At 45.3% G+C, this 115,057-nt stretch carries 114 protein-coding genes (1 of these 114 cut by a window edge); 70 read left to right on the forward strand and 44 right to left on the reverse strand.

Annotated features, from left to right (window positions below; translation table 11 throughout):
* The 6 genes from ORJ00_RS15945 to ORJ00_RS15970 form a co-directional block, all read left to right on the forward strand.
* The coding region (locus ORJ00_RS15945; protein ID WP_306140342.1) for a hypothetical protein at positions 1-198 on the forward strand (198 nt) is incomplete at its 5' end.
* Positions 199-608: 410 nt separating this feature from the next.
* Complete coding sequence (locus tag ORJ00_RS15950) at positions 609-983, forward strand: hypothetical protein (RefSeq protein ID WP_306140343.1); 375 nt, start codon at positions 609-611, stop codon at positions 981-983.
* Positions 984-1,189: 206 nt separating this feature from the next.
* Positions 1,190-1,615, forward strand: coding sequence for a helix-turn-helix domain-containing protein (locus ORJ00_RS15955; protein ID WP_305976687.1), 426 nt, complete (start codon positions 1,190-1,192; stop codon positions 1,613-1,615).
* Positions 1,616-1,679: 64 nt separating this feature from the next.
* Positions 1,680-2,570: a GyrI-like domain-containing protein gene (locus ORJ00_RS15960; RefSeq protein ID WP_306140344.1), complete on the forward strand. Its 891-nt coding sequence runs from the start codon at positions 1,680-1,682 to the stop codon at positions 2,568-2,570.
* 116 nt (positions 2,571-2,686) lie between these two features.
* Positions 2,687-3,709, forward strand: a complete 1,023-nt coding sequence (locus tag ORJ00_RS15965; RefSeq protein ID WP_305976685.1) for an alpha/beta hydrolase family protein — start codon at positions 2,687-2,689, stop codon at positions 3,707-3,709.
* Positions 3,710-4,029: 320 nt separating this feature from the next.
* Entirely contained in the window at positions 4,030-4,209 is a 180-nt protein-coding gene (locus ORJ00_RS15970) for a hypothetical protein (RefSeq protein ID WP_305976684.1), read from the forward strand.
* Between the two features lie 176 nt (positions 4,210-4,385).
* Here the strand turns inward: ORJ00_RS15970 and ORJ00_RS15975 are convergent, their stop codons facing one another.
* The 10 genes from ORJ00_RS15975 to ORJ00_RS16020 form a co-directional block, all read right to left on the reverse strand.
* On the reverse strand, positions 4,386-7,283 hold the full coding sequence (locus ORJ00_RS15975) for a ligand-binding sensor domain-containing diguanylate cyclase (RefSeq protein ID WP_306140345.1): 2,898 nt from the start codon (positions 7,281-7,283) through the stop codon (positions 4,386-4,388).
* 117 nt (positions 7,284-7,400) lie between these two features.
* Positions 7,401-8,819 carry an NAD(P)(+) transhydrogenase (Re/Si-specific) subunit beta gene (locus ORJ00_RS15980; RefSeq protein ID WP_305976682.1) on the reverse strand — a complete coding sequence of 473 codons (1,419 nt, stop codon included), beginning with the start codon at positions 8,817-8,819 and terminating at the stop codon, positions 7,401-7,403.
* A 3-nt stretch (positions 8,820-8,822) separates the two neighbouring features.
* On the reverse strand, positions 8,823-9,137 hold the full coding sequence (locus ORJ00_RS15985; RefSeq protein WP_027672001.1) for an NAD(P) transhydrogenase subunit alpha part 2: 315 nt from the start codon (positions 9,135-9,137) through the stop codon (positions 8,823-8,825).
* 34 nt (positions 9,138-9,171) lie between these two features.
* The gene (locus tag ORJ00_RS15990) at positions 9,172-10,296 is read right to left on the reverse strand and encodes an NAD(P) transhydrogenase subunit alpha (protein ID WP_306126853.1); all 1,125 of its coding nucleotides are present in this window, start codon (positions 10,294-10,296) and stop codon (positions 9,172-9,174) included.
* A gap of 133 nt (positions 10,297-10,429) precedes the next feature.
* On the reverse strand, positions 10,430-11,386 hold the full coding sequence (locus ORJ00_RS15995; RefSeq protein WP_027672003.1) for a tRNA-dihydrouridine synthase: 957 nt from the start codon (positions 11,384-11,386) through the stop codon (positions 10,430-10,432).
* A gap of 5 nt (positions 11,387-11,391) precedes the next feature.
* Positions 11,392-11,544 carry a DUF2256 domain-containing protein gene (locus ORJ00_RS16000; protein ID WP_084153616.1) on the reverse strand — a complete coding sequence of 51 codons (153 nt, stop codon included), beginning with the start codon at positions 11,542-11,544 and terminating at the stop codon, positions 11,392-11,394.
* 2 nt (positions 11,545-11,546) lie between these two features.
* Positions 11,547-12,419: an HDOD domain-containing protein gene (locus tag ORJ00_RS16005; protein ID WP_305976679.1), complete on the reverse strand. Its 873-nt coding sequence runs from the start codon at positions 12,417-12,419 to the stop codon at positions 11,547-11,549.
* 105 nt (positions 12,420-12,524) lie between these two features.
* A complete protein-coding gene (locus tag ORJ00_RS16010; RefSeq protein WP_027672005.1) occupies positions 12,525-12,989 on the reverse strand; it encodes a hypothetical protein in 465 nt (154 codons plus the stop codon).
* Between the two features lie 111 nt (positions 12,990-13,100).
* Positions 13,101-14,987, reverse strand: a complete 1,887-nt coding sequence (locus ORJ00_RS16015) for a M48 family metallopeptidase (protein ID WP_306140346.1) — start codon at positions 14,985-14,987, stop codon at positions 13,101-13,103.
* A gap of 16 nt (positions 14,988-15,003) precedes the next feature.
* Entirely contained in the window at positions 15,004-15,594 is a 591-nt protein-coding gene (locus ORJ00_RS16020) for a LemA family protein (protein ID WP_306140347.1), read from the reverse strand.
* Positions 15,595-15,768: 174 nt separating this feature from the next.
* Here ORJ00_RS16020 and glpE point away from each other — a divergent pair, with 174 nt between their 5' ends.
* Positions 15,769-16,095 (forward strand): thiosulfate sulfurtransferase GlpE, encoded by a 327-nt coding sequence (glpE, locus tag ORJ00_RS16025; RefSeq protein ID WP_306140348.1) that lies wholly within the window; start codon positions 15,769-15,771, stop codon positions 16,093-16,095.
* Entirely contained in the window at positions 16,088-16,918 is an 831-nt protein-coding gene (gene glpG / locus ORJ00_RS16030; RefSeq protein ID WP_306126849.1) for a rhomboid family intramembrane serine protease GlpG, read from the forward strand. Before glpE ends, glpG begins: the two co-directional genes overlap by 8 nt.
* On the opposite strand, the gene ORJ00_RS16035 is transcribed toward glpG, so the two are convergent.
* The gene (locus tag ORJ00_RS16035; RefSeq protein WP_037055002.1) at positions 16,912-17,322 is read right to left on the reverse strand and encodes a flagellar basal body-associated FliL family protein; all 411 of its coding nucleotides are present in this window, start codon (positions 17,320-17,322) and stop codon (positions 16,912-16,914) included. The two genes, glpG and ORJ00_RS16035, sit on opposite strands and share 7 nt — an antisense overlap.
* Before the next feature lie 180 nt (positions 17,323-17,502).
* Between ORJ00_RS16035 and ORJ00_RS16040 the strand changes: the two genes are divergently transcribed.
* From ORJ00_RS16040 to ORJ00_RS16050, 3 genes are all read left to right on the forward strand, one after another.
* Positions 17,503-18,030, forward strand: coding sequence for a chorismate--pyruvate lyase family protein (locus tag ORJ00_RS16040; protein WP_306140349.1), 528 nt, complete (start codon positions 17,503-17,505; stop codon positions 18,028-18,030).
* A complete protein-coding gene (gene ubiA / locus ORJ00_RS16045; RefSeq protein ID WP_370304656.1) occupies positions 18,027-18,896 on the forward strand; it encodes a 4-hydroxybenzoate octaprenyltransferase in 870 nt (289 codons plus the stop codon). The genes ORJ00_RS16040 and ubiA overlap by 4 nt, the downstream gene beginning before the upstream one ends.
* 68 nt (positions 18,897-18,964) lie before the next feature.
* A complete protein-coding gene (locus ORJ00_RS16050) occupies positions 18,965-19,402 on the forward strand; it encodes a DUF192 domain-containing protein (protein WP_306140350.1) in 438 nt (145 codons plus the stop codon).
* 89 nt (positions 19,403-19,491) lie between these two features.
* On the opposite strand, the gene ORJ00_RS16055 is transcribed toward ORJ00_RS16050, so the two are convergent.
* From ORJ00_RS16055 to ORJ00_RS16070, 4 genes are all read right to left on the reverse strand, one after another.
* Positions 19,492-22,611: an efflux RND transporter permease subunit gene (locus ORJ00_RS16055; RefSeq protein WP_306140351.1), complete on the reverse strand. Its 3,120-nt coding sequence runs from the start codon at positions 22,609-22,611 to the stop codon at positions 19,492-19,494.
* Between the two features lie 11 nt (positions 22,612-22,622).
* The gene (locus ORJ00_RS16060) at positions 22,623-23,879 is read right to left on the reverse strand and encodes an efflux RND transporter periplasmic adaptor subunit (RefSeq protein WP_306126845.1); all 1,257 of its coding nucleotides are present in this window, start codon (positions 23,877-23,879) and stop codon (positions 22,623-22,625) included.
* A 62-nt stretch (positions 23,880-23,941) separates the two neighbouring features.
* Positions 23,942-24,337 (reverse strand): hypothetical protein, encoded by a 396-nt coding sequence (locus tag ORJ00_RS16065; RefSeq protein WP_306126844.1) that lies wholly within the window; start codon positions 24,335-24,337, stop codon positions 23,942-23,944.
* A gap of 19 nt (positions 24,338-24,356) precedes the next feature.
* Positions 24,357-24,989 (reverse strand): 2OG-Fe(II) oxygenase, encoded by a 633-nt coding sequence (locus ORJ00_RS16070; protein ID WP_306126843.1) that lies wholly within the window; start codon positions 24,987-24,989, stop codon positions 24,357-24,359.
* Between the two features lie 109 nt (positions 24,990-25,098).
* Between ORJ00_RS16070 and ORJ00_RS16075 the strand changes: the two genes are divergently transcribed.
* Positions 25,099-25,722 (forward strand): flavin reductase family protein, encoded by a 624-nt coding sequence (locus ORJ00_RS16075; protein WP_306126842.1) that lies wholly within the window; start codon positions 25,099-25,101, stop codon positions 25,720-25,722.
* 47 nt (positions 25,723-25,769) lie between these two features.
* Here ORJ00_RS16075 and ORJ00_RS16080 read toward each other — a convergent pair whose 3' ends face one another.
* From ORJ00_RS16080 to ORJ00_RS16090, 3 genes are read right to left on the reverse strand one after another with little or no spacing between them, the layout of a single operon-like run.
* Positions 25,770-26,657, reverse strand: coding sequence for a hypothetical protein (locus tag ORJ00_RS16080; protein ID WP_305976668.1), 888 nt, complete (start codon positions 26,655-26,657; stop codon positions 25,770-25,772).
* Positions 26,654-27,301 carry a hypothetical protein gene (locus ORJ00_RS16085; RefSeq protein ID WP_305976667.1) on the reverse strand — a complete coding sequence of 216 codons (648 nt, stop codon included), beginning with the start codon at positions 27,299-27,301 and terminating at the stop codon, positions 26,654-26,656. Before ORJ00_RS16085 ends, ORJ00_RS16080 begins: the two co-directional genes overlap by 4 nt.
* A complete protein-coding gene (locus ORJ00_RS16090; RefSeq protein ID WP_305976666.1) occupies positions 27,276-27,836 on the reverse strand; it encodes an RNA polymerase sigma factor in 561 nt (186 codons plus the stop codon). The genes ORJ00_RS16085 and ORJ00_RS16090 overlap by 26 nt, the downstream gene beginning before the upstream one ends.
* A 137-nt stretch (positions 27,837-27,973) precedes the next feature.
* Between ORJ00_RS16090 and ORJ00_RS16095 the strand changes: the two genes are divergently transcribed.
* A complete protein-coding gene (locus ORJ00_RS16095; protein ID WP_051219937.1) occupies positions 27,974-28,561 on the forward strand; it encodes a DUF3833 domain-containing protein in 588 nt (195 codons plus the stop codon).
* Positions 28,562-28,577: 16 nt separating this feature from the next.
* Here the strand turns inward: ORJ00_RS16095 and ORJ00_RS16100 are convergent, their stop codons facing one another.
* Genes ORJ00_RS16100 through ORJ00_RS16110 form a run of 3 tightly spaced genes read right to left on the reverse strand, consistent with a single transcriptional unit; the run spans position 28,578 to position 31,123 of the window.
* A complete protein-coding gene (locus ORJ00_RS16100; protein ID WP_306126841.1) occupies positions 28,578-29,168 on the reverse strand; it encodes a DUF4136 domain-containing protein in 591 nt (196 codons plus the stop codon).
* Positions 29,169-29,184: 16 nt separating this feature from the next.
* Positions 29,185-30,711 carry a response regulator gene (locus tag ORJ00_RS16105; RefSeq protein WP_306126840.1) on the reverse strand — a complete coding sequence of 509 codons (1,527 nt, stop codon included), beginning with the start codon at positions 30,709-30,711 and terminating at the stop codon, positions 29,185-29,187.
* 22 nt (positions 30,712-30,733) lie between these two features.
* Positions 30,734-31,123, reverse strand: coding sequence for a DUF2721 domain-containing protein (locus ORJ00_RS16110; RefSeq protein ID WP_306126839.1), 390 nt, complete (start codon positions 31,121-31,123; stop codon positions 30,734-30,736).
* 213 nt (positions 31,124-31,336) lie between these two features.
* Here ORJ00_RS16110 and ORJ00_RS16115 point away from each other — a divergent pair, with 213 nt between their 5' ends.
* Genes ORJ00_RS16115 through ORJ00_RS16125 form a run of 3 tightly spaced genes read left to right on the forward strand, consistent with a single transcriptional unit; the run spans position 31,337 to position 33,657 of the window.
* Positions 31,337-32,707, forward strand: a complete 1,371-nt coding sequence (locus ORJ00_RS16115) for a coiled-coil domain-containing protein (RefSeq protein WP_306140352.1) — start codon at positions 31,337-31,339, stop codon at positions 32,705-32,707.
* Position 32,708: 1 nt separating this feature from the next.
* A complete protein-coding gene (locus tag ORJ00_RS16120; protein WP_027670216.1) occupies positions 32,709-33,062 on the forward strand; it encodes a putative signal transducing protein in 354 nt (117 codons plus the stop codon).
* Positions 33,043-33,657 carry a YjaG family protein gene (locus ORJ00_RS16125; RefSeq protein ID WP_027670217.1) on the forward strand — a complete coding sequence of 205 codons (615 nt, stop codon included), beginning with the start codon at positions 33,043-33,045 and terminating at the stop codon, positions 33,655-33,657. The genes ORJ00_RS16120 and ORJ00_RS16125 overlap by 20 nt, the downstream gene beginning before the upstream one ends.
* A 13-nt stretch (positions 33,658-33,670) precedes the next feature.
* On the opposite strand, the gene rsmD is transcribed toward ORJ00_RS16125, so the two are convergent.
* Positions 33,671-34,294, reverse strand: a complete 624-nt coding sequence (gene rsmD, locus ORJ00_RS16130) for a 16S rRNA (guanine(966)-N(2))-methyltransferase RsmD (RefSeq protein ID WP_306126837.1) — start codon at positions 34,292-34,294, stop codon at positions 33,671-33,673.
* Between the two features lie 82 nt (positions 34,295-34,376).
* On the opposite strand from rsmD, the gene ftsY reads away from it, so the two are divergent.
* The 4 genes from ftsY (at position 34,377) to rpoH (ending at position 38,310) form a co-directional block, all read left to right on the forward strand.
* A complete protein-coding gene (gene ftsY / locus ORJ00_RS16135; protein WP_306126836.1) occupies positions 34,377-35,666 on the forward strand; it encodes a signal recognition particle-docking protein FtsY in 1,290 nt (429 codons plus the stop codon).
* 2 nt (positions 35,667-35,668) lie between these two features.
* Positions 35,669-36,355 (forward strand): cell division ATP-binding protein FtsE, encoded by a 687-nt coding sequence (gene ftsE, locus ORJ00_RS16140; protein ID WP_306126835.1) that lies wholly within the window; start codon positions 35,669-35,671, stop codon positions 36,353-36,355.
* A complete protein-coding gene (gene ftsX, locus ORJ00_RS16145; RefSeq protein ID WP_027670221.1) occupies positions 36,352-37,335 on the forward strand; it encodes a permease-like cell division protein FtsX in 984 nt (327 codons plus the stop codon). The genes ftsE and ftsX overlap by 4 nt, the downstream gene beginning before the upstream one ends.
* A gap of 123 nt (positions 37,336-37,458) precedes the next feature.
* Positions 37,459-38,310, forward strand: a complete 852-nt coding sequence (gene rpoH / locus ORJ00_RS16150; protein WP_027670222.1) for an RNA polymerase sigma factor RpoH — start codon at positions 37,459-37,461, stop codon at positions 38,308-38,310.
* A 66-nt stretch (positions 38,311-38,376) separates the two neighbouring features.
* Here the strand turns inward: rpoH and metJ are convergent, their stop codons facing one another.
* Complete coding sequence (metJ, locus tag ORJ00_RS16155) at positions 38,377-38,712, reverse strand: met regulon transcriptional regulator MetJ (RefSeq protein WP_027670223.1); 336 nt, start codon at positions 38,710-38,712, stop codon at positions 38,377-38,379.
* Positions 38,713-38,893: 181 nt separating this feature from the next.
* Here metJ and metB point away from each other — a divergent pair, with 181 nt between their 5' ends.
* The 9 genes from metB (at position 38,894) to argH (ending at position 52,117) form a co-directional block, all read left to right on the forward strand.
* Positions 38,894-40,159: a cystathionine gamma-synthase gene (metB, locus tag ORJ00_RS16160; RefSeq protein ID WP_306126834.1), complete on the forward strand. Its 1,266-nt coding sequence runs from the start codon at positions 38,894-38,896 to the stop codon at positions 40,157-40,159.
* 6 nt (positions 40,160-40,165) lie between these two features.
* The gene (gene metL / locus ORJ00_RS16165) at positions 40,166-42,556 is read left to right on the forward strand and encodes a bifunctional aspartate kinase/homoserine dehydrogenase II (protein ID WP_306140353.1); all 2,391 of its coding nucleotides are present in this window, start codon (positions 40,166-40,168) and stop codon (positions 42,554-42,556) included.
* 16 nt (positions 42,557-42,572) lie between these two features.
* Entirely contained in the window at positions 42,573-43,472 is a 900-nt protein-coding gene (gene metF / locus ORJ00_RS16170) for a methylenetetrahydrofolate reductase (RefSeq protein WP_027670225.1), read from the forward strand.
* Positions 43,473-43,614: 142 nt separating this feature from the next.
* Positions 43,615-46,608, forward strand: coding sequence for a ligand-binding sensor domain-containing diguanylate cyclase (locus ORJ00_RS16175; RefSeq protein ID WP_306140354.1), 2,994 nt, complete (start codon positions 43,615-43,617; stop codon positions 46,606-46,608).
* 147 nt (positions 46,609-46,755) lie between these two features.
* Positions 46,756-47,796, forward strand: a complete 1,041-nt coding sequence (gene argC / locus ORJ00_RS16180) for an N-acetyl-gamma-glutamyl-phosphate reductase (protein ID WP_370298086.1) — start codon at positions 46,756-46,758, stop codon at positions 47,794-47,796.
* Positions 47,789-48,559: an acetylglutamate kinase gene (gene argB, locus ORJ00_RS16185; RefSeq protein ID WP_306126831.1), complete on the forward strand. Its 771-nt coding sequence runs from the start codon at positions 47,789-47,791 to the stop codon at positions 48,557-48,559. The genes argC and argB overlap by 8 nt, the downstream gene beginning before the upstream one ends.
* 42 nt (positions 48,560-48,601) lie before the next feature.
* On the forward strand, positions 48,602-49,516 hold the full coding sequence (locus tag ORJ00_RS16190) for an ornithine carbamoyltransferase (protein ID WP_306126830.1): 915 nt from the start codon (positions 48,602-48,604) through the stop codon (positions 49,514-49,516).
* 7 nt (positions 49,517-49,523) lie between these two features.
* Entirely contained in the window at positions 49,524-50,732 is a 1,209-nt protein-coding gene (locus ORJ00_RS16195) for an argininosuccinate synthase (protein ID WP_306126829.1), read from the forward strand.
* A 5-nt stretch (positions 50,733-50,737) separates the two neighbouring features.
* Positions 50,738-52,117, forward strand: coding sequence for an argininosuccinate lyase (gene argH, locus ORJ00_RS16200; RefSeq protein WP_306126828.1), 1,380 nt, complete (start codon positions 50,738-50,740; stop codon positions 52,115-52,117).
* Between the two features lie 50 nt (positions 52,118-52,167).
* Here the strand turns inward: argH and ORJ00_RS16205 are convergent, their stop codons facing one another.
* Complete coding sequence (locus ORJ00_RS16205; RefSeq protein ID WP_306140355.1) at positions 52,168-54,666, reverse strand: penicillin-binding protein 1A; 2,499 nt, start codon at positions 54,664-54,666, stop codon at positions 52,168-52,170.
* 291 nt (positions 54,667-54,957) lie between these two features.
* Here ORJ00_RS16205 and ORJ00_RS16210 point away from each other — a divergent pair, with 291 nt between their 5' ends.
* From ORJ00_RS16210 to ORJ00_RS16250, 9 genes are all read left to right on the forward strand, one after another.
* Positions 54,958-56,037: a pilus assembly protein PilM gene (locus tag ORJ00_RS16210; RefSeq protein WP_305976222.1), complete on the forward strand. Its 1,080-nt coding sequence runs from the start codon at positions 54,958-54,960 to the stop codon at positions 56,035-56,037.
* A complete protein-coding gene (locus ORJ00_RS16215) occupies positions 56,025-56,630 on the forward strand; it encodes a PilN domain-containing protein (protein WP_027670234.1) in 606 nt (201 codons plus the stop codon). Before ORJ00_RS16210 ends, ORJ00_RS16215 begins: the two co-directional genes overlap by 13 nt.
* Complete coding sequence (locus tag ORJ00_RS16220) at positions 56,627-57,226, forward strand: type IV pilus inner membrane component PilO (protein WP_306126826.1); 600 nt, start codon at positions 56,627-56,629, stop codon at positions 57,224-57,226. Before ORJ00_RS16215 ends, ORJ00_RS16220 begins: the two co-directional genes overlap by 4 nt.
* Positions 57,223-57,759, forward strand: coding sequence for a pilus assembly protein PilP (locus ORJ00_RS16225; RefSeq protein ID WP_306126825.1), 537 nt, complete (start codon positions 57,223-57,225; stop codon positions 57,757-57,759). The genes ORJ00_RS16220 and ORJ00_RS16225 overlap by 4 nt, the downstream gene beginning before the upstream one ends.
* An 18-nt stretch (positions 57,760-57,777) precedes the next feature.
* Positions 57,778-59,841: a type IV pilus secretin PilQ gene (locus tag ORJ00_RS16230; protein WP_027670237.1), complete on the forward strand. Its 2,064-nt coding sequence runs from the start codon at positions 57,778-57,780 to the stop codon at positions 59,839-59,841.
* A 167-nt stretch (positions 59,842-60,008) separates the two neighbouring features.
* The gene (gene aroK, locus ORJ00_RS16235; protein WP_027670238.1) at positions 60,009-60,527 is read left to right on the forward strand and encodes a shikimate kinase AroK; all 519 of its coding nucleotides are present in this window, start codon (positions 60,009-60,011) and stop codon (positions 60,525-60,527) included.
* A gap of 23 nt (positions 60,528-60,550) precedes the next feature.
* Positions 60,551-61,609: a 3-dehydroquinate synthase gene (gene aroB, locus ORJ00_RS16240; protein WP_306140356.1), complete on the forward strand. Its 1,059-nt coding sequence runs from the start codon at positions 60,551-60,553 to the stop codon at positions 61,607-61,609.
* Positions 61,609-62,979, forward strand: a complete 1,371-nt coding sequence (locus ORJ00_RS16245) for an AAA family ATPase (protein ID WP_306140357.1) — start codon at positions 61,609-61,611, stop codon at positions 62,977-62,979. The genes aroB and ORJ00_RS16245 overlap by 1 nt, the downstream gene beginning before the upstream one ends.
* Positions 62,979-63,821 carry a Dam family site-specific DNA-(adenine-N6)-methyltransferase gene (locus ORJ00_RS16250; RefSeq protein WP_305976230.1) on the forward strand — a complete coding sequence of 281 codons (843 nt, stop codon included), beginning with the start codon at positions 62,979-62,981 and terminating at the stop codon, positions 63,819-63,821. Before ORJ00_RS16245 ends, ORJ00_RS16250 begins: the two co-directional genes overlap by 1 nt.
* Here the strand turns inward: ORJ00_RS16250 and ORJ00_RS16255 are convergent.
* The 3 genes from ORJ00_RS16255 to ORJ00_RS16265 form a co-directional block, all read right to left on the reverse strand.
* Entirely contained in the window at positions 63,796-63,990 is a 195-nt protein-coding gene (locus ORJ00_RS16255; RefSeq protein ID WP_027670242.1) for a DUF2970 domain-containing protein, read from the reverse strand. The genes ORJ00_RS16250 and ORJ00_RS16255 overlap by 26 nt on opposite strands.
* On the reverse strand, positions 63,990-64,247 hold the full coding sequence (locus ORJ00_RS16260; protein ID WP_027670243.1) for a hypothetical protein: 258 nt from the start codon (positions 64,245-64,247) through the stop codon (positions 63,990-63,992). Before ORJ00_RS16260 ends, ORJ00_RS16255 begins: the two co-directional genes overlap by 1 nt.
* Before the next feature lie 158 nt (positions 64,248-64,405).
* Positions 64,406-65,086, reverse strand: a complete 681-nt coding sequence (locus ORJ00_RS16265; RefSeq protein ID WP_306126823.1) for a TorF family putative porin — start codon at positions 65,084-65,086, stop codon at positions 64,406-64,408.
* Between the two features lie 233 nt (positions 65,087-65,319).
* Here ORJ00_RS16265 and rpe point away from each other — a divergent pair, with 233 nt between their 5' ends.
* The 18 genes from rpe (at position 65,320) to ORJ00_RS16355 (ending at position 81,367) form a co-directional block, all read left to right on the forward strand.
* Positions 65,320-65,994: a ribulose-phosphate 3-epimerase gene (gene rpe, locus ORJ00_RS16270; RefSeq protein ID WP_027670246.1), complete on the forward strand. Its 675-nt coding sequence runs from the start codon at positions 65,320-65,322 to the stop codon at positions 65,992-65,994.
* A gap of 106 nt (positions 65,995-66,100) precedes the next feature.
* Positions 66,101-67,105: a tryptophan--tRNA ligase gene (gene trpS, locus ORJ00_RS16275; RefSeq protein WP_027670247.1), complete on the forward strand. Its 1,005-nt coding sequence runs from the start codon at positions 66,101-66,103 to the stop codon at positions 67,103-67,105.
* 22 nt (positions 67,106-67,127) lie between these two features.
* Complete coding sequence (locus ORJ00_RS16280; protein ID WP_306126822.1) at positions 67,128-67,721, forward strand: anthranilate synthase component II; 594 nt, start codon at positions 67,128-67,130, stop codon at positions 67,719-67,721.
* A 73-nt stretch (positions 67,722-67,794) separates the two neighbouring features.
* Positions 67,795-68,925 (forward strand): HDOD domain-containing protein, encoded by a 1,131-nt coding sequence (locus tag ORJ00_RS16285; RefSeq protein ID WP_306140358.1) that lies wholly within the window; start codon positions 67,795-67,797, stop codon positions 68,923-68,925.
* A 307-nt stretch (positions 68,926-69,232) separates the two neighbouring features.
* Positions 69,233-70,456 (forward strand): aspartate aminotransferase family protein, encoded by a 1,224-nt coding sequence (locus ORJ00_RS16290; RefSeq protein WP_306140359.1) that lies wholly within the window; start codon positions 69,233-69,235, stop codon positions 70,454-70,456.
* An 86-nt stretch (positions 70,457-70,542) separates the two neighbouring features.
* Positions 70,543-71,559, forward strand: a complete 1,017-nt coding sequence (gene astA, locus ORJ00_RS16295) for an arginine N-succinyltransferase (protein WP_306140360.1) — start codon at positions 70,543-70,545, stop codon at positions 71,557-71,559.
* A 30-nt stretch (positions 71,560-71,589) separates the two neighbouring features.
* Complete coding sequence (gene astD, locus ORJ00_RS16300; protein ID WP_027670252.1) at positions 71,590-73,059, forward strand: succinylglutamate-semialdehyde dehydrogenase; 1,470 nt, start codon at positions 71,590-71,592, stop codon at positions 73,057-73,059.
* Positions 73,060-73,179: 120 nt separating this feature from the next.
* Entirely contained in the window at positions 73,180-73,524 is a 345-nt protein-coding gene (locus ORJ00_RS16305) for a DUF3802 family protein (protein WP_027670253.1), read from the forward strand.
* 83 nt (positions 73,525-73,607) lie between these two features.
* On the forward strand, positions 73,608-74,036 hold the full coding sequence (locus tag ORJ00_RS16310) for an OsmC family protein (protein WP_027670254.1): 429 nt from the start codon (positions 73,608-73,610) through the stop codon (positions 74,034-74,036).
* Between the two features lie 54 nt (positions 74,037-74,090).
* Entirely contained in the window at positions 74,091-74,900 is an 810-nt protein-coding gene (speD, locus tag ORJ00_RS16315; protein ID WP_027670255.1) for an adenosylmethionine decarboxylase, read from the forward strand.
* A complete protein-coding gene (dusA, locus tag ORJ00_RS16320) occupies positions 74,901-75,896 on the forward strand; it encodes a tRNA dihydrouridine(20/20a) synthase DusA (protein ID WP_306140361.1) in 996 nt (331 codons plus the stop codon).
* 182 nt (positions 75,897-76,078) lie between these two features.
* Positions 76,079-76,348: a hypothetical protein gene (locus ORJ00_RS16325; RefSeq protein ID WP_306126817.1), complete on the forward strand. Its 270-nt coding sequence runs from the start codon at positions 76,079-76,081 to the stop codon at positions 76,346-76,348.
* A 3-nt stretch (positions 76,349-76,351) separates the two neighbouring features.
* A complete protein-coding gene (locus ORJ00_RS16330) occupies positions 76,352-76,477 on the forward strand; it encodes a hypothetical protein (protein WP_276202257.1) in 126 nt (41 codons plus the stop codon).
* Between the two features lie 118 nt (positions 76,478-76,595).
* Positions 76,596-76,793: a PspC domain-containing protein gene (locus ORJ00_RS16335; RefSeq protein WP_027670258.1), complete on the forward strand. Its 198-nt coding sequence runs from the start codon at positions 76,596-76,598 to the stop codon at positions 76,791-76,793.
* Between the two features lie 90 nt (positions 76,794-76,883).
* Complete coding sequence (locus ORJ00_RS16340; RefSeq protein ID WP_027670259.1) at positions 76,884-77,315, forward strand: copper chaperone PCu(A)C; 432 nt, start codon at positions 76,884-76,886, stop codon at positions 77,313-77,315.
* An 11-nt stretch (positions 77,316-77,326) separates the two neighbouring features.
* On the forward strand, positions 77,327-78,304 hold the full coding sequence (locus ORJ00_RS16345) for a DUF2333 family protein (protein WP_305976244.1): 978 nt from the start codon (positions 77,327-77,329) through the stop codon (positions 78,302-78,304).
* 8 nt (positions 78,305-78,312) lie between these two features.
* Positions 78,313-79,071: a TIGR04219 family outer membrane beta-barrel protein gene (locus tag ORJ00_RS16350; protein ID WP_027670261.1), complete on the forward strand. Its 759-nt coding sequence runs from the start codon at positions 78,313-78,315 to the stop codon at positions 79,069-79,071.
* Positions 79,072-79,243: 172 nt separating this feature from the next.
* The gene (locus ORJ00_RS16355; protein WP_306140362.1) at positions 79,244-81,367 is read left to right on the forward strand and encodes a response regulator; all 2,124 of its coding nucleotides are present in this window, start codon (positions 79,244-79,246) and stop codon (positions 81,365-81,367) included.
* On the opposite strand, the gene ORJ00_RS16360 is transcribed toward ORJ00_RS16355, so the two are convergent.
* Entirely contained in the window at positions 81,335-82,231 is an 897-nt protein-coding gene (locus ORJ00_RS16360; protein WP_305976248.1) for a TIGR03899 family protein, read from the reverse strand. The two genes, ORJ00_RS16355 and ORJ00_RS16360, sit on opposite strands and share 33 nt — an antisense overlap.
* A gap of 164 nt (positions 82,232-82,395) precedes the next feature.
* Between ORJ00_RS16360 and ORJ00_RS16365 the strand changes: the two genes are divergently transcribed.
* Complete coding sequence (locus ORJ00_RS16365; protein WP_306126814.1) at positions 82,396-84,621, forward strand: EAL domain-containing response regulator; 2,226 nt, start codon at positions 82,396-82,398, stop codon at positions 84,619-84,621.
* A 25-nt stretch (positions 84,622-84,646) separates the two neighbouring features.
* Here ORJ00_RS16365 and ORJ00_RS16370 read toward each other — a convergent pair whose 3' ends face one another.
* From ORJ00_RS16370 to gpmM, 3 genes are all read right to left on the reverse strand, one after another.
* The gene (locus ORJ00_RS16370) at positions 84,647-85,420 is read right to left on the reverse strand and encodes a divergent polysaccharide deacetylase family protein (protein WP_027670265.1); all 774 of its coding nucleotides are present in this window, start codon (positions 85,418-85,420) and stop codon (positions 84,647-84,649) included.
* Between the two features lie 87 nt (positions 85,421-85,507).
* A complete protein-coding gene (locus ORJ00_RS16375) occupies positions 85,508-86,593 on the reverse strand; it encodes a murein hydrolase activator EnvC family protein (RefSeq protein WP_306140363.1) in 1,086 nt (361 codons plus the stop codon).
* A 54-nt stretch (positions 86,594-86,647) separates the two neighbouring features.
* The gene (gpmM, locus tag ORJ00_RS16380) at positions 86,648-88,192 is read right to left on the reverse strand and encodes a 2,3-bisphosphoglycerate-independent phosphoglycerate mutase (protein ID WP_306140364.1); all 1,545 of its coding nucleotides are present in this window, start codon (positions 88,190-88,192) and stop codon (positions 86,648-86,650) included.
* A 166-nt stretch (positions 88,193-88,358) separates the two neighbouring features.
* Between gpmM and ORJ00_RS16385 the strand changes: the two genes are divergently transcribed.
* Genes ORJ00_RS16385 through gpsA form a run of 4 tightly spaced genes read left to right on the forward strand, consistent with a single transcriptional unit; the run spans position 88,359 to position 90,570 of the window.
* A complete protein-coding gene (locus ORJ00_RS16385; RefSeq protein WP_306140365.1) occupies positions 88,359-88,793 on the forward strand; it encodes a rhodanese-like domain-containing protein in 435 nt (144 codons plus the stop codon).
* 2 nt (positions 88,794-88,795) lie between these two features.
* A complete protein-coding gene (grxC, locus tag ORJ00_RS16390; protein WP_306140366.1) occupies positions 88,796-89,053 on the forward strand; it encodes a glutaredoxin 3 in 258 nt (85 codons plus the stop codon).
* A 17-nt stretch (positions 89,054-89,070) separates the two neighbouring features.
* Positions 89,071-89,559: a protein-export chaperone SecB gene (gene secB / locus ORJ00_RS16395; RefSeq protein WP_027670270.1), complete on the forward strand. Its 489-nt coding sequence runs from the start codon at positions 89,071-89,073 to the stop codon at positions 89,557-89,559.
* Between the two features lie 3 nt (positions 89,560-89,562).
* Complete coding sequence (gene gpsA, locus ORJ00_RS16400; RefSeq protein WP_027670271.1) at positions 89,563-90,570, forward strand: NAD(P)H-dependent glycerol-3-phosphate dehydrogenase; 1,008 nt, start codon at positions 89,563-89,565, stop codon at positions 90,568-90,570.
* Position 90,571: 1 nt separating this feature from the next.
* Here gpsA and ORJ00_RS16405 read toward each other — a convergent pair whose 3' ends face one another.
* From ORJ00_RS16405 to ORJ00_RS16425, 5 genes are all read right to left on the reverse strand, one after another.
* Positions 90,572-92,422 carry a GGDEF domain-containing phosphodiesterase gene (locus tag ORJ00_RS16405; protein ID WP_306140367.1) on the reverse strand — a complete coding sequence of 617 codons (1,851 nt, stop codon included), beginning with the start codon at positions 92,420-92,422 and terminating at the stop codon, positions 90,572-90,574.
* 84 nt (positions 92,423-92,506) lie between these two features.
* A complete protein-coding gene (trmL, locus tag ORJ00_RS16410; protein WP_306126810.1) occupies positions 92,507-92,974 on the reverse strand; it encodes a tRNA (uridine(34)/cytosine(34)/5-carboxymethylaminomethyluridine(34)-2'-O)-methyltransferase TrmL in 468 nt (155 codons plus the stop codon).
* Between the two features lie 45 nt (positions 92,975-93,019).
* Positions 93,020-94,024: an alpha/beta fold hydrolase gene (locus ORJ00_RS16415; protein ID WP_305975137.1), complete on the reverse strand. Its 1,005-nt coding sequence runs from the start codon at positions 94,022-94,024 to the stop codon at positions 93,020-93,022.
* Positions 94,025-94,058: 34 nt separating this feature from the next.
* Positions 94,059-95,423, reverse strand: coding sequence for an ATP-binding protein (locus tag ORJ00_RS16420; RefSeq protein WP_305975139.1), 1,365 nt, complete (start codon positions 95,421-95,423; stop codon positions 94,059-94,061).
* Positions 95,420-96,115, reverse strand: a complete 696-nt coding sequence (locus tag ORJ00_RS16425) for a response regulator transcription factor (RefSeq protein ID WP_306140368.1) — start codon at positions 96,113-96,115, stop codon at positions 95,420-95,422. The genes ORJ00_RS16420 and ORJ00_RS16425 overlap by 4 nt, the downstream gene beginning before the upstream one ends.
* Positions 96,116-96,251: 136 nt before the next feature.
* On the opposite strand from ORJ00_RS16425, the gene ORJ00_RS16430 reads away from it, so the two are divergent.
* Positions 96,252-96,704, forward strand: a complete 453-nt coding sequence (locus ORJ00_RS16430) for a Spy/CpxP family protein refolding chaperone (protein ID WP_306140369.1) — start codon at positions 96,252-96,254, stop codon at positions 96,702-96,704.
* A gap of 24 nt (positions 96,705-96,728) precedes the next feature.
* Here ORJ00_RS16430 and glnG read toward each other — a convergent pair whose 3' ends face one another.
* The 4 genes from glnG to glnA form a co-directional block, all read right to left on the reverse strand.
* Positions 96,729-98,138, reverse strand: coding sequence for a nitrogen regulation protein NR(I) (glnG, locus tag ORJ00_RS16435; protein WP_027670277.1), 1,410 nt, complete (start codon positions 98,136-98,138; stop codon positions 96,729-96,731).
* Between the two features lie 4 nt (positions 98,139-98,142).
* Positions 98,143-99,219: a nitrogen regulation protein NR(II) gene (glnL, locus tag ORJ00_RS16440; protein ID WP_306140370.1), complete on the reverse strand. Its 1,077-nt coding sequence runs from the start codon at positions 99,217-99,219 to the stop codon at positions 98,143-98,145.
* Between the two features lie 78 nt (positions 99,220-99,297).
* Positions 99,298-99,816: a DUF4124 domain-containing protein gene (locus ORJ00_RS16445; protein ID WP_306140371.1), complete on the reverse strand. Its 519-nt coding sequence runs from the start codon at positions 99,814-99,816 to the stop codon at positions 99,298-99,300.
* A 122-nt stretch (positions 99,817-99,938) separates the two neighbouring features.
* A complete protein-coding gene (gene glnA, locus ORJ00_RS16450) occupies positions 99,939-101,348 on the reverse strand; it encodes a glutamate--ammonia ligase (RefSeq protein WP_027670280.1) in 1,410 nt (469 codons plus the stop codon).
* Positions 101,349-101,694: 346 nt separating this feature from the next.
* On the opposite strand from glnA, the gene typA reads away from it, so the two are divergent.
* The 6 genes from typA to ORJ00_RS16480 all read left to right on the forward strand — a co-directional run bounded on the left by typA (position 101,695) and on the right by ORJ00_RS16480 (position 107,477).
* Entirely contained in the window at positions 101,695-103,527 is a 1,833-nt protein-coding gene (typA, locus tag ORJ00_RS16455; protein WP_027670281.1) for a translational GTPase TypA, read from the forward strand.
* Between the two features lie 133 nt (positions 103,528-103,660).
* Positions 103,661-104,533: a virulence factor BrkB family protein gene (locus ORJ00_RS16460; protein WP_051219746.1), complete on the forward strand. Its 873-nt coding sequence runs from the start codon at positions 103,661-103,663 to the stop codon at positions 104,531-104,533.
* Between the two features lie 39 nt (positions 104,534-104,572).
* Positions 104,573-105,010 carry a D-aminoacyl-tRNA deacylase gene (dtd, locus tag ORJ00_RS16465; protein ID WP_306138012.1) on the forward strand — a complete coding sequence of 146 codons (438 nt, stop codon included), beginning with the start codon at positions 104,573-104,575 and terminating at the stop codon, positions 105,008-105,010.
* Between the two features lie 15 nt (positions 105,011-105,025).
* Positions 105,026-105,940, forward strand: coding sequence for a bifunctional GNAT family N-acetyltransferase/hotdog fold thioesterase (locus ORJ00_RS16470; RefSeq protein ID WP_306140372.1), 915 nt, complete (start codon positions 105,026-105,028; stop codon positions 105,938-105,940).
* The gene (locus ORJ00_RS16475; protein ID WP_306140373.1) at positions 105,937-106,743 is read left to right on the forward strand and encodes an NAD-dependent epimerase/dehydratase family protein; all 807 of its coding nucleotides are present in this window, start codon (positions 105,937-105,939) and stop codon (positions 106,741-106,743) included. The genes ORJ00_RS16470 and ORJ00_RS16475 overlap by 4 nt, the downstream gene beginning before the upstream one ends.
* 116 nt (positions 106,744-106,859) lie before the next feature.
* The gene (locus ORJ00_RS16480; protein ID WP_027670284.1) at positions 106,860-107,477 is read left to right on the forward strand and encodes a restriction endonuclease; all 618 of its coding nucleotides are present in this window, start codon (positions 106,860-106,862) and stop codon (positions 107,475-107,477) included.
* 172 nt (positions 107,478-107,649) lie between these two features.
* Here ORJ00_RS16480 and ORJ00_RS16485 read toward each other — a convergent pair whose 3' ends face one another.
* Positions 107,650-109,680, reverse strand: coding sequence for a methyl-accepting chemotaxis protein (locus tag ORJ00_RS16485; protein WP_306140374.1), 2,031 nt, complete (start codon positions 109,678-109,680; stop codon positions 107,650-107,652).
* A gap of 206 nt (positions 109,681-109,886) precedes the next feature.
* Positions 109,887-110,603 (reverse strand): histidine utilization transcriptional repressor HutC, encoded by a 717-nt coding sequence (gene hutC / locus ORJ00_RS16490; protein ID WP_305975148.1) that lies wholly within the window; start codon positions 110,601-110,603, stop codon positions 109,887-109,889.
* Between the two features lie 98 nt (positions 110,604-110,701).
* On the opposite strand from hutC, the gene hutI reads away from it, so the two are divergent.
* Both hutI and ORJ00_RS16500 read left to right on the forward strand, forming a co-directional pair.
* Positions 110,702-111,928 carry an imidazolonepropionase gene (gene hutI, locus ORJ00_RS16495; protein ID WP_305975150.1) on the forward strand — a complete coding sequence of 409 codons (1,227 nt, stop codon included), beginning with the start codon at positions 110,702-110,704 and terminating at the stop codon, positions 111,926-111,928.
* A gap of 62 nt (positions 111,929-111,990) precedes the next feature.
* Positions 111,991-113,520 (forward strand): putative bifunctional diguanylate cyclase/phosphodiesterase, encoded by a 1,530-nt coding sequence (locus tag ORJ00_RS16500; protein WP_305975152.1) that lies wholly within the window; start codon positions 111,991-111,993, stop codon positions 113,518-113,520.
* On the opposite strand, the gene ORJ00_RS16505 is transcribed toward ORJ00_RS16500, so the two are convergent.
* Positions 113,507-114,565: a formimidoylglutamase gene (locus ORJ00_RS16505; protein WP_027670289.1), complete on the reverse strand. Its 1,059-nt coding sequence runs from the start codon at positions 114,563-114,565 to the stop codon at positions 113,507-113,509. The two genes, ORJ00_RS16500 and ORJ00_RS16505, sit on opposite strands and share 14 nt — an antisense overlap.
* A gap of 14 nt (positions 114,566-114,579) precedes the next feature.
* Positions 114,580-115,057, reverse strand: the 3' portion of a protein-coding gene (rraA, locus tag ORJ00_RS16510; RefSeq protein WP_027670290.1) for a ribonuclease E activity regulator RraA. 8 nt of this gene lie beyond the right edge of the window; only the last 478 of its 486 coding nucleotides appear in the window; its start codon lies off the right edge, out of view — the gene reads right to left on this strand; the stop codon is at positions 114,580-114,582.

Genomic DNA, 115,057 nt, shown 5'->3' on the forward strand with positions numbered 1-115,057 from the left:
TTCTCCTTTTTTGGTTTGGTCGCCTTCCAGCTTAGCCAATCTGGCAAAGCTGGGGGAGAAGGCTCAATGATTATCAAGGCGCTGTTGTCGCCACTATCGTGGCTGGGAAGTTTTGACTTGCAACAAGTTGCTCGCGTTTGTGGCAGCGTTATGTACCAAGATAGATCTGCTCATCATTCTTTGGTCGGCCTTAAATGAAATGGAGGCTATATGCCACAAAAATACATTGAAGAGCATTTGTACTGTAGTTGCAGTCAATGCAATTCTGAAAATATCCATGTAATCCGGAGCTATCTTCCAAACTTCATACTTTATCCATTTGGGTTGGCTTTTTTAGCTATTACAGGGACGCAACCGTTGCCAATTAAAATGGCCTGCAATGATTGCCAAAATAAGTTTTTCGGCAATGGCATCCATCACTAGTAATGGAACAGAACAATCGCAATCACAACGGGCCTTCGGCCCTCGGCCCTCGACTCGCAACAAGTTACTCGTGTGTGTTGTGGGCGTTATAACTCCTAAGGAAAATCTGTGAAGTTTTTAGGAATTATTTTTTAGCATTATTCGTGTCTACTGGATGTACATCAATTTCAAAGGATGTTCGGCTTGTGTCAGACACTAATAAGGATATCGCAAGTTTACTGATATACCGAGAAAAGGCATTTCAGGCTGGGGCAGTGAGTCTTTATGTCGGAAAAGATGACAAATATTTTATGGAACTTGGAAATGACGAGTACGGGCAGGTAGAAATTGATGCTGGTAAACACTTAATTCAAGCAAAGGCTAGTGGAAGCCCATCGTCGGCATTACAAATTGAATTGGTGAAAAATCAAACTGTTTGCTTGTTAAGTAAACCTAACCCTGAAATGTTGGGAGCAATGCTGATTCCATTAGTTGCGAATATGGTGCCTACGTTTGTTCTTGAGCAGGTAGATTGTCCAAGTGCAGAAAAACTAAAAGGATTCATGCGTGTTGGTTTATAACAAACGTCTAAAACAACGCGGCCTGCGGTCGCTGGACTCGCAACAAGTTGCTCGTTGTTTTTGGCGTGCGTTAGAACAAAAAAAGCTGCACTGTCGTAGATGTGTCGTATAGTTGTCGCCCTTGTATCGTTGTTTAGTCGTAAAAGTTTCCTGGCTTTTAGTAGAGCATGAGGTCGCCTCACCAACAAAATAGATTATGGGTAAGTATGAAAATAAATGCAGGATTGGTTCTTGAGCTTCGGAACAGGCAGTCATGGTCACAAGAAGAATTGGCTTTGGCTGCCGGTGTAAACCTGAGGACGATTCAACGTATTGAGAAAGAGGCCTCAGCATCGTTGCAAACAAAAAAGGCTTTAGCTGCTGCGTTTGACATACCTATTTCTGATCTAGAACCTCAGGAAATTATAAAGATGAAAAAGTATGAATATAAAACGCTTGAAATTCAAAGCAAAGAGGGCTTCCTGTCTGGTCTAAAAAAGCAGGAATTACCAGATTTTGAGGCAATCTTAAATAAAGAAGGCCAAGACGGCTGGCTGTTAATTCAAATTCTAAACCCTGAATTAGCCCAAGGTGTTTGGTCAGGTAAAACAGGTAATTTGCTTGCTCTGTTGCAACGTGAGGTAACAGAGTAAGTTCTAACAAGGTGCGGCCCCGCGGTAGGGGGAAATAGACATTGTGGGAGTTAGATAAAAACCCGTGGTAGATACCTTAAACAACAAGAACGCAAAAATTATTAGTCAGGTTGGGCAGTATATTTATGACCATAGTGACCAGACCATCAGCTTGGATGGTCTGGCAAGTTACACAGGCTTTTCTAAGTACCATTTTAACCGCATATTTTTTGCGGCGACGGGTTACCAGTTGGGTGAGTTTATCCAGCGGCAGAAATTGGAAAAGGCACTGCACATAATTAAACATGGAAACCACAATATTATCGATGTCGCTCTTAGCGTCGGATATGATTCCCCTTCGTCTTTTTCTAGGGCGTTTAAAAAGAACTTCTCTGTGACGCCAAGCGATGTAGTCCAAGGTAATTTGCCGATCAATGATCGTGCTGGCAGCTTAAAACCTAGAAAATTACTAACTGACCAAAAATTGGAACCTGTTTGGAAAAAGTTACCGGAGCAAAAAGTATACGGTTTGTATGGCAAAGGTTTTAATGAGCAATCTTTCTCCAAGTTGGCTGGAGAATTATACGGCTGTCTAGCTGCAATGGCCGAACCTTTAAGTTATGCAGAGCTACAGCCTATTGGTGTTTCTGTTGATAACCCGTGGGCAGGAGAGCAAACAGAAAGCCGTTTTTTTGCTGGCTTTGTTGAAGGCCTATCAGCTCACCATGAAAAACTGGAAGCTTTTAAATGGCAAGCTGGCCACTGGGCCTGTTTCACGCATACAGGTCCACATGATTGCATGTGGCAAACTATTTCTCAGGTTTATGCACAATGGGTCCTTCCTAATAGTATCAAGCTTAAAGACCAGCAAATTGTGCAGCGTTATCTGAATAACCCTATGGAAACTCAGTCTGAAGCTCTTAAGACGGAGTTGTACTTTGCAATAGAAAATATTGCCGCAGAAGAAAAAGCTTAAAATTCCGCTTCAAACGACGTATTTCTCACAAATCGCACTTTCTGCACTGCTCAATATTAATAATGCATTTATATTTGCTGCATTGAATGTTCCATGAAAAATAGATTGAGAGAAATATGAACCTAAAAATAACAAATCTGTGCTGTGCTAGTCTTATGTTGTTTGCTCTTTTTGGTAGTGTTCAAGCCTTCGCTAGCAGTGCAATGGAACTGAAGACAACAGAAGTCGACTTTTTTAATCAGCAAGTGAATCGACCAACCAAAATCAAGTTCTGGTATCAAAGTGGTGCAGAACCTTGTAAAACGACGATTTGCTTATCACCGAAGCAAAGAAGTCATCGGGTTGCGATTATTTCTCATGGCGCCTTTGGCTCTCCCCGTGAAATGAACTGGCTGGGTTATGCATTAGCCTCACAAGGTTGGGTTGTTGCTGGGGTAGCTCATTATGGCGAGTCTTGGGTTTATGGGCCTGAGAATATCGACCCGAGTTCCGCTATGCGCTTCTGGCAGCGCCCACAAGATGTAAGCTTTGCGATCGATAGTTTATCTGATAAGGGGCTATTTAATACCTCGCTTAAAACGGACAAAGTAATAATGCTTGGTCATTCTTCAGGTGGGTTTACGTCTTTAGCAATGGCGGGAGCCAATTTAGAAGCGGGTAAGTCGGAAACTTATTGCGCGTCAGAAAAGGCAAAAGATGATAAAGGCTGTCACTATGGCCAGCAAAGTAAACGCAAGCCAATGAGTGACGAAATGTTAAAGAAAATTGATTTGCTACAAGAGCAAATGCGAGACGAGCGAGTTGTAGCTGTTATCGCTTTAGATCCGGCCTTAGGGCATGCGGTTAGCGAACAAAGCCTAGAAAGTATAAAGGTTCCTACCCTAATTCTGGGCTCCGTTGAAAACGACTTCCTGCCGTATATCGCACATTCCAAATATTATGCAGACCATATTCAAGGTGCGAATTTGGTAGGTATTGAACAAGGCGCTGGTCATTTTGTGTACATCGATAAATGCGACTCTGAGCGGGAAGTAAATGGCGTATCTTTGTGTAAGGATAGAGAAAGTGTAGATCGTAAGACAATACAGAAACAAATACTCGAGCATGTGTTTGGCTTTATTTATAGAAATGGTTTGTAGTGGTCTAATAAAACCGGACACCATTTTAGGTGAAAATATTATGCACTGGGGAATATTAGTTTAATCTCTGTGCCTTCCAGCAAGGGCGATCTACCCCACAGTCGTTCGGTTTTAAACCATTGCGAAATTTTACTACTTATTGCCAAACAGATGCCGTGATTGTTGTTTCGGTTCTGCTGGCTTCCACTGTAGTTGAATGTTTGCGTAGGTATGGGCAGATAGCAGTTGCGGTATGAACTCATTCAAATCAATGTTGCTCAGCTGCAGTGCAATATTAGCCTCGTCTAGCTGCGCATAATCTAGCAGGGTATGAGCGCCACTTGCGCCAGGTAAGGCCGCAATTTCAGGCTGCATTACAACGTATTAGCAGCAGTATTGGCCGGTTGTTTCCAGTGGGCACCCGGGTAAGCCAGCCGCAAGGGGGCTTTGTATTGTGGGTAGAATTACCACAACAAATAGATGGTTATGTGCTAGCGCAGCAAGCGTTGACGCACCATTAGCATAGCGCCCAGGGCGATTTTTTCACCGGTGGCGCAGGGGCATAAGTCGGTATTCAGTAATTATATTCGCTTAAACTGTGCCGTAGCACAGGATGCGCGGCTGGATAGGGCACTGCAGACGCTGGCGCAGCTATGCAAGCACCAACCTGGCAGCGCATCGTAGCGACCAAAGGTTATTAGGCGTTAGCCAATATAACCCGGTTTCGCCCTGCGGCTTTGGCCGCGTAAAGCGCCTTATCGGCTCTGGCTAACACATCATTGAAGTCTGTTTCATGTTGGCGCATTGCAACGCCAAAGCTGGCCGTGATGTTAAGTTTCTCGCCAATGTCAGTTAAATCCAGTGCACTGATCTGCTGGCGTATTCTTTCACATATTTGCATCGCCTGTTCGGCAAACGTTTCTGGCAGAAAAAGTACAAACTCTTCGCCGCCCCAACGTGCGGCAAAGTCGGTTTCCCGACAGCCCGCTTGCAGCGCACCGGCGATACGTTGCAAAACCTGATCGCCCACCGTATGCGACCAATTATCATTCACAGATTTAAAGTGATCAATATCCACAATGGCCAGGCAAAGTGGATGTGGGTAACGCTGAATGCGGATAAACTCATTGGCAGTAATTTCTTCAAACGCCCGGCGATTACCCAGCCCGGTAAGAGAGTCTAGCCTGGCTTGGCTGGCAAAAAAGTCGGCTTGTAGTTGTATTTTACTCAGTAATTGCTGTCTTTCTTTATCCATTTCCAGCAAGTGTGATGTTTGCAGTTGTAGCGCTTGGGTTTTTTCTGCGACTAACCCCTGCAACTCTTGCTCCCTAATTACGCTCTGTCTTGTTCGCCATTGAATTATTGCAATAATCAGTACAATACTAATCAACACTATGGCAAACCAAAATAGTTTTGTTTGCCAGAAATAAGCTTGTATTACAAATTGCTGGCTAATCGCCGGGCTCCAATCACCACCAGCATAAGATACTGCGGCATCAAATTGGTATGCTCCGGGCGGTAGGTTAGTGTATTCGTTTAGTCTTAGCGCATCTCGCTCAACCCAGTCAGAGTCAAAACCGTTAAGCCGGCTACGAAACTTTAGCCGTTCAGGTGCAACAAAGCCCAAGCCAGCCAAGCGAATTGCTAAGCGCTCGGTCCCTGCTGGCAGAATAAGCTGTGGTTGAATAGGCTGAAGCTTGCCATTTGCGGTAATGGTTTCAAATTGAATAACAGGGGGTGACAGTGCAAAGCGATTTAAGAGCTCAGGCTTAATAGCGACACCGCCGGCAGTAGCAAAAGCGATACTACCATCTGCGCGTGCAATGGCTGCCGGTGATGACCCACCGTTAGTCTGAGCATTGCCCATACCCTCTTTTTCGTTGAAAAGCTGTACGTCTAAACTTGAGTCTGTATTCGCCAAATATCGATTTGCCTGCGCAAGACTAAGGCGCACTATACCGCGGTTTGTCGAAAGCCATAAATATCCCTGTTTGTCTGCAACCACGTGCAGCACGGTTTCTGATAATAAGCCCGCTTCCAGGTCAATCAAGTTTAGCTGTTGCTCTCGATACCGACCTAAGCCTTTGTCGGTAGCTAACCATAAATCTCCATTTCGTTCATCAAACCATTGCCCTAATATCCTGCGCTCGTTAATGTTCAACTGTGTTGTCAACGTTGTGAACTGGTTGTTGTGCCAGATACCAGCACCTTCATTAGTGCCGATGACCAACCTGCCATCAGGTAGCAGTTGTAGTGACAAGATGTAACGGTTGTGCTCTGGGGTAGAAATTCGTTCTATTTCACCATTGTCGCTGTTAAGGCGATGAACGCCATTTGCGGTTGCCAACCAGATAATGTTATCGCTAACGACGATAGCCCGGATATTAAGTGACGCTAAGCCATCTGCTGTACCATATTGCTGGAGAGTCTTTTGTTCCACAATGTGCAGTACGCCTTTGCTGTGTGTACCAACCCAGACACTGTTGTTTTGGCCTATCGCCATACTAAGTACCGAGGTGTTGTGCAAAATGGGCGTTATAGTGCCGTCGGCATCGTAGCGGTCTAAGCCTGCCGGACTGCCAATCCATAAACTGCCGTCTGGGTGATCCAACACGGTGCGAACAAAGTTATCCTGCAAGCCGTTGTAGGTTGTCAGGTTAATAAAAGGCACTTCCCGGATCCGTTTTAAGCCATTACTGGTACCAACCCAAATGTTGTTTTCACGATCTTGATACAGTGACAGCACTCTATTCGCTCTGAGATCATTGTCTAAGCGCAGAGGCTCTGCTTCATTATCATTGTTTAGCCGGAACAAGTCTGCGCTGATACCCCCAAACCATAGCATGCCCAAATGGTCAAACATCAGAGTTGCCGCCGGAATGTCAGTGAGCAGTTGAAATACCATTGGTTGTGTATTTTGCAAAGCACGGTAGACACCCTTGTCAGTGGCGACGACAAGCTGTCCATTTTGATCGAACAGTACATCGTATACCGTTTTTTCTGGCAAATAATGCTGTTGTATTGGAGTGTTTGCGTTGTCTGGGTAGTATTGCACCAGGCCGGCTGAGGTTGCCAGCCAAATTGTCCCTGTGGGGCTTTGCTTTATTTTGTAAATGATATTAGAGGGTAGTCCATCTGATTTTGTCAGCTGTTTATAGTCAGATTTTTTGACATGGATAAGGCCACTGCTAGCTGTCGCGACCAAATAATCTGTCTCTGATATTGGCAATATGTCACACAGCAAACTATTTACTGCACGGAATGATGACCAGTTTTGTTGATTTAACCTGATGACGTCACCGTTTACTCCTGCCATATACAGGCTACCATCTTCAGCCAGAATGATATTTTTAATACCGAGGTTGCGTAATTCTGCCGTGTCCTTTCGGTTAAATGCTTTAAAATCGAGGCCATTGTAGCGCACCGGTCCTTCCCAAGTGGCAAGCCATATATAGCCATCTGCCGTTTGCGTAATGGCGTTAATGGTCGAGTGGGGTAAACCGTCTTTGGTAGACCAACTTTCTATGTTGTAATGTTGCAACGATAATGGTTGATTAGCCACCGCAGATAGGGTCGCAAATGTTAATAAAAACATAAGGATATAAGAGTGCAGACGCATTGGCAGCAGACTTCGAAACAAAAAGAATAACCTTTGTTATAACACAGTTTTCTTTAGGGCGGCAGCCGCCGCCCTAAAAATGAAGGCTTCTTACTAGTGCCCCCCACCCAGTGATTTAATCGCTTGGATCATTGATACCATCACTTTTTGTGCATCGCCGTATACCATTTGAGTGTTGTCAGCATAAAACAGCGCGTTTTCCACGCCGGAGTAGCCTTTACCCTGGCCACGTTTTACAACATACACCTGCTTTGCCTGGTCGACATTAAGTATGGGCATGCCGTAAATCGGTGAGCTTTTATTGCTGCGTGCTGCTGGGTTTACGGTATCGTTAGCGCCAATAACAATGGCAACATCGGCTTCTTTAAACTCATTGTTAATGTCTTCCATGTCGTAGATGATGTCGTACGGCACGCCTGCTTCTGCCAGTAGTACGTTCATATGGCCTGGCATACGCCCTGCTACCGGGTGAATAGCAAACTTTACTTCTACATCAGCATCTTGCAATAGTTTAACCAGCTCGTATAATTTGTGCTGAGCTTGCGCTACAGCCAGGCCATAGCCTGGAGCGATTATTACTTTCGTGGCATAACGCATGTTAATGCCGGCGTCGCCTGCATCTACCGGTTTCTGGCTGCCTTCCATTTCACCTTGCTCTTCATCACCTGCGGCACCAAAGTTAGAAAACAGCACGTTTGCTACCGAGCGATTCATCGCTTTTGCCATTAACAGGGTTAATAGCGACCCGGCTGAGCCTACCACCATACCGGCAATCATCAGCGCCGGATTGTTTAACACATAACCTTCAAAGCCAACGGCTAAACCGGTAAAGGCATTATAGAGTGAGATGACCACAGGCATATCGGCACCTCCAATAGGCATGGTCATCATTACGCCGTATACTAGCGCCAACACAAAAAACAGCGCAAACACCGGTATGGCTACTACACCGCCATGCCAGACAATGTAAGCACCAATGGCGAGCAATAGTAATAACAAGCTGCCGTTTACGGCCTGCAAGCCAGAAAAGCGTAAAGTTTTATTAATACGCCCATCCAGTTTGGCCCAGGCGATAAGCGAACCTGATAACGAGACCGCGCCAATAACGCCACCAAGTACTGCTAGTGTTAGTGAAACACTGCTGTGGGTTTTGTAGCCAATCAGTTCAATTGCCGCAATCGCTGCCGCTGCGCCTCCACCCATGCCGTTATACAGCGCTACCATTTGTGGCATTTCGGTCATCGCGACCTTTTTACCACTGCGCCAGGCCCACCCTAAGCCAAGTGCTAGCGCAATGATGGCTAAGGTTAAATTGGTGGATAAAAAAGGTTTTGCTGCGTCGTTTACATCCAGCGTGTACAGAAAACTGGCTAACACGGCCAACACCATACCCGCACCAGCTACCACAATACCTGAACGGGCAGTGAGCGGTGATGACATGCGTTTTAAGCCATAAATAAACAGGAACGCGGCGATAAAGTAACTGGCGTCAATGAGTAAAGCTGCATTCATGGTTTATTCCTTAGTGCTTTTGCCAGACGGCTTAAACATCTGCAACATACGCTCTGTCACAACATAACCGCCAGCCGCATTGCCTGCGCCTAGTAGCACACCAATAAAGCCAATAATTTGCTCCGGCAAGCTTGCAGCGTTAAGCAGTGCCCATAATGCACCTACCACCACAATGCCATGAATAAAGTTAGAACCCGACATTAACGGCGTATGCAAAATAGCGGGTACGCGGCCGATAATTTCAAACCCAGTGAACGCCGCCAGCATAAAAATATACAGGGCGACAAAGCCGGTGAGGATTGTAGTTGTGTATTCCATCTGTATGTCCCTAAACGCATTAAATAGCGTAATGTTAGTTATCTAGCGCCGCTTTAATCTGCTCTGGCATAATTCTGCCTGCGTGCGTGAGTACCGTTTTCGCTAAAACCTCGTCGTCCCAATTCAATGTTATCGCGCCATCATTTATGCATAGCTGTAGCAGGTTCAGCAGGTTTTTTGCGTACAGCTCGGACGCATGCTCGGCCAGCATCGACGGCACATTTAGTGGTGCGGCTATGGTAATTTGGCCTTGCTGGATAGTCTTGCCTGGCACACTGTATTCGCAGTTACCGCCACCCTCAGCGGCTAAGTCGATAATCACTGCGCCCAGTTTCATGCCATCAACCTGCGCCTTGCTAATTAATTTAGGTGAGGGGCGCCCAGGAATAGCGGCCGTTGTAATAACAATATCGGCTTGTTGAATGTGTTTGGTGACAACCGCTGCAATGTTGTCTTTCTCTTCTGGCGTTAGTTCGCGGGCATAACCACCCTCGCCACGGGCATCAACGCCAGTATCAACAAACTTTGCGCCCAATGATTCTGCCTGCTCTTTGGTTTCAGGTCGCACATCGTAGCCTTCAGTTATGGCGCCAAGGCGTCGCGCCGTAGCTAAGGCTTGCAAGCCCGCCACACCAAGCCCCATAACCAGGCAGCGGGCAGGACGAATAGAGCCAACAGCAGTGGTCATCATTGGTAAAATGCGTGCTAGCTTGGTTGCTCCCATTAAAGCGGCATAATAGCCAGCCAGCGCCGCTTGTGAGGATAGCGCATCCATCGCCTGCGCACGGCTGATACGCGGCACTTGCTCCATAGCAAAACAGGTGATTTGCTTGTCACGCAGTAAGCGGGTTAGCGCAGGTTCTTTATGTGGATAAATAAAGCTGAGTAAAAGGGTGCCAGGACGCAGCAGGTTAATTTCGGCTTCGGTAGGGGCCTGTACGGCCAACACAATATCCGCATCGGCCAGTAGGTGTTGCTCAGTGGCGGCAATGTCGACAGAGGTATAGGCGCTATCAGGTAACATACTGCCAAGGCCTGCCCCCGTTAGCATGCTGATACTGCACCCTAGCTTAGCTAATTTATCGGCCACAGCAGGCACCATGGCAACGCGTTTCTCATGCGCCCTGCGTTCGAACAGCACGGCAACCTTTATCGGCATATCCTTTACTCCTTATTTTAACTGTCTGAGGAGTATAGTCTTTATTTTTCAACTTATTGGATTGTGGTCGGTTATATCAGGCATTGATGCCCGTTATATTGGTTTCTTTCCATAGCTGGAATAAATGAACGCTTTAGACGTTAAGAGCGGTTTGCATATCCAACGCGTGTTGTAACGTTGCCAGAATATCCGCGCTTTTACGCTGAAGTCTAAGTTGCTGAAATAACTCAGCCGCTTGCGGATATTGCCGTTTTAAATAACTAAACCATTGCTTGATGCGGTTGGCATAATACTGGCCTTTGTCGCCGCTAATCTCAAACTCGGAGTACTGCATTAGCAGCTGCAATACCTCGCACCAGGGCATAGTAGCGGTATTGCTGGCAATGGTTTGCGCCAGGTTTGGCATGGCAAGCGCGCCGCGACCCAGCATAATATCGTTGCAGGCCGACTGTTCGCGGCACAAGACAGCATCTGTCGCCGTCCATATTTCACCATTGGCAATCAGCGGAATATCGACATGCTGCTTTATTCTCGCAATCCAGGGCCAATACGCTGGTGGGCGATAACCGTCACTTTTGGTGCGGGCATGTACTGTAAGCATATTTGCCCCGGCAGCTGCAATGGCCGCGGCATTATCCAGAGTTAAGCTGGTGTCATCGTAACCCAGACGAATTTTAGCGCTAACCTCAAACTCGGCTGGCACAGCATCGCGTACGGCTTTAACGATACGGTACAGCTGCTCAGTTTCTTTTAACAACACGGCGCCACCGCGGCTTTTGTTTACCGCTTTGGCCGGACAGCCAAAGTTAAGATCGACCCCCGGTGAGCCCAGTTCAACAGCGCGCACGGCATTTTCAGCCAACCAGTGGGGTTCTTGTCCCAAAAGCTGCACCCGAACCGGCGTGCCCGATGGCGTTTTCCCCCCATTTAGCAGCTCCGGGCAGATACGGGTAAACACTCGCGGGGGCAGTTTTTGGTCTACTATACGAATAAACTCAGTAATACACAGGTCAAAGCCACCCAGACGTGTCAGCATATCGCGCATCAGATGATCGACAACGCCTTCCATTGGAGCCAAAATAATTTTCATTGGGTTTAACTGCTTTGGCCAGTTGATTTATTGCGGCGGCAACGTTCAGAGCAATAGATAACGTCCTGCCAATTGCGTTGCCATTTCTTGCGCCAACTAAACGTAAGTTGGCATACCGGGCAGATTTTTTCTGGCAACGTAAGTTTATGATGCGCCATGCTTAAACAGAATAAATGGTGTGTATTTGCTGTCGGTGCAGCAGCTCTGCCAGCTCGGGCAGTTGCAAAGGCTCTACATCCAACACTTCCAATATCGCGCCCTTATGTTGCTCCCACTCCGGATCCAGGCTGAGATCAAAAAGGTGTCGGCTTTCACCACTGAAATGCTCTGCCAGTTTAAGTAAAGCAAAAAGCTGCTTTTCTATGTCGCTGTCTGACTCAAGCATAAGTTGTGGGCTATGATGATACGCTATGACGTTACAGAGTTCGGGGGTTAAGCCCCATGACTCGGCAATAAGGTAACCCAGCACCTCATGACAGGTTTTAAAATGCTGTTCTTCAATTTCACTGTAACCAAACTGCGCTAGCAAGCCTTGTTGCATAATTTGTTCATAATGAGCTGCCTGAGGATGAATAAGCGCGATGCCAGCATTATGAAATAAGCCTAAACTATAACAGTCATCTTGTAAGGTTTGCGGCAGGTTAAAGTGTTTTGCCAATGTCATTGCGATATTGGCAGTATGCAGAGCACTGGCCCATAGCTTTAAACTAAATTTATCGTCTTGGCCTTCGGCCAGAGTAAAGCGCAGCAATACGCTACGTACCAGCTTCAGTACCCGGTTAACACCAAGAAATTTACAGGCGTGTTCCACAGAAGTGATTTTATGGCGCAAACCAAAAAAAGCTGAATTAACCACTTTTAACGTAAAGCCAGCAATACCAATATCGAGATTAATTAGCGTAGCAATACGTTTAATATTTGGCTCAGGAGCATCAAGCTGTTGCTGGATGTGTTGCAAAATTTCTGGCTGTGGCGGTATGGTAAAGCCATTTAGCGCCTGTTCAATTGCCGACATATCAATGGCCTGCGCCATAAGTCTTTCTCCAGAATAAACTGCTTACCCACTGGCCAACACAACCACTGATTGCGTATAAATGCTAAATCACAACAGAATAATTAGCTAGCAGAACACAACGATTTATGAATCAAGATAAGGCCGGCCGGACATTAATTTTTGTGCCAGCTGTTGCTCACTTTGCTGCTCGTTAAGCTGTAAATCGTTAAATTGCACATCAAATTGAATCATTTCTTCATCATCTAAATGTTGCGCCACTAAACGATCTGGCACCTGGCCAACCTGACGATAGGCATTGATTGCTACCTGTGCCGCTTGTTCCATTAGTAATAAAAAGTCACCTAACGGAAACTGCTGAAAAATGTCTGCATCCAGATGTGCCCAGCCCAGTAAGTCGCCACTAATACTGCCATCAGCATGGTCGGTAAATAACATCGACACAGCGGGGCATGAAGGGTTCTCACCACCTTGATATTGTTCAGCATCGTCACTGTTAAAAACTAATACATAACCAAAACCGGGGCTGCCTTCAGCATCCATGTCGTCGAATGACGTATCGTACATCAGAAATAAGCGATTATCAGTCATGACGTTTTCCTGCTGAAAAATGGTCGATAATTCTACCTGAATTTAACTGCAGGCTAAAGTAACAACTGCCAGGTTAAACAGAATATCGGCAAAAAGTGGTAAATTATTAGCTTAATCTGGTTGATAAGGTACTTGCAGCATCAACGCCAATGCAAGTAGTAAAGCCTGCTCTTGTAGTTGCAAAAGCTGATCTGCGCGAACACAGGCTTCAATGGCTTGCCAAAGTTGTTGTTTTTGTTGTGGAGGCAGTGCTAATAACGTGGGCAGTTGCTCGCTTAAGGTGTTCAATTGTGGTGTCTGCCGCGACGTGGACGAGGTAAAGGGTAGAGTCGATAAGCCGGCCTGCCAGGCTTGCTGTTGTGCGCTGTCATCACCGGCCGCACTGCTAACCAGCGCAAGCAAGGCTAAAATGGCAGGAGCTTGCTTCGATAAACTGTCGTTAGAATACTGACGAACAATCCGATTTTTATCATATTGCACCGCGATGCAGTGTGTAACAAATTGCTTAGCAATCCATGCGCCTAGTGTTGGGCTGGCGCTGCAGTTAAGTAATGCCTGAAGTAGTTGTTGCAACGCTTCTATCTTGGTTTTATCCAAAGCTTTTAATGCAGGCATAACCCGCTGCAGTAGTTGAACTTGCTGCAATGGATTGAGGTTTGCGACGCTATCACACAGCTGATCGACCTGCTGTAGCAGTGCAAGAGAGCCTTGTGTTTTGATGACCTGCAGTTGCTGGGTATGAACCGGATCCTCCGGCTGAAGTAGTAAACAGCACACCAGTGCAGCGGCCGGTTCGCTTTGGCGGCTGCTATGCAACAATAATAACGGTAAGGTCTGTTGCAAACGCTCAGTATTGCTAAGTGAGCTGTTATTTTCGCTAACAGGTTCTGCCAGGCTGCCAGACACTTCACTGCCGGATAAGGTGGCAGTTGTTTGAGTTGAATCTTCAGTTGAAGTTTGCTGGGCACGTGCAGATGGATATTTACCGTTCCAATGCGGTTCCAGCCGTTTGATTCTGGTGCTAAGTGGTGGGTGCGTGGCAAACACCGACGCCCAGCGGCTTATGGCTTCGCCAAAGAACAGGTGGCTGTTTTCGTCAGCATTTTGATTGCGAATTTTGCTGCTGTTGCCCTGGCTGCCAATCACTTTTAGTGCACCAGCAATACCACGCGGATTTCGGGTGAATTTTACCGCACTGGCGTCGGCAAGAAACTCTCGCTGGCGGCTAACCGCAGCTTTAATCAAGTTACCAAAAAAAGACCCCAGGTAACCAATGATCACCAGCCCAAGTGCGACTAATAAAATGCTACCACCATTTTTGTCGCTACCGGACTTACTTCTACGCATCGTGGTGCCATGGCTACCACCGCGAAGCATGTAGTAGCCAATGTGACCCAGGAACAGAATACCATTTAAGATAGCAATCAGGCGGATATTCATGCGCATATCGCCGTTTAAGATATGGCTGAATTCGTGGGCAACAACACCTTGTAACTCGTCCCGGGTTAGCTGTTCTATACAGCCTTGTGTCACACCAATAACAGCATCTGCCGGGCTGTAGCCCGCGGCAAAAGCATTTATGCCTCGTTCCGGTAGTAAGTAAACCGGCGGCACGGGCGTGTTAGCTGCCAGTGCCATTTCTTCTACCACATTAAGCAGGCGCCGTTGCAATGGGTCCTGGCTGTCTGGTGCTAACCGGGTGCCGCCAAGGGATTCTGCAACTACCTTACCACCAGCCCTTAGTTGTAACCATTTAACCAATATGGCAATACCCACTGCCGCCAACACTGTGGCACTGACTGCGGTTATAATTGGCCAGGATAACGTGTGCCATTGTATCGGGCCAGCTAATGCATTAGGTTCTATAAAACCCAGCCCAACCATTACAATGACATTGGTTAGCAGTAACAGCACCAGCACGGCTACGCTGAACAGTGCTACCAAGAGGCGGGTGTTTCGCCTGGCTAAATCCTGCTGGGCAAAAAAGTTACTGCTCATAGAAAAGAGTTACTGCTTAAAAACTAACTTTTGGCGCGGCTTGAATGGCTGCACTGTCGGCAAACTCCAGCAGTTTGGCATCAGCGGCGTGGCCAAAACTGGCGGCAAAAATAACCGGTGGAAAGCTCTGTTTGTAGCTGTTGTAGTCGGTAACGGCGTCATTAAACGCCTGACGAGCAAAAGCAACCCGATTTTCAGTGGTGGTCAGTTCTTCTGACAGCTGCATCATGTTTTGATTGGCTTTTAAATCCGGATAAGCTTCCATTACTACATTTAACCGGCTCATTGCGCTTTGTAATGCCCCCTCGGCACCGGCCAGCTCACTAATAGCACCGGCATCGCCGGGGTTGTTTGCCGCGACTTTTAAGCCGGCTAATGCGGTGTTACGCGCACTGATTACCGCTTCTAACGTCTCACGTTCGTGTGACATATACGCTTTGGCGGTTTCTACCAAATTGGGGATCAAGTCATAACGGCGTTTTAATTGCACTTCAATTTGTGCAAACGCATTTTGAAATCGATTTTTAAATTTTACCAGCGAGTTAAAAATACTGATAACCCAGAAGACTATTGCAACAAGAATAGCCAGAATAATCAGGCTGGTCATGGTAACTCCGCTATAACAAATTATTTAGGTGTTATTGTTAACAATACTTTAATCACTGTCCAGTGTTAATTAGAAAAAGCAGCACTAAAGTATCAGAAGCATTAGCTGGTGGCATCTTGCTGGTAATTCGCTGGCGCTGCGGTATCATAGCCGATGTTATTCAGCGAGGTTCTTATGAGCGATTTTCAACATATTTCTGTGGCAGATACCGCAAAGTTACTGGCAGATTGCAAGGTGGTAATAGCCGACATTCGTGACGAGCAAAGCTTTGCTGGCGGCCATATCGAAGGTTCCTACCATTTAACTAACGGCAGTCTGACAGGCTTTATGCAGCAGGTAGAGTTTGAGCAGCCGGTGGTGGTGGTGTGTTATCACGGTAATTCCAGCCAGGGCGCCGCGCAATATTTAGCGCAACAAGGTTTTGAACAGGTATTTAGTATGGATGGCGGCTTTGAGAGCTGGCGCTCACAATTGCCATTTGTGAGTGGCGACAGTGCATAAATTTGCTGAGTTAAATTCGGCGCGGGCCGCACAGTTATTTGCTGATTATTGTACGGCGCAAGGGCTTGATGTTAGTGCCGTTGTTCAGCGCCCAGATTGTGCAGAACTCTATGCCTCCACTGAACAGTTAGCTCAGGTTGAACACGAATTTAGTCTATTTATGCAGCAGCCGTCACATCCTCGCTATCAAGCGGCGGCGTGGCAGCTAAGCCAGCCCACTAATGATAATGCCCGCGTGCTACCGCAATTTAACCCGCTGGCGTTGTGGCACCAGGCCCCGGTGACTTTAGCGGTTCTTGTGCTGTGCCTGCTGGTTTACGCTTGGCAACAGGTTGACTGGCGCGGCAGTAGTGGCTTACTGCAGTTGTCTGACCCTGTTCAGTTATGGCGCTGGTTTACGCCAATGCTGCTGCACTTTTCGTTGACGCATTTGGTGTTTAATGTTGCATGGTGGTGGTATTTGGGACGGCAGCTAGAGCAGCGTCAAGGCGCAGTAATACTGCTAAATATCACCTTGTCAGTGGCATTAATCTCAAATGCTATGCAGTATTTTATGGTAGGGCCTCAGTTTGGTGGTTTGTCGGGGGTGGTATACGGTTTATTTGGTTATTTCTGGCTAACAGGCCGGTTAAACCCGGCACAAGGGTTGCAGCTTAGTTCTGGTATGGCTGGGTTTATGTTGCTGTGGTTAGTGCTGGGTTTTATGGATGTATTATGGATTAGCATGGCTAACTGGGCGCATCTGGGTGGTTTAGTTGCTGGCTTAGGCTGGGCCTGGCTGCTACGGCGTCAGCATGGCCCCAAAACACCGCAAGCTTACTGATAGAAATATTTAGTAAACAGCAAATCTCTTATCATGGCATCGCCCGTTTCTTTTTTCATCGCGGCTTGCAGCTGCTCTAAAATGTCTAGGCGAATTTCTTCCCGGCCGGTTAGCGATTTAATTTTGTCTTCGGACTGCTTGCTTACTGTGCCATATATAATGTCCAGTATGAGTGGCTCATGGTGTTCAATAGCTGGCAAAAAGCTTTTGTCTTCAAGCATAAGCTCAATTGTCAGGCGAATGTAACCTAAACTGCGTTTATTGCCAGAAATATAGTTAGTAACGATGTCAGGGTCGAAACCGTAGTAGACAATTTCTTTTTGCTCTTCTTGCGCATAAGCTGGCAAGGAAGCGACAAGTAATGACAGTGTTAATAACAGGCTATGCAGTACGGGTTTTAACATAAGTATCACTTTTAGTTGATTAAAATGGGTTGCGCAGTAGGATAACCTTAGCGCTATGACCGCTATTTTACCAGTTAACCCGGTTTGCAGTAAGTCGTTTTTCTAACCTGTTAGCAGCTGAAAATGCTCGCTTAAGTTGTTATGATGCCGCCAGACTTTTTTGCAGTTGAATTTATGTTTGTGAGTAAGCCTCTTATTTCTCTTGACGCCAACTGGCAAGACGCGAGTCAGATGCTGCTGCCAGTGACTTTGGCACCTTGGATCCTTGAGCCGGCATCCCTTACCTCCCGGTTACGCCAGTATTGCCAGCAATTTCGCGTGCAGGTGCTGCAAGAGCAACGCAGCGCGCTGCCTGCTTTTTTGCAGCCATTGCTGCCGGGTGTGGCGCTGGCGCAGGTACGTGAAGTCATACTCTGGTGCGATGATCAACCTTGTGTGTATGCCCAGAGCTGGTTGCCAGAGCAAACTATTGCTGTGCTTAAACCACTGGCTGATTTAGGCGAGCGGCCGCTGGGTGATTATATTTTTCAGCATGCAAGCTTGCGCCGCGGTACTATTGAAAGCGCGATGTTGCCGGTGTTACTGCCGGACATTCAGGTTCGGACTAATTGCCTGGCAAGGCGTTCGACGTTTTTGTTAGAACAACAGCCATTGTTAGTGGCTGAAACGTTTTTGCCAGACATGGAGATGTTGGAGCAACGCAAATGATGACGTTGGCACTGCGTCGCACACATTGGCGCTACTATTGGCAATTAATGCGGTTAGACAAGCCGATAGGCACCTATTTGCTGTTATGGCCAACCTGGTGGGCATTGTGGCTGGCAAGCGAGGGTGTACCATCACTAACGCTGTTACTGGTATTTAGTGTTGGTGTGGTGCTGATGCGGGCAGCCGGTTGCGTGATCAATGATTATGCCGACAGACAATGGGATGGCGCGGTAGAGCGCACTAAACACCGGCCATTGGCTAGCGGTGCAGTAACGTCAGCCGAGGCGCTGCAATTGTTTGTATTGTTGCTGCTACTCAGTGCCAGTTTGTTATTGTTTCTTAACTGGCAAACCATGCTGCTATCGTTGGTGGCAGTATTGTTGGCAGCAGTTTACCCCTTTATGAAGCGCTACACGCATTTACCGCAAGTCGTCTTAGGTGCGGCGTTTAGCTGGGGCATGCCAATGGCATTTATGGCAACCCAGCAGCAGCTTCCTGCGTTATTGTGGGTGTTGTATCTGGCAAATCTGCTATGGACGGTAGCCTATGATACTTACTATGCCTTGGTAGACCGGCCTGACGATATCAAGGTCGGCATAAAATCTACCGCTATTTTGTTTGGGCACTATGCATTGCCCATTATTGTAATGTTGCAGCTATTAACCTTATTGCTACTGGTGTTGGTGGGTTTTCTGGCTCAGTTGCATTGGGTGTACTACGTTAGCGTAGTGGCAGCCTTAGGTTGCTTTGTCTATCAATACCGATTGGCTAGCACCAGCCGCCAGGGCTGTTTTGTTGCCTTTTTACACAATCATTATGTGGGGATGCTGATATTTATGGGTATTGCCTTAAGCTACTTACTTTAAGTTACTTTAAGCTACCTACTTTGAGCGTTACCCTTTGTCATCGCTACTAACCAAAAGGATAAACTGCTATGCGTCGTCTGCTGAGCATCTTGTGCATGGTGTTACCGCTGCTAGCCTGCGCAGCTGATTCTGAGTCACTTGAAGTATTTGCATTGGTCCCTTTGCAGATTGGCCCGCATACCATTGAAGTGCAACTGGCCGATACGCCTGAGAAACGTGCACAAGGCTTAATGTATCAGCAAAGTGCTGAACCTGGCATGTTACTGGTTTACTCTCGTCCTACTGCAATGGCATTGTGGATGGCCAATACGGCCATGGCACTGGATGTTGCTTATATAGGCCCGGATTGGACTATTGTTCAGCTGGTGCAGCTGCAACCCTTTGATGAAACGCCGGTGCCCTCGCCGGGGCCTGTTGTTGCCGCCCTTGAAATGCCGCTAGGGTGGTTTGCTCAACACGGTATTGTAATAGGGCAGAGTGTCAGACTAAATCCATCAGCGCATTAACGGTCTGCCCTTAGTTTCTGCCCTTAGTTTTTTGCTTACGGCATATTGCTACACAGTTAGTGCTGCAATATGCCGTAGAAATGAATAACTTACGCCGGAGTAATAACTAACTTACGCCGCAGCAATAGGAAGTACAGTACCGGCATCAACAGCATTGACACCAAGGGCGCAGCTACCATGCCACCAAGCATGGGCGCGGCAATGCGTTGCATAACCTCATTACCCGTGCCACTGCCAAACATAATAGGTAGCAGACTAACGACAATAGTTAATACTGTCATGGCTTTAGGGCGCACCCGCTGCACTGCACCTTGCATAATGGCTTGCCATAATTGTTGCTCTGTTGTGGGTTGGGCATCTTCTACGGCACGTTTTAAATACAGCAGCATAACAACCGCAAATTCGGCGGCGACACCGCTAAGTGCGATTAAACCTACCGCAACTGCAACGGATAACTGATAATCCAGCAGATAAAGCAACCATAAGCTGCCACTCAGTGCAAACGGCAGGGAGATCAATACCAGCAGAACATCTTGCATACGGCCAAAGGTGAGGTACAGCAAGACTACGATAAGCAATAGTGTAAAGGGGATTAGGTGTTGCAGGCGCTCGGTAACACGTTGCAGATATTCATATTGGCCACCGATACTAACACTAACCTGAGCCGGAAATTGCTGTTTTGACAACAGGTTTTCCAGTTGTTGCAGATAATCGCCCAGCTGGGTCCCGGCGAGTAGATCGATAAAAACCCAGCTGGTTAGGCGGGCGTTTTCAGCGCGGATCATTACCGGGCCATTGCTTACTTTAACGTCTGCCACCTGGCGTAATAAGACAAAGGCCCCATCACGGGTTTGTAGCGGTAAATTGGCGATATCGTCGGGGTGGCTGCGCAAGTCGCGGGCAAAGCGCAGGCTGATATCATAACGTTCTCTGCCTTGAATGCTTTGCGCTACAGCAGCACCACCTAACGCAAAAGCAACATATTGCTGTAATTCAGACAGCGTTAAACCGTAGCGGCCCAACTGCTCAAGATTAGGCGTAATGTTTAAATACAAACCGGCTTCACTGCGCTCTGCAAATACCGAGCGGCTGCCGGGAACTTGCTTAATCTGCTGTTCAAGCTGCTGTGCTACCTCAGACAAGGTGGTTAAATCTGGCCCACTGATACGCACGCCAACCGGGGTGCGTATGCCGGTTGACAGCATATCAATACGGGTTTTTATTGGCGGCAGCCAGGCATTTGTTATACCCGGTACCTGCACTACCGCGTCCAGCTCGGCCACAATGTCATTTAAGCTGTAACCTTCACGCCACTGGCTTTGCGGCTTTAATTTAACACTGGTTTCAAACATGGTTAGCGGCGCAGGGTCGGTGGCTGAGTTGGCGCGTCCGCTTTTACCTAGCACAGTATCTACTTCGGGCACCGTTTTAATCAGCCGGTCGGTTTGCTGCAGCAGTTTAGCCGCGGTTGCCGGGCTTAAACCCGGCACAGTGGTGGGCATATACATTAAATCACCTTCAGCAAAGGCAGGCATAAACTCTGTAGATAAACGTTGCCATGGAAGCAGGCTTGACATAAGCGATATCAACGCAACAAAAATCAGCGTTTTAGGGAACCGTAGGCAAAGTTTAAGGATGGGGGTATACAGGGCGAATAGCAGCCGGCTGATGGGGTTAGCCTGCTCTGAGGGTATTTTACCGCGCAGTAAAAACAGCATAAGTACCGGAATAAGTGTAATAGCCAGTATCGCTGCTGCGGCCATGGCAAAGGTTTTAGTGAAGGCCAGGGGTGCAAATAACCGGCCTTCCTGTGCTTCTAACAAAAATACCGGCATAAAACTGACAGTGATCACCAACAGGGAGAAAAACAATGCCGGGCCAACATCGAGACAAGCTTCAATGATAGTTTGTCTAAATTCACTTGGGCTTAAAATGCGGTTATTGGCCCGCGCTTGCTCAAGTTTCTTATGGCCGTGCTCTACCATAACAATAGCCGCATCCACCAAAGCACCAATGGCAATAGCAATGCCGCCTAAACTCATTACATTGGCGCTGACACCGAGCAATTGCATTAATAATACACTGGCTAGCAGTGCCAGTGGCAAGCTGATAACCGCAATAAGGGCAGAGCGGGCATGCAGTAAAAATACGACACACACCAGCGCTACGGCCGCCATTTCTTCGAGCAACTTAGTACTTAAATTTGCCACCGTATTGTGGATAAGTTCTGATCTATCGTACACGGTAACCAGCTCAACGCCATTGGGTAAGCCTGTTTTTAATTGTGCGATTTTGGCTTTTACCGCATCAATGGTTTTAAGGGCGTTTTCGCCATGGCGCATAACAATAATGCCCGCTACAACTTCGCCCTCACCGTTGAGCTCAGAGATACCGCGCCTGGCAGAGGGTACAAGTTGCACTGTGCCAATATCGGCGAGTGTTAATGGGAAATCAGCTTGATTACGCACACCCAGCGGCACGGCGGCTAAATCTTCCAGTGAGCTAATGTAGCTGCCTGCTTGCACCAGTAGCTCTGTTTCGGCCACTTCAATAATGCCGCCACCTTGTTGCTGGTTGTGGCTGTTAATGGCACTAATGACTTGCTGCAATGTAATACTTAGCGCGCGCATTTGGCGTGGATCCAGTTGCAGCTGATAGGTTTTATTCATGCCGCCAACGCTGGCAACTTCCGCTACCCCTGTAACGCTTTGCAGTTCAGGTGTTAAGTAAAATTGCTGCAGGCTGGTAAGTTGCTCTAGCGACAGTGTGCCGCTGCGATCTTGTAGTGCATATTGAAATATCCAGCCAACACCGCTGGCATCCGGGCCCAGGGACGCTTTGGTACCTGCGGGTAAATTAACGGTTTGAAGGTATTCCAACACCCGTGAACGTGCCCAGTAGGGGTCGGTGCCATCTTCAAAAATGACGTATAAATAGCTGTCATTTGGCATAGAAAAACTACGTACTGCCTTGGCTTTGGGTACGGCTAAAAGTGCAGTAGATAACGGGTAACTCACTTGTTGTTCAATCGTCTCCGGTGTTTGTCCGGGATAACTGGTTTTTACAATAACCTGCACATCCGATAAATCGGGCAGGGCGTCCAGTTTGATTTGTTGGCTGGCTTGATAGCCAAACAGTGCCAGCGCCACCGTGGTAAGTAACACGAGCAGCGGGTTTTTCACTGACCAGCGGATAATGGCGTTAATCATGGGGCAGTTTCCTAATGCTGGTGGTCAGTGGCAACGGTGCCACTTAAAGGCAGTTGACTTAAACTGGCTTCGGCGTCGAGTAAAAACTGGCCAGAAATCACAACTTGCTCTTTGGCCTCCAGGCCTGACAGCACTTCAACAAAGCCTTGCGCGCTGGTGCCGGTTTTAATGTGCCTTACGCTAAATGTGTCACCCTGTTTGATAATGACTCTGCTTCGGTATGCTGACTCGCTGCTGCCACTCAGTAACACGGCGTCACGTGGCACGGTAAGGACATCGCGAAGTGCTCCACCATATAGCCGCACGGGTAACAACATATTCGGTTGCAGTAATTGTTGTGCGTTGTCTGTGGTCATGCGTACTTTGCTACTGCGGGTTTGGGGATCAAGGGCCGGATAAATAAAATCGACGGTTGTTTCAATGCCACTGATATGATGCGCCGGAATATCGATTTCTGCTGCCATCCCGGTTTTTAACCAACTTTGCTGTGCCTCTGGCACATCGGCAATTACCCAAACACGGTCCAAGCTGGTTATTTCAATCAAGGTGTCGCCTGGCTTGACATACATGCCGTCACGTACGTTCAACATAGTAACCACGCCGTCCTGATGCGCATACACCGTAATGTGATATTGGCTCTGCCGGCTTTCTTGCAGTTGGGCTATAGCATGATCTGTAAGCCCCAGCAGGCGCAGCCGTGTTTCTGCCCGTTGTAGTAAATTTGCACTGCGTGAGCCATTTTGTGTGCTAACTGACAACGCCTGTAAATAATCATCCTGAGCCACCAATAAATCTGGCGCATAAAAACTAAACAGCTTGTCGCCGGCTTTAACCCGTTGACCTAGTGTGCGCACATACAATTGTTCTATCCATCCTTCGGCACGAATGTGGCTGTGATGAATAGCATCTTCTGGGTAGCGTACCTGGGCAAAGGTTTCTATAAACCGCCACAGCGTACGTTTCTCGGCCGGGGCTGTGCGTATGGCTAAGGCTTGTTGCATGGCGCCGTTGACGTTAACTTCGGCGTTACCGGGGGGATTTTTCTCCACTAATGTCATGCCGCATATTGGACAGCTACCTGGTGTAGCTTGTTGAATATGTGGGTGCATAGGGCAGGCATAAATATGCCCTTTAGGTGATAAAACACGGTCTGACACGGCGGTATCAACAGCCGGAGTAACAGAGTGTGCATGGTCACTATGGTCTTGAGCAGACACAGTGAAAACAGGCTGCAATAGCAGCGAAACAACTAACAGTAATGCGCGCATAATATGTCCTGAAACAAAGAGAAATGGTTGTGGCTAAGCACAACGACATACACTTAACGGTATCAGGCGTTTATAGGTGGGGGAGGTTCGGCAGCGAATAGCCAGTTAGGCAAGCTAAAAGCCTGCATCACTATGCTATTGTTGGGACGAATATAGCGGAATAACTCCGTGCTAAGTAAGGCACTGGTCGCTGCGCAATGTTTTGCACAACAATCGCCTTTACAATGATGTTGTTCCATATCGCAGCAATCATGTTCTTGCGCCATTTCTTGCACTGCTTCTAACAGTAAGGGCGCGGTTTGCTCAGCACTGTGGCAGGGCATTTTTCCTGGGGTTGTATGTTGCTGCTGTGCCACTATAGTATCAGCTAATGTATAAGCATGGGCAGTTTGCACCGTTCCGGCGAAGCCAGAAAGTGCGAGGGTAAACAGTAGTAGGTAACTGAGTACGGTGCGCATGTTCGATATCATAAGCGTTTTATTGAGCGGGGTCTAGTTTGCCATTGATACTGGAATTTTGACGAAACCAGCCCGCAATACTATAGCGAGTATCCCCGGCCGGCAGCACCTCATGTGGAAAGCGTTCGCTTTCAAACAATAACAAACTGCCTGATGTGGGCGAAAACCGGTTTATCAGCTTGTCGTGTTCATCAAACAGGGCTAGCTCTCCGCCCGCAGTGACGGTGTTTAAATAGCTAACGGTGGTAAGTACCCGGTTTGACCTGCCCCGAAATGCATCAATATGCTTTTGGTAATAATCACCGTGCTGGTAACGGGCAAAATGGCATTCAAAATCGAACAGTCCGAGAAAACAGCGTCGGTTCAACTGTTGCTGTAACTGTGCCATTAATGCCAGATAGTGCTGTTGTGCAACGCTACGCCCATCAAACCATTGTGTCGCATCGCGGCGTATTTGTGTGTCTAGCTTATGTTCGCCCTGTCGTCCAATGCCTGCAGCTGTTAGCAATGATTGATGTTGAACTTCATGCAGCAGGGCAGAGTTGAGTTCTGCGGGTAAAAAATCAGGCAACCAAACCCAGCCCTGTTGATAAAACGCAGTAATAATGGCGTCAAATTGCGGTTCATTATTGGCTGGCATAGATGACGACATAACAGGCCCCGTTGATAATAGCGTTGCTATTGTCGCTGAAAAGCGTACGCCAACAAAGCAGATTTTGTTAAGCTTGCACTCTTCTGTTAATTCAAGCGTAAGGTGAGTCATGTCTGACAGCCGTTATTTTTATGAACCGGGCAAAGGCCATGGTCTACCACATGATCCTTTTAACGCGTTAGTGGCGCCACGGCCAATTGGCTGGATATCGTCACAAGACAACGATGGACGCTTAAATTTAGCGCCTTACAGTTTTTTCAACGCCTTTAATTACACGCCACCGATTATTGGTTTTGCCAGCACCAGCTACAAAGATACGATACGCAACATTGAGCAAACCGGTGAGTTTTGTTGGAATCTGGTGACTAAGCCTTTAGCTGAGGCGATGAACCAGACCAGTGCAGCGGTTGCTCCAGACGTTGATGAATTTGCCCTGGCGGGATTAACGGCAAAGGCGTCCAGCATAATAAAGGTGCCGCACGTGGCGCAAAGCCCGGTCACCTTTGAATGCAAACTGAGCCAGGTGCTGCAGTTAACTGCAGCCGATGGTAGTAAAATAACGACCTGGATGGTGTTTGGTGAAGTTGTGGGCGTGCATATTGCGCAGCATTTGCTGGTCGATGGTATTTATGACACGGCAGCGGCACAGCCTGTCCTGCGCGGTGGTGGCCCGGCTGATTACTTTGTGGCTGATGCCGCCACGCGGTTTCAGTTGTACCGGCCAAAAGGGTAAAGTATAACGACCCGCATTGCGGGTCGATTGTTGTGCTTCGTTGCGGTTTAAAACTGGTAACTTTGGGTTTTAACTAATAAATCTTTTGCTTTAATTTTGCCACTCATACACTGGTTAATATCCGCCTTTTTTACCACCCAGTAGTAACTGCCTCCGGCACCACGGCTATTAACTTGCAGGGTAACAAACTCGTTGTCTTGTATGTCGCGCAGGCTGGCACCGTAATCGCACAGCACCTGGCTGAACTTCTCGCCGACGGTCTTCACCATAGCGGCAGTTTGCTGCTGCTGTTCCGCTAAGTGTTTTGCCCGTTGCTCTTCCAGTTGTTTACGGCTGAGTCCGGCTTCTTTAACCACTTCGGCCAGTTTCTCCTGCAACACTTTAGTTTTTTGCTGCAGCATTTGTAGTGCCTGCTGTTGCTCTTTATCGAGTGTAGTGAGGCTTTTATTAAATTCGATGTCACGTTGCTCTCGCTCGACATTACGCAATTCGCGCTCTATCACACGCTGTTTTTCCGCGATGCGATAGGCTTGCCGGTGCTGATCATGCATCTGTTCGGCCATCTCTTCTGCCGCTTCAACTATTTGCTCCATCTCAGTGCTTTCAAATTCAAATTCACTGTCTGGTAGAGGAGGTATGGGTGGCATAGGTGCAGCGGGTGCCGTAGCAACGCTATTGCTACTAAAATGGAAAACGTGACGACTGCCGAGCATCGCGTTAGCCTGAAATAACAAACCCTGACCGCTGAGATAGCTGTACTGCAACGCCGACAATTGGCTGGCTTTATTGTCTTTAAATGTCGTGTGCAAAATGGTTTGCAGAATATCTGCATTTTTCTTTATAGCCGGACTAACATCGCTGGCGCTGGCCGGCAGTATGGCTAGGGCTGCGCTAAAGGCAACAGCATATGTTGGGATACGACGTAATGCTTTCATGGTTTTACCACTCCAGTGTTAGTTGGGCTCAGGTAGTAACTGTCGGTAGGGCGATAATTGGCCTGCACAGGTTGATAGTTTTCCTGCCAGTATTGCCAGTCAGACTGGCGCTGCTGATTCAGATACTCAACCAGCAGTAACATGTCGCTGCGTTGGTCATGCTTTAGTTCATTCTGTAAATAATCTTTTAACAGCACTAATTGCGTGCTGGTGTTTTGCTGCTGGAAATCCAGCTGTTGTAACAGCCATTGCTGTTGTTCATGCTGGTAAGCTGTTAGCGCAGTACTGACCGCGGCATTAACTTCTGCCTGGGAGTTTTGCCAGCTTAATGTCATGCTGCCATCTTTTAGCTGTAACTGCGCAGGTGACAAGCTAATTATCATGGCGACACAAGATAGTGTCAGGCTTACCTGTGGCCACCAACTTCGCTGCGGTTTAGGGCGTTGCCATTGCTTGGCAAATAACGCGCTGCTATCAAATTCCGGTACCACTTCAAAGCGTGGCGCAGCGGCGTCAGCACGCATCGCTTGAACGTTGAGCATTCTGTCCAGCCAAACCGGATCAAACTGAAGCTGCTGCTGACACTGTTGCTCGGTTAATTTACCTTCAAGCCAGTCTTCAAAAATTTGCTGATTGTTCGACATGGTCGCTCTCCAACTGCAGGCGCATTTTATCCAGCGCGGCGTAAAAACGTGATTTGACGGTATTACTGGAAATCGCCAGTTGAGTGGCAATTTCGTCAAAAGTAAATTGCTGATAAAACTTAAGTTCTAACACCAGGCGTTGCTCAATAGGCAGTTTGCGGAGCTGCTGCTGTACCTGCTGTTGCTGTTGTTGGTTTGCCAGCTGCTCAGGCATTTCTGCCGCCTCGGCTGGCATCTCTGCCAGAGCGTCATCACTGTCGGTATATTTACGCCGGCGCAGCATATCCATGGCGCGATAGTTTGCTATACCAAATAACCAACTTTTAAAGCTGCTATCACCGCGGTATTGCCCTAAATTACGGCACAGTACCATTAGCACGTCTTGCAATAGATCGCTGGCATCTTCTTGCGATCCAAGCAGGCGTAAACCAAAGTAAAACAGCGCGCTCTGATGGCGGTTTACCAGTTGCTGCCAGGCGTGCTGGTCGCCATTCAACGCTTTGGCAATTAAGCTCTCGTCACTGCGTTTAAACACGATATTGTTATTCTCTGTGATATTTGTTTATTAAGTCGTAGTAACCTGGAAATAAGTTTGGTGTTTTCTGATTTATTTTATTTTTTTCTGAGCTAGCCGCTGCCCATGGGCGTAGTTCTGCCTAACACGGAGGATTTATGGTTAAGAAATATATAGCTGGAGCGGCCTTAGCTTTTGCGATGACGGGCTGTAGCCAGTCAGTTTCAGAGTATAGTAGCGAGACACCTAAGTTAGCGTTAAATCAGTTTTTCCAGGGAGAAAGTTTAGCCTGGGGGGTGCTGCATGACTGGCAGGGGAAGCAAACCGTGCGTTTTACTGCTGAATTGTGTGGGAGTTGGCAGGGAAATCGTGGCGATCTATACGAATTGTTTAGTTTTAGCGATGGCCGTATTGAACAGCGGCATTGGCAGCTACAACAAAATGCAGATGGCAGTATTAAGGGAACTGCAGGTGATGTAGTTGGCGAGGCAACTGGCCAGTTGGCGGGCAATACCTTGTATTGGGAATACGTGCTGCGAATTCCTTATGACGGTGATACGTTGGATGTGACGGTAAAAGACTGGTTGTATTTAGTTGATAACCAAAACCTGATTAACCGTAGCACCTTACACAAGTATGGTTTAACCGTTGGTGAGCTGACGTTATCGATTCAACAGCAAAATAAAACTGCTGACTGTGCGCCATTACAGGAAAAAATACGCATGCTGGCGCAAAACGCCCCTTAACGGGGCATTATGCAGGCTATTCTGTAAGCTGTTTGCGGGTGGGGTATTGCTGAAAAATTAAGCCTATAACATCAGCAATGGCCTGTTTAGGGTTTTCCAAATCAGATTTTTTCAGCGTGCCTTCCGATATACCTTCCCAGACAAGTTGCTTTTTAGCTGCATCAACAACGTCTATATTCACCGTGCCATACTTGTAATGCACAGTATCCACGTCATTGGTGTACAGTGGGAAGCCGGTGTAAAAACCGCGGCGGTAATTATAATAATTATAGTTGAAGGTCGCTGTTGGCACGGAGCGAACATCTGTGCGGCTCTCAACGTTAGAATTAAAGTTAATCATTAAGTCAGCATTAGTTTCGCTGTATTGGTAACCTAAGGCACGCATTTCTGCACTAATCGCATCTTTAAAATGTTGCGTGACCAACGTAGCGTAACCCGCTTTGTCCGTTGCCGGTTCTGCCATGAAGTTAAAGGTTTTATAGTCAGTGAAATTAATGTTATCAGCAGCATCTGTTCGCACCTTTGGGCCGCTTGCACAGCCACTGATAAACAATGTTGCTGCCGCAATGCTGGCAATGAACAACTGTTTAATGTTTTTGCGTAGCATACACTTCTTCCTATGCTTAATCTGGATAGGCGTCACGAATTACGAGGAACGCATCCAGGTTGTTTAACAAGATATCCGCTAAAGTTGGGTCAAAGTGTTGACCCCGTTCGTTACGAATAAGTTCGATTATTTCCTCTAGTGGCCAGGCTTTTTTGTAGCAGCGGTCACTGCCTAAAGCGTCGAAAACATCCGCCAGGGCAGTTATACGCCCTGCAATATGGATATTATGTCCACTTAACCCCTGCGGATAGCCTTTGCCATTCCATTTTTCATGATGTTGGTGGGCTATAATAGCCCCCATTTGTAATATCTCATTAGTAGAATGTTGTAAAATCTGGTAACCCAGATACGCATGCTGCTGCATAATGGCCCACTCATCTGCATCATGTTTACCTGGCTTGTTTAAAATATGATCCGGAATGGCAATTTTGCCTAAGTCGTGCAGGGGTGATGACAACTTGATCTTCTCGGCTTCGTATTCAGATAAACCACATTTAATCGCCAGTAAATAGCTATAGTTAGCAACCCGCTTTACATGACTACCGGTTTCTTTTGAACGTTTCTCTACTGCTTCACCCAGAATATATGACAGCTCTCGCTGACTTTCGCGCATTAGCTCGCGCAAGCGAATATTTTCATAGGCAATAGCAATATTGTGCGAGAAATAGTTAAGTAGCTGATGATCTGCTTGCTCTAGTTTACTGCCTTTACTGACGTATAAAAAATTTTCATTGCCATTGTGGGTGGTAAAATAGCCGATAAAACAGTCGTCAGCGTAATATGATTGCTTGTTTATTTGTACCTGGCTAATTTTTTCAACAACGTCAGCAGGCAATTCATTGCTCTTCGATGGCGTGCTGCTGGCGATAACGTCAAGCAGTAAAGGTGTCTGCGGAGTACTGTTGATAGCGGCGCAGCAGTATATCTGCTCGCGCTCAAGTCCGAGCAAAAATGCCACCTGTGACAGAATTAACGAGGCGAACTCGCGTAACGATGTGCAGCGTAAAAAGCTGGTGGTGCAACCAATAATCTTTTCTAAGCCAATTTTGTGTTGTTCAATAAAACAAATATCGCGATAGGACCGTAAACCGGCATAAAGCAGCGTTTTAAGTTTAATGGCGGTGACTTCGGTTTTGTTTTTATAATCGTTGATATCATAGTCACGAATCACATGCTCTTCGGGGGCTTCACCCGGCTGGCCAGTGCGTAAAATAAGCCGCATTCGTTGATTTTTTAATTGTTCCCGAATGAATTTAATGAGCTCGAGGCCAGCATGCTGGGTTTCCATAACAACATCTATTATTGCCAGTGCGATGTCGGGGTGTTGCTGTATAAGTTGTTGTGCCTCATTAGCACTAAACGCATGTAATAGTTGTAACGGGCGCTGTTCAAACTCAAAGTTGTTGAGCACCAGTGTGGTTATTTCATGAATGCTTTTGTCATCATCAACGATTAACACCTGCCAAGGCATAGCGTTATTGACAATAACTTCCGTCTCAGCATGTTGCGGCTCATCATTAAACAAAAACACATCGTTACTCATAGTGTTGTCCGCTTCTTAGCGCCTAACCGTTCTGCAATGATTCAAGTTCTATATTTATGGCATCACAGGATATTTGGATCTCATATAAAGAATAGAGCAGGCTGATTAATAAGCTAATCAGGCTTACAACGAATAACAGTTGACCAGCAACTTGCCATAACATAAACAGACAAAACATCGCGGCAGTACACAGTACGAAACTTAGTACACCAAAGGCCTGCATGGTTTTAATGAGGGCGATACGTTTACGCAAATTAGATATTTGCCGCTTGGCTAAATGCCTTACACTGTCGCCTTCTCTTTGATTTAATTCACGAATTAACTGTGCCAGCACCAAGAAACGGTTGGTGTATGCCAGCAATAACAGGGATATTGCCGGGAACAGCAGTGCTGGTGTTGTCAGGTCCATCATGGTTAAGTTCCTGTAATGAAAAAATTAACGTTGAACAGCTAAAAGTGGTAATAGCGTTAGCTATCGCTGATAACTCATATTACACTAAGTCATGGCATAGTATGCTACGGCCTGAATTACTGCTAAGGTAGGGACGTTGGTGTACTAATGTGATTAAGGCGTGGCAGGTGCAAAACAGGTGCAACTGCTGCCGGAGTAAAGTGAGAGCCGATAATGAATGCAGTGAAAAAAAACAATAATAAAATCGAGCAGCAAGTTATTGCCGAACTGACCCAGACGGCCCAACAGCAGTTGGAAGCCAGTTTGGTAGATTTTTCCAGTCAGTTGTTAAATTTGCAGCAGCAACAATTACAGCAGTTTGCCTCTTCTGTAGTGGCTGATAGCCAAAAACAATGGCAGCAGCGTTTGATTGAGCAAGAACAGGCCTACCAAAAACTGTTTAAAGATTGGCAGCAAACAAAGCAACAGCTCGATTTAGCGGTGCCCGTTGCCAGTACTGATAATCAAGAGTTATCAAGGCTACGTCAGCAGCATAAAATCGTCACTGAAGAACTTGATAGCGCAAATGATAAGCTTGCGCAAGCGGTGCAGCAGCAGACTGAACATAAAAAACAGTACGCTGAACAAACGCAAAAACTTGAACAATTACAGCAGCAAATTGATCAGTTGCAAGATGCCGCAGGTAGTGGCAGTTTGGAAACTGAAGGTAAACTACAACAGTCGCAACAACAGTTGGAACTGTCTCAGCAAGAACTCGAGCAGTCTCAGCAAGAGATAAGCCAATTACAACAACACATTAGTGAATTAAAGCAGCAATTAGCTACAGCACAAGCAGACGCTGAACAAGCTAAAGCGGCAGTGCACGAAATGAAGCTGATTGTTCAGCAAAGCAAAACAGAATTAAAGCTTGCGACTGAGCAGCAACAAAAACAAGTGCAACAAACCAATGAATTGCATTTCAAACATCAGCAGCAATTAGATGCTTTGCAACAGCAACTGGCTGAGCAAGCCGCTGCTTTCTCGGCAGAGCAACAACGCTTTAGCGAAGTAGAAGCTGCACAAGAAGAAAAATTGCAAGTTATTGCCCAGTTGCAGCAGGAAGTGCATAACGGCAAGAACACTGTTGAATTACAACAGCAAAAAATTGAACAGCAGCAAACTGAGTTGGTCAGTGCAGCACAGCAAACACAAGAATGGCAGCAACAGCTTACGGAATCGCAACAGCAATTGGCTGAGACTCAGCAGCAACTGCACACAATACAAGATGAAACCGGTGACTTAGGCTCCGAACTGACAAAGTTGCAGGCAGATTACGTTAATTTGACCGAGCAATATCAAATTAGCCAAGGTAAGCTGCAAAAATTAGAGGCTCAGCTAGAGCACTCTCAAAATCGTCAGTTTGCAGCTGAACAGAAACAGCAGCAAGAAGCAGATAGTAGCCGTGAACTTATACGCACCCTTCGTACTGAGCTTCAAACCCAAAACGAAGCACATGACTTGCAAGTGCAGAGCATGGAAGAGCGTATTATGGAGTTTAAACTTAAGTTTGAATATGCGCAGAAGCAGTTGAAGGTTACAAGCTAAATTGGAGCTGTTGCACCCGACTGACGTTACACAATGGCAGCGGGTGTATAAAGCTGCAAATAGTTTTGAAGCTGGTTTAGTTCAGGGCTTGCTGCAGCAGTCGGCAATATTGGTAACGATTAGTGGTGAATATCTCGCTGGTGCTGCCGGCGAGTTGCCGCTAAATGATATTGGCGTACAACTTTGGGTTCCACAGCAGCAATTTCCTGTCGCGCAGCGTATAATCACGCAGTATTTACAACAACTTCAGCATGAACCAGCGCAATGGCAGTGTGACTGCGGCGAGGTAAATTATCAGAGTTTTGATCTCTGCTGGTCATGTCTTCAGGACAAAGATGAAACAAAAAGCCAATAACTTTCAAAGTATGCGCGAGCTAAGTTTTTATCAGCAAGGCGCTATTGCAGCTGCATTGTTGGAGCGCATGCTCCCGAATTATCAGCTGTTTGCTGAGGTGACCCAAACTGGTGATGCAGCATTGCCGCGACATATATTAACCTTAGTGTGGGAATGGCTAACCGTTAAAAAAGCTAAAATTAACTTCGAGAAGCTTTCTGACGAACTTGACGCTATTACGCCTGAAATCAATAATTTTGACATCTTTGGTGTTTACCCTGCCGTAGACTGTGCAACGGCGCTGGATATGATGCTAAGCGGTATTGCACAACAAGACAGCGGCGAGTTTATTAATGTCGCTAAAATTTCTCAGGCTACTGTTGCCCGATTGATTGAGCATGACAGCATCGATGATGACATTACAACTGAAGCCGAGCTTAAAAAAATTGTCCGTGAACATCCGCTAATGCAATACGAAATGGACTGCTTAGCGGAACTGATTGATTTAGTGACTCCGCTTAAACAGTTCGGTCGTGATGAACGTCAGCTGCTACAAAACTGGGTAAAAGAACAAGGGCTGACCAATCTGGGTATGGAAATTGACCCCACAGAGTAAGTCTTTTGAGGTATTAACCGCGCTGATATAAACGGTAAGCCAGTTGGCCGGCAATTTTTTCTTTTAACAGACGCCAATTTGCTGGTATGTCAGTAATAGCTAATTCTTTTTCTGTTTCCAGATAGATTAGTGCTTCAGTTGTTAACCATTGATTGCTTTCTAGCAGCTTGCAACATGAAATTGCCAGATTTTTGCGAAATGGCGGGTCAATAAAGACGATGCTGTATTGTTGTGTTGCCGTGCCAGACAATACAGACAAGCAATCTTGATTAACGACATTGGCATTGTCACAACTGAGTTTTTGTAAGTTTTGCTCTAGGTGGCGCGCCAGCTTACTGTCGCGTTCAATAAGGCTGGCCTTACTGGCATGCCTTGATAAGGCTTCTATGGCAAGACTGCCACTGCCGGCAAAACAATCAAGCACTGTAGCACCATCGATATTATGCATAAGCCAATTAAACAGCGTTTCTTTCACTCTGTCTGTGGTGGGTCGCAAGCCGTCTGCGTTGAGTACCGCCAGTTTTCTACCGCGCCATTTACCGCTGATCACTCTTACTTCACCCGGCGCACCACTAACGGCTGGCGGGAGTTTTCGATCATTCGATCGATTTTTAGGGGGGCTTTTTACCTGTTTCATCTAATCCGTTTTGCCTTTAACGCAAAGGTGTTAGTATATCTGCCAAGTTTACCTTAGTTTTTATCTGCATACACTTACGCTTATGAGCAAAAAAAATAAACTGTTCTCTTGGTTGGGTTTTGGTAAAGATACTGACCCAGTTGATACTGCGATACCCGATACGAAAAAATCGAGTGTTGAACACGTTGAGCCAGCACAGGTTGATCCTGAATCTGTTGAAGCAGCGCAACCCGAGTTTAAGCCTGCTGAGCTACCAGAGCCAACACCAGAGCCTGATACAAAATCTGAGGCTGAACCGGCTTGTTTAGCAGATAGTGACGAGCCCGCAGATGAGCCGTCATTTAATACGGTTGATGATGCAGCTGCGTTTAAGCCAGTAACCACCAAGCAAGAATCGCCTCCTATAGAGGCTTTGGTACAACACAGTTCTGCAGAAATGCCGGTTAAGAAAGTCGGTTTTTTTGCACGCTTAAAGCAAGGATTGGCAAAAACAAGTCAGAACCTGGGGGCAGGTTTAGCTGGGTTGTTTAGCGGCCGAAAAATCGATGAGGAGCTGTATGAAGAGTTGGAAACTCAATTGTTATTGGCTGATGTGGGTGTTGATACCACACAACAGCTAATCCGGCAGTTAGAGCAGCATGCCGATCGTAAGGCTTTGAAAGATTCAGCTTTGTTGTTTGATAAGTTACAGCAAGATATGGCGACCTTATTGCAAGATGTTGAAAAGCCGTTGCAACCGGTTAATGCTAACGGGCCTTTTGTCATTTTAATGGTCGGTGTTAATGGCGTGGGTAAAACTACCACTATAGGTAAGATGGCGCAGCAGTTTAAACAGCAAGGCAAAACCGTTATGTTAGCCGCAGGTGACACCTTCCGTGCTGCTGCCGTTGAACAATTACAGGTATGGGGTGAACGCAATCAAATTCCAGTCATTGCACAACATACTGGAGCAGACAGTGCCTCTGTTATTTTTGATGCCTACCAGGCAGCAAAAGCGCGTAAAGCCGATGTACTTATTGCCGACACGGCAGGACGTTTACAAAACAAAACGCATTTAATGGAAGAGTTGAAGAAAATTGTGCGGGTGTTGCAAAAAATTGATGCTACGGCGCCGCATGAAGTGATGCTAACACTGGATGCGGGAACTGGCCAAAATGCCATTAACCAAGCAAAAGTGTTTAATGACGCAGTGCCATTGACGGGGATCAGCCTGACGAAGTTGGATGGTACCGCCAAAGGCGGGGTGATTTTTGCCATCGCTAATCAATTCAAATTGCCATTACGATACATTGGTGTAGGTGAAGGCATAGACGATTTGCGTGTGTTTAATAGCAAGGATTTTATTCGCGCGTTGTTTAGCAAGGAAGAATAGGCATGCTTGAGTTTGATCAGGTCAGTAAAAGTTACCCTGGTGGTTTTGTCGCATTAGATCGGGTTAGCTTTAAACTGGAAAAAGGAGAAATGGCGTTTCTTACCGGACACTCCGGAGCAGGTAAAAGTACGCTGTTAAAACTGATTAGTCTGATTGAACGCCCCAGTGTAGGTCGTGTTCTTATTAATGATGTTGATTTGAGCCGTATTCGTCGACCGCATATACCCTTCGTGCGACGTGATATTGGCATAATCTTCCAAAACCATCGTCTACTCATGAATCATACGGTATTTGATAATGTGGCTCTGCCTTTGGTAATCGAAGGTTTTAGCGGTAAAGATATGGTTAAACGGGTGCATGCAGCACTGGATAAAGTAGGCCTGTTGGATAAGGTACGATGCCTGCCTTATACCTTGTCTGGCGGTGAACAGCAGCGGGTAGGTATAGCACGTGCTGTGGTAAATAAACCACCGCTGTTATTAGCCGATGAGCCTACGGGTAATCTTGACCCTGATTTGTCCAAAGATATTATGCGTGTGTTTGAAGCGTTTAATCAGGTTGGCGTGTCAGTGTTGGTCGCTACGCACGATCTGGGCTTAGTGGCCCGGAAAAAATACCGCACGCTTACTTTGAAGCAGGGAAGAATGATTAATGATGGCCTGCTGCATTTAAATGAGGCGCCGTTATGAGTATCTTATTTTCTGGCCGGGTTAGTAGTGGTGCGTCGGCGCATAAAGTGGGTATCGCGCGTCGCTTTATCATGTTTTGGGTTAATCATGTTCGCCAGGCGTTGTTTAGTTTGGGTGAATTATGGCGAACACCGTCAGCCTCAATACTGACTATTGGTGTACTGGGTGTCAGTTTAACATTACCGGCGACCCTGCATTTGTTAGTAAAAAATGTGCAGCAAATCAGCGACAGCTTCACACAGGCAGCTGAAATAAGCTTGTTTATCCGAGAGGGGACTAATGCTACTCAAATTAGTAGCCTGCAAAAAATTCTTCAGGCGGATAATGATATTGCCCAGGTTACCCATATTAGCCGGGAGCAAGCGCTGTCTGAGTTTGCTCAGGTAAGTGGTTTTGGTGCTGCACTAAATTATTTAACCGATAATCCGTTGCCTGATGTGTTGTTGGTTTTACCCAAAAATACCCACGCTGACAGCGCCCGTCAGTTGCTTGCCAGATTATCAAAGGAACGCATAGTCGAATTTGGCAAGTTAGACATAGACTGGTTAACACGGCTTGACGCTATAGTCAGTTTATTGCGCCAGGCGGTATTGGTCATTGCCGTGTTGTTGCTCGGTGCGGTGTTGTTGATTATTGGTAACACCATTCGTTTGTCTATTATGAATAAAAAAGACGAAATTGAAGTGATGAAATTGGTTGGTGCAACGGATGCATTTATTCAAACACCTTTTCTGTACAGTGGTATTTGGTATGGCGTATTTGGAGGTTTGCTGGCTTTTTTAATTGTTGAAGCCATGCTGTGGTGGTTGCAAGGAGCGATTGTTAGTGTCACGTCATTGTATGAAAGCGAGTTTCATTTAATGGCGTTGAGTGTCACTGAATTCTTTAGTTTGATGCTGCTGGCTATGCTACTTGGCCTTAGTGGTTCCTATTTGTCGGTACGTCGTCATATTAGTGGCATCGAACCTACCGGTCCTTAATAGCAATTAATTATTACACCTGATTTTTTAGAATAAGCAGATCTATAACTTAGGAAACTAAAATTAGCACTCTCTGTCAAAGAGTGCTAATATCGACACAATTAGTTAAGACAGGATATAGAAATGAGCGATACAGCAGAAATGATCTCATTACCGGTAGCGGCCAGCAGTAGTCTGGAAGCTTATACTCATGCTGTCAGTTCCATTGCCATGCTTAGCGCAGATGAAGAGCGAAGTCTGGCTGAACGTTTACACCAGAATGGTGATTTAGAAGCTGCCCGGCAGTTGATTATGTCGCACTTGCGTTTTGTAGTGCACATTGCCCGCAGTTATTCCGGTTATGGTTTACCTGTTAGCGATTTAATCCAGGAAGGCAATATCGGCCTGATGAAAGCGGTAAAACGTTTTGATCCAAACGTAGGTGTTCGCTTAGTCTCATTTGCGGTGCATTGGATTAAAGCCGAGATCCATGAATATGTATTAAAAAACTGGCGTATTGTAAAAATTGCGACCACTAAAGCTCAGCGCAAGTTGTTTTTTAATCTGCGTAAAGCCAAAAAACACTTAGGCTGGTTTAATCAGGATGAAGTGAAAAATGTGGCAGAGTCATTAGGTGTTGCTGAGCATGAAGTACGTGAAATGGAAGCGCGTATGAGCAATTATGACATGCCATTTGACGCACCTGATGAGGACGATGAAGCGGCTTATACAGCGCCAGTTTACTACTTGGAAGACAAGGCCTCAGACTTGGCGCATCGCGTTGAGGAAGACCAGTGGGATAATGCGGCAGTTGACCGCTTACAAGCCGCGATGCGCACCTTGGACGACCGTAGTCAGGATATTATCCGCGCCCGTTGGTTAGACAACAACAAACTGACTTTACAAGAATTGGCAGATCGTTATTCAGTGTCTGCTGAGCGGGTACGTCAGTTAGAAAAAAATGCCATGAAAAAATTACAGTCGGCGATGAGTTAACGCTGGCTTAGTTTATAAGAATAATAAAAAACCGCCGAAAGGCGGTTTTTTATTACCAAAACAAACTTACTCTTCGTCGCTGTCTGCTTCGATGATCACCGGAATTGGTTTGCCCATACTGGTTAAGATCTGCCGAACCTCTGTTGGGATTTGATGCGGATTATCTTTACGCAAATCTTCATCAGCAGGCAGTGGCTGGCCGGTAAACGCATGCAGAAACGCTTCACATAGCAACTCACTGTTGGTGGCGTGTCGTAAATTATTGACCTGACGGCGTGTGCGTTCGTCTGTCAGTACTTTTAATACGTTTAGCGGAATAGATACGGTGATCTTTTTCACGAGTTCTGATTTTTTACCGTGTTCCGCGTACGGGTGAATATATTCCCCATTCCACTTAGCCATATGGTTACCTTGTATTAGTCATTATGTTGTGTTGCTCGCGCAAGTGGCGAAATTCTATCTTGTTATGCCGCTCAGTCAAATAGTGTGCAACAAATAATCATTATAGACGGCTAAATGGTTTGACATCTGAATTTCTATCACTATAATTTTAGACGTCTAAACATCTAAATGGGGTTTCATTATGTCAAAGCGTCATGCCGCGACGATCGCTGCGCGGGCAGGTATCGCTAAAGATCCTGCTTTTTCTGCAGTGACACCGCCACTGTATTTAACCTCAACCTATGAATTAACCGCGTTTAAACAACCTGGAGAGTATGATTATTCGCGCTCAAATAATCCCACCCGTGACTTGTTGGCTGAAACCTTAGCTGAGCTAGAGGGCGGTGCCAAAGCGATAGTTACCAGTACGGGGATGTCAGCGTGTTTACTGGCGTTACAGTTATTAACGCCGGACGATACCTTAGTTATCCCTCATGATTGCTACGGCGGCAGTTACCGGCTGTTTACCAATTTAGCGCAGCGTAAAAAAGCGTTTAAGTTATTGGTGGTGAATTTTCAACAAGTGGGCTGGCAATCTCAGATCAGTGCTGTTAAGCCAAAAATGATTTGGTTGGAAACACCTTCCAACCCACTATTACAAATTACCGATGTGCGAGCGGTTTGTTCATTGGCAAGCAGTCTGCAAGCGTTAGTCGTGGTTGATAACACTTTCTTATCGCCGGTATTGCAACAGCCGCTGGCATTGGGAGCTGACATTGTCGTGCACTCGACGACTAAATATATTAATGGGCATAGTGACATTGTTGGCGGTGTGCTGGTGTGTAAAACGCAGCAATTAGGCGATGAATTAAAATGGTGGGCCAATTGTTTGGGGGTTACAGGCGCACCGTTTGACAGTTATATGACTTTGCGTGGCTTGCGCACGTTGGAGCCGCGGATCCGGTTGCAGCAAGACAACACCGCGCGGGTAGTCGAGTTTCTTACTAAACAACCTTTGGTTGCAAAAACATATTATCCCGGATTAGCTGACCATCCGGGTCATGCTATTGCGGCGGCACAACAAACTGGCTTTGGTGCAATGTGCAGTTTCGATCTAGCCGCCGATGCGGCACTGTTACCGGTGTTTTTCTCGGCGCTGAACATTTTTACCTTGGCACAGTCCTTAGGTGGTATTGAAAGTCTGATATGTCACCCCGGCTCAATGACGCATGCATCCATGGATGCTGAGGCACAGAAAACGGCGGGTATTGGACCCACATTGATTAGATTGTCGGTGGGAATAGAAAACGTCAATGACTTAATAACCGATCTGCAACAGGCGTTCAACGCGGTTAGTCAGGCAATCGCTCAGGGGGGGGATCAGCAAAATACCAGCCGCTCACAGCAGAAGAACGAACAACATCAGCAGCAGTTTCGGTTGAATCCGGCACTGGGCGCTTTTTGGTAAAGTATTATGCAATTGCAACCCACTCAAAAACAGCGCCAGCTGGCACAGGTTCATAAGTTTGGCGGAAGTAGTTTGGCTACGGCTGAACGCTTTGTTGCCGTCGCAGACATTATTACTCAGCAAGATCAGACACAGCCAATCTGGGTGGTCGTGTCGGCTCCTGGTGATACCACTGATGCGCTACTTCACATTATTGCCAACGCTGAGCAGCCTGCAGCATGCAATAGCGCCGTTATGGCATTACAACAACAGCTTACGGCGTTAGTGAGTAACACTTTGGGGCCTGCAGCTGCGCAGCAGGTGTTGACGCAGTTACAACACTGGGTAGCAGAGATACCTGACGCGCTGGCGCAGCATAAATTTAATGATGTATTGGCTATTGGTGAACGTTTATCAGCATTGCTTTTAAGTGAAGTGTTGAGGCAGCGTGCATTTTCGGCTCTAGCTATTGATGCCCGTGAATTTTTGCGAATCAAGCACTATCAGCCTGATTGGCCTACATCAGCTGAATTACTGACTGAACTTACTCAAGCTGCAGCTATTTACGTTGTAACTGGCTATATTGCGCGTGATGATAACGGCCATAGTATTACACTTGGCCGTAATGGCAGCGATTATTCAGCTACATTACTTGGTGCCTTAGTTAATGCCGCCACAGTAACCATTTGGACAGATGTAAAAGCCATTTACAGTGCCGACCCGCGTAAAGTTAAACGCGCTGTGCCTTATCAGCATGTTAGCTGGTCGCAGGCGTGTCAGTTGGCCCAGCTGGGTAATCCAGTGTTGCATGCGCGTACATTGTCCCCGTTAACTAACACGAACACGGCCCTTGTCGTGCGCAGTAGTTATGAACCGCAGTATGCAGGTTGCCGTGTGATGCAACAGGATGCGTCTCAGCAGGGTTTTTTAACCGAGCTGTCAGACGTTACATTGTTGACATTACATCAGGAGGCCGCTGTCACTGCAGCTGAGCTGGCGTTGGATTTACAACAGCCGGTTGTTGCTTTACCACAACAGGGTGAAAACGTCAGTTGGTTACTGCCGACAGTGTGTGCAGAGCGTGCATTGACCTACCTGGATGAATTAAACATTAACGCCGTATGGGATACCCAGCGTTACTATGCCTTGGCGTTTCTAAAACCCTACAGTCATTTCAGCGTAAACGTTGTTGAACCGCTATTACAATGGCAGGGAGTGTTGCACCGCTACGAAAATGCCCAACAGGTGATTTGGCTGTTAGCTGAACCTTTAGCTGCCGACGTATTAGAGGACGTGCATCATCGGTTGTTGCAAGCCAGGCCTGTGCTTAAAGTGATTGTTGCTGGTACGGGAAATGTCGGTGCAGAATTTCTTGCGATGTTAAGCGCTCAGCAACAACGTTTAGCCACCGTTGTACAGTTGGAATTGGTGGCAGTGCTGAATTCCCGACAGGCCGTGCTTGAACACAATATTGACATCGGCAACTGGTCTGATGCTCTGGCCAAAGGTAGTCGTTGGGACCATAAAATCTTGACGACGTACCTTAATGCATTACCCGGCGCTAAGGTATTAATTGATATTACACCTAGCCGCAGCTTTGCCACATTGTACCCAACGATGATTGCTGCAGGTTGCGACATTGTTAGTGCGAATAAACAGGGCGTTACGTTGCCGGGCGCTGAATATCAGCTTATCCGTCAGGCATTGGCAATGCATCAGCGACAATGGCTCAGTAATACCACCTGTGGTGCTGGCATACCGGTACAACGTACGTTACATGAGCTGTTGGACGCAGGCGACGAGATAATTGAAATCAGCGGCATATTTTCCGGCACCTTGTCTTGGTTGTTATGTCAGTTTGATGGCAGCACACGCTTTTCCGATTTCGTGTTGCAGGCACAAGCTGGAGGACTGACCGAACCAGATCCGCGAGATGACTTATCGGGGACTGACGTGCAGCGCAAGTTATTGGTACTGGCGCGCGAGTTGGGCCTGGCGCTTGAACTGGATGACATTGTGTTACAACCATTACTTCCTCAGGGGTTAGAGCAGGGTAGCTGGCAAGATTTTTGGTCACATCGCACGCAATTGGATGACGCAATGGCGCAGCAATATAGACAAGCAAAACAAGACGGTAAAGTGTTGCGCTATGTGGCAAGTTTGGCATTGCACAATGGTAAAGCTGTGGCAAAGGTGGCATTGGAACACGTGTGCACTGCGCACGCATTGGCTGCCATCGCACCTTGTGACAATGTATTTGTAATTCGTTCAAAGTGGTACAGCGATAATCCGCTAGTTTTGAAAGGACCCGGTGCGGGTCGTGTGGTGACGGCAGGCGGCTTACACGCTGATCTGGCCGTATTGATTAAGCAGTTGGTCGCGAAGGCATCGTTGCCTGCTGCAACAGCACTGACGTAACAGAAAGAGAATTACTATGGCATTCGCAAATGCACAATATTTAGACGCAATTAATCGCAATCTGCAGGATGTAGAGGGTAAAGTTAACGTCAGTTTTGAGTTCTTTCCACCGAAAACCGCTCAGATGGAGCAAACATTATGGCAATCGATTGAGCGGCTCGCACCATTGGCGCCGTCTTTCGTGTCGGTTACCTACGGCGCTAATTCAGGAGAGCGTGACCGCACGCATGACATCATCAAGTCAATTAAACAACGCACTGGGTTAATTGCTGCACCACATTTGACCTGTGTCGATGCCGCAAAAGAAGACTTAATCGCTATTGCAAAAGATTATTGGCAAAGCGGTATCCGGCATATCGTTGCACTGCGCGGCGATTTACCACCCGGGAGTCAGGAAAAACCCGATTTATATGCAGCGGACTTGGTAGAGATACTGCGTTCTGTTGCTGACTTCGATATTTCGGTCGCAGCCTATCCTGAGGTTCACCCTGAAGCGCCCAATGCCCAGTTTGATCTGCTTAATTTGAAACGAAAAGTAGATGCCGGTGCATCACGAGCCATAACCCAGTTTTTCTTTGATATTGAAAAGTTTCTGCGCTATCGCGATCGTTGTGCTGCGATAGGGATAGACGTTGACATCATTCCTGGTATTTTACCGGTCACCAACTTCCAGCAATTGCAGAAGTTCGCCGGTTTAACCAACGTCGCAGTACCGCAGTGGATGCACAAAGCCTATGCCGGGCTTGAAAATGACGCAACAACCCGCAATTTGGTTGGGGCAAACATCGCGATGGAGATGGTGAAAGTGTTAAGCAGAGAAGGTGTCGACCATTTTCACTTTTATACGCTAAACCGCAGTGAACTGAGTTATGCCATTTGTCACTTACTCGGGGTTCGTCCACAGGTGTCTACTTAGTCCCACAATGTTATCAGCCCGCTCATTGCCAGATTTTTGGGCGATAATTGACAGCTGAGCGGGTTGGCGCAGCGCATTATTTCGGGTAATCTGAGCAGTATTATTGCTTTAGCAATTGCTTAATCATCAGGGACGCGTTGCATTGTTTGAAGTATTGGATCGCAATTGTTTGTTTCAACAGTTACGCTTGTTACCAGATAAAAAACTGGTATTTGGCGTGTTGTTGGCCTGCCTGCTGTTCAACTGTAATGCTAGCACCTCCGCTACACCATTAAGTCATTATTTCCAAGAAAGTTGGACTACCAGAGATGGCTTACCCCACAACACCGTAAACAGTATTAGCCAAAGTGCCGATGGGTATTTGTGGCTGGCGACATGGGAGGGGGCAGCTCGTTTTAATGGCCGGGTATTCGAAGTTTTCGGCAGGGGTGCAACAACCGGTTTACCTGACTCCGGCATTCGAACTTTAGCTAAGGATTCGCAGGGAAATATAGTTCTCGCGGGTGCCAGAGGCGGTATTAGCAAGCAAACTGTCGACGGCTGGCACAATTGGCCAGCCTTTAGTGCGCTGATAAACGCTGTGGTAATTGAAGACGATGATGCGACTTTATGGTTAGCCAGCGAAGGCCAGGGATTATTTCAGCAACGGCCTGATGGCAGCCGCAAGCAATTTACCACCGAGCAAGGTCTGGGTAGTGATGTGGTACACAGTTTATTAAAAGATAAAACGGGTCGGCTGTGGATTGGTACCGGACGAGGTTTAGCCTGGTTAAAGCCTGACAAAGCCCCGTTGAAGATCCATAACGTTGAAGGCTTACCCGCTGTACCCGTATTTGCATTACGTCAATACGGCAATGATGTACTTATTGGTACTGAGCGTGGTTTGTTTATTTTTAGCCACGGAAAAGCACAGCTGTTATCTGCAGATTTAGCTAATTTGCCAGTGTCTGCAATTCTGGTACAAGACAAACACATTTGGATTGGTTCTACTGACCGTGGTTTATTGCGCTTTAGTGAGCGAGGTGTGGAAACATTAAGCATGGCCGGTGGCTTGCCAAACAATCGCATCTTATCGTTGTACCTGGATAGGGAGAAAAGTCTTTGGGTCGGGACTAACGGAGGGCTATTTCGCCTGCGCGACGCTCCTTTTGTCACTTATACCGCAGAAAGTGGTTTGGCGGGTGATTATGTTCGTGCGGTGTTGGCGCATTCTGACGGTTCTGTATGGGTTGGCACTAGCCAAGGCTTGAGCCAAGGCAGTGAAACTGGATTTGAGACCATCAACTTAGCGCCCGCCAGTAGTGGGCAATCCATATTAAGTTTGGCTGAAGACAAAGATGGTGCGGTATGGGTGGGAACTTATACCGATGGTGCACTGCGCTACCATAACGGAGTGATAACAGATAAATACGATAGAGCAACGGGCCTGTTGGCAAATGAGGTCAGAGCCATTTTACCCGATAACAAAGAGGGTATTTGGATAGGCACTGGCCAGGGATTAAATTTTATCGGCCCTGATGGAATACGTAGTTTCGGCAAAGCTGAAGGCTTACCCACTCCCTTTGTTATGGCGCTTTACCAACACCACGATGGCAGATTATTTATTGGTACAGGCGGTGGTGTTGCCATTATGCAAACTGAAGGCAGCATGACGGCCTTGGATTTTTCCAACTTGGATGGTGCAGAGTATGCGTTTGGTTTTGTTGCATCACCCGAAGACGATATTTTGTGGATGACAACAGATCGTGGACTGGTTGCATATGATTTGCAAAGCGGACAAACGCAAATAATAGGGCGTAAAGCTGGCTTACCGTTTGATAAAGTGTTTCAAACCGTGGTGGATAACGACCACAATCTGTGGCTAAGCAGTAATAGAGGTATCTTGCGGTTAGAGCGGACGCAAGTCATGCAGTTTCTTGCTGGCACGCGTGATACGGTTGACTATGAGCTATTTGGTGAAAGCGACGGCATGCAAAGTGCGCAGGCTAATGGCGGGTCGATGCAGGCAGCCACGATGGCTGCTGATGGCAGTGTGTTATTTGCGACATCAAAAGGGCTGAGTATCGTAAAACCTGCTGATTTAAAACGCTTTTCTATTAATACCCCGCATGTGGTGATTGAGGGACTGCATGTTGATGGCGCGGCAACCGCCCTACAACAAGGGCTGCACTTGCCCGCGGGTACTGAACGATTGGAGCTCCAGTTTGCCGGGTTGGGCTATATTATGCCGCAGCGTATGCAGTACAGTACTCAACTTATTGGTTTTGATACTGACTGGGTAACACGAGGCAATAATGCCACGGCTGAGTATACGAATTTGCCCCCCGGTGAATATGATTTTTTAGTGCGGGCAGCATATCCACGCGGTGACTGGAGTGAAAATGTGGCGAGTTTCCGCTTTGTTATCTCACCGTATTATTGGCAGCGTCCTGGTTTTTGGTTAACTTTTATTGTTGTGACATTGTTATTAGCGGGTTTCACGTTACGTTGGCGTTTAACTGTGTTGCATCGACGGGAGCAAGAACTGCTAAGACAAGTTGCGGAGAAAACGCTTGAGCTGCAACAACAGACTGATTATCTGCGCGCAATAGACAAAGAACGCTCAACACTGTTGGATCAAATAAAATCTCAGGCGCAAGAGTTTGAACTGCAAGCGCGTAGAGATGCGTTAACCGGATTGGCAAATCGCAGAGCATTTGATGAGTCGTTAGGGCGTGAATGTGCCAGAGCAAGACGAACAAAGATGCCGCTATGTTTAGTGCTACTGGATATTGATCACTTTAAACGGGTTAACGATACGTTTAGCCACAGTGTTGGAGACGAAATACTAAAAATGGTTGCGGACGTTATCCTTCGTCATTGTCGTGAAGCTGACACTGTCGCTCGTTGGGGGGGAGAAGAGTTTGCCCTTTTACTGCCTGATACTTCACTCAAAGCTGCAGTAGATATTTGTGAGCGTATTCGCCATGCGGTCATGGAAATTGACTGTTCTGCATTTTCCGAAGATTTGCATATTACTGCGAGTATGGGTATTGCCAGTTTTGCTGATGAAGAGCAGCATGAGAAATTACTGTCACGTTCAGATTCTGCATTATATCGAGCCAAGCAAGGCGGTCGTAACAGGGTAGCGTCGTAGATTTAGCCAACCATGATATACTTGCTTTTTGTATATAAATTCACAAAAATAGAATAATAATTCTTGAAAGTGCATGGCGGCCGTTCTACACTAGCGGCTGTTTCGTGCTATACCTATACGTTATTTTATTGTCGAGAGTCGTTTCTAATGTTATCAACTGACAAATCTACTTCTTTGGTACGCAGTATCGTTTTGGGTGCGGCCGGTTACAGCGGTGCCGAGCTGGCCGTCATTTTAGCGCGTAACCCCTATTTCGAACTTTGTGGCGCTTATGCATCTGCCGGGCGCAATGCGGAGCCATTTTCTGCTTTGTATCCACGCTACCAGCAACAGTTAGATATTCTGGTGCAGCCTTGGCAAGATGCTTTAGCTAAGACGCTACAGGGCAAAGTCGATGTGGCATTTTTAGCCTTGCCGCACGAAGCCAGTGAAGCCGTTACGCCTGTGCTTTTAGCTCAGGGCATTGATGTAGTGGATTTATCCGGCGCGTTTCGTTTAAAAAATCCAGAGCTTTATCCACAGTACTACGGTTATGAGCATCAACATCCTGATTTGCTGCAAGAGGCGGTATATTCTTTGATGGAGTGGCAAACTACGCCATTACCACGGCTTATTTCAGTACCTGGTTGCTATCCAACGGCGTGTTCGTTGGCGTTGTTGCCACTGATTAAAGTGGGTTTAGTGGCCGAAAACTGTATTCCTGTTATCAATGCGACTAGTGGCGTATCCGGTGCTGGCCGTAAAGCCGCGCTTAATACGTCTTTTTGCGAAGTCGGTTTAAATGCATATGGTTTTTTTAAACACCGTCATCGCCCCGAAATTGAACAAAATTTAGGCCGCAAGGTGGTGTTTACTCCTCATTTAGGTAACTTTAAGCGCGGCATATTGGCAACGAGTGTGGTCACGCTAACAGCGGGAACTTCTGCCGATGCAATAAAGTCGGCTTTTTATCAAGCTTATGCTAATAAACCACTCGTGCGTTTAGTGTCTCATTCACCCAATGTGGCTGATATTGCTGGTACGCCGTTTTGTGATATTTACTGGCAGCAAGATGGTGATCAACTGGTTGTGGTGTCAGCGATTGATAATCTACTTAAAGGTGCTGCCGCACAAGCTATGCAGGCAGCAAATGTAAGATTTGGCAAACCGGAAACAGCGGGTTTGTTTGGAGGCGCCGCGCATGAATAATACGCCTTTGGTATTAAAAATGGGTGGACGCCTGTTACAAGACGACAAAGCGTTAGATGCCTTATTGGCGGTGTGTGCTGAATTAAAGCAGCAATATCCGCTTGTGCTAGTGCACGGTGGCGGTGATCAAGTTGATCAGTGGTTGGCTAAGTTTGGCTTTCACACCGAAAAACTGGACGGCCAACGTATTTCACCTGCCGAGCAGATGCCGGTAATTGCGGGTGCGTTAGCGGGTGCCGTTAATGCACATATGGTTGGCCGGGCATCTTTGCAAGGCTTAAACCCTGTTGGCTTAACATTATCGGCCGGAAACAGTTGTCGTTTTGAGTTAAACACGGCTTTGGGTTCAGTTGGCGTAGCGAAACCCAAAGATGCCGCTTTACTGCAAAGTTTGCTATCAGGCGGTTTTACACCTGTATTTTGTTCTATTGGCCATGGTGAGCAAGCTCAGTTACTCAATGTCAATGCGGATTTGGCTGCGGCTGCTATTTGTCAGCTGGTGCAAGGCCAGTTGGTATTGCTGACTGATGTCCCCGGTATTTTGGACGGCGAAGGCAAATTAATTGCTGAGCTCAACAGTGCACAAGCACAGCAACTGGTAGAGCAAGGTGTGATTAAAGCTGGCATGAAAGTAAAGCTCGATGCCGCGCTAGATACCGCGCAGGCACTGCGACGAAGTATCACCGTTGCAGGTTGGCAACACCCGGAAGATTTATTAAATTTGATGCGACAGCAAGCAGTAGGTACGCGCATCGTCTGTTAGTCCCTTGAACAAGGATGCCGCAATGGCGGCAGGTCTATCTAAATGAGTAAACTTAAACAACTATTGAGCCTGGCTGAATTAAATCCGGCTGAACTTAATGATTTGCTTAATTTAGCACTAAGTGTAAAGCAACAACCACACCAGTATAGCCAAGCGTTGGCCGGGAAAAGTATTGCGTTGATATTTGAAAAACCGTCGCTTCGCACCCGGGTTAGCTTTGATGTTGGTATCTATAAGCTTGGCGGTCATAGCGTGTATTTGGATCAGCAAAATGGTGCAATGGGTAAGCGTGAAACGGTGGCGGATTTTGGCGCCAATTTAGCTTGCTGGACAGATGCCATTGTAGCCAGAGTATTTTCTCAGGCAACTTTAGAGCAGCTTGTTAAGGCCAGTCAAAAACCGGTGATTAACGCGTTAAGTGACTGGTATCACCCGTGTCAGGCACTTGCCGATTTGTTAGCGCTAAAAGAACGCTTTGGCAATTTGTCAAAGGTGCATTTAGCCTACGTTGGTGATGGAAATAATGTTTGTCATTCTTTAATGATTGGTGCGGCATTGTCAGGCATGAAGATGACTGTGGTAACACCAAAAGGGTTTGAGCCTTCAACGCAGGTGCTAGAGCAAGCTCAGAATATTTCAGCAGCAACTGGTGCAAAGTTGGTATTAAGTAGCTCGTTATCTGCCGCAGAAGGGGCTGATGCGCTCTATACTGATACCTGGTTATCCATGGGTGATAAAGCAGATCCCTCAGTGATTGAACGTACATTCCGTCCTTATCAAATCAATGCGAACGTGATGGAAAATTTAGCAGTAAAATATTTTATGCACTGTTTACCCGCGCATCGAGAACATGAAGTAACCAGTGATGTATTAGACAGCGATGCCTCGCTGATATTGCAGCAAGCGGAAAACCGCATGCATGCCCAGAATGCCGTATTAATCAGTTTATTTGCGTGAGGACACTATGAGTATTAAAAAAGTCGTATTAGCTTATTCCGGCGGTCTGGACACTTCGGCAATTGTGCCTTGGTTAAAAGATAATTATAACTGTGAAGTTATTGCCTTTGTGGCCAATGTTGGTCAGGGCGATGAAGAGTTAGCGGGTGTAGAGCAAAAAGCGATTAATTCTGGCGCCAGTTCTTGTCACATTGTCGACCTGCGCGAAGAGTTTGTTAAAGAAGTTATTTTCCCCACCCTTAAAACGGGTGCGGTATATGAAGGCCAGTATTTACTTGGTACCTCTATGGCGCGGCCGGTTATTGCCCGTGCTCAGGTTAACCTGGCGTTGGAGCTTGGTGCTGATGCATTGTGTCATGGTTGTACCGGCAAAGGTAATGATCAGGTGCGGTTTGAAGGTGCCTTTGCAGCGTTAGCCCCGCAGCTAACGGTTATAGCACCATGGCGTGAGTGGCAGTTTAATTCACGCCAGTCGTTGCTGGATTATCTGGCAGAGAAAAAAGTACCGACAACGGCATCTGCGACTAAAATTTACAGCCGTGATGCCAACCTTTGGCATATTTCACATGAAGGTGGAGAGCTGGAAAACCCCTGGTGTGAACCTTCTGAGCAGGTCTGGATGTGGACAAAATCACCAGAGCAAGCCCCAGATAAAGCTGCCTATATTGAGCTGAGTTTTGCAAAAGGTGAGCTGACTATGATAAACGGTCAGGCTGTCGAACCTGTGGCAGCAATTGAATTGTTAAACGAAATTGGCTCTGAGCATGGTATTGGACGCATTGATATTGTTGAAAACCGTTTAGTGGGTATGAAATCAAGAGGTTGCTACGAAACACCGGGCGGTACTATTTTAATGGCTGCATTAAAAGGCTTAGAGGCATTGGTTTATGACCGTAGCTCTCTCAAGTACCGCGAGGAAGTAGGGCTTGAGTTTGCGCAGTTAGTTTACGATGGCCGTTGGTTTACGCCGCTTAAAGATGCCTTACTTGCTGCTGGCACGTCTTTGGCAGAACAATTAACCGGTGATGTCGTCATTAAACTCTACAAAGGCAATGTTACGGTTGCGAAGCGTCGTTCGCCAAACTCTTTGTACTCAGAAGCCTTTGCCACATTTGAAGGTGATGAAGTCTACGATCAAAAAGATGCCGCTGGTTTTATTCGTTTATACAGCCTTGCTAGCCGTATCCGGGCATTACACCAGCAACAAAAAGGGTAATTATTATGGCGATGTGGGGCGGACGCTTTCAGGAAGCAACGTTAAGCGAGTTTCGTGATTTTAACGACTCGCTAAGTTTTGACTATCTGTTAGCGCAACAAGATATTCAGGCATCACGTGCCTGGGCTCAACAATTGGCGCAAGCGAATATCATCAGCAATGATGAAGCTGCACAGTTAGACACTGCGCTAGCCGATTTATCAGTTGCGATAGACGCTGACCCTAAATTGCCGTTACAAACGCGGGAAGAAGATATTCACAGCTGGGTTGAAGCACAACTAACGACCACATTGGGTGCCGTAGCGAAAAAGCTGCATACCGGGCGTAGCCGAAATGATTTGGTTGCGACCGATTTACGGCTGTGGAGTAAGTTAAATGCGCAGGGTGTGCGGCAATCGTTACTTGGTACCATCGCGGCGCTAATTAACTTTGCCGAACAAGCGGGTACTGCCGTCATGCCTGGTTTTACTCATTTGCAGCGGGCGCAACCTGTGCTGGTAGCACACTGGGCTTTGGCCTATATCGAAATGTTTAAACGAGATCTTAGCCGGCTGGATGACGCAACAACACGGCTGGATGTGTGTCCGCTGGGATGCGGTGCACTAGCTGGCACTGGCGTGGCGATTGATCGGCAACAGTTAGCGCAGCGCTTGGGGTTTGCCAGTGCAGCGCTTAATAGTCTGGATGCTGTATCAGACCGCGATTATGTTGTGGAGTTATCAGCTGCTGCAAGTATTTGCATGACACATTTGTCGCGTTTATCCGAGGACGTTATTTTTTTCTGTTCAGGCGAGGCGGGCTTTTTCAAACTAGGTGATGCAATAAGCTCTGGCTCGTCGTTGATGCCACAGAAAAAGAATCCAGATGTATTTGAATTGCTGCGAGGCAAAACAGGCCGGGTGTTGGGGCATTTGGTGGCTATTTTGCATGTACTTAAAGGCTTACCCTTAGCGTACAACAAAGATATGCAGGAAGATAAACAGGGCTTCTTTGACCTGATGTCAACCTGGCAACAGTCTTTGTTAGTGTTAGCAACCGTGCTACCGCATCTCAGTGTGAACAAAGCACAATGCCGTCAGGCGGCAGAACTGGGTTATAGCAATGCGACTGATTTGGCAGATTATCTGGTTAGTAAAGGGATGCCATTTCGTGATGCGCATGAAGTTGTCGGTGAATTGGTCGTGCATGCGGCTAAACAGCAACTGGCGTTAGAAGCCTTGCCTTTGGCTGAGATGCAACAATTCAGTCAACTGATAAGCAATGACGTTTATCCAGCGTTACAGCTTGAGGCGGGGTTGCAAAAACGTGCTGCGCTTGGCGGTACGGCACCGCAACAAGTGTTAGCGGCATTGGCGCAGGCAAAAGTGTGGTTTGAAGCAGTGTAAAATGCCTGGTTAAGTAACCAGTAAAAGTGGCCCGCAATGCGGGCTACTTGTCAAAATAACTCTATTTCCTCTTCTGTTTCTTTCTCTGGCGTTTTATCTCTTAATTTATCGAAACTGATTTGCTGGATATCGCCACCGGCATACTGACTGGGTTCTGTACCCGGCTTGAAAAACTCAAAGGCACTGGTATGGTCAGTTCTGCGGCTAAGCAGTCCGGTTTGCAAATCAATTCGTACCGATGCAAGACCAACAGGAGAAGATGGCTGCTGCGCGGGCAAGCTTTGTAATGCAGTTTGCATATAATTTAACCAACCTGGTAATGCTGTTCTGGCACCAGACTCGGCACCTGCGCTTTGTTGTTGACCCATATTAGCGTGCCACTGTGCACGGCCTAAACTGCGGTTAGCATCATCAAACCCAACCCAAACCGTCACTGCCAGATCTGGCGTAAAACCGGAAAACCAGGTGTCTTTTGAGTCGTTTGTTGTGCCTGTTTTTGCTGAAATATCACGGCGTTTTAAAGTCTGCAAACGCCATGCCGTGCCATTCCAGCCTGTGCCATGATTCCAGCTACCTCCGCCCCAAACACTACTTCTTAGCGCATCAGCAATTAAAAAACTGTTCTGGTCAGAAATAACGTGTTCTGCAAGCTTAATTTCTGGTCCAATGCTGACATCGGCTTCAGTGCTATTTTCATTAGTCTGCGCCAGACTGTTAAACAACTGGTCAAGCTGTATTTCAGCATCCAGTGCTTGCTCGGTAAGTTCTTCCGCTCCAGTATCCGGACTGTTGCTGTCGTCTGCACAAGTTTGGCACGCCAGTGCCGGATTATGTTGAAACAGTATCTCGCCTTCGTCGCTTATAACTCGTTCTACAACATAAGGTGATACTAAATAGCCGCCATTAGCAAACACGGCGTAACCTGTAACAAGTTCAAGTGGTGTAAGAGAAGCTGAACCCAGTGCAAGTGTCTCGTTACGAGGTAAATCAGAGGGGGCAAAACCAAAACGGCGTAAATGGTTAATAGTGTTATCAATACCAACACCACGTAATAAGCGGATCGATACCACGTTTTTCGATTTTGCTAAGGCCTCGCGAATACGGATTGGTCCATCATATACCGCTGGCGAATTTTTAGGGCGCCAGGCGATACCCGCGTTGTCGTCCCATTGATGTATAGGTGCGTCGTTGATTATCGATGCTAATGTGTACCCATGCTCCAATGCAGCGGAGTAGACAAAAGGTTTGATATTAGAACCAACCTGGCGCTTAGCCTGAGTGACCCGATTAAATTGACTTTGGGTAAAGCTGTAGCCTCCAACAAGCGAACGTATCGCACCATCATGAGGGTCTATTGCAACTATGGCGCTAGCAGCTTGCGGCACTTGCGCCAAGCGCCAAGCTGCATCTTGTTGCCTTACAAAAATATGCATTCCCGGCGCCAAAATAGCGTTGGCAGTTTTGGGTGCGATGGCTTGGCGTTCGTCACTAATGTAGCGTCTGGCCCATTTTAAGCCATCCCAATCCAGTGTGACTTCCTGCCCACCTGACATGAGCACTTTTGCAGTTTGTGCACCAACCTCAATGACAACGGCCGGTTGTAACTGCTCAAGGCTGCTCTGGTTGTCTAAGTATGTGAGTACTTCTTCACGTGACAACGGCTCAATCTGGTTAAAAACCGCCTCAGCATCTTGGGTTTCAATTAACTCTGACGCCCATAGTTGTGCTACAGGCCCTCGATAGCCATGGCGTTCGTCGTAATCATACAAGTTTTGCTGCAGCGCATGTTTTGCCGCAGCTTGTTGTTTGCTGTTTATAGTTGTAAAAACTTGTAAACCCGCTGAATAGGCAGTGTCTTCGCCATAACGGGAAATCATTTCTTGACGCACCATCTCTGCGATATAGGGCGCAGATGCAGTAATTTGTGCTCCATGCAGACGACTTGTAATGGGGGCTGCTAATGCCTGGTCGTACGCAGCCTGGTCTATAACACCAATATCAAGCATGCGTCCTAGCACTACATTACGTCTGGCGCGGGCGTTTGTTGCAGATCGCACTGGGTTTAGTGTGGAGGGGGCTTTGGGTAATCCCGCAATAATAGCAATTTCATCAAGGGTGAGTTCATGGACGGTTTTACCAAAATAAACCTGCGCCGCTGCACCAACACCGAATGAACGTTGCCCAAGTTCAATTTTATTCAGATATAATTCTAAAATTTGATCTTTTGATAACAGCTGTTCGATGTGAAATGCCAGAAAGATTTCTTTAACCTTGCGGATAACCTTTTTTTCGCGGCTTAGAAAAAAGTTGCGAGCTACTTGTTGCGTAATGGTACTCGCACCCTGACTAAAATCGCCTGAAGAAGCGACGACTGTCATTGCACGAAAAATACCGATGATATCTATTCCGGGATGCTCGTAAAATCTTGTATCTTCAACGGCTAAGAAAGCCTGAACTAATAAAGGAGGCATTTCTTGCAGTTTAAGTGGGATCCGACGTTTTTCACCAAATTGAGAAATAAGCTCACCATCAGCAGTGTATACTTGCATTGGAGTCTGCAACCTGACGTCCTGTAGAGTAGTTACGTCAGGAAGATCGTTTTTAAGGTACAAATAGATCCCGGCGATCGTTAATAAGCCGAGTATCAGCATGCCCAAACTGAGAATTAAAACTTTTTTAACCCAAGACACTGAATAACCCCAATTTTTACTCCCAATTCCTTTACAACGCTGCTAGTATATATTTATTAGCATTAGTTTAAACGCTTTTTCTTGCCAAAAATTAGCGACTAAGCTATCTATGAGACAATAATCATAACTATAAATTGGCCGCAGGAAGCTATGATAAATCGCCTGTTCAGTAAACAAACACCGATGATGGTGGGGATTGATGTCGGTGCACACTCCGTAAAGGCTGTGTTACTCAGTCAACATAACGGTGTATGCAAAGTCGAAGCATTTGCCGTTGAACCTATGGTTAAAGGAGCGATGTCCGATCGTGAGATTCAGGATATCGAAGCCGTTGGTAATGTGTTGAGCAAAATCCGCAAAAAGATCCCACGCACCGTCAAATTTGCCGCAACTGCGGTTTCTGGATCAACCGTGATCAGTAAAGTGATCTTTATGGATGTGTCCTTAACTGATGCTGAACTTGAAAGTCAGATTGAAGTTGAAGCAGACACACTGATCCCCTACCCACTCAATGAAGTTAGTTTGGATTTCGAGAAGCTCGATGTAAACGATGCTGATCCTTCCAAGGTAAACGTGCTTTTAAGTGCTGCTCGTACTGAGAGTATTGAAGCTCGTGTTGCTGCGTTAGATAACGGAGGCTTTGCTGCCAAAGTTGTTGACATTGAGAGCTATGCGTTAAGTCGCGCAGCTGAATTGTGTCTAAAACAATTACCTGATGACGCGGCGAACAAAGTTGTGGCAATGGTTGATATTGGCGCAACGATGACCTTGCTCAGTATTATCGAGAATACTAAAACACTTTATACCCGTGACCAGATGTTTGGTGGCGAGCAATATACCCGCAGTATTTTGTCTTATTATAACAAAAGCTACGAAGAGGCTGAGCAAGCTAAAGTGTCTGGTGATTTACCACCTAACTATACTTTTGAAGTTTTAGCGCCGTTTCAAACGATGCTACTGCAACAGGTAAGACGTGGTATTCAAATGTATCTGACCAGTAGCGGTAAAGATGCCGTTGATTATCTCGTGATATCCGGTGGTACCGCACTAATTGAAGGTATAGACAGACTACTTATCGATGAGTTAGGTATTCATACGGTGGTAGCGAATCCATTTAAGACCATGGAAGTTGCGACATCCGTAGACCGTGAGCAACTTAATCGTCATGCTTCTCAACTCATGGTTGCAAGTGGATTAGCATTAAGGAGCTTTTCGTCATGGCATATATAAACCTGTTGCCGTGGCGTGATGCAGCGCGTAAAGAACGGCAAAAGCAATACTTAACTATCCTAACTGCAACAGCGATATGTAGTTTTCTATTGGTGTTTCTGATTAACGTGGTTTACGACACAAGAATCGAAGGACAATTGCAACGTAATCAGTATTTGATAAATGAAATAGCGGTATTAGATCAGCGGATTAAAGATATTGATACCCTAAAAGAAACAAAGAAAAATTTGCAACAACGCATGTCGCTGATTACACAATTGCAGGGGAGTAGAAACCTCGGTACCCAGATTATGGATGAGATTGCTAGCTCAGTACCTGCAGGTGTTTACCTGACTGAGTTGGAGAAAAAAGGCACTTCATTGCTGTTAGTTGGCAAAAGTGAATCAAATAATCGTCTTTCTAATTTGTTGCGCGAAGCCGAGGAGTCAGAACTGTTATCTGAACCTTATCTAGAATTTATTGAAGCAGGTAAAGACTCTGTAAGTTTATTGAGCAACTTTAAAATGCACCTAACCGTTAAAGGATATGAGGCAATACAAGGCGCAGATACCCCAACAACGCCTGCGAAACCAGCGAGCGGAGGTGCACGATGAGCCTAAATGTTAATTTATCCGAAATTGATATTAATGATCTCGATATTGAGAATATGGGATCGTGGCCGGTAGCAGCAAAACTAGTATTTGCCGTTATATTAGCTGTTCTTGTATCAATTTTAAGTTATTTTTTGTTAGTAGACAGCAAGATTGACGAACTGGCTGCGGCAGAGAAAAAAGAAACCGAGCTGCGTCAAACTTTCCGTACCAAGAATGGAACTGCGGTAAATTTGGAATTGTACAAGCAGCAAATGGTTGAAATGGAGCAAACGTTTTCATTTTTATTGAAACAGCTGCCCACAACACACGAAACGCCAGGTTTGCTTGATGACATTACCTATGTTGGCACTACCAGTGGATTAACATTTATCCGGATCAACTGGGAACCTGAAATTGAAAAAGATTTTTACACTGAGTTACCGATAAAAATTGAAGTGGTAGGTGACTACCATCAGTTTGGTAATTTTGTCAGTGAAGTTGCCAAGTTACCGAGGATAGTGAGTTTGCACGACTTTGCTATTCAAACAGAAAAAGATGAGCGCTTACGTTTTAACGTTGTGGCTAAGACCTACCGTTACAAGGAGGTTCAGCAATGAAAAAACGTTTAACTGTGCTTGCCATGGCGGTTTTGCTTAATGGCTGTTTTAATGACATGAGTGAAGTACAAAATTATGTCGCAGATGTTAAAGCAAATACTAAAGCCAGAGTAGAGCCTATTCCTGAGTTGCAGGAGTTTGAACATGTTGCTTATCGGTCTCAGGAAGCTAGGAGTCCATTTTCGGCCCCTAAACCTGAAGCGATACAAGATAAGTTCTTACAGGTACAGGATTGTTTACATCCAGATCCGAGACGCAGAAAAGAGCCACTTGAGAAATATGCAGTGGATAACTTAAAAATGCGTGGTACTTTGGGTGAAGTTAGTAAAATTTGGGCGCTGATTGAAGCTTCTGATAAAACATTACATAAAGTCACGTTGAGCAACTATGTAGGTTTATTCCATGGCAGAGTAATTAACGTGGAACCGACTCATATAGAGTTGCTTGAATTGATCCCAGATGGCGCCGGTTGCTGGAAAGAACGGACGACCATGTTGCAGATGGCGGATGCGTCATCAGTAGCAAGTAATTGATAGGTATGCGAGTAAATCATGGATAAAATAATCAAAACAATGTCTGGCACAATCCAGCGCACTTTAATGTGCTTTGCAGCCTTTATGTTACTGTCATTGCCTGCTTCGGCTGTGCCGTTGCTGTATGACGTAAAATATAATCCTTTACTAACTGGCGAAACTGAAATCGAATTTATTTTCGATGAAGAACTTTATGCTGACCCCAGTATTCAAGTATTTAACGATCCTGCGCGTATTGAGTTATTTTTCAATGACTCAGATTACGAAGAAAGATTAAATGAAGTATTGATCGATAAAGCCGGTGTAAAGCGTGTTACTTCAGAATTTGAAGGCGACGGTTTTAAGACTATTATCTATCTGGATTATTTGAAGATATATCGTACCCGGGTACGTGGTAACGTGTTTTACATGCATATCTCTGATAATCCAACGTCAGATGCTGTAGGACAGGCTGCCGACGTTAAACCGACGTACATCAACCGCGTCAATGCAATTGATTTCCGCCGTGGTGATAAAGGTGAGGGCCGTGTGTTAGTGTTTTTACGTGACAACACAGCTGCAGTTGATGTTAGTGAACGGTTAGGCAAACTCGAAGTCGAGTTTCACAACACTGACATCCTTGACGAATTACTATATCAACTTGATGTAGTAGATTTTGGCACCATTGTTAAAGGTATAGAAACTTTTAAAGAAGGCGCATCTGCTCGACTGGTAATCGATACGACTGCTGAATTTACTTTTACCTATCAGCAAATAGATAACATTTTCACGTTAAATGTTGAGCGTGATACTACTAATAGAAGCATATTGGGCGGCGGTAAAGAATATAAAGGCCGCGCAATATCGTTAAACTTCCAGGATATTTCGGTACGTACCGTGTTGCAAATAATTGCCGACTATAATGGTTTTAACTTAGTCACTAGTGATTCTGTTACTGGCAATATCACATTGCGCTTGGATGGAACGCCTTGGGATCAGGCATTGGATATAGTCCTGCGTGTTAAAGGCTTGGATAAGCGCATGGAAGGTAACATCTTGATGGTGGCACCTACAGATGAGCTGGCTGCTAGAGAAGCGCGTGAATTGGAAGCAAAGCAAACAGTTGCCGATTTAGAGCCACTATATTCTGATTTCCTAACGGTTAATTATGCAAAAGCTGCTGATATTACAAAACTGCTGAGTAATAAAGAGGCTACGTTATTGTCTTCTCGTGGTTCTGCAAACGTAGATGAACGTACTAACACCATTCTAATCAAAGACACTGCGGTTAATATTGAAAACGTTCGTAAGTTGATTGAGCGTCTTGATATTCCTGTACGTCAGGTATTGATAGAATCAAGAATGGTTACCGTACGTGATAATGTTACTGATGAATTAGGTATTCGTTGGGGCTTTAGCGACCAGCAAAGTGGCAGTTCTAATCAAGGAACTTCGGGGAATTCGACAGGAGCAAATAACATTGCAAATGGCAGTATTCCTTCGTTAGACGATAGATGGAATGTGAATTTGCCTGCATCAAATGCTGCTGGTAGTATCGCCTTTCACATCGCACGCTTAGCTGATGGTACCTTACTTGATTTAGAGTTGTCAGCGCTGGAGCAAGAAAATAAAGGCGAGATTATCGCAAGCCCACGCATTACTACGGCTAATCAAAAAGAAGCTAGTATAGAGCAGGGTGTTGAGATTCCTTATGTTCAGGCAGCATCCAGTGGTGCTACAACTGTTGAATTTAAGAAGGCAGTATTGAGCTTGACTGTAACGCCGCAGATTACGCCAGATAACAAAATTATTCTGGACTTAGTCATTACACAAAATACCAGAGGCGAAACAGTACAAACGCCTACTGGTCCAGCGACGGCAATCGATACACAACAGATTAAAACTCAGGTGCTGGTTGATAATGGTGAAACCATTGTGTTGGGTGGTATTTATCAACAACAAATTCTTTCTACGGTAAACAAAGTTCCTCTTTTTGGTGATATTCCTTATGTTGGCGCTTTGTTTAGAAACACACGTGAAGTGAATGAGAAAAACGAATTGCTGATTTTCGTTACGCCAAAAATCATTTCAGACGGTCTTTAATCCCCATTTCCACTACTACGCTAATATGCGTAGTAGTGGACTGTTTCAGAATTAGCTTGCCAACAAAAGGCTATTCCTGACATAATTCAGCGCTTCAAATTTTCGTGGGAGCCTTTTGGTCCTTGAATTCAACTTTTCACTGAGTTAGCTGATTAGTAATACGACTTATGGCAGAAAAACGTAATATCTTCCTTGTAGGCCCAATGGGTGCTGGTAAAAGCACTATTGGAAGACACCTAGCAGACATGCTTCATTTAGAATTCTACGATTCAGATCAGGAAATCGAGCGCCGTACAGGTGCAGACATTGCCTGGGTATTTGATCTTGAAGGTGAAGAAGGCTTTCGCGTTCGGGAAGAAAATGTCATCCAGGATCTGACAGAGCTACAGGGTATCGTGCTGGCCACAGGTGGCGGCTCGGTATTAAGCAAAGAAACCCGCAATCGGTTATCCGCCCGGGGCATTGTGGTGTATCTTGAAACGCCGATTGAAAAGCAAGTAGCACGTACTCAACGTGACAAACGTCGTCCGTTGTTGCAAACGGAAGAAGCACCTAAAGAGGTGCTGGAAAGACTAGCTGCTGAGCGGAACCCTTTGTATACCGAGATTGCTGATTTTACAGTGCGGACAGATGAACAAAGCGCACGCGCTGTTGCCAGCCAAATTATTGACCAATTAGGTTTCTGATTTAACGTTTAAGGGAGCTGCAAATGCAAAAAGTTGAAGTCCAACTTGGCGAGCGCAGCTACAGTATCTCTATTGATGACAACTTTGCCGGGCTTGCTTCGGTTTTGGCTAATCGCAGTCAGGTTGTCATTATTTCAAATTCCACCGTGGCACCATTGTATCTAGATGCCGTGACCAATCTTTTTTCTTCTACTTCCGTAACACATTTTTTATTACCTGATGGTGAAGAATACAAAACCCTAAGTTCGTTTGAACAAGTGCTTGGTTTTTTATTGCAGCAGAGAATTTCCCGTGATGCATTACTGGTAGCCTTAGGCGGTGGTGTAATTGGGGATTTAACTGGCTTTGTTGCTGCTTGCTACCAACGAGGTGTCGATTTTTTGCAAATTCCGACAACGTTATTGTCACAGGTTGATTCATCTGTAGGTGGCAAAACAGCAGTAAATCATCCGTTGGGTAAAAACATGATTGGAGCGTTTAAGCAACCTACTCAGGTTTTGATTAACACCAGTGTACTAAGTACTCTGCCACCTCGTGAATTTTCTGCAGGTATGGCAGAGGTTATTAAGTATGCCTTGATAAGTGATGCTGCTTTTTTTCGTTGGTTAGCAAGGTATCGTGATGCGATTGTGTCTCAAGAACCAAAAGTATTGGCACAGCTTATTGGTCATTGTTGCTCAATGAAAGCCGATATAGTCAGTCGCGACGAAACAGAGCAAGGCGATAGGGCATTGCTTAATCTTGGTCATACCTTTGGTCACGCGATCGAAGCATGGCTGGGTTATGGCAATTGGTTACATGGAGAAGCTGTAGCTGTTGGCATGGTTATGGCTGCTCAACTTGCGCAATCAAGAGGTTGGCTGGAAGTGGAACAAGTTGAAGAGATATGTGACCTACTGCAGTCTTTTAATTTACCGATAACCCCGCCAAATAGTATGCGTATTGCAGATTTTCTTCCATACATGAAAACAGATAAAAAAGTAAAAAATGGCAAGATGAGGTTTGTCTTACCTACTGCATTTGGTCAAACGTCGGTGATTGATGACATCTCTGAGGCTGAATTGACTAAGGTCTTTGCCTGATGGATACAAACGCGCTGCAACGCCGGGTACCGGAGTTGACACATCTTCTCTCGTCTCAGCGAGAATGGTTGGAGCGCTTATTGTTTCAGTTAGCTTTTAACCAGAACTCACAGATTTTCGTCGTTGGTAGCCAAGGTAGTGGTAAATCTACCACTGTTATGGCGATTGCTGAGTTATTCTCGGAACAATTTAATATTGCTTTACTTAACAGGGAAACCAGCGAGAAAGACGTACCAGCCAGATTAATGCAACAATGGTTTGCCGCAGCTGCACTACCTGATGTTTCTTTAACGGAACAAGTTATGGCTGCAGATAGTCAGTTGCCTTTATTGTTAGTTGTTGATGATGCAGAGTATCTTTCCATAGACGTGCAACAGCAACTGAAATCGATACCTTGCATTGCGTTTTTTTTCACCACGCCAAACCACGCTAATACTGGTTTCAGCCTTACATTAAATCGAATAACATCAAGCGATGCTGCGCAATTATTGCAACACGAGTCACTCAATAGTATTGAATTAGCACAAAGAGTGGCCATCGCGAACGGTAATATGCATTTTTTGCTTTTGCCGCCACCCCAAAGTGAATTGCAGCGAGGTTCGGTTGGCAATACTTTTTTAACAAAGTCGGTGATGTTGTATTTTATTGCAGCATTGATACTGTTTAGTACACTGGTTGTGTATTTCTGGCCAGAACCAGAGATTAGTCCGCCAGTTAATAAGACTAAGGTTGTTATTCCCCCAGCTCCTGTGCAGATAGATGACAAGCTTATTGATGATAAAGAGGCTTTTGCTGATGTTGAAACCGACATGCCAGCCACTATTGTCGAGCAAGAAGGAACTGCCACAATTGAAAATGCCGAAGTCGAAGCTGATGCTGCTGAAGTATCAGCACTAAATCAGGGCATGACCGTGCAAGAATTAGTTAAACCAGAACCGGCTGAGCAATCAGGTGCCTCACTTGATATATCATCAGAATCAGATGTCACTTCAGGCCTGGTCGTTGTGCCAGAAGCTGATGACGCTTCGGCAGCAAATGTAAGTTATGTTTATGACGAAGTCGACTTACTTGGTTTTAATAAGCAGCATATCTCCATCCAGTTAGCCGTGCTGTCCAGTGACAACGCACTACAACTTTTTAAGCGCTCTTACCCGGAATTAACTACATTAGCCTATCAACGTAATTGGCAGGGTGTTATGCAGATTATTGTGTTGGTTGCACCTTTTGACAATGCACAGGATGCAAAAATGGCGATGACAAAACTGCCTGCAGCATTGCAAGCAAGTGGTCCATTTGTTAAAGCGCTACAAGCAGTTCAAGCCGAGATAAGAGCCCGACAATTCAGTCAGCAGAACAGCGAATTGCATTAATGGTTGAAAGGAAAAAGACCCGCGCATTTCTAAAGTGGGCAGGTGGTAAATATAATCTTATCCAACCATTGTCAAAGCATCTGGCAGCAAGCGAGGTATTAATAGAACCGTTTGTTGGCGCCGGTTCGGTCTTTCTTAACACTGATTACGATCGTTATCAGTTAAATGACATTAATGCTGATTTGATTGGGTTGTATCAATTGCTCAAGACCGAGCATCAGCGTTTTATCTCAGATGCCAGAACCTTGTTCAGTCCGTTAACTAACCAGCGTGAAACGTATTTGCAGTTTCGCCAACAGTTTAACCAAAGTTCAGATAATTACGAGCGTGCACTGCTATTTCTTTATCTGAATAGGCATGGTTATAACGGTCTTTGTCGTTATAACCTGTCTGGAAAGTTCAACGTCCCATTTGGTAGCTACAAGAAACCTTATTTTCCCGAGGCGGAATTAATATTTTTTGCTGAGAAAGCTCAAAAAGCCGAATTTAGTTGTTTGGGCTATCAGCAAGTTATACAGCAAGCTGAACGTGGCAATGTGATCTACTGTGATCCACCTTATGTCCCCCTAAGTAAAACGGCCAGCTTTACCAGTTATGCCAGCCAAGGTTTTAATCTGGATGATCAGGCTCAACTTGCTAATTTAGCTGAACAGGCGCAACAACGCGGTATTTCTGTTGTTATTAGTAACCACGACACTACCTGGAGTAGAAAAATTTATCAGCAAGCAGTAATACATAGTTTGCAGGTAGGGCGTTCTATAAGCCAAAAAGGCTCAAGTCGGGGTAAAGTGGCTGAACTATTTGCTGTTTATCAGGCTATGCCAATACCCAAGATACTATAAGTATAAGAACCACAACAAAGATGATGGCAAACATTACACCCACAAGAATATAAGGTAACGGACTACTCGCAGAAAAGTCTTGTTGCCGTTGTTGCTCTGATTGCACACCTATCATGGCACCAAATACGGCTTTAATGATCTGTTTAAAACCAGGCTGTTTTGCTGACATTATGGTTTTTGAGTAGGAGAGATACGACTTAACAATTCCAGCAAGTCAACATAGTGAAATTGGGTAGAGCGACTTTTACCTTGAAACCAGCTGTACCAGTTTTGTTGAACTACGTTGATACACTCTTCAACAGCCGTGGTAGCTTGTAAAGACTGGCAATGGTGATTTGAAAATATCGTCGGAATTGCCACAGAAAGAGCACCGACACTAATGCCAGTTGAAATTAATGCTGCTTTAAACAGTTTGGTAAATTTCATGTTAAATCCATTTGCTCTTTTAAAACGCTCCTATAATAAAACAATCAGCTTTTCGATACAAGCTGATTATTTATTGTTCATTCTGGTAGCATCGTTGCGAGGTTAGTATACCTAACTGGCAATGCTAGCCAGTTAGGTGGAGATATTAAAACGTTTAATTAGAAACTTTTTGATACAGCAAATATAACCCGGCTATCTGCAAGATATGAAGCATCAATGTCCGTGTCGACATAAGCCAGACTTAATGATAAGCCCATCACTTCAGTGCTCAGGCCAACACTCCAATCCAAGTAACTTGCACTGCTGTCATCATATTCATTTTGACCAACATGTAGATCAACACTTAGATTATCTGTTAAAGCGTAACTATAACCTGCGTGTAGGTAGAAATAGTTGCCGGCATTGGCGTAGTAATCATCACTATATGCTAAGCCGAAAGTCAGGTCTTTATAGGTTAGTGAACCGTAGAGTTCATAAAAATTAGAACCGTCTATTGCAGCATTGGGGTAACCATAACGCATAATCCCGACGTCTGTTGACCAGTCGTCGTTAAGATCTCCGCTCCAGCCAAGCATGACATCTAGTTCAAGCGTACCTTCTGCAAGAAAGTCGACATTCGAGCCCCAAACGGATACATATAAGCCTGACGTATCGGTAAGTGTTAAGCCGCCTTGTAACGCAGGAGCTTCTTCAGTTTGAGATATCCCTCTAAACGCATAGTCAGATGCAAAGGTAATATCGCCACTTAATTCTATTGCGTTAACCGTCAGACTGCTGGTTGAAAGACCGAGTAAAAACAAACTTGTCGCTATTGTTGTCGTCGATGTCGCTATTTTCATTTTATTTGCCTTTTTCATAGTTCCCTTTCAATGGCATTCCAAGATACATGCCATTATAAATATACCTTTAATAACAGATGTATAGCGTATTGTAGTTTGTTTTTCCATTTGTAGCTGTGCTGTATTGGTGCGTTTTTGCTCAATATTTGTGCGACGTTTATTGACGCTAGTGCCGTGCTTTTGTATAGCAAATTCAGTAAAGTCTGCACTTTGCCAAACTGGGAGATAGTCATATGCAACCTTATCTAATCGCACCGTCAATATTATCAGCCGATTTTGCCCGTCTGGGAGATGACGTAGCAAAGGTGCTGAGTGCTGGCGCGGATGTTGTTCATTTTGATGTGATGGATAATCATTATGTACCTAACCTGACTATGGGCCCCATGGTATGTCGGGCGTTAAGAAATTACGGCATCACTGCCCCTATAGATGTGCATTTGATGGTCGAACCGGTAGATAGCTTAGTCCCGCAGTTTGCCGATGCTGGTGCTAGCATTATTACTTTTCATCCCGAAGCATCACGGCATATTGACCGAACTTTACAACTGATTAAAAGCCATGGTTGTCAGGCTGGTTTGGTGTTTAATCCGGCAACGCCACTTAGTTACCTTGATTATGTGCTTGATAAAGTAGATGTGGTTTTGCTGATGTCAGTAAATCCTGGATTTGGCGGGCAAAAATTTATCCCGGCTACGCTTGATAAGCTAGCTGAAGCACGGCGCATTATTGATCAGAGCGGTTTGCCAATTCGGCTGGAAATTGATGGTGGGGTGAATGTTGACAACATTGCTGAAATAGCGTCTGCGGGTGCTGATATGTTTGTGGCCGGATCAGCCATATTTAATGCGCCAGATTACAAGCACGTTATTCAGCAAATGCACCAGCAATTGGCAAAAGTAAGCGGTTAACCGGCTTTTTTACTGTTGCTGCGCATTGGTTTAGTTATAATGCAGCACTTCAGGTCGCTATGTACCGGCAAATCGTCATCAATACAATATTTAAGTGGATACAACTATGAGTATTAAGCCTATTGTGCTAAGTGGTGCACAACCATCCGGACAACTTACCATCGGTAACTATCTGGGGGCACTTCGCCAGTGGGACAAAATGCAGGACGATTATGATTGCTTGTATTGTATCGTCGACTTACACGCTATAACTGTCCGGCAAGAGCCTGCTGCGCTGCGTAGTGCGTCATTGGATAGTCTTGCTCTTTATCTGGCTTGCGGTATTGACCCAAATCGCTCAGCGGTGTTTATGCAATCTCATGTGCCAGAGCATAGTCAATTAGCGTGGGTACTGAATTGTTACACGCAGTTTGGCGAACTAAGCCGAATGACACAGTTTAAAGATAAATCTGAAAGGCATACCCATAATGTTAATGCCGGTTTGTTTACCTATCCGGTATTAATGGCGGCAGATATACTGCTTTATCAGGCCAATCAAATCCCAGTGGGACATGATCAAAAACAACATCTTGAACTGGCACGTGATGTTGCAATGCGATTTAATGCTGTACACGGTGATATCTTTACCGTACCAGAACCTTATATCCCTCCTGTGGCTGCACGTGTAATGAGCCTGCAGGACCCCACTAAGAAAATGTCTAAATCAGACGAGAATCCCTGGAACTTTGTAGGCTTGCTGGAAGATCCGAAAATGATCAGTAAGAAGTTTAAAAAAGCCATGACTGACTCCGAAGATCCGCCACGCGTGCGTTTTGATATCGACACTAAACCCGGTGTTGCCAACCTGCTAAGTATTTTAAGCGGTGTAACGGGTAAAACCATAAACGCGCTGGAAGCGGAATACGAAGGCAAGATGTATGGTCATTTAAAGGGAGATGTCGCCGATGCAGTAATTAGCTTGCTGGAGCCGGTACAGAAATCGTTTACCGAGCTGCGGGCAGATCAGGCTACGTTAACTAAGGTAATGCGTGCTGGAGCCGATAATGCGCGTCAGCGTGCGGCCAAGACATTAGCAAAGGTTAATAATGCGGTAGGTTTTGTTGCGCCTTGAATAGATGAGTTGATAAATTCAGATGTTATTGCTGATAGATAATTACGACTCTTTTACGTACAACCTGATGCAGTATTTTGCCGCTTTAGGCCAGCAGGTTATGGTTAGGCGAAACGATGATATAAGTGTGGTGCAAATTCGCGCTTTGGCACCGGAGTATTTGGTTATTTCGCCTGGTCCGAAAACGCCAGATGATGCAGGTATATCGTTACAGGCAATTGAGTATTTTGCTGGTAAATTACCTATTCTGGGGGTTTGTCTTGGCCACCAGGCTATTGCCCAGGTATTTGGTGCTAAGGTAGAACGTGCAAGACAGGTTATGCACGGTAAAAATAGCCTGGTGCAGCATAATAATAGTTCTGTTTTTGTTGGGTTGGAAAACCCATTAGACGTTACCCGTTATCACTCTTTAGTGGTTCAACGTGAATCGTTGCCAAATGTGCTGCAGCAGACTGCATGGACCTATAATGTAGATGGGCAGCCAGATGAAATTATGGGTTTGGTACATCAGGAGCTACCCATTCATGGGGTACAATTCCACCCGGAAGCCATTTTGAGTCAGCAGGGCAAACAGCTGCTGTCCAATTTTTTACAGTGCAGTGTACCGCCTCACTAACTGTAATTTGCAGGGTTGAGTGCGCTATAATATTTTATTTAGCAAAATCTAAAGTAATTGGAATAGATTAAACGTGATAACAACTTCAGTGCCGATAGCGGATGAAATGGTGCGTCGATTTTTCGATTTATTAATCGGTGTGAACCCGGAACACAAACGACTGGGTTATCAGATCCGCACTGGCCAGTTGCATAGTGAAAGAACCTTGTTGGCTATCGAAGCTCAGGCGCAGCGGCATCGAGTTGCAGGCGCTCAGGCTAAAGCGCAACTGGCCGAATTTGCTCAAGCGCATCTGCATGATGAAGTTGCAGATGAGTTAGTGCGAAAACTGCATAACATTGAACATGTTAAGTCATCTATTTTTGATCCAACCGAGACTTTTTACCTCTTACTTGATGCACTAAGCTCAAAGGCTGTAACGGTAAATAAGCTGGACCCAATAATAGCTCAGATTCCCTGGTTGATAGAAGACCTGTTGAAGTTAGTAAATCAGCCGCAATATCGTAATCGCACTGCTTCTGGCGCGTTGGTTAAAGATGTCAAGACTGCGGTAAGATTTATTGGTGTTGAGAGCTTACTGCTTATTATACCTGTGTATGCTATGAAGCGAATGATGCCTCACTCGACAGAACCGTTTACCAATCTGAAAAACCGCTTATGGGATTATTCGCTAGCAGTGGCTATTGCTGCCAAAAAGTTAGCTGAAAATAGTGCAGAGTATCCCTATGCCGCATTTTGCGTCGGCTTGTTTCATAGCTTGGGGCATATTGTCGTGACTCGAAATTATTTACGCACTTATCAGCAGGTAAAGCATACGCAGTTATTGCAAGCTCGTGACAGTCGGGATGTGCAATTGACAGACGTATTGGATTCTCTGGAACCAGACGGTAGTTTTTTATGTGAGAGCATCCAAGAGTTTTCGGCTGTGTTAAGTGCTGACATCATCTCGCGCTGGCAGTTACAATCATTACCTTTATGTCAAACCTTAGATCAACTTGCAGAAGGTGTCGGCTTTGTGGGTAGTAGTCCGCTGGCACGTTTAGTTTTACAAGCGCAAACTTATGTTCAATTGCAGAGTTTGAAACAGAATAACCAAGTTAGTGACAGCGAATGCAATCAGTGGTTCAACAGTGTGCAGTTGACAGCCGAGAGCATAAATTTATTGAATCAAGCCGACCTAAAACGGTTAGGTGTAGAAATTTAATAAAAAATAACGCCATAAACATGCAATTAATAGGTGTGGCTTTGGGCGAGTATCGTTGTGCTATAACGGACTGTCACAGCATTAAGCCCGCCTGATGGGTTGTATGGCGGTGTTTCGTTTTCTGTTGCTTACTTATTCAATTCATGTGCAAATCTATCTGCAGCCCTTGTCTTTTCTGGCTTTGCTCTGTTGTCTAGGGCAAGACAACCCACATTTTATCTGTAATAATGGCTCAACATTAACGAATAATGGTCTTACCTAATTGCTGATAATACGGCAAAACTGTGAACATGATGAGGAACTGAATATGACCGGCCAGATACAGCCAACTCGCGCTTTGTTTGATGACGTAATGGTACCTAACTATGCTCCTGCCGGCATAATACCGGTAAAAGGCAAAGGTTCCAGAGTATGGGACCAACAAGACCGCGAATACATTGATTTTGCTGGTGGTATCGCTGTAAGTAGTTTAGGTCATTGTCACCCGGCGTTAGTTTCAGCGTTGACAATGCAAGCGGAAAAAATTTGGCATTTGAGCAATGTAATGACAAATGAACCTGCGCTGAGACTAGCGAAGAAGTTGGTTGATGCGACATTCGCTGACAAAGTCTATTTTGCTAATTCTGGCGCTGAAGCAAATGAAGCTGCATTTAAGTTAGCGCGTCGCTGGGCATTAGATAAGTTTGGTGCGCAAAAAGATCAGATTATTTCATTTAGTAAAAGCTTTCATGGCCGCACGTTTTTTACCGTTACTGTCGGTGGACAAGCAGCGTATTCTGATGGATTTGGCCCCAAACCAGGCGCTGTAGTTCATGCCGAATTTAATAATCTGGACAGTGTTAAAGCGCTGATTTCAGATAAAACGTGTGCTGTGGTGCTGGAACCCATTCAGGGAGAAGGTGGCATTATCCCGGGTACGGCTGAGTTTATTCAGGGCGTGCGAGAATTGTGTAATCAACATAATGCGTTACTTATTATGGATGAAGTACAAACTGGCGTGGGTCGTACTGGTAAACTATATGCGTACATGCACTATGGTGTAACACCGGACATCTTAACCACGGCTAAATCTTTAGGCGGTGGTTTCCCGGTTGGCGCTATGTTAACAACAGCTGAAATCGCGAGTCATTTAAAAGTAGGTACGCATGGCAGTACATACGGCGGCAATCCCTTAGCCTGTGCGGTGGCAGAGGCAGTTTTTGATACCGTGAACCATGCGGATGTCATGGCGCAGGTATTAAGCAACGAACAATTATTTAGACAGCAACTTGCTGGTTTAAATGATAAATACCATGTGTTTAGTGAAATTCGCGGTCAGGGTATGCTGTTAGGAGCGGTATTAAATGAGCAGTATAAAGGCCGTTCACGTGACTTTTTTCTGGCAGCTGCAGACCACGGTTTAATGGCACTTGTTGCCGGACCAGATGTGATTCGCTTTGCACCATCATTGGTGATTACGCCAGAAGATATCATGGATGGTATGCAGCGTTTTGAACAAGCAATTAAACAAGTTGTATCCGGCAAACAATAAGCATAAGCAGCATTAAGACTGCATAAAATGAAGCATGGGGGCTATTTAGCCCCAAAAACTATAAAGCAAAACTGGAGTAAGCGACGATGATGGTGATTCGCCCTATCCGAGCGGATGATTACCCAGCGCTGTATGATATTGCAGTGGAGTCGGGTCATGGTTTTACATCTTTGCCGGTGAACGAAGAACTGTTAATGCGTAAAATTAGCCGTTCTGAGCAATCCTTTGCAAATGACGTAGATGCGCCTGGTGATGAGGGGTATCTGTTTGTTTTACAAGATACTCAGACCGGAGAGATTTGCGGCACTAGTGCACTGGAAGCTGCCGTGGGGCTAGATGATGCATTTTATCACTATCACCTGGGCAAAGTGGTGCATAGTTCACGTTCTTTGGGTGTATATAAGACGGTTGATATCTTAACACTATGTAATGATTACACGGGTGTTAGTGAGCTCTGCACGTTATTTTTACGCGAGAAACGCCGAGAAAAAAATAATGGCCGACTGCTGTCAAAAATGCGTTTTTTATTTTTAGCTGAGTTCGCGCAACGTTTTTCTGACAGAGTTATAGCAGAAATGCGTGGCGTGTCTAATGCTGATGGAAGCTCACCATTCTGGCAATGGTTGCAGGAACATTTTTTTAACGTTGATTTTCCAACAGCCGACTATTTAACTGGCATTGGACAAAAGGTGTTCATTGCGGAGTTAATGCCGAAGTATCCCATTTATGTTAGTTTGCTAAGTAAACAAGCGCAGGCAGTAATTGGTCATGTACATGACAAAACTAAACCCGCACTCGCGTTATTGCAATCTGAAGGTTTTTCCAGTCGGGGATATGTTGATATTTTTGATGCTGGTCCGACAGTTGAAGCACGTGTTGAACACATTCGATCAGTGCGCAATAGTCAAAGACTGCAAGTGCAAATTGGTCCGGTTATTCAAGGGCAGCCCTATTTAGTCAGCAATACCAAGCTTGCAGATTTTCGCGCTACCTGGTTAGAACTGGCTGTCAACGAACAAAGTGAGCATGTCACCATGCCAGCCGAGGTTGCCGCTGCACTGCAAGTAAGTGTGGGTGATTGGGTTAGGGTAACCCGAATTTAAGCCGGGGCAGTTATTTAACAGGGGGATTTAATGAAACATGCGGAACAATTTATAAATGGTCAGTGGTTACATGGCGAAGGTAATGTATTTAACTCGCTTGACCCGGCAAAAAACCTGCAAATTTGGCAGGGTAGCGCAGCGACAGCTAACCAAATAGATTTGGCGGTTACGAGTGCTCGTCAGGCGCAATATCACTGGTCAGGTCTAACGTTTGAACAACGTGTAGTTGTAGTAAAAAAGTTTGCTGAATTGCTAAGTGAAAACAAAGAAGCTATGGCGCTGTCAATAGCTGAGGAGACGGGTAAACCTTTATGGGAAGCGCGAACTGAAATTGGCGCAATGATTGGCAAAATTGACATCTCTGTGCGCGCTTACCAGGAACGTACCGGCAGCAAAGAAAATCCTATGCCACAGGGACGGGCTTTTATCCGACATAAGCCTCATGGCATTGTCGCGGTGTTTGGGCCTTACAACTTCCCTGGACATTTGCCAAATGGACATATCGTTCCTGCACTTTTAGCGGGCAATGCGGTATTGTTTAAACCGTCTGAATTGACACCCAAAGTAGCAGAAGATACGGTTAAGTTGTGGCAACAGGCTGGTATTCCTGCTGGCGTGTTGAGTTTATTACAAGGCGAGGTTGAAACAGGCAAGGCGATCGCCAGTCACAACGGCGTAGACGGTATTTTCTTCACCGGTAGCTCACGTACAGGCCACTATCTGCATCAGCAATTTGCTGGTCGGCCGGATAAAATCCTTGCGCTGGAAATGGGCGGTAATAACCCACTGATTGTGCAGGATGTAGCAAATATTGATGCAACTGTGCATGACATAGTGCAGTCAGCTTTTATTTCTTCAGGCCAGCGCTGTACCTGTGCCCGTAAACTGTATTTGCCGACAGGTGAACAGGGCGATGCTATTTTAGCGCGCTTACTTGAAGTCAGCCGCAATATTAAAGTGGGTTTATATGATGCTGCCGAGCAGCCGTTTATGGGCTCAATGATTTCAGTTGCTGCAGCCAAAGGTATGTTAGCTGTGCAACAACAATTAGCTGAATCAGGTGGCGAAATCTTACTGGAAATGCGCCATATCGATGAAAGTACAGCCTTGGTTAGCCCGGGTATTGTTGAGTGTACAGCGATTGCAAACTTTCCGGATGATGAACATTTTGGCCCATTGCTAAAAGTATTCCGCTTCACTGACTTTGATCAGGCTATTGATAGTGCGAACAGCACCCAATTTGGTTTGTCTGCAGGGTTGTTAAGTGACAGCGCTGATCTGTATCAGCATTTTTTCCGTCGCATCCGTGCTGGCATTGTAAATTGGAACCGTCCTATCACAGGTGCAAGCTCAGCAGCACCATTTGGCGGGATTGGCGCCAGTGGCAACCATCGTGCCAGTGCATACTATGCGGCTGATTATTGCGCCTACCCTGTAGCATCTGTGGAACTGGAGCAGGTTGTGATGCCGGAGCAGCTATCCCCTGGCTTGAGTTTTTAGTCAATTAGAAAATAAATATGGTCGGGGCTAAGGCCCCGATTTGTTTTCTACGCCAGATTTTGCTTAAATAACTAAAACTTATTGGTGTTTTTTGCCAGCAGCTCAGGTGCATAGCAACTTATGGTCACAGACAAACCCGGATACGAGCATTTGATCCAGTTTCTGACTGAACATTTAGCGTTGTTTGAAACGGCCAGTAGTGCAGACGGAAAAACCATAGGCGAGTTGCTTGAAGAATCCATTGCCGAGCAGATTATTACATTGTGCACCCAACATACCTCCTTAGAAATGAACCATCGCAGTATGATTATCCGTGAAGTAGATGGCATTATGTATGATTTTCAGGAAGTGCTATCCAGTGTTTTGGAGAAAAATGCCACTACGCAACAAGCTGAACTTATCAACGAAATCTCTCTGTTAATCAAAAACCTGTTCGACACCGCTATAGCGGACTTACTAGATTAGACATAATTCGACTACAAATGTGCTAGATACCTGCGTGGCTTTTACGTAGAATAACGGCCTTATTTTTCAGGCTGGGGTTTGTAATGGAAGCAAAGGTCAAATGGCACGCTAACAACACCTTTATCGGGCACTCAGGCAGTGGCCACTCAGTGGTGTTTGATGGAAATAAAGAAGGCAGTTGTGCACCCAGTCCCATGGAAATGGTATTAATGGCAGCAGGAGCCTGCTCCTCAGTAGACGTTGTGAGTATCCTGAAAAAATCCCGTCAACAAGTCGTCGACTGTGAAGTAAAGCTCAGCGGCGAACGTGCAGAAACAATCCCTAAGGTATTTACCAAAATACATCTTCATTTTGAGGTGACGGGATTTAATCTGAATGAAAAACAGGTAGAGCGCGCTGTGCAGTTGTCTGCTGACAAATACTGTTCAGTGTCAATTATGTTATCGGGCAGTGTAACGGTAACGCATTCATACAGTGTAAAAGCGTCGGAATTATCACCGACAGCAGAATAACAGTGAATATTTAGTTTATAACCGGTGATCGGTTTTTTGCGGAGAAAATGTTAAGTGGTTAAGCCTTTTGAAAAATTGAAACTACACGGGTTCAATAACCTGACAAAAAGTCTGAGTTTCAGTCTTTATGACATTTGCTATGCTAAAACTGAGCAGCACCGTCAGGAATATATCGAATATATCGATGAGCAATACAATGCCGACCGTTTAACCGACATTCTAACCGAGGTCACCGATATTATCGGCGCCAATATTCTGAATGTGGCACGGCAGGATTACGACCCTCAAGGGGCCAGCGTCACTATTTTGGTTAGCGAAGAGCCGGTATTAGTTGACCCTGACAATTCCGAGAATCCGGGGCCAAGGCCTGACGCAGTTGTCGCTCATCTTGATAAAAGCCATATTTGTGTACATACCTACCCGGAAATTCACCCGCACGATGGTATCTGTACTTTTAGAGCTGATATTGAGGTTTCTACCTGCGGTATTATATCGCCACTTAAAGCACTTAACTTCCTGATCCACAGCTTTGAATCAGACATAGTAACTGTCGATTACCGCGTACGCGGGTTTACTCGCGATATCAGCGGCACTAAACACTATATTGATCATCCGATTACCTCCATTCAGAACTTTATGGACGCAGACACTAAGCGTGCATTCCAGATGATCGATGTAAATGTGTATCAGGAAAACCTGTTCCATACAAAGATGATGTTAAAAGAGGCTGATCTGAACAACTATTTGTTTGGTATGGGCACAGACTCTATGACTGACGAAGAGCAAAAAACAATCAGCAAAAAAGTGTTTCGTGAAATGCGTGAAATCTTCTATGGCCGTAATTTACCTGATATGAAGCAATAGATGACTACCCCTGGGTTTATTGACCACAAGTTTTCTGTTGCGCCAATGCTGGATTGGACCGATAAGCATTGCCGCTATTTTCATCGCTTGCTTAGCCAGCATGCCGTGCTCTATACCGAAATGGTGACGACCGGCGCTATTATTCATGGTAGCGGTGATTATCTTGACTTCAATACTGAAGAGCATCCGGTGGTATTGCAACTAGGCGGCTCTAATGCTGCTGATATGGCACACTGTGCCAAACTGGCACAGCTGCGTGGCTACGATGCCGTTAATATTAATGTAGGTTGCCCGTCAGATAGAGTGCAAAATGGTATGTTCGGTGCCTGCTTGATGGCGCAGCCATCACTCGTGGCTGACTGCATTAAAGCTATGCAAGACGTGGTTAGTATTCCGGTAACGGTGAAAACCCGTATTGGAATTGATGATTCTGATGACTATCAGTTTTTACAGGATTTTGTCCAGACAATAGCTGATGCAGGTTGTCAGCAACTTATTGTACATGCCCGCAAAGCATGGCTGAAAGGCTTAAGCCCAAAAGAAAACCGAGAAGTACCTCCTTTAAATTATGAAAGGGTGCATCAGTTAAAGTATGAGTTTCCCCAGCTCAATATCAGCCTTAATGGTGGCGTGAAAACGCTGCAACAGGCAAAAGAACAACTGCTCTTTCTAGATGGTGTTATGGTAGGGCGAGAAGCCTATACCAACCCGATGCTACTCAGTTACGTTGATCAGCTAATTTATGGTAAGCCTGATGTTGGGCGAACTCCTCAGCAGGTTGTGATGGACATGTTGCCTTACATCGAGCGTCAAATGTCACAGGGTGCAAGATTTTGGCACATAGCGCGTCATATGCTTGGTTTGTTTCAGGGGCTGCCTGGTGCCAGGCAATGGCGACGTTTGCTCAGTGAGCAAGGGCATTTTGCCGATGCCAAGCCAGAGCTTTTATTGCAGGCTTTAGCCAAAATAAAACCCGTTGCAGAATTGACCAATTGATTAGCTAATTACACTAATATTTGGTTTTATTTAAAGGCGAGCGTTGGGGGTAATGCTCGCCTTTTTTTATTGTTTTTATATATCAATCACTTACTGATTTTTGGTTGGTTGGCACACCTCTTGAAACATTTCTTGAAAAAGTAACGCTGTAACCCAGGTTAATGACATTCAAGGAAACGATAATGAACACTCTAACCGCTGTAGTAGCCATTGCTACACTGACGACAGGTATTTACAGTAACGATGTTGCTGCAAAGACGGTTTCGGAACAAATACGAGCTGATATTGAAATACAATTGACTGAATTGCATCAGGATACTCAGCGACAAACAAAAATGGCGATGACTAAAAGTAGTATTGATTTGCTCGCTATGCTGACTGCTGAACAAGACGTTGCCGCTGCAATATTTGCAACGAAAACGATTCGTACATCAAATAGTATGGCTGAGTAAATTATGTCTTTATATTCAAACTGGTTACTACTGATTTACCTAAGCCCGGTGTTAAGCATTATTCCCGTTATGCTGTTGTGGCAAACCATGTCACCAATGGCCACACTTTGGCATAAATGGCGTGTTTAGCAGGGGAAAGACGATGATATGGATGCAGACTGAATTAATCGCATTTGGCATGTTCAGCATTGTAATGCTTATAACAAAGTTAATTTATCGCAAATCAGAGTTATTGGGAGACTAAAAAATGGCTACTTATGATACAGACCGTTGGTATTGTGCTCGAGCTTACCGCAAAGTGTTTGGAGTTTGCGCTGGTTTTGCTGGTTATTATCAACAACCGCGCTGGTTGATCAGGGCATTAGCGGTGCTACTGTTGATTACAATACCGGTGGCAACGATTGTGGCTTATTTAGTTGCTGCGGTGATTTTGCCTGACCGATGATACTCATACGGCGCATTTGCTGAAGGTTACAGGCTGTGAACCAGTGTAAACTGGTGTAAGATAAAGCTGTGACTTGTAAGGAGAAATAAAATGCGATGTTTATTTATGGCCTTGTTGCTGCTAAGTGCGCAAGGATACGCTGCAGACAATACCATGCTCAGCATCGAGCAAGGTGAAATACGTCAACCCATGCCCGGCCGCACGGTCACAGTTGGATATTTTACCTTATACAATGCATCAAGTCAGGCAGCCAGCCTGATCAACGTGAGTTCCCCTGCCTTTTCTCGCGCTGAGTTACATCAGCATAGCCATAAAGATGGCATGATGCGTATGGAACAAATAGACACAATAGACGTACCTGCAAACGGCAGTATTACTTTGGCACCCGGTGGACTGCATCTGATGTTGTTTGAGCCAACAACAACATTAGAACCTGGTCAATTGGTTGATGTAGTGTTGCATTTCGCGGATGAGCAGCAACTGGCTTTGTCGTTGCCAGTGGTTGCAATGCCAAAACGTTAAAGGATAGCAATATGTTTAGTACCAGACTGATGGGTTCTGCGGTTGCAGTGCTCTTTATACTACTTTACCTCACTGGCTGGTGGGTGAGTCGCGAGCCTGCAATGTTGGTTGATGAAATTGATCAAAGCCGACAACAGTTGGGTGATTCCGCTATTGTTGGATACAACACTACAACTGCGTTGATTCGTGTAAGCGAAACCTTGCTGGATAAAAATGGTGGCTACTTATCGAATGACGTTATGCCGCCATTTGTTCTCTTAGATAATATGCCTGCTTGGGAACTGGGTGTACTTGAAATGTCTCGCGATTTAGCACTTGCTCTGCGCAAAGATCTTAGTCGATCACAATCGCAGTCTACCGAAAATGAGTTTTTAAAAGTTGCTCAACCGATGTTTAATATTGATCACAGTAGCTGGGCTATTCCAAGTGCTGAATCTGAGTACCGTAAGGCTATAGCACAGTTGTATTTGTACCGTGCTGAGTTGATGGATCCAGCGCGGCCTGACAGCCAGTTTTATGCTCGGGCGGATAACTTGCGGGATTGGTTAAAAGCAGTTGAAAAGCGCCTAGGAAGTTATTCTCAACGCTTGAGTGCCAGTGTTGGTCAAGATAGGCTGAATACTGACTTGGCTGGCGACGCGACGGCTCGACAATCTACGTTAACGCCAGCCAATATGATGATTAAAACCAGTTGGTGGAAGCTCGATGACGAGTTTTACGAAGCGCGGGGAGCGAGCTGGGCGTTGTTACATTTCTTAAAAGCCGTGGAAGTTGATTTTGCTGATGTGCTGGAGCGCAAGAATGCAATGGTAAGCCTTCGGCAGATTATTCGTGAGCTTGAAGCTACCCAACAAGCTGTTTGGAGTCCAATGATACTGAACGGCAGTGGTTTTGGACTAATGGCTAATCATAGCTTGGTAATGGCTAACTACATATCCAGGGCGAATGCAGCGCTGATAGACCTGTCTGAACTATTAACACAAGGGTAAATATACGCATGAAGAAAACAGTACTGTGGCTATCGCTAAGTAGCGTGTTGTTTAGTGGTGTTGCCACGGCAGATACGCTGCTTGGTCTTTATCTTGGCGCTGATGGCTGGCGCACATCTACAACAGGTCGTTTCGCGGATACTGAGCAACTGCAAGATTTTAACTTTGCGGATAAAACACAATCGTCGTTTTATCTTGCTTTTGAACATCCTGTTCCCTTAGTACCCAATATACGCATACAACGGAATGATTTGACTTCATCAGGAGCGACACAACTGGATGTAAATTTTAGTTTTGCCGGTGAGCAATTTGCGCAGGGAAGTCAGATAAACAATCACATTGATTTTACCAGCACAGATTATGTGTTGTATTACGAGGTTTTGGACAACGATTTAATTAGCATTGATTTAGGTGTTAGCGCTAAACATCTTGATGGTACTGTCGCTATAAAGGAACAGGGTACCAGCGATGTTATGGCTACAGAGGACATTTCGACACTGTTGCCAATGTTATACAGTTCAGTTCATATAGGGTTGCCGCTAACAGGGTTAGATCTGTTTGCTCAGGGTAGTTTTGTGTCATACGATGGTAGTCGCCTTTACGATATGCAGGCCGGTATTGCTTATACTTTAATAGATAATATTGCTGTTGATCTGCGACTAAAAACCGGATACAGAGCTGTTAATTTGCAGCTTGATAACATAGATGATGTTTATGCCGACCTCGATTTTAGCGGTGTTTTTGCTGGAATAGAATTACATTTTTAAACTATGGCATGGTGAGGCTTTGTCGCACCATGCATAGTGTTATTCTGTTGTTGTTAGCTTGTTACCCCAATGGAATAGTTTTATAGTTATTACAATGATATTGAGCTAGGGTGCTATTTTGGTAAATCTTTTCAAACCGTTAATCTTGCCCTGGCTATTGACTCTTTTCGTAATGATGTTGTTTACCGGTCTTTGGTATCACTTTGATAGTAAAGCCCAGCAACGCTTGCAATTAGAACAAGTTACTGCAACGCTTCAATTGAGTATTCGTCCCTTACTCAACAACAATGATGCTGACTTAGTTAAAGCACAATTAAACCACATGCGTTTTGTCAGTGCCTTGCCATTGCGGTCAATTGCTGTTTATAGTCGTGAGCATCGCTTAGAGTTATCAACTGAGTTACCAGACAGCCTGAAACATTTTTCACCAGAAAAACCCGTCTCAGATTTTTCGATGCAACCTTTTGATGAAGGTGTTCTGGTATTAAAGCCCTTTTCCAATACTACTAAATGGCCTGATCTTGGTGAGTCAGCAATACCTGACCAATATTATTTATTGTTACTGTTTGAAAAAGTTACGTCACATAGTGTGTGGCTGATCCCAGTTATTTTAATGGGCGTGCTTGGTGGCATTGTGTTGATATTGTTTCAAAATAATTTGGCACAACTGTTCCAGCGGCAGCATACCGACGTTAGTTTATTGGTGCATAAGCTGAGTCAGTTACGCGGTGGGCAGAATAATGTTAACGTTAATGAAGATTTAGTACCTGAACTCGCAGCTCTTAAGCCTGCCATCAACGCATTGGCCGCCTATCATCAGGATACCGTTTTTGCTGCAAAGCAGCTATCTGAGCAGCAGCAGCAGAAGATCGATAACGCTGAGCAGGAAAATGTGTTGTTGCAACAGCAATATCTTTCGGTACAACAACAAAATGTTGCCATCCAGCAAACTGTGCAAAATAGACTGCAGGTGCTTATGCAACTGCAGCAACAGCAACAGCAGGCAGAGCTTGAGTATAGTGACTATCTCCAAGCACTAAATGCACAGCTTGAGTTATTTCAATTGGAGTTTGCCAGCCAAGGTGTGGTTAATAACCGTTTGAAACTAACAGATTTTGTTTATGAATTGTTGCCTAAATTAACGGCTTGGTCTAATGATAAACACATTGAACTACAAATTTTTGAAGGCGCGGATAATTTACGTTATCAAGTTGAGGTGCCGGAGCAACCACTGGCATTGTTACTGCAGTCACTGATGCAAATTGCTAGTAGAGCCCCGGGTATAACAGAACTGATACTCAGAGTTGAACTCAACGTCGTCGGCCTCAATGCCACTTTACATATTAGTATAACGGGTAGTGGAGAGGGTATTACAGCGCGCACACGGCAGCTTTTAACGGGTAACGATACCAGACCGTTACAATGGCACGAAAGTGATATTGGTTTTTTTATCGTATCAAAACGTCTACTTAATGCTGAGTTGAGCATACAGTCTCTGGAAGGCCTTGGCTGTACTATCGCGTTAAGTTTGCCGATATCTACTGTTCAGCTAGATGCACCAATACCCGTTAAAAGAGCATTATATTTTGGCAGCCAGCACGGCGATTTGACTGAGCGGACTCGCGCTATTGAGCCATTAGTCAGTAGTATTTTGAAATGCAGTGACATTGCTGATTTTTCATTGAAATATAATAAATTGGCTTTTGATTTTGCATTGGTATTACTGCCTGAACCTGCAGATTTAATGCAGTGGCGTACACTTTTAGATGAGTTACGTGAACACTGCCCCCTCTATTGTTATGCATTGCCATCGCAAATAGCAGTATGGCGCGAAGCGCTGCAACAAACGGTGTATCAAACTCCATTCTGCTTAGGATCTATCCAACCTTCTACAACTCGGGAAGAAAAGCAACCTCGTTTACTGGTAGTAGACGACAACACCACCAATTTATCTTTTGTACAGGTATTGTTAAAAGATCACCCCATTGAACTGCACACTGCCAGTTGCGGCACCGCTGCCTTGCAGATGTGTCAACAACGTAATTTCGATGTTGTTTTACTGGATATCCAACTCCCCGATATCTCTGGCACTGAAGTTGCTCGTCGGCTTCGGCAGTTATCTGAGTATCAAACTACGCCTATTCTGGCTTTTACGGCTCATGCCTTGGAAGAGGAAATGCATAGTTTTTTACAAGCCGGTATGAACGATGTAATTATAAAACCGTTGGATGTGGCAAAACTTTCACAGATATTGGAATGGTGCTCAAGGAGCAAAACGAATGATGTTAACCAATAGCTGTTTAAGTGCTTCGACATATTGCTGATTAGGTTGTGCATTCAAAAGTGGCAGAAGCTCCGCGCCACTGGCAGTGTATTTATAGTACTGTAGCACGACATCTTTACTGCAGACAGTGCCATTCATACTAAGTTGCTGGTATTGCCAGTTAAGCTGCTGTCCAGCAGGCAAGGTACCACTTTCAATTTCAGAGCTGTGCAAAAGACCAATATCCATCAAACTTAATATTTGCGGATATGACAGTCCGAACTGATTAAGATTAACCACCGCCCGACTGCGACCGGTCAGTAGGCGCCAAAGTGAAGGTCGGCTAATATAACCGAAATAAATGCGGGCACTGGGATCCTGACGTGTGCGACAACTCAAATTCGCTGCTTGTTGCAGTGCCATAGCCTCTTTGTAGCTCATGCGTTTTAATGTATGTAATGTTTTCAACGAAAATTTGCCTGGAGTGGCAATTTCACCAGCAAGAATTTTGGCCCACAGGTGCTGCATGTTGGTATTAGATATGTCTAAAATGAGATCACAAAATTGCTGAAACCAATCAGGATCGACATCTTGTGCGGAGACACTTTCAGGGCAGTACTCCAAAGCCTGCGCCATGATCCGTTCCAAATTATGTTGTTGGCGTTCACGTTGCATCTGTAAGCGTCGCTCTGCACGCTGATTAATATTTAAGCTGGCAGAATTGAAAATCGCACCCGATCGTGCAGCAAGTTGTTGGTGTTTGTCGCTAAATTGGCCCTGATCTTGTGTGTTATTGGTACTTTCAATGTCTTTTGATGTTGATATTCCTGCACCAAACTGAGTTTTGGCAAGCTGCAATAAGCGTTGTTGCGCGCTTAATGAATTGACTTTAACCATGACAATATTCACTTCGCCAGAATAGTTTAACGCTATCTTGGCATCTCAGAAATCTTGCAGCAAGTTATACAGATACACTTTGTTCAAAATAAAATCTGTTATAACTTACTCTTATGTAAAAGATGCATGTATATTTAAGCGGAATCATTTAATAAGGCTGAATAATGGTGTCAAAAGAAACAGATGACGATTTTCTGTTTTTAGCAGAAGACGAACCAGCTGCACCAGTAAATGAACAGACACTGGGTGAATGGCATTTGCTTATCGTTGACGATGATGAAGAAATTCATACCGTGACTAAACTGGCATTGAGTGACCTGACTGTTTTGGGCAGACGGCTGGTGTTTCATCATGCATATAGTGGTAAGGAAGCGGTCGAGTTTTTGCGGCATAACCCAGAAACAGCCTTAGTATTGCTCGATGTAGTGATGGAAACAGATGATGCTGGACTTCGTGTGGTGCAGCGAATTCGTGACGAACTGATGATGGACGAGTTACGCATCGTACTACGTACTGGCCAACCGGGATATGCGCCGGAAGAAAATGTCATCAAAGAATATGACATTAATGATTACAAAACTAAAACTGAACTTACCCGAAGTAAGTTGGTGACCTCAATTATTGCGTCATTGCGGTCTTATCAGCAGATCCGTACGATCAACCAAAGCCGCAGAGGCTTACAGAAAATTATTAATGCCGGAGCGAATCTGCTAGAGCAGCACTCGTTACACGAGTTCTCTGAAGGCGTTGTAACACAGATATCGTCACTCATTGGCTTGCACGCCGAAGGCGTGCTATGTGCTCAGATTGAGGATGATGGTAGTGCCAGTGAGAATATTTATGTATTAGGTGCTGCTGGTAATTATGCCCCTTACATTAAGTGCCAGCTTGACCGGCTAGATAATGAACGTATTGTTGAACAGATTTCAAAATGTTTAACGACACGTCAGCATTTGTTTACCGACAAAGATACGGTGTTGTATCTTGGCAATGAAACGCATTCTGCTGCGGTCTATATTGAGACAAACCGTCCAATTGACGCGCTTGATCGTCAATTAATAGAGGTGTTTCTCAGCAATATTTCAATAGGTTATGAAAACGTTACATTGTTTCAGCAACTTAAACATGCAGCCTATATTGACCCTCTGACAAAGACGCCTAACAGAAACGAGTTTATTCAGATCTTGCAGGACACAAAACGGTATGAGGCTGAAAATAACGTCGCAGTTTTGATTGATATAAACCATTTCTCTGATGTGAACGATGGTTTAGGTCAAGATGTGGGTAATGAATTACTGATTGCAGTCACATTTCGGCTGATAGAGCATTTTGGTGTTACCGCGCAATTGGGACGAATTGGCGCTGATGTTTTTGGTTTGGTCGGGCCCGAAAGTGAACTTACACCCGAACGTTTGCAAGCCGTTTTTAATCAACCCTTTCATGCTTCAGAGCATGCTTTGCAGGTCGACGCCACTTTTGGTCTGTGTCGGTTAATCGACACAGCGACGCAGGGGCTGACTATATTAAAGCATGTTTACATTGCACTGAATAAAGCTAAAAAACAGATTGGCACTAATTATCAGTATTATATAGCGGATATGGAAGAGGAGATGGCGGAGCGCTTGGCGTTACTGCGCATGTTACGTCAGGATTTTTCGAATGATCGGCTTGAGTTATGGTATCAGCCTCAGGTGTCGTTGAAAAATCATCAGGTCGTTGGTATGGAAGCCTTACTTCGATGGCCGCAAGCAAATGGGCAGTTTATTTCGCCGGCAGTGTTTATTCCTCTTGCAGAATACTCAGGTCTGATTGTTGAGATCGGTAGCTGGGTGCTTGAGCAAGCCTGTATACAAGTTAAAAAACTTGAACAGCAAGGTTTTAGCGAGCTTCGTATTGCCGTCAATGTTTCCATGCCGCAGTTTAGGAATCATGGCTTTGTACAGTCGGTAATTGACTGTGTAAATCGTTATCAAGTCAGGCCTGCATCACTTGAACTGGAAATTACAGAGTCTGTTGTGATGGATGAACCTAAGATTGTTATTGAAGCACTGCAAAAATTGAAAAGCTTTGGTATTAAAGTGGCTATAGATGATTTTGGCATTGGTTTTTCATCGCTCAGTTACCTGCAACAACTGCCATTAGACCGGATTAAAGTTGATCGGGCGTTTATACGAGATATTAATCAGGCTGCTGGTGAAGTTATTGCTGAAACCATTATTAGTCTGGGCAAGCGTTTACAACTCTCTACTATTGCAGAAGGTGTTGAGACAAAAGATCAAGAGCAGGCAGTAAAAGCGATGGGGTGTGATGAAGTTCAAGGCTTTATGTATGCCAAGCCTATGCCGCCTGATGAGCTACTATTATTTCTGCAACAACAGAAAACAGACTAGAAAAAACCTGCCGTTGGCAGGTTTTTTATTGCGGTGCAGATACCGCTGGTGCTGTGAACCCTGCAGCCACAACATCATGATGTTGCGGCAGCAATTGGGTAATGCCTACCAGCACAATACCTTGCTCTTTAAGCTTCGGCAGATTTTTTCGTAAGAACTTATAGGTTTCCGGATACGGGTGGGCAATTGCTATAGCACTTTGACGTTTTTTTGCGATACGCAGTAAAGTGTCAAACTGCTTAGCTATAGCCGTTTCATCTTGAACGTTGTCTAGAAATACTTGACGACTTAAATTTGTCACCCCAAATTGACGGGCATATTTTCCCGCTTTGCTATGTGCGGTTGTGAGGCTATCAACGAAAAATAAATGTCTTTTGCTTAAATACTCCATCGTCCAGGCCATGGGTTGTTCTTGCTCGGTGTAAAAGCTGCCCATATGATTATTTATCCCCACCGCATACGGAATATCTGCCAAAGCTAATTGCAGCGTTTTATGTACCTGTTGCTTAGACATGTCACTAGTTAATGCCCCAAGTCCGGGTTTTCTGTCATTGGCGGGTTGCATCGGCATATGTAACATTACATCTTTATGCAACTGAAACGCGTGACGGGCCGCACGTTGGCCATAAGGTGTGTGTGGTAGTACTGCAAATGTAAGGGCAAATGGCAAGTCTATAAGCTCTAAATCAGCTTTTTGATAGCCAATGTCATCGATAATAATGGCAATGCGTGGTGTGTCTGCCATCGCTTGTGTAGCCAATATTAGGAGACTAAGACTAAGTGTAAGTAATTGTCGCACGTTATTATTATTCTCTTGTGTGCCAAATTGGATTTCGAAAATTATTGAAAAATTATATGCGCAACAGCGCTGCATTACATTAATTTTTTAACGCTTTATCTGTGCCAGCCATTGTAACGGATTTACCGCTTCGCCTTTATTTCTGATTTCAAAATACAAACCGGCTGACGCCTGGCCTCCACTCATACCAGCCAAAGCGATTGTTTCACCCGCAGTAATGGTTGTTCCTGGCTGTTTAAGCAGGTTTTGGTTATGACCATACAAACTCATAAAACCTGCACCATGGTCAAGGACGATAACCCAACCGTAGCCTTTGAGCCAGTCAGCATAGATAACCTGACCATCAGCAATAGCGGTAACGTCTCCGCCTTCTTTTGCCTGAATCAAAATGCCGCGTGAAGAAATACCGCCTTGTCGGTTCTCTCCAAATCGCTGTAACAAGCTACCGGTCACCGGCCAGGCTAACTGGCCTTTTTGTCGGTCTAACCCTGCTAACTCTCGGGTTTTTTCTGCCAATTTTTTCAGCTTGTCCAGCGTAGCTTGCAAGCTCGCTTCATTTTGGCGCAAGTAGTCGAGCTGGCGCCCTTGTTGCTGCAAGGTATCTTGTAGGCGTGACACGGCGAGTTTTTGCTCATTCTTTGCCGCAGTTAACTGTTGCTGTTGTTGTTGTAACGTCAGCAGAAGCACGGCCAGTTGCTGCTGTTTTTCGGAAAGTTCGGCCAGCACTAATTCCAGTTGCGAGATGGTACTATTGAGCTCTGTCAGTTGTTGCATTCTGGCTCGGTTGAAGTACTGGTAATAGCTTAATACCCGCTCTAGTTTGCCAGCATCTTGCTGGTTGAGCAGCATTCTACTGTAATCATGCTGACCAAGGCTGTAGGCACTTTTTAATTGCGACCCGAGTAACTTCTGCTGTTGAAATAATTGCGATTCAAGTGTTTTCTGTTGATTAAGTAATTGCTGCTCTCGAGCTGTGAGCGCTTGTCGCTCTTGCTCTGTACGGAGGGTATTAGCTGATGCTTCAGCGAACGCCTTGTCTGATTGCTGAAGTTGTTGCTCTGCTTTGAGCAGCTGTTTTTTTTGTGTTTGGACCTGTTGTTCGGTTAACTGAATTTGTTGCTTAATATCAGCTAACTCTTTATCGCGCTGCTGTGCATTTGTCTCTAGTGGCATTAGAAATGCACCCAAAACGAGCGCCAGCAGCGACGTAGTTGATATTAGATGCATTTATTGGCACTGCATTAAGATTTTACCCGTCATTTCATCGGGAATGGGCAATCCCATCAGATGTAACATGGTTGGTGCAATATCACTTAAAATACCGCCATCTTTTACTGTTACCGGCCGGCCAACATAAATCAAGGGTACAGGGCCGCTAGTATGTGCAGTATGAGCTTGGCCTGATGTAGGATCTTGCATCATTTCAGCATTGCCATGATCTGCAGTAATAAGGCATTCACCACCTACCTGCTGTAATGCGTCAACGACACGACCAATACAATGATCTACTGCCTCAACTGCCCGAATGGCTGCACTCATTACGCCGGTATGACCAACCATATCACCGTTAGGGTAGTTACAGATAATCACGTCAAAACTACCGCCGTGAATAGCGTCAACCAGTTTATCAGTCAGTTCTGTTGAGTTCATTTCCGGTTGTAAGTCGTAAGTTGCGACTTTAGGAGAGTCAACTAAAATACGTTGTTCACCTTCAAACAATTGTTCACGCCCCCCGCTAAAAAAGAATGTGACGTGAGCATATTTTTCGGTTTCAGAAATGCGAAGTTGAGTTTTTTTATGTTTAGCCAGCCATTCCCCTAGCACATTGTCTAGACTGTGAGCAGGAAAAGCACAGGGCGCTTTTATATCCGCGGCATATTCTGTCAACATTACAAAGCTACTTAGGGCCGGACGGCGCTTACGACTAAAACCATCAAAAGCATCGTTAACAAATGTACGAGTTAGCTGACGGGCGCGATCGGCACGGAAATTCATGAAAATGAGTGCGTCGCCATCATGCATCTGAACAGGATAACCGTCGGCAGCAACGATGGCTGTGGCTTTAACAAATTCGTCGTTTTCATCACGCTGATACGCCATTTCAACAGCCTGGATCGCATCAGCAGCCTGAAACTGTGAAGTGCCTTGCGTTAGCAGGTCATACGCTTGTTGCACTCGATCCCAACGTTTGTCACGATCCATAGCAAAATACCGGCCAATAACGGATGCAATTTGTCCACTGCCGGTTTGATTAAAATGCGCTTGAATTTTCTCCAAAGAGGCTTTGGCGCTGCGAGGCGGTGTGTCACGGCCATCTAAAAACGCATGCAAGTATATTTTTTCCGCACCTTGTTGTTCCGCCAACTTTATCATCGCTAATAAATGGTCTTCATGACTGTGTACACCGCCAGCGGACAACAGACCCATAATGTGTAAAGCTGTATGTTGTTTTTTGGTTTTTGATACGGCGTCAAGTAGCACTGGATTGCTAAAAAAGTCTCCATCATCTATCGCTTTGGTAATGCGGGTAAAGTCCTGATATACCACCCTACCAGAGCCCAAATTAACATGACCGACTTCAGAATTGCCCATTTGCCCATCAGGTAAGCCTACATCAAGTCCAGAACCTGAAATTAAACTATGTGGGCAGGTTTGCCACAGCTTATCCATCACCGGCGTATTGGCTTGTGCAATCGCATTATTGCTGACATCTTCCCGATAGCCCCAGCCATCCAGAATTAATAACACCAAAGGTTTTTTGCGACTGGTCATGTAAACTCCATTGATATATGAGTAGGCAAAATTGAGTTGCTATCTTACCGAAATCTGCACAATTCTCCAGCCCTGTTAGAATACGTAAGCCCATTCAGGGCTGCTTTATGTAATGAAACTGAGTATACTCAGCGCTGGTAATTTATGAGCCAGAAGCAGAGAGAATATGCAGCAGTATATAGAGTTCTTAACGAATCATCCGATCTTAAGCGCGGTCTGGGTGGTGTTATTCGTCATGTTAATAGGCAGTTGGCTGAAATCACAGTTTTCTGCTATTAAACAAGTCAGTCCAACGGAGTTAACTTTACAGGTTAATCGGCTTAACGCTGTAGTGGTTGATATTAGAGCAGAAGCAGACTTCAACAAGGGCCACATTACCGCGGCTCGGCATATACCAATAGCGGATATTGAAAAACAGCAACTGGCTGGCCTTGAAAAGTGTAAAGCTGAACCCATTATCATTGTATGCCAGGCTGGCATGTCTGCTCAAAAAGCGGCAAACAGTTTGCTAAAGCAAGGTTTTAGCACGGTATCCGTTCTTCAGGGCGGGATGAGTAGTTGGACCGGTGCCAGCTTGCCAGTTGTAAAATCAAGGAGGTAATGATGTCGAAAGTGACTATTTACACTAAAGCCTATTGTCCTTATTGTGTGCGCGCAAAGCACGTATTGGATTCTAAAGGTGTTGGCTATCATGAAATTCGTATTGACGAGCAGCCTGAGCTACGCCCAGAAATGATAGCGCTAGCCGGTGGAAAAAGTACCGTACCGCAAATATTTGTCGGTTCACGCCATATTGGTGGTTGTGACGATATGTTATCTCTAGATGCCAATGGACAACTCGAACCTTTATTAAATTTATAATTACAGTAGGTATTATCATGGCCGAACAACAAGCAAACGGCGTTGCAACGGAGCAGCAAGGTTTACAATTCGCAATACAACGCATTTTTGTTAAAGATATTTCCTTTGAAGCGCCTAATGCTCCGGCAATATTTCGCAAAGAATGGAAACCGGAAGTTAAGCTGGATTTAGATACACGCAGTGAAAAGCTTGAAGAAAATGTGTATCAGGTGATACTGTCATTGACAGTTACCACAACAGTTGAAGGCGAGACAGCGTTCTTGTGTGAAGTGCAGCAAGCTGGCATATTCTCAATCGGAGCTTTGGAAGACGCGCAATTGGCTCATGTGCTGGCGTCATTTTGTCCAAACACCCTGTTTCCATATGCACGTGAAGCGGTGTCTAATTTAGTTAATCGCGGTACCTTCCCACAATTGAATTTGTCACCAGTTAACTTTGATGCATTATTTGCGCAGTACGTTCAGCAGCGTCAGGCTGATGCACAAGGCGTTAAGGCAGACGCGTAAGCGATGCTGCCTTCAGCTATCGCTGTAATAGGGGCAGGTTCCTATGGAACTGCCCTTGCTATTTGCCTCGCCAGAAACGGAAATACGATAAGCTTGTGGGGCCGCAACGAGCAAGATATGGTACAGATGGCGCAGCAGCGTCTTAATCAAAAATACTTACCAGATATTGTATTACCTGATTCGCTACAGGTTAGTGCTGACCTTGCAGAAACCGTCGGTAGCAGTCGTGATATTTTGTTGGTAGTACCCAGCCATGCATTTGCTGAAACCTTAGTTCAAATTAAACCTTACTTATCTAAAAATGCCCGTGTAGCCTGGGCTACAAAAGGACTTGAGCCTGAGACAGGTCGTTTGCTGCAGGACGTGGCACGCGATATTCTGGGTGAAGAGGTATCGCTTGCGGTATTTTCCGGTCCTACGTTTGCTAAAGAAATGGCGATGGGGATGCCGACTGCGATTTCTTTATCATCCACTGACGCTGAGTTTATTACGCAATTGTCTGACTTGTTGCATTGTGCCAAAAGTTTCCGGGTGTATACCAACCCCGATTTTATAGGTGTGCAACTTGGTGGTGCTGTTAAAAACGTCATTGCTATTGGTGCCGGTATGGCAGACGGTATAGGTTTTGGTGCCAATGCTCGTACTGCATTAATTACTCGGGGCTTAACCGAAATGTGCCGGCTTGGTTGTGCATTGGGCGCTAAGAAAGACACTTTTATGGGAATGGCTGGACTTGGTGACCTTGTTCTCACGTGCACTGATAATCAGTCGCGCAATCGTCGCTTTGGTTTACTGCTTGGGCAAGGGAAAGCCGTCGATGTTGCCATGCAGAGTATTGGACAGGTTGTGGAAGGTTACCGTAATGCCAAGGAAGTGTTTAATTTAGCGCAACGTGTTGGCGTTGAAATGCCAATAACTGAACAAATATACCAGGTGCTATACCAAGGTAAAGATGTCAAATTAGCTGCATTAGATTTACTTGGTAGAGAAAAGCGTGATGAAGTTAATTAATTTAGTTTATCGCCTTTCGTAGCAGTTTATTCTCTTTTGCCAGCAAAGCAGGGATCTCACTTGCTGGCAGAGCTTTACTAAACAAGTGCCCTTGTAAAATGTCACATCCCATAACATGTAATAAGTACGCTTGCATTTCGTTTTCTATGCCGGTGGAAATGACATCCAACTGTAAGTAGGATGCAAGGCGAATTAACGTCGCTGTGAGGTTGCGTTGTTGTTCATTGTGTTCCATGTTCTGAATATATTCAGGTGAAATCTTTAAGCTGTGTAAAGGGTAATTACGTAATACCGACAACGATGAAATGCCAGCTCCAAAATTATCCAATGTTAGATGAAATCCGATTTTAGCTAGGTTTTGCAGTGTACTAAGGGTATTTGCATCTGATTGCAGTAAAATGTCTTCGTGCAGCTCAAGCTCAAATTGCTCAGCTTTTAGATCGGACACGCTGAGTTGTTGAGTGAGTGCTGATACAAAGTCAGGTTGACTGAAACTGAAATTAGAAATATTTAGCGCAATTCTGCCTCTATCCAGCCCAGTTTTTTGCCAATATTGTAGTTGTTGACAGCACTTTTTAAACACTAACTTATCTAAATCGGCGATCATTCCCGTTTCGTCCGCCAACGCCATAAAGTACTGAGGTAGCAACACACCGCGTTTGGGATTATGCCAGCGTAACAACGCTTCGTAGCCGATAACCCTGTTGCTACCAATACTCATTCGTGGTTGGTAATAGACATCAAATTCACCTTGCAACATGGCTTTCTTTAGCTCTAATTCTAGCAGTCTGAACTCAGGAGCCCGCTGCTGAAATTTGCTATTGGCAAATTGCAAGCCGCTGTGTCCTAACCTTGCGATATTAGATAACGCTGTACTTGCAGCTAAAAGAAGTTCAGCAGGTTCCTTGCCGTCCAGCGGATAAATACTAATCCCTATCAGCGGTTGTAATGAAATATTATTTCTGGTTTCTGTTACCTTAGCCGGCAATAAAAGCATTTTTTGCGTCAACCTGTTTAGTTGGACTTCCAATTGGACATGGCATAGATGCGGTGGTATGACGATAGCAAAAGTGTCGTTGCTATATCGCGCAAGTATATGACCATCAGGGATGATTTTTTGCAGCTGACGACTAAGTTCCGCAATGATATCTGATAAAAAAAGTACAGGTTTTACGCCATCGGCGTTCAAAAGTTGATTGAACTTCAGTAATAGCAAAGCAAATGTTGGATTTAGATTGTTACTAAAACTAGCACAGGTGTGCAGATACTCACTTAAGGTATTTCGGTTAATTAAGCCAGTCTGATTATCACGAAGGCTGCCGCTTTGCGTATCTCCGGCTGTTTGGGTCAATGAACAAAGTTCCCGTCCTATAAGCAGATAACTGGGTGGCGTTTGCTGAAGTCGTGTTATCGCGACTGATAGCATTGAGCTCGCGTCACTATTTGCTGTCTTCAACCAGGCTTCTCCGTGCCAGTTTGCGGTTAAATTAAGTTTTGGTAACAGTAATTGCGAGCCGTCTTTATCTAAATATAACGGTAATTTTTTAGCTGGCGTAACTGCAGTACCGCAATATGTGGCAAGCCGTGGGTTAATATAAATAGGCAGCAAATTTTGATCTAAGATAGCAATTGCATCATCTGAATGTTGCAAGAAGCCTTGTAGAGTTTGCTGTTGTTCTATAACTAGCTGATTACGATGCTGTAATTTTCGGTTGTATAACGTTAACGACAACACCAGAATGATGAGTAAAGCAAATGGTAAGCTTGTATACACATCGAAATCAACGGCATCGGCAAAAGAAGGTACAGAAAAAAAAGAAGCAGCAATAAGCAACCAACGTGACAGTGGCATAGTGAACGACATCCTTGTTATCTAGTTCAACGCCTTTAAATATAGTTGTACTGAATGCTTTTATGCAAATAAGATATTAGCGTTTCAAGCTCTCGCGCCAGCATAATCCAGCTGACGCCATGATTCGTATACAAAAACAGCAACAGCATTGGATAAATTCATTGAACGGCTATTTGCTGTCATAGGGATCCTTAGCCAATGAGGCTGTGGTAATTGTTGCAGCACTTCTAAAGGTAAACCACGGCTTTCAGGGCCAAAAATCAGTGCGTCTCCTGCAGTGTAGAGTACATCACTATGTTTAGTGTGGCCTTTAGTTGTACAGGCAAACATTCTGTTTGGTGCCACGTTGGTAACAAAGTCGTCAAAACTCTTATGTCGTTGTACCTGAGCAAATTCATGATAGTCTAGTCCGGCACGTTTAATGCGTTTGTCGTCCCATGCAAACCCTAGCGGCTCGATTAAATGTAGCATGTAGCCAGTATTGGCGCATAAACGGATAATATTTCCGGTGTTGGGCGGTATTTCAGGTTCAAACAAGACAACATGCAGCATAAAAACTCCAAAGTGATGAAGGTGCATTGTAACAAATCACTTAGCCTAAGACAGCTGTGCCAGAAAGCTATTGATAGCGTTTATTGCGTCATGACGAATGTTGTCTTGCTCCATAAATATTTCGTGCTTGGCATCCTGAAGGGTAACTTTATGGTGCAAAACTTCTGGATGTAGTTGTTCAAACCATTTATTTTGTGCGTAATTACTCACTACTTTATCAGCTCCCGCTTGCAAAAGGAGTACCGGAAGGTGCCAATTTCCTGCCTCACGTTGTAGTTGCCGCATGGCGTGAACAGCGGCATAGACCCAGGTTGAAGTAACACCACCAAGACGTGATTTTGGCTGTTCCCGATACAGTTGCTGTGTCCAGTGATAGCGTGCTTCACAGTTGGTCAGCGGGTTGTTGGCAAACGCTTTTTCCGTGTAATCAGCTTGCCCCGGAAAGTACCATGATTGCTGACTTATATTTCTGTTTATTGCACCAAATGCGAGCGCTAGGCTTTCTGCCAGGCTTGCTGGCACAAGACCGGTATAAATACCGAACATTGGTGAGGCCAATATGGCGGCACAAAAAGGGTGAGGGTGCGTTTGCAGGTACCCTGCCAGTATGGCGCAGCCCATAGAATGGCCCAAAGCAATGTGGTTTTGGTGCTCACTTGGCAACACGACCTGATGGATAAACTGGGCAAAATCCTGTTGATACACGCTAAAGTCGCTGACATAGCCTTTATCAGGGTTTGCCAGTTCACGTTGTGACAAGCCTTGACCACGATGATCCATAATAAACACGCTGTAACCTGCGTGAACTAGCTCGGCACTGAGCTCTGCATATTTTTGTGCCATTTCCATACGACCACTGCTAATGACTATGGCGTTACGTGCATTGGGTACCCGATAAAAATAGTATTGCAAAGTTAGCCTGTCAGCACTTATAAGCACACCGCTTTGCATGCTCTGCCAAAATAGTTTTAGATCGGTTTGCCAATGACCGGCGATATCGCTATCGCCTAATCGTGCACTAATTGGCTGAAATACAGCAGAACTTTTCATCAAAGCTTAAACCTGAGCGGGCTAATTGTTCGGGCTAGTTTACTGGTAACTGTAAACTGATACAAAGCCCACCTTTGTCAAGATTGCTTGCATTCACCTTTCCTCCATGCTGGCGAATAATTTGCGCCACAATGGCAAGCCCAAGCCCTGTTCCGCCTGCTTCGGGAGTACGGCTATCAGATACCCGATAGAAGGGTTCAAAAATAGCGTGCAGTTGCTCTTGCGCAATTCCTGCCCCTTGATCGCAAATTGTGATATCTAACACTTGCCCGTGCTGTTGTAGCAGACAACTGATAATACTTTGTACTGGACTATATTTAATTGCATTTCGCAACACATTCTCTATTGCTCTTGCCAGTAAGCGACTGTCAGCACTAATCGTTATAGGTGTTGTTGTCTTCAACACAATACTTTGCTGTTTCGCATCGGCTTCCACCTGATTAACATCAATTATTTCAGCGAGTAACTCAGTTAAATCAAACCGTTGTTTATCTAATTGATATTGTCCTGCATCCAGCTTACTAAAGGTTAATAGCTCATCGAGCATCGAATCTAGCCGATCTAACTCTTGCTTTAGTCTGGGCATTTGCGTCAGGGTTTGTTGTCTTTCGGTTAATCCCAACGCAAGTTGGGCACGTGCAAGCGGAGATCTTAGCTCATGCGAAATATCGCGCAGCAAACGCTGCTGGTTAGTCAGTAGCGTACTGATGCGCTCCGCCATAGTGTTGAAGCTAATGCCAAGTTGTCCCAGCTCGTCTTTACGCTTGCTTAGATGGGTTACTCGGCTGTCAAGTTTACCGTCGGCTAGCTGTAGCGTGCTTTGCAATAGCTCTCGCAGAGGCCGCGAAATTGATACCGCAAGAACAAAACTTGCAACGGCAGAAATAACAAGCGTAATAAGCAACAGAACATGCTGGGGTATTTGGTTTAATCGCCACCAGGGCTGAGGCGGGCGTTGGCGTTTTTGATACAAGGCTACGTTATCAGTTCCCACTTTAAGCATAAATGGACCGGCAAGCGATGTATTATGGTGTTTCAGCCAGCGAGGCCTGGAAAGCAGCGACAACTCGGTGAGCCAGTGTTGATCAAAATCTGCTGGTAGCAGTTCAGGTGTCAACACCGTATTGTTATCGGCATTGACTAACAACCAACGTTCCGGTTGAGCTTGTTGTAGTTTGGCGAGCAATTCACTAGTGCTTTTGCTTCTGGAAAATGGCTGAATTTGATGCTGCAGTTGTTCAATAATACTATGTGGCAGACGGCGTATTTCTGTTTGCTCTACCAAGGTACGAGACAATGCCAGAGTGCCAAATACCGCAATAAGTAGTACCAGCCAAAACCAGAGAAATATTCTGCCAGCCAGATAGTGAAATGGATTTAGCCGTAATAACCAGTTCATGCATCCCCTTGAATAAATAGATAACCCGTACCACGCAAGGTTTGAATTTTCTCATGGCTGCTGTAGGGGGCAATTTTCTTGCGAATATTGCTGATATGCATATCCAGACTTCGGTCGTACATTTGCAGCCTTTTCCCCAGCACAGCCCGGCTTAATTCATCTTTGCTAACAACGTCGCCGGCCCGACGCATTAACATTTCCAATAATTGAAACTCTGTAGCAGTCAGGTTGATCACTTCATCGTTACAGCTAAGTTGGCGATTATGTGGGTTGAGTACTAACTCATTTAAATGCAGTACGCTGTTAAGATCTGCCGGTTGTTCGCGGGTAAGCTCTACTCTGCGCAGTATTGCCTTAATACGTGCGACTAATTCTCTGGGATTAAATGGTTTTGCCAGATAATCATCAGCACCCAGCTCAAGCCCGACTATTCGGTCAACTTCATCCCCCCGGGCGGTCAGCATCAATACTGGACAGTAATTGTTTACACGCAATGTTTTAAGCACACTCAAGCCGTCCATACCCGGTAACATGATATCGAGCAGGATAAGTTCGAACGCTCCGTTTTGAGCTAGCTCCAGACCATGTTTCCCATCATGGGCGGCAGTAAACTGGTACCCATCGAGTGCGAGATATTGTGCCACCAAGTCGCATAGGCCAGTGTCGTCATCTATCATCAGAATTGCAGGCATAACCACTCCTTATTTACGCTAAGTTTACCCAATGTCTGTGCGCAGCAATACACCTTTACGGAATCTTTACCTGGTCTTTGCGCTGCTTTGCAATTGATCTTTTATCCTTAAGTTGTCTAAACAGAGGGAGTATCCTATGAAAGTATCTAAGTTAATTTGTGCAGTAAGTTTGATTGTTGCCACGACGTTGTCGGGTGCGGCTTTGGCGCACGAGCATAAAGGCGGGCGGCATGATGCCCAACCGCACGTTTCGTTAAAGCATATGTTGTCAGGGGTAGAACTGACAGATAGCCAGCGTGAACAAATTAAACAATTGCTGCAACAGCATCGTCAGGAGGTTAAGCCACAGCAGCAAGAACTCGCAGCTCATCAGGCACTTCAACGTTTATTACTTGAAGAGCAGTATGACGAGGCTGCTATGCGTGAGCTGTTGCAACAACAACAGCAGCAGCACGTTGAAAGGCGTCTGGAGACATTTAAACTGCAACATCAGATAGTACAGCTGTTAACAGAGGAACAGCGAGAGCAACTAAAACAAAAGCAGATACGCAGGCAGAATAAAACTCAGCGGCAACACGAAACTTCTTAGTCGCCAAATAGCGGGCCTAGCCCGCTATTCTATGTCCAGCTCTTTGAGTTTACGAGTGAGTGTATTTCGGCCCCAGCCTAACCGTTTCGCGGCTTCTTGCTTATGGCCATGCGTAAACTTCAATGCTTGTTCCAGCACAGTTCGTTCAAACTCAGGACCAGCCTCAGCTAAGATGTTTTCTTCGCCAGTGTTGAGTTTATGGCTGACCCATAACGCCAGCAAATCTTGCCAGCTACCGGCACGGCCGTTAGCTGGCATGGGCGTGGATTTCGGTGGAGCAGTAAGCTCAGGAGGAAGGTCTGTAACCAGAATGTGTTTACCGCTTGCCATAACCGTAAGCCAGCGACAGGTATTTTCCAACTGCCTAACATTTCCGGGCCAATCAAGTTGGCTTAAAAACTGCTCTGCTTCTTTTGTTAAGGTTTTGGCTTCAACATTTAGCTCTTTGGCGGCCTGAAGCAGAAAATGTTGTGCGAGTTTAGCAATATCTTGCTTGCGCTCTTTTAACTGTGGTAAATGCACCCTAATCACATTGAGACGGTGAAATAAGTCCTCGCGAAACTTACCTTCACTGACCAGTTGTTCTAAATTTTGGTGCGTAGCGGCGATAATACGAACATCAACGCCAATCGCCTGATGTCCACCTACGCGATAAAATTGTCCGTCTGCTAACACGCGTAACAAACGTGTTTGCACATCTAATGGCATGTCGCCAATTTCATCCAAAAACAAAGTGCCGCCATCAGCTTGCTCAAAACGACCTTTGCGCAAGTTATTTGCACCAGTAAAGGCACCCTTTTCATGGCCGAATAACTCCGACTCAATTAAATCTTTAGGTATTGCAGCCATGTTTAGTGCAATAAAAGGAAGCTCTGCACGCGGGCTATGTTTGTGTAGGGCGCCGGCAACCAGTTCTTTACCTGTACCTGACTGACCATTGATTAACACGCTGATACTTGAGCGAGCTAAGCGGCCAATAGCCCGAAACACTTCTTGCATTGCAGGAGCTTCGCCAATAATTTCTGGCGATAGTGTAGGCGCAATGGCTTTTTGTTTTGGCTGGCGGGCTTGTGCATGTTCCAGCGCGCGGCTGATAATAGCAACCGCATCGTTGACATCAAAGGGTTTAGGCAGGTATTCGAAAGCTCCGCGTTTAAACGCATTAACTGCACTATCCAAATCCGAATGTGCTGTCATTATAATGACAGGAAGTTCAGGTGCTAGTTGCTGTAACTTGGTGAGTAATGCCATGCCATCAGTACCTGGCATACGAATATCGGAAACTACTACCGCCGGTTGATCATATTCCAGTCGTTGTAACATTAAATCCGCTGACGCATAGCTCTCACATAAAATATCCGCTCTTGCCAGTGCTTTTTCCAGAACCCAGCGGATAGAATTGTCATCATCGATAATCCAAACTGTATGACTCATTAGTTCAATCCTCAGTGTCTGCGATGGGCAGATATAACGTAAATTCGGTGTGGCCTGGCCAACTGTCACAGTCTATCCAGCCACCGTGTTGATGAATCAGTGTTTGTGCAATCGATAATCCCAGGCCGGTACCGCCGGCTTTGCCACTCACCATAGGGTAAAATAAGGTATCTTTAATCTCATTAGGAATGCCAGGGCCATTGTCGATAACACGGACTAAAGCCACCAACTTATAGCGTTTGCCATGCAAGGTGTGCTGATGTAAAACGCGGCTTTGCAAGCTAATGACTGCGTGTTCTGTCTGCTCTAAAGCATGTTGTGCGTTACGCACGATGTTAAGCAACGCTTGCTGGAGCAACTCGGGATCAAACGGAAAGTCAGGAATACTGGGGTCGTAGTCACGGTTAAACTGCACTAAACCGTGATTATCCATTAATGCAAGTTGGCGTACCTGCTCAATCATTTGATGTAAATTACTACTGACACGTTGTGCAGGTTTATAGGGGCCAAGTAAACGGTCGACTAAATTTCTCAATCGATCTGCCTGAGCAATGATTAGCTGGGTGTATTCCTTTAAATCGTCAGGTAAAGACTCTTCCAATAATTGTGCAGCACCGCGCAGGCCACCGAGTGGATTTTTTATTTCATGAGCCAGCCCTCGAATGAGTTCTCGCGCAGCCAGATGCTGATGTTGTTGCAGGCTTTCTAAACTAATTTTACGCTGCTGGTCGACATGGCGTATTTCAAGTAACAGGTGCTCAGAAGGATTTTCACTAATGGTAACTGAAATATCGAGTAATAAATGCCGACCATCTGCAAGCACAGCTTGTACGTCGCTGACACCAAAACCCTGTTTACTGTTTAGTGCGCTGTGAAAATGTGCCGCCGTTATATCGATATGCTGAAACAGCTCGGGGAAGTATTGTTCTGAAAGCCGTTTTTCACCCAAACTCAACACGGCGCAACAAGCCGTATTAAAATAACGAATACGTAGTTGAGTATCCAACAGCATAATTGCTGTGGTTAGTTGTTCTGTAATATGCGCATATAATTGCGCTGTTTCAATTGGAGGTTGCGTCACTGTCTCACCTTTTGCACCAAGTTGGTGCGCATGGTGAGCAGTGTAATTCAGTTTAGGCTGAATTGCATGGCATACGCACTAATTTGGTGAGATTACCGAGGTTCTATGCAAATAGAAGGTCGTTACAGGACTTGATGCAATAAGCTTGCCGTTTTGATCAAAAAGCTCCATTTGAAGTTTATGCTCGCCTCGCTCGACATCCCGCAGAATAAAAACAGCATTGCTTTGTGGCTCAGCCTGGGCGACACCATCAACAAGCAAGCGTACACGCAAACCACGTTCAAACATTGGGCTAATTTTACCCGTTACGTAAACTGAACCCGTATTATCTCGCACGGTTGCTTGTTCTTCTGGTTGAGCAATTTCAACAGTGAATGGCTCTTTTACTGGTTGTTTTTTTCCAGGTAGTGTTGCATCGGTAGAAGCCATGACGTTTGCACGACTTGATAAAGAGACTTCTTCAGCGCCAGCCTGTGGGCTATCAGAAAAAACCATAACACCGTTAGCATCCCTGGTAACAAATACTTTTTTTGCTTCTTGCGCCTGAGCACAAGGTATAGCTAGTAAAAATATTAAAATAAACAATACTTTATTCATGCACTTATCCGTTTACGCGTTATTTTATTATTGTTATTCCATAATTATACTCTAGCTTGGTTTGCGTTAATTTTCTACAAAAAAAAAGCTCACCTTAGTGAGCTTTTATCAATAATTAATGCTTATACGCTGTAGTACAATTCGAATTCTAATGGATGAACAGCTACTGCCACTCGACGTGCTTCAGCGCGTTTAATGTCAATATATGCATCAATCATCGCATCAGACATTACGCCACCTTTAGTAAATATTGCACGGTGTTTATCCAGCTCATTAAGTGCTTCATCCAACGAAGTAGATACTTGAGGAATGTTTGCAGCTTCTTCCGCTGGTAAGTCGTACAAATCTTTATCCATGGCGTCGCCTGGATGGATCTTGTTTTGGATCCCGTCCAAACCGGCCATCAACTGGGCAGTAAACGCCAGGTAAGGGTTAGCTGCAGGATCAGGGAAGCGGCATTCAATACGACGCGCTTTAGCACTTGGCACTAAAGGAATACGGATAGATGCAGAACGGTTACGTGCTGAATAAGCCAACATTACCGGTGCTTCAAAATGAGGCACTAAACGTTTGTATGAATTCGTTGAGGGGTTAGTGAAAGCGTTAATGGCTTTTGCATGCTTAATAATACCGCCAATATAGTAAAGCGCTATTTCTGACAAACCTGCATACTTATCACCGGCAAACAGGTTGACGCCATCTTTTGCCAATGATTGGTGACAGTGCATACCTGAACCGTTATCACCTACAAGTGGTTTTGGCATAAACGTAACTGTCTTACCGTACAAGTGTGCCACGTTGTGAATAACGTATTTAAGCTGCTGAACTTCATCTGCTTTTTTAGTTAAGCTATTAAACTTAGTTGCAATTTCATTCTGACCTGCTGTTGCTACTTCATGGTGATGCGCTTCAACAGTTTGGCCCATCTCCTCCAGTACCATACACATCGCGCTGCGGATGTCGTGGCCTGAGTCTACCGGAGGCAGCGGAAAGTATCCGCCTTTCACGCTTGGACGATGGCCTTTATTGCCATCTTCATAACTAGTACCTGAGTTCCAGGCCGCTTCAGTAGAGTTAATTTTGAAGAATGAACCTGACATTGTTGTTTCAAAGCGAATGTCGTCAAACATAAAAAACTCTGGTTCTGGGCCAAATAGCACAGTGTCGGCGATACCAGTAGATTTCAAATATTCTTCTGCACGCTTTGCAATAGATCGTGGGTCACGGTCGTAGCCTTGCATTGTGCTGGGTTCAATAACGTCACAGGTAATGTTTAAAGTAGTTTCTTCAAAGAACGGATCCAAAATAGCGGTTGATGCATCTGGCATCAGGATCATGTCTGAATCGTTAATACCTTTCCAACCAGTAATAGAAGAGCCATCAAACATTTTGCCGTCTTCAAAGAAGTCTTCATTTATTTGATTCGCAGGAACAGTAACGTGCTGCTCTTTACCTTTTGTGTCGGTAAAGCGTAAATCTACAAATTTAACTTCATTTTCTTTCATTAAACTCAGTACAGATGATGCAGACATGCATTCCTCCAATTAATCTGTTTTGAACTTATATAGCGGTATTGCCCTAATAAATGCCAGATACATGCCAAACATTTAAATTATTGATATTCAACGACATATTTAAAGTTGCTTACTTATTAAAACATCCTCAAGCACCAAAATGGTGCGCTATTGCCGCTTTGTGGTGCACCACTGGCAGGTGTAAGTGTAGATGTTGTTTTCCCTTTAGATAAAAAAAATTGCCGAAAGTGCAGTTGCTGTTTTTCTTTCCATGTAAAAACAGAGTAGAATATGCGCCCTTAAGTTTGAGTTAGTTTTGCCTGGTGGTCATTACGGTCATCTAGTGCCACAGAGGATAGTTTACATGAGCGTTACTGCGACAAATTTAGACAAGCTGCGCAACGTTGCCATTATTGCGCACGTTGACCATGGTAAAACCACTTTGGTTGACAAACTGCTGCAGCAGTCTGGCACCTTCGACGCCCGCGCGAAGTTACAAGAGCGTGTGATGGACTCGAACGCACAGGAATCTGAGCGCGGTATAACTATCCTTGCGAAGAATACTTCGGTGCGCTGGAACGGTTACCACATTAATATTCTGGATACACCAGGCCACGCCGATTTCGGCGGTGAAGTTGAGCGTGTATTATCAATGGCTGACTCGGTATTATTGCTGGTTGACGCTGTTGACGGCCCAATGCCACAAACGCGTTTTGTAACGCAAAAAGCGTTCGCGCACGGTTTAAAGCCAATCGTTGTTGTTAACAAAATTGACCGTCCTGGTGCTCGCCCGGATTGGGTTATCGATCAAGTATTTGATCTTTTCGACAACTTAGGTGCCACTGACGAGCAGTTAGATTTCCCAATTGTTTACGCTTCAGCGTTAAATGGCTGGGCAACGTTAGATTACAACGAGCCAAAAACAGACATCACTGAGTTATTTCAGGCGATTGTTGATCACGTTGCGCCACCTGCAGTTGAGCTTAACGGTGAAACGCAGTTGCAAGTGTCTCAGCTGGATTACTCTAGCTACCTGGGTATTATCGGTATCGGCCGAATCAAACGTGGCGCGCTAAAGCCAAACCAGCAGGTTACTATTGTTGGTGCTGATGGTTCTAAGCGTAACGGTAAAGTTGGTCAGGTTTTTGGCTACCTTGGTTTAGAGCGTGTTGAAACTGATGAAGCCAGCGCGGGTGACATTGTCGCGTTCACTGGTTTAGGTGAGCTGAAAATATCTGACACCATTTGTGCTACAACCAAAGTTGAAGCATTGCCTGCATTACAGGTTGATGAGCCAACAGTAACAATGACCTTCCAGGTTAATACTTCTCCATTTGCAGGTAAAGAGGGTAAGTTTGTTACGTCACGCCAGATTTTAGAGCGTTTGAACAACGAATTAAAACACAACGTTGCTTTACGCGTTGAGGAAACTGATGACGGCGATAAATTTAAAGTATCTGGTCGTGGTGAACTACACTTGGGCGTATTAATTGAAAACATGCGTCGTGAAGGCTTCGAATTAGCGGTATCGCGTCCTGAAGTAATCATGAAAGTGGTTGATGGCGCGAAAATGGAACCAATGGAAAACGTTACCATTGACTGTGAAGAGCAAAACCAGGGTTCTATCATGGAGCGCATGGGCGAGCGTAAGGCTGAAATGACTAACATGCAGCCAGACGGTAAAGGCCGGATCCGGATGGATTTCTTAATGCCTAGCCGTGGTTTAATTGGTTTCCGTACCGAGTTTATGACTATCACCTCAGGTACAGGCTTGATGTATCATAGCTTCGATCATTACGGCCCGCACAAGGGCGGTACAATTGGCCAGCGTATGAACGGCGTGATGATTTCAAACGCTATGGGTAAAGCGGCAGGTTATGCCATTTTCTCACTGCAAGAACGGGGGCGCATGTTCATCGGTCATGCGGAAGAAGTGTACGAAGGCCAGATTATTGGTATTCATAGCCGCAGTAACGACCTTACGGTTAACTGTCTAAAAGGTAAGCAATTAACTAACGTTCGTGCCTCAGGTACTGACGAAGCAATAAACTTAGTTCCACCAATCCGCTACGCGCTGGAGCAGGCACTAGAGTTTATTGATGACGACGAATTGGTAGAAGTTACACCTAAATCTATCCGTATTCGTAAGCGTCATTTAACTGAAAATGATCGTAAGCGTGCCAGCCGCGGCGTTTAATATCGTATAAGCATAAAAAAGCCGGCAAATTGCCGGTTTTTTTATTGAAACGATTTATTGGCAGCGGCATATGCTGGTTGCGCTACAGCTTTTCTTGTATCCTCAAGTTGTTATTGTATATAAAGGAAATGTTATGCGCCCTGAGTGGCAAGCAATCCTCGCAAACCTTAAACGTTTTTTTCAGTGCTATGTTCAGCGGTGCCAACAGGATCAAGTTAGCATGATCGCAGGTTATTTAGCCTATATCTCGTTGTTGTCTCTGGTGCCATTCATTGCGGTAATGTTTTCGATGTTACGCGCTTTCCCGATATTTAATGAGTATCGTCAAAGTATTGAATCTTTTGTGTACGCTAATGTTATCCCGTCACGAGGTGATGAGATCCAAGCTTATATTAGCCAGTTTATCGGCAATACCGGTGGGATGACCACAGTAGGCATTTTGGCGTTAGTATTTGTTGCCTTGCTGCTTATTCATAATATTGATAAAACGCTGAATAAAATCTGGCGTGTCACTAAAAGACCGCGTCCAATAATTTCATTCTCCATTTATTGGATGATTTTAACGCTTGGTCCTATTTTATTTGGCTCTTCCATCGCGTTAAGTTCGTATCTGATTGGGCTAACCCGTTTTGCTGATGACTACACCCCAGGCCTGTCTACCGTGTTGCTTGGCGTAGTACCTTATCTCATGTCGTTGCTGGCATTTTATATCTTGTATTTGGTGGTGCCGAATATCAAAGTTCAAACTAAGCATGCACTGGCGGGCGCGTTTTTGGCTACGGTGTTGTTTGAGCTGTCAAAACGGGGGTTTGCACTTTATGTGACTCATTTCCCCTCTTATGACACTATATACGGCGCACTGGCGCTGGTGCCGATTTTGTTCGTGTGGATATATTTATCCTGGATAGTGGTGCTGTTGGGTGCAGAGCTCACGGCGCTGCTGCAACAATTAGCCGCGACGGGGGGGGAGCGCATGCCTGATGAGCAGGATAGTAATGATTTGTAATTCGAAGCGGCGCTTTTAACAAAGTGAAAACACAATAATATGAAAGCATTAATACAACGAGTAAAGCAGGCATCGGTCAATGTTGCTGGCTGCACAGTTGGCGAAATTGGCCCAGGATTATTAGTACTGCTTGGCGTTGAGGCAAAAGACAATGATGCTGATATTAGCAAATTAGTACATAAAGTCTGCCATTACCGGGTTTTCTCTGACGCTGACGGCAAAATGAACTTAAACGTGCAACAGGCAGGTGGGAGTTTGCTAGTTGTATCACAATTTACTTTGGCAGCCGATACGCAATCGGGACTGCGGCCCAGCTTTACGCCGGCGGCACAACCTGATGTTGCACAGCAATATTATCAGCAATTTGTTGAGCGCTGCCGCGCTGTTGGTGTAGAGGTTGCCACAGGACAATTCGGCGCTGACATGCAGGTAAGCCTGATTAACGACGGCCCTGTTACCTTTTTATTGCAAAGTTAAGTGTCGGAGTAAAATATGCGCCACTGGCACGTGCGCTCACCAGTAAGTGAGCAAGAATGGCATCGCTATTATCAACTACGCTGGCAAATACTGCGGGCGCCCTGGAATCAGCCTGAAGGCTCGGAACGCGATGAATTGGACTCGTTTGCTTACCATTTAATGCTTGTTAATCCTGCAGGCGATATTGCGGCTGCAGGACGTTTACATCAGCTAGATAAAACGACCGCACAGGTACGTTATATGGCTGTAGCGCATGAGTATCAGGGCAAAGGAGCAGGAAGCCGAATACTCGCTGCTCTGGAAGCACAAGCCGTTGCATGGGGCTGTGCTAATGTTTCTTTAAATGCGCGAGATACAGCCATCGCTTTTTATTTGCGCTATGGCTATCACAGCGTTGCGGATGCGGCTAGCTTGTTTGGCATTCCGCATGTGCAAATGGCGAAAAAAATTAGGCTAAGCACGAGCGCAAAGCAGCACCAACAATGGTGTGAAGAACTGAGTAAAACCTGGCAAGAAACTATTCCACTCAGTGTATTTATGCAGCTGAATATAAAAGAGTTTGATGGTAATGCATTGCGCTGTCAGGCACCGCTTGCGCCAAATATCAATCTGCACCAAACCATGTTTGCGGGTAGTATTTATACCTTAGCCACCCTAACGGGTTGGGGGATGTTGTATTTACAGCTGCGGGCGTTGGGATTGCAGGGCAATCAAGTGTTGGCAGATGGCAGCATCAAGTATTTTAAACCGGTAACGGCAGAACCTGAAGCCTGTTGTGTGCTGCAGAATTGTTTGGGCAGTTTAGAAGCCTTGGGCGACGGGCGAAAAGTGATACAACAAATCAGGGTTCAGATTTACACAGCAGGTACATTGGCTGCAGAGTTTAGTGGTCGCTATGCGGTGTTGCCGCACAAGGAACTGACAGCGTGAAAGTTGTTATTGTTGGTTATGGCTGGCTTGGTCAGCAGATTGCCGCAAAACTAGCAGCGAATGGGCATCAACTTTATGTCACTCGTCGGGCACATGATGCATTAACTCACTTACCTGAGCAGTTAACTGGGGTGGTTCTTGATTTAAATCAACCAGTTTCCTTAAACGGTCACCTTGCGGATGTTTTCGCGGATGCTCTGGTGATATGCGCTGTCCCTCCGGGGCGTCAACATAAAGATAATCAATACGTCAGCGCACTGCAGAATCTGGCATTGTTAATGGATAACGCCAGGAGTATTGGTGTCGTGCACTTAAGTTCAACTGGCATTTATCAAGGTTTGGCCGGTGAAGTGGATGAAACCTGCGAGGTGAATTTGGCTCTGCCCCGAGTACGTTTGTTGGCTGAGGGGGAGCGAGCGCTTTTTAAACAGCCGGTTTGTATAACGCTTAGGCTCTCTGGTTTAATGGGGTTGGACCGTCATCCTGGGCGGTTTGTTGCTGGTAAAACACTCTCGGAGCCAAATGCTGCGGTAAATATGGTACACGCAAATGATGTTATATTGGCGTTGGAGCACATTTTAGGCTCAGACAAAATGGCATCTGGGGTGTTTAATCTTTGCAGCCCGCTAATGGTAACCCGGCAACGTTTTTACCAGCAAGCAACGTCATTGCTTAATACTCAGGTATCGTTTATAGCAGATAGCGGTATTCGTCGCCGGGTATTGGCCGATCGATTTATTAACCAATATAATTTCGATTTCAAATTTAAATCTGCAATTGACGCTTTAGCACACTGTAGCTGAACAAAAAAAATACTACCCTGGCTTTTATAACGCATTTATCAGCTTCTTATTAAGAAAAAAATCGTTAATCCTGAATAATCATTCTCAAGCAAACGGCATTGCGTATTGAGGATGTTATGAAAAATAAATGGTTATTGATTTCATCTGTGAGCACCGCTCTGGGAATTATCGCTGGTTCTGTCTATTTACTGTTTGCAGAACACTCGTTACTGTTAAGTAATAACAGCTGGGTGCTTTCAGCCTTCTGGTCAGCGTTTGTACTTTGGACTTTTGTTTTAATGTTCATTGTTGCACTAATATTCAACGTCATGGCATTTTTTGAGTTGGATGATCAGAGAAAGTTTTTTGGCTTACGCGCACCCTTATCCGAGATGTTGACACCAAAAGACCGGCAACAGGAGTTTATTAAAAATGCTGAACATTTTTTGCAGCAACAGGGTAAGCTATTTCATTCATCTCGTGTTAGTTCAGAGTTTAAATGCTTACAAAGCAGTCAGGATGAAAAGCTTGTTTATTTGCATCGCAACGATAAATCAGTTGACATAACCCAGATAAGAGCTTTGTTTCAACAAATGTTGTCAGCTGATTTCAAAAGTGGAGTGGTTGTGAGTTATGCCGGGTTTACTAGCCAAGCTTGGATTTTTGCCAAAGAAGCTAATATTGAACTGTTAGATGCAAAAGGGTTGAAAAAGCAGCAAAAACAACATCGAACACAACAATTTGCATTAGTTTAGTGTTGATATCATTTTTCCATCGGGTTTTTTATTGAGTTTTTGGCACTATCAAACCTGAATGGAATCAATTAAAACAACAAGGTGTAAAAATACTTCCTGCCTGGCTGGACATTGTCCAGCCCTTTTATTTAGTTAAAACTGGCAAAAGGTGTTGCCATGGATGGGAGCACTATTACGAGATTTTGAACGCTTTTGCCGCTTGTTGTAAAGCAACCGCCAAATTAGATATGCCATCACTGTGCTGCAACGTTCGCTCCGCCTTTTCACTGCTTACATGAGCAACTTCAACCATTTGCTGCATCTTATCGTCAATAGTATTACCAAGACTTAACTGAATTTCAGTCGCGGCAGTGACCCGGTTACTAATATCCTGTGTTTTAGCTATTGCAGTTGTAACCAAGGATAGCGCAGAAACAAGCTCTAAGGTTTGGGCGACACAGCTATCAGCGTCAGATTTGCCGCTTGTTACTGCGGTAACGGCCTGTTTGCTCTGTGTTTGAAGTGTTTCAATCATTTGCCGAATTTCATCAGTCGCTTGTTGAGTTCTGCCAGCCAAAGAGCGAACTTCATCGGCAACTACGGCGAAGCCTCTTCCTTGCTCACCGGCACGTGCCGCCTCAATGGCTGCATTCAGTGCCAGTAAGTTCGTTTGCTCCGCGATACTGCGTATGGTTGCCAGAATACCACCAATATTGTTGGCTTCATCGTTAACTTTACTCATGACTAAGCTGGTTGACGTTAGTTGCTGCGCTAACCGATTAATCAACACGTTATTTTGTTCAGCTATTAAGTCAATATGTTTACCTTGCTCCAAAGCTTGTTGCATGGCGTGCGTAGTGTCTGCAGATTGTTCTGCTATATCACGAGTGCTATCTGCTAACTGGCGTGTTATTTGGTTTACTGCAGCAATTTGCTGTTGCTGATGTTGCAACGAGTCGTTTATTTCACCTACTTCATAGGCTGACTGGCTTGCATTACTATTGAGTTCGCTGGCGTTTTGCTGAATGTTAGTGATTAGTGCACTGAGTGAGCTTATCAGACTATTGACCTTTCCTGACAAAGCGCCGAATTCATCCTTATTTGTGATGTCGAGTTTGCGGGTAAAATCGCCTTTTGCGATGTCACCTAATACTTTGTTGATACCGCTAAGTGGACGCAACATGGCATTAATTGTTAGGTATGCTGCCACGATAGCTAATAAGATAAGAACTAACATTAGGCTAAGTGTACGGGTACTGCCGAAACTGACAGTTTCGGATACATTGCGTTGCAGTTGATTAAATTGCTTATCGGCTGCAGCCAACAAATTATCTAGCTCAGTTATCACTTGCTCGATTCTTTGTTCCGATAGATTTAACTGTGTTCGAGCTGTAAGTTGCGACTTGACCTGCTGTAACTTTAATTGCGCAAGACTGTCTGTTGCTTCAAGTCTGTTGGTTAACAATACTAGTTGTTCAGTTACACCTTGCCATAATCCATCAGTGTTTTGGTTAGACACCTGATTCGCCATGTAGTCGATATTGACTTGCATATCACTTAGCGTGAAGCTGATGTTTTCTTGTGCAGATTCAGCCGCCGCTATTTCATTGTAACTTACCACTTCCTTTAAGGTATTGAGTAAGCCAAGTAATTGCCCATCAATTCTATTGGCACTGCCCGCAATAAGTTCCATTTGAGCTTCCCCACCAGGTAGTTCCAGGTAGGAAATATCAAGTAAATTTGCACCAATATTATCAATAAGTTGTTCGAGTTGAGCATATTCAGCGTCAACTTGTCGTTGAGTGGCGATGCTCAGAGTACGAGCTTCAAACATGTTGCTGACAGCTTCAGCATACTGTTGGTAACGGTTGTCAATACTGGTCAAGATTTGGGTGAAGGATGATTCTGCAGCGGTAAGCTGAGTAAGCGCAGCAATTTGCTTCCGCAATTGTTGGCTACCTGCATTAAAATGTTGTTGAGATTTCTCTATGTCTGAATCTATTTCAGCGGTGTAGCCTAGTGCAGATAGTTTCGCCAATTTAAGCAATTGGATCTGAGCTGCATTACTTTGCTGCTGAACCGGAACTGCTTGTTGGTTTACTAATTCACTTGAACTCGACACGGCAGAGAAACTATAAAGCGCCGAGCCGCTAGAAAGTAAGAGTAAGATAGCGATAAAGCCAAAGCCAATGATAACTTTGTGGGCGACTTTTAATGTTCTCACTGATGCAAAACTCCGCACGGTTGAAGTGTATTAAACATAGACATTAGAGACATGTTAAACAACTTGACGTTAGCAAAGAAACATTAACTGGTCTAGCCAGAAAAAGGAAAATGAGCAAATATGAGGCAGTAGCACCAAAATGGTGCTATTTCGATCCTACCTGCTCAACGGCGTGGGTTTGAACGGGGCTGAATTCCGATAGCGTCTCAGTTGCTCGAGAATGAAAAATTTAGATGGCCACCCAAACGATAACGGCTACCGGGTGAGGTTAAATAGGCCAAGCTTACGGCACCTTCACGACTGAATGTGCGTCGGGTAAGACGAAGGCAGGGTTCAGCTTTTTTTAGTGCTAAGTGTTTACAGGTAAAGTCGTCAGGCCAAATGGCTTCCACGGTGTGTTCTGCCTCGGTCAATGGCGCGATGTGGCTGAGGTACTGGTGCGGTGTTTGCTGATTAAAGTCTTGCCGCAGATACTCAGCGACTAACAGTGGGCTAACATAACGCGCTTCCAGCTGCAGTGGTTGATTGTTTTCTAAATGAACAATCAGAGAAAAAAATACTGGCTCATTGCGTTTTAATCCCAGTGCGGTGGCTATAATTGTCGGGCAGGGTAACTCCGTCAATTGCAATAAAGATGCGCTGTAAGCATGGCCGCGACTTTGGATCTCATCAGCAATATTACGAATCTCCAATAAGGATGATTGTGACTTTAACGCGGCCACAAAACTGCCAACCCCTTGAGTACGGTACAAAATACCTTGTTCTGTAAGTTCTTGCAGCGCGCGACGTGCAGTCATTCGGCTAACACTAAACTGTTCTGCCAGTTCATTTTCTGACGGCACACGACTATGCTCAGGCCAGGCAGCAATTTCTATCTGGCTTAACATGTACTCTTTTATTTCAGCAAATTTAGCAACGGCCATGTTTCCTCCCACTTAAGGGTATAAAAATTAAATCAGTTTTGTTGTATATACAAGCTGTTGGTGTAACATTAATTAAAAATGCTTTGCAGGAGCTAAATATGCAGCAGTTTGACGCCATTTGGGTTAACGCCAATATTGCAACGATGACAGAAAATGGTAAGCCGTATGGAGCTATTGAAAATGGCGTACTTGCGATTAAAGACGGTGTAATTGCATATATTGGTAGCAGGGCTGAACTCCCAGATTTCGATGCCTTGGGCACTCCGTTATACGATGTTGCAGGGCAATGGTTGTTGCCAGGATTTATTGATTGTCATACCCATCTTATCTTCGGTGGCAACAGGGCGAACGAATTCGAAATGCGTTTAAATGGTGCCAGCTATCAGGATATTGCCGCCGCCGGTGGTGGCATAAAATCCACGGTTACTGCAACCCGTCAGGCCAGTGATGAGCAACTGTTTGTTGCAGCAAAGAAACGATTGAATACCCTGATGTCGCAGGGCGTTACAACCGTAGAAATTAAATCTGGTTATGGTCTGGATTTCGCATCAGAAAAAAAAATCTTGCAAGTCGCTGCACAACTGGATCAATACCATCCGGTTTCAATACAAAAAACTTTTTTAGGCGCGCATGCACTGCCTGTCGAATTTGCTAGTGATGCTGAAGGATATATCGATACTGTCTGTGAAATGTTGCCGTTGTTAAAGCAGGCGGGTTTAGTTGATGCAGTCGATGTGTTTTGTGAGGGTATTGGTTTTTCTACCCACCAATGCCGTAAAGTGTTTCAGCAAGCTCAGGTACTAGGTTTGCCAGTAAAAGCTCATGCGGAGCAACTGTCTAATTTAGGCGGTAGTGCATTGGTGGCTGAGTTTAGTGGTTTATCTGCAGATCACATTGAGTTTCTCGATGAGGCCGGTGTGGTCACGATGGCCGCAGCCGGTACTGTCGCAGTATTATTGCCCGGTGCGTTCTATTTTCTGCGTGAAAGCCAGCTGCCGCCGATTGATTTATTGCGCAAATACAAGGTGCCTATGGCAGTTGCCACAGATTTGAACCCGGGTACGTCGCCATTATGCTCATTACCCTTGATGCTAAATATGGCCTGTACCTTGTTCAGGCTTACGCCAGAGGAAGCCTTGCTGGGTGTAACACGGCATGCAGCTAAAGCGTTAGGATTAACCGACCGAGGTACGTTAGCAACGGGACAAAAAGCGGATTTTGCTTGTTATGATGTTATGCAACCCGCAGAATTGTGTTATCAGTTTGGTGTTAACTCACTCAAGCAGTTGATTATTAATGGTAAAGATATTAAAGGTGATTTTTAATATGCTTTACAACGACGCTAATTAGATTAATCTAATCAGATTGAAAATGCAGGAGTAGGGTTGTGGCATGTCGATGGTTTAGTCTTGCGCTCTTTTGCGGTCCATTAGCGGCAGATGCTGGTGTTGAGTCGTTGCCGGTTATTAGCGTACTTGTAGTATTGCTATTAGTTGCTCTTAGCTATGTTGTGAAGTTGCGTGCTACCGTTAATAAATTGCGTAAAGCCAACCGGGCTAAACCGAAATCATTACTAGGGTTTTACTCATTGCATGATGATATCAGTGGTTTCCCTAATAAATTTTTTTTACAACAGCAACTGGACGAATTATTAAAACGTGCACCACAGCAACATTTCTCTTTACTGCTGTTAAAAATAAGTCAGTTTGATGAGATTAATGAATTATTAGGCCACAGCAACAGTAATTTAGTGTTGGCACAAATAGCCTATCGCATCAATGAACAGCTTAAAACGACCGACAAGGCATTAACGTTTGAATTTCGTCAGCAGTTGCCGGTGCGTTTGTGTCATTTAGGCGGGGTGAGTTTTGCGGTTTGGTTAGACAGTGGTGATCAGCCTCATTTAGCGGAATACCTCGCAGACAGTTTAGAGAAATGTGTGCCTGAACCTATGATAGTGCATGGTTGTGCGGTCGATTATCAGCTGCACTGCGGTATTACGCATTACCCGGTACATGGTACACAATTAAATGAGTTATTGGAGCGAGCCTATTTAGCCTTGCAACATCATAGTACGCTGCAAGGGCATAGTCAGGTATTTAATGCCGGTATGCTTAGTTACAGCAGCGATAAACTGATTATGATGTCTGAGTTACGTCGCGCTATTACTGAAGGTCAGCTAGCGCTGTATGTTCAGCCACAAGTTGATATGCGTACTAAGGAAGTGTTGGCTGGAGAAGTGTATGTGCGCTGGCGTCATCCTAGCCGAGGGTTAATGACACCGAGCAGTTTTTTGGCACTGGCGGAAGAAAGTGGTGTTATATACCCTTTAACTCAATGGGTTCTTAATGAAGCCATTGCCATGATTGCTACTTTAGACAAAGCTAAACTGGTCAGCAAAATTGCGGTGAATATTTCCAGTAAAGATTTATTACAAGATGAGCTTATAGACAGTTTGGAATTGTTATTGGAGAAATACAATGTTAAACCTCAGCAATTGATGCTTGAAATTAAGGAGGGCGCTTTTGCGGCAGATCCCGATAAGTCAATCAGTATGATGCGACGTTTACATCGGCTTGGTGTCGTGTTGGCGCTGGACGACTTTGGTACCGGTTTATCGTCATTGGCGCATTTACGTCAGTTGCCAGTGCAACACGTTAAAGTTGATTGTTCTTTTATTGGTGATTTGCATAAGTCAGATACCCATACTGCAATTACCAATGCCATTATTGATGTCGCTCGTAATCTGGAGTTAGGCGTGATTGCCGAAGGGGTGGAAGAACTTGAAGTCGAACAAAAGTTGCTGCGTATGGGGTGTAACCGCGCACAAGGTTTCTTATATTCTCGCCCCTTTGAACTCAGTGGTTTTGCAGTGTGGTTAAAGCAATGGCAGGAACGTCATACTAAAGGGCACTAGCTTTATGCTGTTTTCCTTGTATAAAGGCAAATACCAGTGCCGAGAGTATCTGTCCAGCTTCATTTTTACCCGCAACTAACCCCGCTGGGTGCTGGGCTGGAGCGGCTTCTGCAAGATGCAAATAGCGGCTGCGCGGCAGCTTTGCAAGTTGAAATACAAATTGCTCAGCAGCCTGAACGCTGACACCGCAATTGGTAAAGGCACTTACCGGCATAAGGTTAATACTGTCAGTATCAAGTTCAATACCAATATCACCAGTGCCCTGAACCACGTAATCAATGCATCGGTCTAATGCTTGCTGATAAGATAATTCCTGCCTGACAAATATACGCTGATAACTACAATGATCTGCATTTGCGGCTTGCAGTTGCTGCAATGTGGCTGCAGAGTTTTTAAGTTCATGCAGCGCCAGTACAAAATAGTGTTGTAAATAGCCGTCAGCATGTGAATAACTAAAACCATTGCCGCTATGTCGGCCCTCGCATGGTCTGAAATCGGCATGAGGGTCTAAATTTGCAGCATTTACAGCTTGTGCTGAGTTGTGACTAAGTGCTTTCAGCAGCGGGTAACTGTTATTGTGGCCGCCACCAATAATAATAGGGTACATGCCTGCAGCAAAAATTTGCTCTGCCACTGCATAAACGCGTGAGTCTATTATGGATACTAAGTGACGTAATTTTTGCAGCTGTGACTCATCCTGAGCTGACAAACCTAGAGCTTGTTGCTGTAGATCATCACAGGCAATGCTACCCAATAGTAAAATATGCTCTGCATTGATAAAGATATTACTTTGTAAATTGAGAAACTTTAACAAAAAGGCTGACCAGCCTAAATCCGCGCCACCAAGTCCCAGGTTTGCACGTGGGCCAATATCTTCAGGAATGCCAAGTAATACGTAGCGACACCCATCAGCTACTGCTGTGTTTAACTGTTCACTGAGTTGCTGGTTGGGGTTTACCAGACTGATGGATTGACCAATACGCGTTTCGCCATTACGCGATGTACAGTAGTGTGCAATATCAGCCTGAGTAAAGGGGATTAACATACTAAATCTAACGACTATTCAATATCCAGCGCATCTGGTGACATTATAATACCAGTGCTATCTGCATATAGATGATCACCCGGTAAAAACGTGACACCAGCAAAATTTACCGGCACTTCAGTTTCACCAAAACCTTTATCATCCGCACCCACTGGGATGGCATTAACTGCCTGAATGCCAATATCAAAATCTTCTAACAGATCAAGATCACGAACGCTGCCATAACAGACGATACCTTCCCAGCCGTTATTGGCAGCGATGGATACGAGTTCAGCATCAAGAATAGCGCGTCGGGCGGAACCACCGGCATCAATAAGCAATACTTTGCCTACACCGGGATCACTCAACATCTGACGCACCAGACCATTGTCTTCAAAGCATTTTACAGTGTGTATTTGACCGCCAAACGAACGTCTTCCGCCGTAATTAGCGAATATAGGCTCGACCACATCAACTAAATCGGCGTAAAGATCACATAATTCAGAAGTGTTG

The sequence above is a fragment of the Rheinheimera baltica genome (assembly GCF_030731985.1).
In the GTDB taxonomy this organism is placed as follows: domain Bacteria; phylum Pseudomonadota; class Gammaproteobacteria; order Enterobacterales; family Alteromonadaceae; genus Alishewanella; species Alishewanella baltica.

Excerpts from the sequence above, each read along its gene's own strand:
- ORJ00_RS15955 (WP_305976687.1), top strand. The coding sequence starts at position 1,190 with ATGAAAATAAATGCAGGATTGGTTCTTGAGCTTCGGAACAGGCAGTCA.
- ORJ00_RS15965 (WP_305976685.1), top strand. The coding sequence starts at position 2,687 with ATGAACCTAAAAATAACAAATCTGTGCTGTGCTAGTCTTATGTTGTTT.
- ORJ00_RS15975 (WP_306140345.1), bottom strand. The coding sequence starts at position 7,283 with ATGTTTTTATTAACATTTGCGACCCTATCTGCGGTGGCTAATCAACCA.
- ORJ00_RS15980 (WP_305976682.1), bottom strand. The coding sequence starts at position 8,819 with ATGAATGCAGCTTTACTCATTGACGCCAGTTACTTTATCGCCGCGTTC.
- ORJ00_RS15985 (WP_027672001.1), bottom strand. The coding sequence starts at position 9,137 with ATGGAATACACAACTACAATCCTCACCGGCTTTGTCGCCCTGTATATT.
- ORJ00_RS15990 (WP_306126853.1), bottom strand. The coding sequence starts at position 10,296 with ATGCCGATAAAGGTTGCCGTGCTGTTCGAACGCAGGGCGCATGAGAAA.
- ORJ00_RS15995 (WP_027672003.1), bottom strand. The coding sequence starts at position 11,386 with ATGAAAATTATTTTGGCTCCAATGGAAGGCGTTGTCGATCATCTGATG.
- ORJ00_RS16000 (WP_084153616.1), bottom strand. The coding sequence starts at position 11,544 with ATGGCGCATCATAAACTTACGTTGCCAGAAAAAATCTGCCCGGTATGC.
- ORJ00_RS16005 (WP_305976679.1), bottom strand. The coding sequence starts at position 12,419 with ATGGCGCAGGCCATTGATATGTCGGCAATTGAACAGGCGCTAAATGGC.
- ORJ00_RS16010 (WP_027672005.1), bottom strand. The coding sequence starts at position 12,989 with ATGACTGATAATCGCTTATTTCTGATGTACGATACGTCATTCGACGAC.
- ORJ00_RS16015 (WP_306140346.1), bottom strand. The coding sequence starts at position 14,987 with ATGAGCAGTAACTTTTTTGCCCAGCAGGATTTAGCCAGGCGAAACACC.
- ORJ00_RS16020 (WP_306140347.1), bottom strand. The coding sequence starts at position 15,594 with ATGACCAGCCTGATTATTCTGGCTATTCTTGTTGCAATAGTCTTCTGG.
- glpE (WP_306140348.1), top strand. The coding sequence starts at position 15,769 with ATGAGCGATTTTCAACATATTTCTGTGGCAGATACCGCAAAGTTACTG.
- ORJ00_RS16035 (WP_037055002.1), bottom strand. The coding sequence starts at position 17,322 with ATGTTAAAACCCGTACTGCATAGCCTGTTATTAACACTGTCATTACTT.
- ubiA (WP_370304656.1), top strand. The coding sequence starts at position 18,027 with ATGATGACGTTGGCACTGCGTCGCACACATTGGCGCTACTATTGGCAA.
- ORJ00_RS16050 (WP_306140350.1), top strand. The coding sequence starts at position 18,965 with ATGCGTCGTCTGCTGAGCATCTTGTGCATGGTGTTACCGCTGCTAGCC.
- ORJ00_RS16055 (WP_306140351.1), bottom strand. The coding sequence starts at position 22,611 with ATGATTAACGCCATTATCCGCTGGTCAGTGAAAAACCCGCTGCTCGTG.
- ORJ00_RS16060 (WP_306126845.1), bottom strand. The coding sequence starts at position 23,879 with ATGCGCGCATTACTGTTAGTTGTTTCGCTGCTATTGCAGCCTGTTTTC.
- ORJ00_RS16065 (WP_306126844.1), bottom strand. The coding sequence starts at position 24,337 with ATGCGCACCGTACTCAGTTACCTACTACTGTTTACCCTCGCACTTTCT.
- ORJ00_RS16070 (WP_306126843.1), bottom strand. The coding sequence starts at position 24,989 with ATGTCGTCATCTATGCCAGCCAATAATGAACCGCAATTTGACGCCATT.
- ORJ00_RS16075 (WP_306126842.1), top strand. The coding sequence starts at position 25,099 with ATGTCTGACAGCCGTTATTTTTATGAACCGGGCAAAGGCCATGGTCTA.
- ORJ00_RS16080 (WP_305976668.1), bottom strand. The coding sequence starts at position 26,657 with ATGAAAGCATTACGTCGTATCCCAACATATGCTGTTGCCTTTAGCGCA.
- ORJ00_RS16085 (WP_305976667.1), bottom strand. The coding sequence starts at position 27,301 with ATGTCGAACAATCAGCAAATTTTTGAAGACTGGCTTGAAGGTAAATTA.
- ORJ00_RS16095 (WP_051219937.1), top strand. The coding sequence starts at position 27,974 with ATGGTTAAGAAATATATAGCTGGAGCGGCCTTAGCTTTTGCGATGACG.
- ORJ00_RS16100 (WP_306126841.1), bottom strand. The coding sequence starts at position 29,168 with ATGCTACGCAAAAACATTAAACAGTTGTTCATTGCCAGCATTGCGGCA.
- ORJ00_RS16105 (WP_306126840.1), bottom strand. The coding sequence starts at position 30,711 with ATGAGTAACGATGTGTTTTTGTTTAATGATGAGCCGCAACATGCTGAG.
- ORJ00_RS16110 (WP_306126839.1), bottom strand. The coding sequence starts at position 31,123 with ATGATGGACCTGACAACACCAGCACTGCTGTTCCCGGCAATATCCCTG.
- ORJ00_RS16115 (WP_306140352.1), top strand. The coding sequence starts at position 31,337 with ATGAATGCAGTGAAAAAAAACAATAATAAAATCGAGCAGCAAGTTATT.
- ORJ00_RS16125 (WP_027670217.1), top strand. The coding sequence starts at position 33,043 with ATGAAACAAAAAGCCAATAACTTTCAAAGTATGCGCGAGCTAAGTTTT.
- rsmD (WP_306126837.1), bottom strand. The coding sequence starts at position 34,294 with ATGAAACAGGTAAAAAGCCCCCCTAAAAATCGATCGAATGATCGAAAA.
- ftsY (WP_306126836.1), top strand. The coding sequence starts at position 34,377 with ATGAGCAAAAAAAATAAACTGTTCTCTTGGTTGGGTTTTGGTAAAGAT.
- ftsE (WP_306126835.1), top strand. The coding sequence starts at position 35,669 with ATGCTTGAGTTTGATCAGGTCAGTAAAAGTTACCCTGGTGGTTTTGTC.
- ftsX (WP_027670221.1), top strand. The coding sequence starts at position 36,352 with ATGAGTATCTTATTTTCTGGCCGGGTTAGTAGTGGTGCGTCGGCGCAT.
- rpoH (WP_027670222.1), top strand. The coding sequence starts at position 37,459 with ATGAGCGATACAGCAGAAATGATCTCATTACCGGTAGCGGCCAGCAGT.
- metJ (WP_027670223.1), bottom strand. The coding sequence starts at position 38,712 with ATGGCTAAGTGGAATGGGGAATATATTCACCCGTACGCGGAACACGGT.
- metB (WP_306126834.1), top strand. The coding sequence starts at position 38,894 with ATGTCAAAGCGTCATGCCGCGACGATCGCTGCGCGGGCAGGTATCGCT.
- metL (WP_306140353.1), top strand. The coding sequence starts at position 40,166 with ATGCAATTGCAACCCACTCAAAAACAGCGCCAGCTGGCACAGGTTCAT.
- metF (WP_027670225.1), top strand. The coding sequence starts at position 42,573 with ATGGCATTCGCAAATGCACAATATTTAGACGCAATTAATCGCAATCTG.
- argC (WP_370298086.1), top strand. The coding sequence starts at position 46,756 with ATGTTATCAACTGACAAATCTACTTCTTTGGTACGCAGTATCGTTTTG.
- argB (WP_306126831.1), top strand. The coding sequence starts at position 47,789 with ATGAATAATACGCCTTTGGTATTAAAAATGGGTGGACGCCTGTTACAA.
- ORJ00_RS16190 (WP_306126830.1), top strand. The coding sequence starts at position 48,602 with ATGAGTAAACTTAAACAACTATTGAGCCTGGCTGAATTAAATCCGGCT.
- ORJ00_RS16195 (WP_306126829.1), top strand. The coding sequence starts at position 49,524 with ATGAGTATTAAAAAAGTCGTATTAGCTTATTCCGGCGGTCTGGACACT.
- argH (WP_306126828.1), top strand. The coding sequence starts at position 50,738 with ATGGCGATGTGGGGCGGACGCTTTCAGGAAGCAACGTTAAGCGAGTTT.
- ORJ00_RS16205 (WP_306140355.1), bottom strand. The coding sequence starts at position 54,666 with ATGCAAGTATACACTGCTGATGGTGAGCTTATTTCTCAATTTGGTGAA.
- ORJ00_RS16210 (WP_305976222.1), top strand. The coding sequence starts at position 54,958 with ATGATAAATCGCCTGTTCAGTAAACAAACACCGATGATGGTGGGGATT.
- ORJ00_RS16215 (WP_027670234.1), top strand. The coding sequence starts at position 56,025 with ATGGCATATATAAACCTGTTGCCGTGGCGTGATGCAGCGCGTAAAGAA.
- ORJ00_RS16220 (WP_306126826.1), top strand. The coding sequence starts at position 56,627 with ATGAGCCTAAATGTTAATTTATCCGAAATTGATATTAATGATCTCGAT.
- ORJ00_RS16225 (WP_306126825.1), top strand. The coding sequence starts at position 57,223 with ATGAAAAAACGTTTAACTGTGCTTGCCATGGCGGTTTTGCTTAATGGC.
- ORJ00_RS16230 (WP_027670237.1), top strand. The coding sequence starts at position 57,778 with ATGGATAAAATAATCAAAACAATGTCTGGCACAATCCAGCGCACTTTA.
- aroK (WP_027670238.1), top strand. The coding sequence starts at position 60,009 with ATGGCAGAAAAACGTAATATCTTCCTTGTAGGCCCAATGGGTGCTGGT.
- aroB (WP_306140356.1), top strand. The coding sequence starts at position 60,551 with ATGCAAAAAGTTGAAGTCCAACTTGGCGAGCGCAGCTACAGTATCTCT.
- ORJ00_RS16245 (WP_306140357.1), top strand. The coding sequence starts at position 61,609 with ATGGATACAAACGCGCTGCAACGCCGGGTACCGGAGTTGACACATCTT.
- ORJ00_RS16250 (WP_305976230.1), top strand. The coding sequence starts at position 62,979 with ATGGTTGAAAGGAAAAAGACCCGCGCATTTCTAAAGTGGGCAGGTGGT.
- ORJ00_RS16255 (WP_027670242.1), bottom strand. The coding sequence starts at position 63,990 with ATGTCAGCAAAACAGCCTGGTTTTAAACAGATCATTAAAGCCGTATTT.
- ORJ00_RS16260 (WP_027670243.1), bottom strand. The coding sequence starts at position 64,247 with ATGAAATTTACCAAACTGTTTAAAGCAGCATTAATTTCAACTGGCATT.
- ORJ00_RS16265 (WP_306126823.1), bottom strand. The coding sequence starts at position 65,086 with ATGAAAATAGCGACATCGACGACAACAATAGCGACAAGTTTGTTTTTA.
- rpe (WP_027670246.1), top strand. The coding sequence starts at position 65,320 with ATGCAACCTTATCTAATCGCACCGTCAATATTATCAGCCGATTTTGCC.
- trpS (WP_027670247.1), top strand. The coding sequence starts at position 66,101 with ATGAGTATTAAGCCTATTGTGCTAAGTGGTGCACAACCATCCGGACAA.
- ORJ00_RS16280 (WP_306126822.1), top strand. The coding sequence starts at position 67,128 with ATGTTATTGCTGATAGATAATTACGACTCTTTTACGTACAACCTGATG.
- ORJ00_RS16290 (WP_306140359.1), top strand. The coding sequence starts at position 69,233 with ATGACCGGCCAGATACAGCCAACTCGCGCTTTGTTTGATGACGTAATG.
- astA (WP_306140360.1), top strand. The coding sequence starts at position 70,543 with ATGATGGTGATTCGCCCTATCCGAGCGGATGATTACCCAGCGCTGTAT.
- astD (WP_027670252.1), top strand. The coding sequence starts at position 71,590 with ATGAAACATGCGGAACAATTTATAAATGGTCAGTGGTTACATGGCGAA.
- ORJ00_RS16305 (WP_027670253.1), top strand. The coding sequence starts at position 73,180 with ATGGTCACAGACAAACCCGGATACGAGCATTTGATCCAGTTTCTGACT.
- ORJ00_RS16310 (WP_027670254.1), top strand. The coding sequence starts at position 73,608 with ATGGAAGCAAAGGTCAAATGGCACGCTAACAACACCTTTATCGGGCAC.
- dusA (WP_306140361.1), top strand. The coding sequence starts at position 74,901 with ATGACTACCCCTGGGTTTATTGACCACAAGTTTTCTGTTGCGCCAATG.
- ORJ00_RS16325 (WP_306126817.1), top strand. The coding sequence starts at position 76,079 with ATGAACACTCTAACCGCTGTAGTAGCCATTGCTACACTGACGACAGGT.
- ORJ00_RS16330 (WP_276202257.1), top strand. The coding sequence starts at position 76,352 with ATGTCTTTATATTCAAACTGGTTACTACTGATTTACCTAAGCCCGGTG.
- ORJ00_RS16335 (WP_027670258.1), top strand. The coding sequence starts at position 76,596 with ATGGCTACTTATGATACAGACCGTTGGTATTGTGCTCGAGCTTACCGC.
- ORJ00_RS16340 (WP_027670259.1), top strand. The coding sequence starts at position 76,884 with ATGCGATGTTTATTTATGGCCTTGTTGCTGCTAAGTGCGCAAGGATAC.
- ORJ00_RS16345 (WP_305976244.1), top strand. The coding sequence starts at position 77,327 with ATGTTTAGTACCAGACTGATGGGTTCTGCGGTTGCAGTGCTCTTTATA.
- ORJ00_RS16350 (WP_027670261.1), top strand. The coding sequence starts at position 78,313 with ATGAAGAAAACAGTACTGTGGCTATCGCTAAGTAGCGTGTTGTTTAGT.
- ORJ00_RS16355 (WP_306140362.1), top strand. The coding sequence starts at position 79,244 with ATGATGTTGTTTACCGGTCTTTGGTATCACTTTGATAGTAAAGCCCAG.
- ORJ00_RS16360 (WP_305976248.1), bottom strand. The coding sequence starts at position 82,231 with ATGGTTAAAGTCAATTCATTAAGCGCGCAACAACGCTTATTGCAGCTT.
- ORJ00_RS16365 (WP_306126814.1), top strand. The coding sequence starts at position 82,396 with ATGGTGTCAAAAGAAACAGATGACGATTTTCTGTTTTTAGCAGAAGAC.
- ORJ00_RS16375 (WP_306140363.1), bottom strand. The coding sequence starts at position 86,593 with ATGCCACTAGAGACAAATGCACAGCAGCGCGATAAAGAGTTAGCTGAT.
- gpmM (WP_306140364.1), bottom strand. The coding sequence starts at position 88,192 with ATGACCAGTCGCAAAAAACCTTTGGTGTTATTAATTCTGGATGGCTGG.
- ORJ00_RS16385 (WP_306140365.1), top strand. The coding sequence starts at position 88,359 with ATGCAGCAGTATATAGAGTTCTTAACGAATCATCCGATCTTAAGCGCG.
- grxC (WP_306140366.1), top strand. The coding sequence starts at position 88,796 with ATGTCGAAAGTGACTATTTACACTAAAGCCTATTGTCCTTATTGTGTG.
- secB (WP_027670270.1), top strand. The coding sequence starts at position 89,071 with ATGGCCGAACAACAAGCAAACGGCGTTGCAACGGAGCAGCAAGGTTTA.
- gpsA (WP_027670271.1), top strand. The coding sequence starts at position 89,563 with ATGCTGCCTTCAGCTATCGCTGTAATAGGGGCAGGTTCCTATGGAACT.
- ORJ00_RS16405 (WP_306140367.1), bottom strand. The coding sequence starts at position 92,422 with ATGCCACTGTCACGTTGGTTGCTTATTGCTGCTTCTTTTTTTTCTGTA.
- trmL (WP_306126810.1), bottom strand. The coding sequence starts at position 92,974 with ATGCTGCATGTTGTCTTGTTTGAACCTGAAATACCGCCCAACACCGGA.
- ORJ00_RS16415 (WP_305975137.1), bottom strand. The coding sequence starts at position 94,024 with ATGAAAAGTTCTGCTGTATTTCAGCCAATTAGTGCACGATTAGGCGAT.
- ORJ00_RS16420 (WP_305975139.1), bottom strand. The coding sequence starts at position 95,423 with ATGAACTGGTTATTACGGCTAAATCCATTTCACTATCTGGCTGGCAGA.
- ORJ00_RS16425 (WP_306140368.1), bottom strand. The coding sequence starts at position 96,115 with ATGCCTGCAATTCTGATGATAGATGACGACACTGGCCTATGCGACTTG.
- ORJ00_RS16430 (WP_306140369.1), top strand. The coding sequence starts at position 96,252 with ATGAAAGTATCTAAGTTAATTTGTGCAGTAAGTTTGATTGTTGCCACG.
- glnG (WP_027670277.1), bottom strand. The coding sequence starts at position 98,138 with ATGAGTCATACAGTTTGGATTATCGATGATGACAATTCTATCCGCTGG.
- ORJ00_RS16445 (WP_306140371.1), bottom strand. The coding sequence starts at position 99,816 with ATGAATAAAGTATTGTTTATTTTAATATTTTTACTAGCTATACCTTGT.
- glnA (WP_027670280.1), bottom strand. The coding sequence starts at position 101,348 with ATGTCTGCATCATCTGTACTGAGTTTAATGAAAGAAAATGAAGTTAAA.
- typA (WP_027670281.1), top strand. The coding sequence starts at position 101,695 with ATGAGCGTTACTGCGACAAATTTAGACAAGCTGCGCAACGTTGCCATT.
- ORJ00_RS16460 (WP_051219746.1), top strand. The coding sequence starts at position 103,661 with ATGCGCCCTGAGTGGCAAGCAATCCTCGCAAACCTTAAACGTTTTTTT.
- dtd (WP_306138012.1), top strand. The coding sequence starts at position 104,573 with ATGAAAGCATTAATACAACGAGTAAAGCAGGCATCGGTCAATGTTGCT.
- ORJ00_RS16470 (WP_306140372.1), top strand. The coding sequence starts at position 105,026 with ATGCGCCACTGGCACGTGCGCTCACCAGTAAGTGAGCAAGAATGGCAT.
- ORJ00_RS16480 (WP_027670284.1), top strand. The coding sequence starts at position 106,860 with ATGAAAAATAAATGGTTATTGATTTCATCTGTGAGCACCGCTCTGGGA.
- hutC (WP_305975148.1), bottom strand. The coding sequence starts at position 110,603 with ATGGCCGTTGCTAAATTTGCTGAAATAAAAGAGTACATGTTAAGCCAG.
- hutI (WP_305975150.1), top strand. The coding sequence starts at position 110,702 with ATGCAGCAGTTTGACGCCATTTGGGTTAACGCCAATATTGCAACGATG.
- ORJ00_RS16505 (WP_027670289.1), bottom strand. The coding sequence starts at position 114,565 with ATGTTAATCCCCTTTACTCAGGCTGATATTGCACACTACTGTACATCG.